This window comes from Streptomyces sp. NBC_01116, from assembly GCF_041435495.1.
Lineage (GTDB): Bacteria > Actinomycetota > Actinomycetes > Streptomycetales > Streptomycetaceae > Streptomyces.
In genome coordinates this window covers 4,759,824-4,873,443 of record NZ_CP108644.1, presented here as the reverse complement: position 1 = coordinate 4,873,443, position 113,620 = coordinate 4,759,824, and the positions used below count along the sequence as shown (strand labels likewise).

The following is a 113,620-nucleotide window of genomic DNA, read 5'->3' as shown; positions in this document are numbered from 1 at the left end:
GGCACCCTGGACCGGCCCACCACGGGTACGGTCCGGGTCGCCGGACACGACGTCTCCGCGCTCTCCGACGCCCGTCTCTCCGCCCTGCGCGCCCGCCACATCGGCTTCGTGTTCCAGCACTTCCACCTGGCGGCGGGGCGCGACGCGGTGGACAACGTCGCCGACGGCCTGCTGTACACCGGCCTCCGCTCCCGGGAACGGCGCAGCCGGGCGCGCGAGGCGCTGGCCCGCGTACGCCTGGACCACCGGTCCTCGCACACCCCGAACGAGCTGTCCGGCGGCGAGAAGCAGCGCGTGGCCATCGCCCGCGCCCTGGTGGGAGAGCCCCGGCTCGTGCTGGCGGACGAGCCGACCGGGGCGCTGGACACCGCGTCCGGCGAGATCGTCATGGAGCTGCTGCACGAGCTGAACGCGTCCGGCACCACGGTCTGCGTGATCACCCACGACCACGGCATCGCGGCGTCGCTGCCGCGCCGGGTCCGCTTCAGGGACGGCGAGATCGTGGCGGACGAACGCTCCACCGCACCCTTCCCCCGTACGCCGGACGCACGCTCCACCGCGCCCCTTCCCCGTACGGAGGCCGGCGCATGACCGATCCCCACGGCCTCCGGCCCGCCCGCCTCTCCCCCCGGGACGTCCTGCGGGTAGGCGCGGTCGGACTGCGGGCGCGCCGGGCCCGGGTGGTGCTCTCGGCGCTCGGCATCGCCATCGGCATCGCGACGATGGTCGCGGTCGTCGGCCTGTCCGAGTCGAGCCGCGCCGACCTGATGTCCCGGCTCGACCGTCTCGGCACCAACCTCCTCACCGCCGAGGCGGGCGAGGACCCGCTCGGGGGCACGGTCGAGCTGCCGAAGAACGCGGTGGCGATGGTCGAGCGGATCGGCCCGGTGCGCCACGCCACGGCCACCGCCGAGGTCGACGCCCGCATCCGCCGCAGCGACGTCGTCCCCGAGGAGCGCACGGCCGGGGTCACCACGCAGGCGGCCCGGACCGACCTGCTCGCCACGCTCGGCGGCAAGGTGGCCCGGGGCACCTGGCTGACCCCGGCAGGCGAGCGCCTGCCCACGGCCGTCCTGGGCACGGTGGCGGCGGACCGCCTCGGCATCACCCGCCCCGGCGAGACGATCATGCTGAACGACACCCGGGTGGCCGTCGTCGGGATCCTCGAACCCGTCGAGCTGGTCCCGACCCTGGACCGGGTGGCCCTGATCGGATTCCCGGCCGCGAAACGCTACTTCGGCTTCGACGGCCGCCCCACCACGATCTTCGAGCGCTCCACGGACGCCTCGGTGGAGGACGTACGGGCGGTGCTGGCCCGCACGGTCAGCCCCGGCAACGAGGCCAACGTCCGGGTCTCGCGCCCTTCGGACGCGCTGGCCGCCCGCGCCGCCGCCGACAAGGGGCTGACGGCCCTGATGCTCGGGCTCGGCGCGGTGGCCCTCCTGGTCGGCGGGGTGGGCGTCGCCAACACGATGGTGATCTCCGTGCTGGAGCGCCGCCAGGAGATCGGCCTGCGCCGCGCGCTGGGGGCGACGCGCAACGCGATCCGGCTCCAGTTCCTGACCGAGTCGCTGCTCCTGTCCTCGCTGGGCGGTGTCGCGGGCGCGTTGCTGGGCTCGGCGGCCACGTACGGGTTCGCGCGGGCGCAGGGGTGGACGGCGGTGGTCCCGCCCTGGTCCCTGGCGGGCGGCCTGGCCGCGACCCTGCTGATCGGCGTGGTCGCGGGCCTCTACCCGGCGATCCGCGCCTCCCACCTGCACCCGACGGTGGCACTGAACGCGACCTGAGGAGGACGGGCCTGAGGAAGCCGGGCCTGAGGAGGACGAGGCCGAGCCTGAGGAGGACAGGCCTGAGGAGGACAGGCAGCGTCAGGGGCTGACCCGCTCGATGCCTCGACGCTCGGCGATCTTCGCCACGGTCAGGCAGTACAGCGGGGCGAAGACGAGTTCGAGGACCAGGGCCTGCCAGGGGGCGTCGGCGGCGGTGCTGGTGTCGTCGAGTTCCCCGAAGCCCGCCGCGAGGCCGAAGGCCAGCACGTTGTTGGCGACGTGCAGGACGATCACCGCTTCGAGACCGCCGGTGCGGATCACCAGCCAGCCCCACCACAGCGCCGAGTAGAAGAGCAGGAGGAAGCCGGAGAGCTCGCCGAACCCGTGGGCCAGGGCGAACAGAAGGGACGCCAGGACGACCGCGGGCCAGGGCGAGCGCACGACCCGGCCGATCACCTGGACCAGCCAGCCCCGGAAGACGTACTCCTCGGCGGCGGCCTGGAACGGGACGAGCGCCAGCACCACGGCCAGGCTCAGCAGAAAGTAGGGCCAGCCCGGGAAGCCCGCACCGGACTCCGTGAGCGGTTCCGCGTCCCAGGTCCAGGCGATCAGCAGGCCGATCTGCACGGCGATCAGCGGGAAGCCCACGGCCGCGCAGCGCCCGAGCCAGCCCCAGCGCAGCCGCCCGACGACGGAGGACACGGTCCCGGCGGGCCGCCGGCCGAGACCGCGGGCCACCCACAGGACGATGGGTATGCCGACCGCGATGCCGACGAGCGAGACCACCAGTTCGGCGACCGGGTCCTCGAAGAAGAGTTCGCTGTCGGCGTCCGAGGGCCCGGCGTCCAGCACCTCGGCGATGATCGCGCCGGCCACACCGACCGCCAGCACGCCCACCACTACCAGCGCGAGGGCTGTCAGCAGCTCGCCCAGCCACCCGAACCGCCCGCCCTGCCCGTTGCGCCCCTGCTCGTCGTAGCGGGAGCCCGAGGGCGCACGCACCGGCCCGGTCGGCGGGCGGCTCCACTCCGGGGGCCGGTCCCAGCCCTGCCACGCGGGATCGGCCGGGCGGGGCGGTTCGGCGGAGGACGGCGGGTCCCAGGGGGACGAGGACGGAGGCGGTGGCGTGTCAGAAGAAGGGGGGTTCACACCAGCGATCTTCGGCGCGCACGGCGCACGAGGTCAACGCGGATGCCCGGCGGAGCGGACCCGCGCCGGGGCGGGCCGGGACGGGCCGGACCGGGACGAACAGCACGACGGCGCGACGAACCCGCGTACGGCGAAGCGGAACCGTGGTGTCGGCCAGGCGGAACCGCGGGGCGGGCCCGGCGGCTGTCCTGCGGCCCGAACAACCCTCCGGTGCAACGGTATTGCTATGGCAGACTGCGTCGACTGAATGGTCCACACCACGTGTATCTGGAGTTCGGTATGACGGCACAGGCGCCTCACCCCCCGATAGACACCAGCAAGCCCCACTCGGCCCGGGTCTACGACGCGCTGCTCGGCGGCAAGGACAACTATCCGGTGGACCAGCAGGTGGCGGAGCTCCTGCCCATCGAGGCGAAGGTCGGCGCCCGGCAGCAGCGCTCCTTCATGAACCGCGCGACGGCCTGGCTGGCGGGCGAGGGCGTGACGCAGTTCCTGGACATCGGGACGGGCATTCCCACCGCGCCGAACCTGCACCAGACCGCCCAGGAGATCCGCCCCTCCGCCCGGGTCGTCTACTGCGACAACGACCCCATCGTCCTGCGCCACGCGGAAGCGCTGCTGGTCAGCCGCCCGGAGGGCGTGACGGACTACGTCCACGCCGACGTCCGCGAGCCCGCGATCATCCTCGACGCGGCACGCGAGACCCTGGACTTCGACCGCCCGATAGCCCTGTCGCTGCTCGGCCTGCTCCACTTCCTCCCGGACGCCGAGGACCCGATCGGCATCGTCCGTACGTTCACGAGCGCGATGGCGCCCGGCAGTTACGTCGTGCTGTCCCACGGCGCGTCCGACGTGAACGAGGAGATCGGGCAGCAGAGCGAGGACGAGTACAAGAAGGGCGGCATCCAGCTGGCCCTGCGGAGCCGCGAGGAGTTCGCGCGGTTCTTCGAGGGCCTGGAGATCGCAGCCCCCGGCCTGGTGAGGGCCCCGGAGTGGTTCAACGGAACGCCCGCGCCCACGCAGGAGTTCAGCGGCATCTACGTGGCCGTGGCCCGGGTTCCGTAACCGGAAGCCTCCTCGGCACACGTGACGCCCCCGTTCGCGGCGGCCTCGGCGGCCTCGGCGGCGAGCTCCCGCCAGGACGGCCTCGGGGGTGCGGGGTCGGCCTCGGCACGGGCCATCAGGTCGGCCCAGTAGGCGCGTTGCTGCTCGCGGTGGCAGGGTCCGCAGGTGGTGACCCACGACTCGTGCGGCCGGAACATGTGCTCCTCGCCGGGCCCGTCGCAGGCGAGGAGCGGCAGCGACAGGGGCCGGGGCAAGGGGGACGGCGGAGACGGGGACGGAGACGGAGACGGAGAGAACTCCGCCGCACTCTCCGGGTGCGGGGGCAGCTTCTCCACGAGCCGGTTCTTCAGGAACCCGAAGGCCGAACGCACCCCTTCCTCAGGCAGCGCGCTGCTCAGCGCCAGCCGCAGGTCTCCGGCGCTGACACCCCGGCGCAGCCACTCGGCGGCGAGGGCGGCGAGCTTGCGGGCCTCACGCACCCCGAGCGAGAGCTCACGCGTACGGTGCCGCAGGGAGAGCAATACGCGCTCGGCAAGAAGAACTTCAGCCTGGTCCTGTTCCTGTTCCTGGTCCTGATCCTGGTCCTGATCCTGGTCCTGATCCTGGTCCTGGTCCTGAACCCGCGACTCGCCTTCCGCCTCCACGGCCGCTTCGGTGGGCGGGTGGGAAGAGTTCTCGCCCTGTTCTTCGTCTGCGGGTAAGAGACCACCGACCCTCCGGCCCGTCGGCTCACCGACCGTCGGAGAGTGCGCACTCGGAGCGGGCCACGCGTCCGGGGCGGCGCAAGCGCCCACGTTCTCGTACCCGTCGGCGGGGACACCGGCGCGGAGGCGGGCGGCCTGGTCGTCCGTCAGCGGCTCGTTGCTGAACACCTGGACGGTTCGCCATCGCCCTCCGGCGACGCTCTCGCGGCGCTCGTGGACGTACCCGTGCGACACAAGGTCGGCCTTGGCCTTCTGGTAGGCGCGACCGGTCATACGGAGAGCGCGGGCGTGCTCGCCCAGCGCCTTGTCGCGGAGCTCTTCGGGCAGCCCCTGGACGTAGAGGACCAGGACTTTCGCGTCGCTGCCGATACGCGGATGGCGCACGAGGCTGTTGGGGGCCTTCGTATAGCCCCGAGGGGGCGGGATAACATGCGAAAGCATCGCGGGTGGACTCCTGATCCACTAGTGGTGAAGGCCCTCGGGTAGGTGCTGTTACACCCCCGGGGGCCGCTCCATGCGCTGCTCAACCGGAGCGCACGGAGCGTGATGACACGATCACCGTACCGCAGGGAGTGACACACTCCGTACTCTCCGCTGTCATCGCGCACTAGATGTACATCTGCTACATTTCTCACATGAGTGAGCCCGTGACCGAATCCATGGCAGAGGTACGCAAGCATCTCGCGGACGTCATCGACCGCGCCCGCCGTGACGAGACGCCCACGATCATCACCCGCCGAGGCAAGAGCGAAGCCGTCATTGTGGACATCGACGAGTACCGACGCCTGTGCGAGGCCGCCGAGCGCTACGAGGACGAATGGCTCAACCGACTCGCGGACGAGGCCACTGCCGAGGGAACCGACGGATCCGTATCCCTCGAAGAGATGGCCGCACTCCTCCGGTCGGCCAACTGACCCATGGGCTACGTCACGCGATTCACGGCCCACGCACAACGCGACCTCCTCAAGATCCCCCTGCCGGAAGCCCGACGTGTCCTCGGCCGTCTGGCAGACCTCCAGAAGGCCTTGGATGGGGGAGACCTCGCCGCATTCGACGTCAAGCCGCTCCAGGGCCACGAGGCGCGATGGCGTCTCCGAGTAGGTGACTACCGTGCCGTCTACACCGTGGAAGGCAACCGGCTTATCGTCTGGGTGCTCGCCGTCGGCCATCGGCGCGAGATCTACCGATCTCTCTGAGCCCGCTGGCCGGGCCCGCCCACCCGGCCGGACACCGGGCCGGAGCAAAGCCGTGCCGTGCTCTGCCGTGGTGACCAAATCGTTGCCGCCCCGCGCACAACCGCGCACCCCCCTCCCGGGTCTCCAGGTCAGCCGCGAGGAAAACCTCGGGCAGGCGCGCCCGCGCGCGCGGCCCCGGGCGGCTGGGGAGAGGACGGGTTCGACATGAAGAGAGCAACGCGGAGAGCGGCGGTGGCCTGCACGGCGGCGGCCGTGCTCGCCGGGGTGGCGGCGGTTCCGGCCGGGGCTGCGGAGGGCGGGGTCGCCTTCTCCCGGGTCACGGTGAACGGCGGGAAGCCGATCGTGATCGGGGTCAAGGAGGAGGTCGAGGTGTACGCGACCTTCCGGATGACGACCAAGCTCAAGTACAGGCACGGGCCGACGGTGTTCCCCTACCGGGGAAAGCTGAGCAACATGGACACGATGCACAGCGCGATCATCGGCAGCGACTGCAAGGTCGTGAACAAGGCCAAGGGAACGTGCGACTTCGAGAACTGGGTGTACATCGACCCGCGGCACACCGACTTCGGGAACGAGGACGCCGGCACCTGGCGGACCGCCGCGCGGCTCTTCCTCCCCAAGGACTCCCAGGACATCGACGACGAGAACCACTCCGTGCAGTTGAAGCGGGCCACCCGTGTCACGGTCAACGCCTCGCCGGAGCCGGTCGCGAAGGGGAAGACGCTCACCGTGACCGGAAAGGTCACCCGGGCGAACTGGGACACCCACACGTACCAGGGGTACGGAGGCCGCTCGGTGAGCCTCCAGTTCAAGGCGGCGGGCTCCTCCTCGTACAAGACGGTCAAGAAGGCGACGTCGAGCAGGACGGGCGCGCTCACGACCACGGTGAAGGCCACAACGGCCGGGACGTGGCGGTGGACGTACTACGGCAACACGACGTCCGGCGCGAGCTCGTCGTCCGGGGACCGGGTCGTCCTCCGGTAGGCACATGTCGACGGACACGGGCGGAGGAGCGCGGATTGCGGAAGCGTTCCTCCGGTGAACTCGCTGGCCCGGGCGGGTGATCGCGGCCTCCCGGGCTACGCGAGGGCGGTGCGCGGCCGGTAGAACGCGCTGGTGATCAAGAACCTCGCGCGCGGTCTCGGCGCGCTCGCCCTCGCCCTCGTACCTCTTCTCCCGTCCCCCGCCACTCCAGCAGCGCAGGCCGCTCCGGCGGCGGAGGTGACGACCCTGTCCGACGCGGTCGGTTTGCTGAAGGTCAACGAGGAGAACCGCACCGACCACACCTCTTCGTCCTTCCGGCACTGGAACGCGGGTGAGGACACGACGGACGGGTGCGACACCCGCGCCGAGGTCCTCCTCGCCGAAGCGGTCGTCGCACCCACCGTGGAGCCCGGCTGCAAGCTGACCGGCGGCAGGTGGACGTCCTACTTCGACGGCCAGGAGGTCACCGGCACCGGCTCCCTGGACGTGGCCCACCTGGTCGCGCTCGCCGAGGCGTGGGATTCCGGCGCCTCCGCCTGGACCGCGGGCCGGCGGGAGGCCTACGCGAACGACCAGGGTGCGGACGTCTCCCTGGTCGCGGTCACCTCGCGCACCAACCGCCAGAAGGCGGACAAGGACCCGGCGGACTGGATGCCGCCGTCCCCGCAAGCCCAGTGCCGGTACGCGGGGGAATGGGTGTCGACCAAGCTCCGCTGGCAGCTCACCGTGGACGACCGCGAGCTGGAAGCGCTGAAGGTGTACGCGGAGGGGCCCTGCGAAGACATCATCGTCCACTACACTCCGACCGCCTGATCCACCCGGGAGTGAGCGGGACACGCCGGGCCCCGCTCACTCCCTCACGGCGCACCCCGGTCAAGAGGCCGGACCCACCACGACAGTGGCGGGCCCGGCGCCCTGCGTCCTGCGTCCCGCGTCCTGCGTCCCGCACGACAGCGAGCGGTGGCCAGGGCCGATCCGGCGGATCATGCAGCTGGGCCGAGGGTGGCTGTGTCCGCTGAGGAAATCCGGTGGACCGGCCCGAATAGATCATGCGACGGTCCTGGCATGTCGAGCGTGATCGAGTTGTCAGAGTCCTTCGGGTCGTTCGAGTCGTTCGAGTCCTTCGACGGGACCGCTATCAGCTGGCGGCAGCTCGGCTCCGGGGCGCCGGTTGTCATGGTCCACGGTTCCGGCGGTGGCTTGCACTCCTGGCAGCCGGTGGCCGAAGAACTCCACGACCGGTTCGAGCTGTGGATGCCGGCCCGGCGCGGGTACGCCCCGAGCGGGCCAGGTCGATCACCGAAGCGTTTCACCGACGAGGTGGGGGACCTTGAGGCCCTGATCGACAAGATCGGCCGCCCCGTGCACCTGGTCGGCATGTCCTATGGCGCCACCGTCGCCCTGCACGCCGCCGCAGCTGGGTTGCCGGTTCGCTCCCTGGTGCTGTGGGAGCCCCCGCTGTACGCAGCAGGCGCGGAACTGAACACCGTACTGGCCGAGTTCGAGGACCTGACCGCTCACGGCGACCGGCGGCGGGCCGATCGACAGTCGGAGCGCTGTGTTCCATGGGCTTCACGCGCGGTCAGGGCGAGGGGGTGGGGTCCGGTACCGAGGTTTCGGCAGACCAGAAGTCGGAGCGGACGTTTGGGGTGGGAACCTCGCCCTCGTACGTACGGCCGTTCGCCGCCCGCTTGGGCCCGGCCACCTTCGACTTCTCCACACAAGGGCTGGTGACCTCGAAGAACGCCTGCCCCTTGTAACCGAACTTGACTTGGATACCAAAGCCGTCCGGGGACGTGGCGATGATCGTGGGCAAATCCTTGCTCGGATTCACCATATCGATCCGATAGTCGCTCGCCTTCCAGAAGCGCTCGACCACACCGAGGAAGTTGCCTCGACGCTGTTCGGAGACGACCGTCATCACAGTCCAGTAGCGAGTCACATCGCAACTACCGGTAGTCGTCGTGTAATGGACCCATTCGATTTCCGGCTTGATCTCCCCGACTGTCGCGTAGAACATTCCGTCGGCACGCTCCGCCGCCCCCTGCATATCCATGCCTGCCACTGCCCCTTTGCCGTCCTTGGTGCCGCCCAACAGCCCGCACCCGGCGAGCAGCGCGCTGGCCACAACCACCGCACAAATCAGGCGAGCGGTCCCCGTGATGTGCCTCATCGATGCTTCTCCCTCACAATTTCCTCAGGACGTCCGCCGACGATATTGGCAATGTTGTCCGCCGACTTCTGATCCTTATCCGAGTCGAAATACTGGGAGTGAGCATCGAACTTTCCGGCCTCAAGGACCATCCTGGGTCCGTCGTGGACCTCGAAGCGCTGCGCTCCGAAGGCCCCACTCGCCGGATCCTTGCCGAAGTACAGGTCGTCGTTGCCGACGTCGAAGAGGTCATTGGCTCTCCTGGCCCCCTCCGGGCCTCCAAGCACCAAGGCAGGCCCCGCAGCGAGCGCGGACTCCCCCTTCGTGGGCAGGTGGGTGACCGGATCGTTGTCAGCTGCGCCCACGAACACATGGTCCTTGCCCACGCCGAGTTCCGTCGCCCCCTGCGCGTCCACGCCAGGGCTGCCGAGCAGGATCACATCATCGACGCCCGGAATCCCGCCGGACTCCTTGGCGGCCGTGCCCACGGTGAGCGAGCCATAGGAATGCCCGATCGCCGTCACGTGCGGGTCCTCGTTCGCGTTCGTCGCCGAAAGGCCCGCCATGAACTCGTTGTACGCCGGGGCGCCCCGTTGCGCATCGCCCTTCGTCATCACGTCCACGTTCTGCGGGGCGTCGTAGCCAAGCCAGATGATCGAGGCAGTGGACCGGTCCACTTTCCGGGCACCGATGGCCGTGTCATGGGCCCGCTTCATCGTGTCCTCAACGAAGTCGCCGTCGAGCTTGGTGCCGAGACCGGGGACGTACGCAGCGACGTGCCTGGAGGCATCGGGGTTCCCGTACGAGACGATCGCCCGTCCGTTGCCCTCATCTCCGACGCCCAGGAGGAACATCGGCGGTTGGCTCGACTCGCCGAGCTTGTCCTGAATCATGCGGAGGGCGTCGAGCTTGGTCTTGGCGTCGTCGCCGCTCTGGCGCGCCATCTCGTCGATGAGGACCGGCAGGTAGTTCCGGTTCGCCTCGTCGCGGACGACCGCCGGGATACCGTCCAGGCCGCCGATCAGGTCCGGTGCGATCTTCAGGTACTCCTGGCGCTGTTCCTCGGCCAGGCCGTCCCACCACTTCTTGCGCTCGGCCGGGCTCTTGTCCTCCGGAACGCTTTCGGCGAGGTGCATGCCAGCGGTGGAGCGGACGTCGGCGGTGTCCCTGAACACGTCCTCCAGTGTGGCCGCGGTGACATCGAGGCCCTTTTCCGCCCTCAGACCGTTGAGGGTCTTCGCGTACCGTGCATCGATCTCCCGCGCGGACCGTACGGCTCGGGCGATGCGGTCGGCCACGTCCTGGGCCTTCTCCGCGTTCGGGTTGACCGGGCTGAAGCCTGCGTAGCCCGGATACAGCGGCTGCCGGCCGGGCGCGACGAGGCCCGGCGGTTCCAGTGGGAGACGGGAGCTGCCCGTCGCCGAACTACCGCCCGGGGCCTCCTGCTTCTTCCCCGTCAGGTCGTCGACCTTGACGGCCGGATAGCTGACGGAGCCGTCCTCGTGAACCGTGAAGTTCAGCGATGCCGCGTCCTCCAGCGCCTGCTTCAACTGGTTCTGGGGGTCGGTCAGATCGCCGGCGAGGCCGTTGAGCGCTGTGCGGACCAGGCCGCACTCGGTCTGCACGTACTGGAAGTTGCGACTGAGTCGCCGCAGCCTGCCGAGGGCCGCCTCGGCCGAATCGCTCTCCTGGGTCTCGCGGAGCTTCGCGGACATCGCGCGGTCGACCTGGGCACGGTCGGAGCCCGAACGCGCCGATACCTCGTGCCACTTGTCGCCCGCCTGCGTGAACTCGGAGGTCTTGAGGTCACGCAGCATCTGCCAGGTGAGGGATCCGGTCATCGCTTCTCATCCGCCTTGCCGGGGACCTGGACACCCTCGAAGGACGACTTGGTCCCGGTCTCCGACTCCCCCATCTCCTTGGCGACCGTCAGCAGGTTCCCCTTGAGCTGCTCGCACTCGTCCCGCACCGCCTGAAGGCGCTCCTCCCAGGACGTCAGCACGCTCTTGAGAGCCGCGACGGACCTGAGGCCGGCGGCTCCCGCCTCGACGCCCTCGTGGCCGCGACCGAGAACCGACCTGCTCGTCCCCGCTCTGGTCCGTAAGTCGCCGGCGGTGCCGGAAGCACTGGTCCAAGGTCCTTTGCTGTACGTGAGGCGCCCTGTTCCGCCCGGTCCTGCCCCGGCGTCGTTGGACGCCGAGGCGAGCCGCATCGCGTGCCCGTCGCCGGCCGGTCCGAACAGCTCCTGCCAACGCTCCGAATCGGACATGACGTTCCCCCGTCTGCCTGCGTTCCCGTTCTTCGCCTCGCGAGGCTAGCGCAGGCAAAGCACACGTACGCGATCGGGAACGAGTTCAGGACAGGGAAATGGCTGAACAAACGTGCTGCTAGCGCGCTGATGCTTGCTTGTGCACCGGCCGGAGAGCGGGCGCGGTCCTGCCTCGCAGCGGACGAGAGACACCGCCCACCGTCCCGCAGGGCCGGGTCATGCGCCGGCCGGCCGGACGAACGACGGCCACCGGTCGGCGGCCCACTCCGGCCAGCCCGCCCATCCGGAAGGCGGGGCGGAAGCCGCGCGGCCGTCCCGTTCCGCCGGGTCGGGCTCCTCGAAGTGCTCCCGCCCGTGCAGGAGGTCGGCCTCGGTGAGCGGGTAGGTCTCCCGGGCGGCGGTCGCCCAGCGGTGGGCGATCCGGGCGCGCTGGGTCTCGTTGTCGACGGGCAGGTAGACCATGCGGAATCGCGCGCCCTCCGCCTCCGCCAGCCAGCGGATCGCGGACCGTTCGTCGCGGGACCAGCAGCCGTAGTCCACGACCACGTCGGTGCCCAGTCTGACCGCGTCCAGGGCGAGCCAGAGCATCCGCCCCTCCAGCACGTCGCGCGTCGCCCCGTCCGGCTCCGCCTCGCCGAACAGGGGGAGCAGCCACTCGTCGGGGGTCAGGCGCAGCGCGCCGTGCTCCTCGGCGAGCTGCCTGGCGCGTGTGGTCTTTCCGGCCCCTGGCAGGCCGACCATCAGGAACAAGGTGGTCACGCCTGGATCGTGTCAGGAAGTCCGGGCGGACGCCTACAGCGTTTGTCCGGATGGTCAACTGTCCGGCTCGTCGGCTCGTCGGCTCGTCGCCGGGTGGAGGGGCAGGCGAGACCCGCGGCCACCGGACCGCGGGCGGCCCACCACGTGGTGGGCCGCCCGCAGCCTGGTCCGGCCTGGTCCGAACGAAGGACCCTAGTCCCGGACGGTCGTACGGCGTCGGCGCATCCACCACACCAGGGCCCCGCCCGCCGCCGCGAGCGCGGCGGCGATGCCGACGAAGAGGCCGACGGGAGTGCCGCTGCCGGTGTCGGCGAGGTCGCCGTCGGGGTCCGGCCTGTTGCCGGGCGGGGACGGTGTGCCGTCGTCACCGGGGGTGGTGGGGTCCGGGGCCGGGGACGACGGCGGGTCGGACGGCTTGCCGGTGTCCGACGGGGTCGGCGTGGGCTTGGGGTCGCCGCCCGGGTCCTCGCCGCTCCCTCCGTCCGCCGGGCCCGCTCCGAGGTAGACGGTGTCGAGGTCCCGGTAGGAGGCGTCGTCGGACTTACGGGAGTTGACCACGGTGTTGTCGAGGTCCCGGTTCTCCGCGGCGAACTGGGCCTTGGGGATGTTCCGCTTCGGCTGCCGGGAGAAGTCGACGCCGCCGACTCCCTGGTTGTAGACCTTGCCGCCGTACTTCAGCTCGAACCACTCGATCCCCTTCTTGATCGAGTCCATGTAGCGGTTCCAGACCTGCTCACGGGTCCAGTCCTGGTGGGGTGCGTGCAGCGGCCACGCCGTGACGTCGTCGCTGTTGATGATGGAGCGGAAGTCCGTCGCCGTCCTGGCGTCCTGCTGGCGGATGTACTCGGCGGCGACGCGAGCGGTGTACACGGCCCGCAGGTCGGCGTAGTCGCGGTCGGTGTTGACGCGCTCCTCCACGAGCGGCATCACGTTCGTGGCGATGGACTGCTCGATCGCCTTCTTCTCCGCGTCGGACAGGTCCTCGCACTCGGTGGAGCCGGGGACGGTGTAGTCCACGTCGAGCCACTGCGTGCTGACCTTGAGGGGCGCGTCGAGGATGTAGATCCCGCCGTTCTCCTCACGGACCTGGGCGGGCTTCGGCTCGATCCACATGCGTACGCCCGGGAAGCACGGCATCCCGTTGCGGCGCGGCGCCGTGTCCCAGTACCGCTTGGCCCCGGGGTGCTTGTCCGGGTTCACGGCCTCGCTGAAGTCGTGCTTCATCTCCAGGTCGGCCTCCAGGAGGACGCGGCCGGCGTCGGTCTTGCCGAACTTCGCGTCCATGACCTTGTTCGGCTGGTCCGGATTCAGGTTCACCCAGAACTTGTCGGGCGTGAGCGCCAGCCAGGTGAACAGGGCGTCGGAGGAGAGCTGCATCCGGACCTCGCCGCCGAAGCCGGGGTTGTTGTCCGGGTCGGGCATCTGGTCGGACTTCATCGAGTACGACATGCCCTTGCCCTTGCCGAGCCCGCCGACGTAACGGAGTTCGAGGGTGGTGAAGTCGACGCCGCCCGGTCCGCCCCTGGGGAGGGTTCCCCTGGTGTCGAGACGGTTGGCGTCCCGCTGGAAGCGCCTGGCTTCCTCCAGGGTCCTGCCGGAGGACAGGGCGCGCTCGTTGGCGGGGCCGCGGGTGCCGCAGGTGCCGGCGCCGGCCGCCATCTGGCGGGTGCCGGTCTGGCAGGCGGGGGCGAACCAGCGCTGGTGGTCGGAGTACCCGCGGATCGGCGTGGTCCTGGGGACCGGGTTGTACAGCCGCTGGTTGCCCCGGACCTGGCCGGTCTTCCCGTTGCGCATGTTCCGCACATCGCGCTCCAGGTCGGCGATGTGCTGGGCCTGCCCCTTGCTGAACTTCTTCGCGCCGGTGTAGCGGAAGGTGTGGTCCGGCATCGACCGGGCCACGACGCGGTCGTTCGCGAGCTGCTTCGTCGTCAGCTTCGAGTTCGACTTGAACTCGTTGAACTCCTTCTTCACCGTGTTGTAGGCGTCGTACCTGCGCTCGCCGACCTTCTGACCGTCCTGGTCGAACAGCTCGACGGTGACCTCGCACAGCCAGTCCGGGCCGACCAGCTTGTAGTCGCGGACCAGTTGCCGCTCGAAGCCGGAACCCTTGTGGTTGTTGACCTGGTTGCGGATGTACCGCTTGTCGAACCAGTGCTTGAAGGCCAGACCCTCCTTGTTCGCGAAGTAGCGGGCGTAGATCTCCATCGCACGGTCGGCGGGCTTCTTCGACGCGTCGGCGATCTTCTTCCAGGCGGCGACGTTCTTGTCCGGGTCCCCGGGCACCTGGGAGAGGGCCTTCTGCTTCTCGGCGGCCGTCGGGGCCTGCAGCCCGTCGTACGCCTGCCCGGGAAGGTCGAACTCGAAGTTCTTCGGGAGGGCCCTGTCCTTGTAGATCGGGCCGGTGAGGTCGTCGGGGAACCCGGAGTTCGCCGGGGTCCTCGGCTCGGCCTTGAGGCCGTTGCGGACATCGCAGCGCTTGCCCGAGCCGGGCTTCAGCTTCGCGGTGACGGGCGGACCGGCCGCCTGGGCGGTCTCGACGGCGGGCAGACCGGTCACGGTGACAGCGGCGGCAAGGCCGACAGCAGCCGTGAAACGGGCCGCGAACCGCCACCGGGACGGTATACGGAACGTGTGATTCAAGGGCTCGTCTTTCCCTCTCGTGAGGGGCCTTGATGGGTCGTGGGCGGCGCGCCAGACCCCCGTGACATGTACGCGCCGCCCGAACACCATAGGCCTGGCGAGCCTCGCGGAAAGAAGGGATTCCCGGCGTGTCGCGGGCCCTGAACTTTCCTATGGAGTAAGCGAGTTCACATGAAGTACAGGGCCTCCATGTTCTGCACGGAATCCTCCGAATGCCTCACCCGGAACGCCGTGGTCTCCAGCTCCTCCCACCCCCAGGGGTCGGAGGGCCCGAGGGCCAGCCCGGCCAGCGGCGCCCAGGCGACCTCGTTCGCGGACTCGCGCAGGTCGACACCGGCGTTGTCGAGCTGCCAGCCCTTCAGTTCCAGGGAGGCGATCACGGCGCGCGGGTCGCCGGTGACGACGAACGGCTCGTCCCCGGGCCAGCCGGAGGCGTGGAACATCGCCCCGTCCGGCAGCCACACGAGGTCCTCGGTGTGCTCCATGCCGCCGTAGTAGGTGACCCGGCCCACGATCCGCGCGTCGGGGAACCGCTCACGCAGCGACGTGGCCGCCGACCGCAGCGGCTCGTCGTTGCCGTCGGTCGCGAACGCCGGAGTCACGATGCTGAGCATTCCGCCCCACGCGGCGGCGTGGACGACGCCCAGATCGGCACGCACGGACGACGGCAGCGGCGTCAGGGCGGAGCGCGGCCCGAGGTCTTCCAGCACCTCCTCGACGGCCTCGAACGACGCGGCGAACTCACGCGCCCGCTCCGGGTCCTGGGGCGGGAGGGCCCGGGCGTCGACGTCGAACGGCGGCTGCGCGACGGTGAGATGGCACAGTCCCATCGAACCGCGCAGGGTCCGGTCCGGAGCGGATGTCCAGTAGTCGGTGTCAGTCATGCGGGCCACGGTAGTGGCCCCGACTTCCGCCCCGCCGGGCCCGGTTCATGGCTCCCAGCAGAGGCGCGGAAGCTTCAGTCCTCCTCGCCCGGTCCGGTGGACCGCACCAGGGAGACGGGCTCCGTCTGCTGGTCGGACGCCGAGACACGGGTGGTGTGGCGGGTGAGGCGCAGCCCCATCGCGGTGAGCGCCTCGGTGTCGTACAGCGCGCACAGGAGCGCGGCGGCCGCCGGGAGCGGCAGTGGGCCGGCCGGGCAGATCCCGAGCAGGGCCGCCGCTTCGGGGTCGTCGAGTACGGCCTGTTCGGCGTGGGCGAGCACCTGACGGGGATCGTCGACGATGAGCTCGTCGATCTGGATCCGCTGGGCACGGACCCGCAGGTCGAGGGGGCGCTCCTGGGCGGGCCTCTGGACTCCGACGACGGCCCGGAGCTTCGGATGGGCGGGCCGGACCGGGTGGGGCGGACGGGTCAGGTCGGTCAGGTGGTTCATGCGGTGGGCTCCAGAGAACGGGCCGCCGGAACGACGGTGCGCGGAACGGCAGTGCACGGAACGGCCGGGGCGGGTTCGGGGTGGGGCTGGGCCGGGCTGGGCTGCTGCATAGGGGCGTGGGGGGCTGCGTGGGTGGGGTGTGGGGGGCTGCGGGTGGGGTGTGTGTGGGGGGCTGTGGGTGGGGGCGTTCGGGACTGCGTCGGGCACCGGTGGGGCAAGATCGTGCCGGTCTCTCCGAGTTGGCGTGTCGAGGAGTCGGACATGCTTACCTTGAGAGCGCCGTGCGGCCGTCGCAAGGTGCGCTGTGTGCACTGTGCGCAGACTGCGCGGAATGTCGGATAGATCGAGCCGGGGCAGGAGCGGGACCGGAGCGGGGAGGGGGAAGCCGTGGCGCGCGAGAGATCGGGGCGTACGGCGCGGCATCTGGTCCTGGTGGCCCGCCTGCGGCGGCTGCGGGAGGGCGCCGGCCTGTCCGTCCCCCAGGCCGCCACGCAGCTGGGCTGGCATCCCTCGACGCTGCGGCGGCTGGAGCAGGCGCAGACCTCCCTCGACGTGGGGCAGGTGTCCGCCCTGCTCGCCGCCTACGGGGCGGGCGCGGCCGAGACCGACGACATCATGGGGCGGCTCAACGCGGCCAACATGCCCGGCTGGTGGCATCCGTGGCGCGATGCGATGGCCCCCTGGCTGATGGACCTGATGAGCGTGGAGTCGGCGGCCGGCGTCGTACGCACCTGGGACCCGGCGCTGGTGCCGCCGCTGCTGCGGACCCCGGCGTACGCGATGGCCGTGGACGAGATCGGGTGCCCCGGCGGGGACGCCGCCGCGCGCCGGCGGCGGGCGGACTTCCTGGTCGAGCGTCAGAAGCGGCTCCAGGAGCAGCAGACCCGGCTCTGGGCGCTGCTCCCCGTCACCGCGCTGCGCGTCCGCGTGGGCGGCGACGAGGTGATGCGGGAGCAGCTCAGGACGATCCAACGGACGGCGGAGCGCGGGGATGTGACGGTGCAGCTGCACCCCGAGTACGCGCCCCCGCATCCCCTGACCGGTGTCCCGGCGCTGACCCTCTACCGGGTGGACGTCAGGGAGATCGCGGACCACGTGGTGCGGGAGGGCGGGCTCCCCGGCACGGCGGAGGTGTGGGACAGCCCCCACCCTGTGCAGACGTATCAAGGAATGCTGGACGTGTCGTGCGTGATGGCGATGCGGCCGGACCGAACAGGAGAGGTGTTGCAGGATGAGTACGACCGGAAATGGGCCTGAACTGCCCGCGCAGATCGACACGAGCGTCGCGCACTCCGCACGTGTCTGGAACTACTGGCTCGGCGGCAAGGACAACTTCCCGGCGGACCGGGCGGCGGGCGACGCCTACCGCGGGAAGTACCCGCTGATCGAGACGTTCGCGAAGGAGTCGCGGGACTTCCTGCGCCGCACGGTCACCCATCTCGCCCGGGACGCCGGAATCCGCCAGTTCCTCGACGTGGGCGCGGGGCTGCCGACCGCGAACAACACGCACGAGGTCGCCCAGCGGATAGCCCCGGACTCCCGGATCGTCTACGTCGACCACGACCCCCTGGTGCTGCTGCACGTCCACGCGCTGCTGACCAGCACCCCCGAGGGCGCCACCGCCTACGTGGAGGCGGACATGCGCGACACGGAGACCGTGCTCACCGGGGCCGCGAAGACCCTGGACCTGACCCGGCCCGTCGCCCTCGTGATCAGTGACGTCCTCGGGCACATCGTGGACTGGGACGACGCCCTGTCCCTGGTGCGCCGGCTGGTGGACCGGCTGCCCTCCGGCAGCTACCTCTCGCTCAGCCACTCCACCGCCTCCGACGACGCCCACCGCGCCGTCCAGGACGAGTACAACGCGAGCGGCGCGATCCCGTACATCTTCCGGGAGCCGGAGACCACGATCGCGTTCTTCGAGGGGCTGGAGATGGTGGAACCGGGCATGGTGTCCTGGCCGAACTGGCGGCCCGACGCGAACACCGGCACCACCACGGCACGGGCCGGGTGGGGCGCGGTCGCCCGCATTCCCTGAGCCGCCCTCCCCGACCCACGTCCACCACTGCCGCGCCGCGCACGGAACCTCCCCGCGCGCGGCGCGCACGGCCCGCAGAGGCTCACCCATGAGCAGCACCGGCACGACCGGCCACGAGGCCACCGGCCCGCGGGGTGCCCGGCACGGGCAGGAGACGGCGGACCGGCTGCTGCGGGCGGCGACGCGCTCCGGTGCGCAGCTGATCGCGGAGGCCGCGGACCTGGTCCGCGGCTGGGCGGTGCTGGCCGACCCCATCGCCGGCGCCGTCTACAGCACCCCCGCCGCCGCGGCCGCCGACGGCGTACACGCGGCCGCCGCCCCGCTGGAACACCCGCACTGCGCGCAGCGCCCGGCCGCCGGGGCCGTGCTCGTCCTGTCCCCGGCGCCCACCGTGCCCCCGGGGCTCACCGACCACGTCGCCACGACCACCGCGGCTCTCCTGGAGGTGCGCGGACAGCGGGCGGCGGAGCTGCGGGGCGAACAGATGCGGCTGCACACCACCCTCATCCGGCTGCTGCTCACCGGCCACACCGCCGCCGTCACCGAGACCCTCGGCGGGAGCAGGCTCACGCATGCCACGGTCTACCGGCTCTCCGGCGCCGACGTCCCCACCGCCCACGAAGTGCTCTGGCGGGCCGTACGCCCCTCACTCGCCCCGCACGCCGACGCCTGCACCCTGTTGGGCCGGACGGACGGCGAGCTGATCGTCACCGAGCTCCACCGCGGCGGTGACGACGGGCGGATCCTGCGCCTGGTCTCCCGCCTGAGCGAGCGGCACCACCTGCTCGCGGGCATGGCCGGGCCACTGCCGCTGGCCGAGATGCCCAGCGCCCACAGCGACGCCGCCGCCGCCCGGCACAGCGCGACCCCCGACCGCCGCATCGTCCCCGCCGGCTCCGTGGGCGCCTCCCGGCTCACCCATCTCCTGTCCCCCGCCCCGTACGCCCGGTGGGCGGGATCAGTACTGCGGCCGCTGCCCCCGGCCCACCACCACCTGCTCCTGGTGTGGCTCCGCACCGGCAGCAAGCCCCGCGCCGCCGCCGCGCTCGGCCTGTCGGCCGGTACGGTCCGGGCCCGGATACGCGACCTGTCGCGGCTGCTCGGCGCGGACCTGGAGGACGCCACCGTGCAGGCGCATCTGCTGCTCGCCCTCCGCGCTCCTGCTCCCGACCCCGAGACAGGCCGCCCCGGCAACCCCGGTGACCCCGGTGACCCCGGCGACAGCCGCAGCGGCCCCAGCGGCAGTCCGTCCGGTCCGTCCGATCCATCCGACCCGGACCGCCTGGACGCGCTGCCGGACGGTCTCCTGGACTCCGAGGCGGTCCGGGCCTGGGCCGTCGGCCTGGTCGGCGGACTGGAGCCGCATCTGCGGATCGCGCTGACCTGCTGGCTGCGCCACCGCGCCCGGACGGCCCCCGCCGCGGCCGAACTGCACGTCCACCGCACCACGCTGGCCGCCTGGCTCACCCAGTGCGCCGAGCAGCTCTCACGGAACCTCGCCGACGCCACCGTGCGCGCCGAGGTCCACCTCGCGCTGAGGACCACCCGGAACGGTCCCGACGACCCGGCGGCCCTCCCCCGGCGCGGCGGCCGCACCTACCGCCGCCTGTGACCGGAATCGAGCGGGCGCGCCGCCGTCGCAGAATCCGGGAGTCCGGGAGTCCGGGAGTCCGAGAGTCCGGGAATCCGGCCTCAGGACGGCGCCTGGCCCGTCTCGAAGCGGCTGACGCGGTCGCCGTCGACCGTGAAGATCCAGCGGGTCCGCATCGTGCCCCAGGTGTCGTTGGTGTAGTCGACGACGAGGGTGCGGCCGTCGTCGGAGGCGTCCACGACCTTCATGCGGCCGTTGGCCTTCGGGGAGAAGACCTCCTTCTCCGTCCAGGCCGCCAGGTCCCGTTCGCTGCCGTCGTCGGACATGGTGGCGTCCTCGGTGAGGACGTCGGTGAAGAAGGCGTCCCGGTCGCCCGCGTTCACCGCGGCGATGAATCTCTCCACCACCGGGTCGCTGATCGATGAGGTCATCGTGTTCCTCCTCGGCGCGTCCGGGAACGGGCGTCCCGGAGATCCTCACCGAGTCTCTGTCGGCACGCCCGCCACCGCATGTCGGGCGTGCCGGACCGCGCTCACCCTGCGGCGGCCAGGCCGGCGATCAGGCGGGCCAGCTCCACCGGCGCCTGGAGGTGGGACATGTGCCCCTGGCCGGGCAGCTCATGGAGCCCGGCACCGGGGACGCGCCGCGCGACGTCGTCGAACGACGTGCCGTAGGGGGCCGTTCCGCGGCTGGCCCCGCCGACGATCAGGTCGACGCGGTCCGACCGCCGGGCGAGGGCGTCCGGCGCGGGCTCCTCGTACAGCGCGGCCAGCTCCGCGTACAGCGGTCCGGCCAGGCGGCGCAGTGCCTCCCACACCTCGGGGTCGGCGCGCAGGGCGTCGACGACCGCCCCGTCGAGACCGGCGATGCGCCGGTGCACGATCTCCACGGCCGCGTCCCGGTCCGCCGCCTCCTGCGCGGCCTTCAGTTCCGGGAGGACGCCGAGGCCGAACGGGCGCATCACCGGCTCGTAGGCGATCACCTGGCGCAGGGGCCGTTCGTCGGCGGCCAGCAGGGCGATCAGACCGCCGTAGCTCCAGCCGAAGAGCGCCCGCGCCCCGCCCAGTTCGTCCAGGACCACGCCGAGGTCGGCCACCTCGGTCCGCAGCGAGTACGCGGCGGTCAGCGGTCCCGAGGGCGCCCGGCCCCGGCGGTTGACGACCGCCACCGACGGCCAGGCGTCCACGGCGGTCGCGACGGCACGCCACCCGAGGGCATCGCTCATCGCCCCGGGGACGACGACGAGGCCCGGCACGTCCGGCTCCCCGTACACGTCGACCGTGATCCAGCTGCCGTCGCCCACCACGAGCCTTTTCCGAATCGATTGCTCCATAAACTCATTATGGTGCGATCGCTCTACAATGCAAAGGTGCCCCAGCCGAAACGTGGACGCCCACGAGCCTTCGACCGCGACCGCGCCCTCCTCGACGCCGCCCGCCTCTTCTGGCGGCGCGGATACTCGGGCACCTCGACCCGCGACCTGACCGCACGGCTCGGGCTCTCCACCTCCAGCCTCTACGGCGCCTTCGGCAGCAAGGCCGAGCTGTTCGAGGAAGCGGTGCGCACCTACGCCGAGCGCTACCGCGAGATCTACCAGCAGGCTGCCGCCGCACCGGACTTCAGGACCGTCGTCGAACGCGTCCTCATCGACTCCGTCCACGAGTTCACCCGGCCCGACGACGAGCACCCCGGCTGCCTGCTCAGCAACGCCGCCATGGCCGACAGCACCAGCACCCTCGACACCAGCGCCTACTTCGCCGAGCTCCAGGACTCCAACGAGCGGACCCTGCGCACCCGCGTGGAACGCGCCGTCCAGGAAGGGGAACTGCCCGCCGGCACGGACGCGGCGGCCCTGACGGGGCTCGTCCAGGCCGTCTGGCACGGACTCTCGGCGCGGGCCAACCTCGGCACGGACCGCGAGGACCTGCTCGCGACGGCACGGCTCGCCCACGAGCTGGTCTGCGGACGCGGAACGCCGTCCGCCTGACCGCCCGCCGACCGGCGCGGACAGGAGGGCCTGACAGGAGGGCCTGGCAGGGGGGCCGGACAGGAGGGCCGCTCCGCCCCGCACCCGGGTGAACGGTCCGCCCGCGCAGGTCAGCACGGGCGCAACGGCGTCGCCCCGCCTGTCCGGAAAGGCCATTGACGTACGCGTGGGGGTCACGAAGGATCACCGCGTGACGAACACCGAACAGCTCCCGCCCGCCGCACGACCGACCCGCCCCGTCGCCCTGATCACCGGCGTCGGCCGCAGCATCGGCATCGGCGCGGGCATCGCGCGCCGCCTGGCGGCCTCCGGCTGGGACGTCGCCTTCACCTACTGGACGCCGTACGACCGCCGCATGGACTGGGGCGCCGAGCCCGGGGCCGCCACGTCCATCGCGAAGGAGCTGGCGGAGGAAGGGGCCCGTACGGCGGCGATCGAGGCGGACCTGACCGACCCCGACGCCCCGACGCGCATCTTCGACGAGGCGGAACAGCGCCTCGGCCGCCCGGTGACCGCGCTCGTCCTCTCGCACGCGGAGTCGGTGGACTCCGGGCTGCTGGACACCACCGTGGAGGCGTTCGACCGGCACTTCGCGGTGAACTCCCGGGCCAGTTGGCTGCTGATCCGTGAGTACGGGCTGCGCTTCCGCAGCACGCCCGGCACCGCGACGGGCCGCATCGTCGCGCTCACCAGCGACCACACCGTGGGCAACCTCCCCTACGGGGCGAGCAAGGGCGCCCTGGACCGCATCACGCTGGCCGCCGCGCACGAGCTGGCCCACCTCGGGGTGACGGCGAACGTCGTCAACCCCGGCCCGGTGGACACCGGCTGGATGAACGACGACCTGCGCGAGACCCTGGTGCGGGGCACCCCGCTCGGCCGCCTCGGCACCCCTCGGGACACCGCCCACCTGGTGGAGTTCCTGTGCTCCCCCGAAGGCCAGTGGGTCAACGGCCAGTTGCTGAAGAGCAACGGCGGCGCGGCTTCCTAGGCCTCGTTCCGCACCGATGGTCTCCAGGCGCGAACCGGCCCGTCGCGCCGGTGCGTCCGAGTCTGACGAAGCGTCTAATCTGGCGTGGTCCATGTAGTGCACAGGGGGTCGTATGCACAACGAAGACAGGGCCGGCAGAGCGGACGGTGGGGCCGAGGAGCCCGAGGACCGCCGGTCGGTCGACGACTCCCGGCAGCAGGGCGCCGGCGCGCCGCAGCACTGGCCGGGCACGCCACCGCCGCACGGCGCTCCGCCCTCCCCCCGGACCGTGATCGACGGCCGCTACGAGCTGCTGGAGCCGATCGGCAGCGGCGGGATGGGCGAGGTCTGGAAGGCCCACGACCGGCGGCTGCGCCGCTTCGTCGCCGTGAAGGGGCTGCTCGACAAGAACGCCATGACCCCGGCCACGCAGACGGCGGCGCTCCAGCGGGCCCGGCGCGAGGCGGAGGCCATCGCCAAGATCGAGCACCAGAACGTGGTGACGGTCCACGACCAGGTCGAGAACGACAACCAGGTCTGGATCGTGATGAAGCTCCTCGAAGCGAGGTCCCTGGGGGACCTGCTGAGCGACGACGACGTCCTCGCCGTGCCGAGGGCCGCGAACATCGGCCTCCAGATCCTCCAGGGCCTGCGAGCGGTCCACGCGGCATCGGTCGTCCACCGCGACGTGAAGCCGGGCAACGTCCTCGTCCGCGACGACGGCCTCGCGATCCTGGTGGACTTCGGCATCGCCACCTTCGAGGGCGCGGACCGGGTGACCCGGTCCGGAAGCGTCATCGGCACCCCCTCCTACCTCGCGCCCGAACTCTTCGCCCCCGCCTCCCCCGGCCCCACCCCCGCCTCCGACCTGTGGGCGCTGGGAATCACCCTGTACGAGATGGTCGAGGGCCGCCTGCCCTTCGCCGGGCACGAGGTCTGGGAGGTCCAGGAGAACGTCCGGCAGTCCCCCGACCCGGCCCTCCGCTACGCGGGGCCCCTCGCCCCGGTCATCCAGGGCCTGTTGATCACGGATCCGCAGGAGCGCCTGGACGCCGCCACGGCGGAGGCGATGCTCCGCGAGGTGCTCGGCGACCCCGCCGTGCCGAACGCGGCCCGGGCCGCCGCGGCGACGCACCCGCCGACGGCCGTCTCCCCACCGAACCCCTCGACGCCCGCACCGGTGCCCGCGCCCGGCCCCGCCGGCCCTCCGCCCGCACCGGCGCAGGCGATGCACACGCCCTCGACCGCCCGTGCGGCGGGCGGCCCGTCCGGCCGGTACCGGGGCTGGAAGGCGGCCGCGGCGGTGGTGTGCGCGGCACTGCTGGCCGGCGCGGGCTGGATGGTCTCCCAGGGCGACGGCGACCGGGACGGGGGCGGCGACCGGGCGGGCTCGGTGCAGGGCCGGGGCGACGACGAGGGTTCCGCCGGCAGCGGCTCCCAGGCCCGGTGGAAGGACACGCATCCCACCCTGGAGATCGGCGTCAAGGACGACCAGCCCGGACTGAGCAAGTTCGACGAGAAGACGCGTACGTACAAGGGGTACGACATCGACCTCGCGTACGCGATCGCCGAGAGCATGGGCTACGGCAGGGGCGAGGTCGCCTTCACCACGGTCGCCACGGACTACCGGAGCACCGCGCTGAAGACGAAGCAGGTGGACCTGGTGATCGCGTCGTACAGCATCACCGACGACCGCAAGACGGCCGCGCCCGGCGGCTACAGCGTCGACTTCGCCGGCCCCTACTACGAGGCGAGCCGGGGCTTCCTGGTCCGTGAGAAGTCGAGCAAGTACACGATCGAGGACTCCAGCGATCTGCGGGCGCTCGACGTCGAGGTCTGCACGGCACGGGACTCGACGTACGAGAAGGCGCTGCCGAAGGAGGGCTTCACCATGGCGAAGTCGCAGCCCAACACCTATCAGGACTGCCTGGACAAGCTGCTGGACCCCAAGTCCGACGTGTACGCGGTCGCCTCCGACGACATCATTCTCGCCGGGTACGTCAAGGCCAACCCGGGCAAGGTGCGGCGGCTGGAGAACATCGAGGGCGCGGAGGGTTACGGCGTGGCGATGCGACCGGACACCCGGCCCCTGAAGCGTGAGGTGTGCTCGGCGCTCCGGACGATCCTGGACGGCAGGATCTGGGAGGACATGTACAAGGAGAACCTGTCCGGCCTGATGGGCGACAAGAACACACCGGGTCGACCGGACCTGACGGAGTGCGAGGACTTCTGAGACGTACGAGGCGTGCTCACGGGCCCTGACGGGCTCGGGCTCAGCGCTCGGGGAAGCGCTCCCCGCACCGGCCGCAGAAGACCGGCGCGGGATCCTGCGACAGCCGCCCGCACTCCGGGCAGACCCGGTCCAGCGTGCAGGGCCCCTCGCCGCCCTCGTACGACCCGCCGGGCGGCTTGATCGCGAGGCCGGGGCGGCGGCGGTGGACGGTGAGGTACACCAGCCCGTCGGGCCCCGCGGCGAGCGCGCGGCGGGACGTGCGGGGCAGCCAGAGGACCGTGCTGGGCCCCAGCTCCAGGGCCGGTCCGCCCTCCGCCGTCCCGACGCTCCCCCCGCCCGCCAGCACGACCAGGAGGACATCGAGCACGTCCTCCTGATGCTCACCGACCTCGGCGCCCGCGGGCAGGCGCACCAGGTTGGCGTCCAACTCCCGCGCCTGCTCGGCGAGATGCCACAGGGCGCCGCGCTCACCGGGTGCGGCGGATGCGAGCAGTTCGTCGAGGACGGCGAGGATCCGGGGAGCGGCGTTCACGGCGTCCAGGCTACGCCGCGGCCGTGGTGGGCGCGCCGGCCGCCGCGACGCAGAACTCGTTGCCCTCCGGGTCGGCCATCACCACATGGTGTCCGTCGACCTCCGCCAGCACGGACCCGCCGGCCGCCACCAGTCGCGCGGCCTCCTCCCGGATGCGGGCCCACCGCTCGGCGGGGGTGCCGTGGCCGGCGATCCGCACGTCGATGTGCAGCCGGTTCTTCGCGGTCTTCGGCTCGGGGACCTTGAGGATGGAGAGCCCGGGGCCGATGCCGTCCGGGTCGCAGAGCCACGCTCCGTCGTCCACCGTCCCGCCCTCCGGCAGCTCGAACCGGGCGAGCCACTCCTCCCGGGTCGCGAACGGTGGCGGCGGGGGCAGGTCCACGTAGCCCAGGGCCGACTTCCAGAAGGCGGCGAGGAGTTGGGCGTCGCCGGCGTCGAGGGTCAGGTCGATACGAACGGGGTTCATGGGCAGGACCGTACGGGAGGCCCCGGGCGATCGCATCCACGTAAAGTGGCCCACCGCCCACCGCCCACCGCCAGCCGACCTCCCACCCGCCCGCCCGCCGCACCGAGGGGAACAACGCGTGCACCGCGAACCGAACGACCCCTACCCCCCGATCGAACCGTACGGAAGCGGCATGCTGGACGTCGGCGACGGCAACCACGTGTACTGGGAGGTGTGCGGCAACCCGGACGGCAAGCCGGCCCTCGTCGTGCACGGCGGCCCCGGCTCCGGCTGCACACCCCGCGCACGCCAGTACTTCGACCCGGACCGCTACCGGGTGGTCCTCTTCGACCAGCGGGGCTGCGGCCGCTCCACACCGCACGCGAGCGACCCGGCGACGGACATGGCGCACAACACGACCGCGCACCTGATCGCCGACATGGAACGCCTGCGGGAACACCTGGGCATCGACACGTGGCTGCTGTACGGCGGCTCCTGGGGCTCGACCCTGATCCTGGCGTACGCCGAGGAGCACCCGGAGCGGGTCGGTGAGGCGGTGATCCCCGCGGTGACGACGACCCGCCGCAGCGAGATCGACTGGCTCTACCGGGGCGTCGGCCGGCTCTTCCCCGAGGCCTGGGACGCCTTCCGCGCGGGCGTCCCCGAGACGAGCGACCCGAGCGGCCTGGTCGCGGCGTACGCCCGCCGCATGGAGAGCGAGGACGCCGCCGTACGGGAGAAGGCCACGGCCGACTGGTGCGCCTGGGAGGACGCGGTCGTCTCGATGGAGGCGATCCAGGGCCCGCCCCCGTACAGCAGCCGCCCGGACCTTGCCCAGCAGGCGTTCGTCCGGATCTGCGCCCACTACTTCGCCCACGGAGCCTGGCTGGAGGAGGGCCGGCTCCTCGCCCGCGCCCACCGCCTCACCGGCATCCCCGCCGTCCTGGTCCACGGCCGCTTCGACCTGGCGAGCCCCCTGACCACCGCCTGGGAACTCGCCCGCGCCTGGCCCGACGCCGAGCTGACGATCATCGACAACGCGGGCCACACGGGCGGCACGGAGACCCGGCGGGCGGTGCTGGGGGCGCTGGACGGGTTCGCGGGGCGGGGCTGACGACCGCCCCCGTCCTCACCCCGGTGCCCAGGGTCCGGGAAGCGCCCGGAGGGGACGCGGCACGACCGGAGGGGACGCGGCACGACATGACAGGGCCCCGCGGGAGCGGGAAGCTCCGCGGGGCCCGGTGTCGTCGTACGGTGACGCCGTCAGTCGGTCAAGGTGTCCTTGACCTTCTCCTTGGCCTGGCGGGCATCGCCCTTGGCCTGCTCCGCCCTGCCTTCGGCCGTGAGGCGCTCGTTGCCGACGGTGCGCCCGGCGACTTCCTTCATCTTGCCCTTGGCCTGCTCGGTCTTGGCCCGGCTCTTCTCGTCGGCGGCCATGTCACTCACCTCTCGCTGAGCTCGGCGTTGCGGTCCCCCTCCGCCTGACCGCCATGGCCCCCTTCAAACCTGCCGTCCGGCACCCGGCCCCCGGCGACCACCGGGGCCCAGGCCTGACCTGCGCACGGCAGGGCATACGGCGTAGCGCCGGGAGAACAGGCTCCCGCACGACCGCCGCACGGCGGATCAGACGTGGGGGACCAGATGGAGACCACCGTTCCGGGGAGAGGGGCCGACGGGCGAGGGGCCTCCGCCCCCCGGCGCCCCGGCCGCTCCCCCGCCCTCTCCAGCGGCACCGGGAAGGCGGCGGCCCGGGTCGCCGCCTTCGCGGTCTGCCAGGCCGCCCTCGTAGCGGGGGCAGGCCTGCTGATCACCGGGCCGGCCCATGAGCTGTGGCCGATGACCGCGGAGGACGCCGTCGTCGAGGCCCTCGTGGACGCGCGCACCGCCACGCTCACCACGGCCTCCACGGTCGTCTCCGCCCTGGGGGACACCGGCACGGTGGTGGGCCTGACCCTGCTGGTCTGCCTCGCCCTGGTCCTGGTGCCCCGGCTGCCCCTGTGGCGCGAGACCGTCTTCCTCGCCGCCGCGGTGTCCCTCCAGTCCGCGGTCTTCCTGCTGGTCACCGCCTCCGTGGACCGGACGCGCCCGGACGTGGAGCGCCTGGACGACTCACCGCCGACTTCCAGCTACACCTCGGGCCACACCGGGGCCGCCACCGCCCTCTACGCGGGCCTCGCCGTCCTGGTCCTGTCCCGGGTCCGCGCCCCGTGGCGGGCGCCCCTGGCCGCGCTCCTGCTGGCCGTGCCGCTCCTCGTGGGGCTGGCACGGCTCTACCGCGGCATGCACCACCCGACCGATGTGGCCGGAGGTCTGGTGAACGGCTCGCTGTCCCTGCTCGTCGTGGGCCGGGCCGCGCTCGCCGGGCACTCCTGGGCGGCACGGCCCCCGGCCGACGCGACGGACATCGCCGTGGCCGCCGCCGAAGGCCGGCCCGCCCCCGTACGGAAGCAGGCCGCCGTCATCGTCAATCCGACGGTGACCGACACCGCGACCCGTGACCGGCTGCGGCTGGTGCTGGCCCAGCACGGCTACCACGACACCCCGTTCATCGACACCACCGCGCAGGACCCCGGCGGCGGCCAGACGGCCGGGGCCCTGGGCGCGGGGGCCGAGCTGATCGTCGTCTGCGGTGGCGACGGCACGGTCCGCACGGTCGCGGACGCGCTGGCCGGCACCGGCGTCCCGCTGGTGCTCGTACCGTGCGGCACCGGCAATCTGCTGGCCCGCAACCTCGGACTGCCGCTCGGCCCCGCCGACGCGCTGGCCGCCGGACTGGCCGGCGAGCCCCGCACCCTGGATCTCGGCCGGATCGAGGGCGACGGGTTCCCCGCTGCCCACTTCACGGCGATGGCCGGGGCGGGACTGGACGCGGCCATGCTGGAGGAGACCTCCGACCGCGCCAAGTCGGCCCTGGGCTGGCCCGCGTACGTACTGGCCGGGGCCAAGGGGCTGCGCGCTCCCCGGATGCGGCTGGCCGTCAGCCTGGACGGCGGCCCGGAACTGCACCGCACCGCCCGGATGGTCCTCATCGCCAACATCGGGACGGTCCAGGCGGGCGCGGCGCCGGTGCCCGCCGCACGGCCCGACGACGGGCTGCTGGACCTCGCGGTCTTCGACCCCCGGGGCGCGGGCGGCTGGCTGCGCGCGGCCGGGGTGCTGCTGCGCGGCGGCGGACGGGGCGGGGACACGGAGAAGCCCGGCGCGAACGGTCCGGTCCCGGGCACGGGCGGCCGGGATGCGGCAGGGCGCTCCCGCGCCGCGGGCTCCGCGCGGGGCCCCGTCGAGTTCCACACCTTCCGACGCGCCGAACTGTCCTTCACCCGGCCACAGCCGCGCGAGGTCGACGGGGATCCGGTGGGACCCGGCCTGCGGCTCGCCGCCGAGGTCAGGCCCGGCGCCCTGACCGTCCTGCTCCCCGCCCGGGAGCGGTGATGGGGACGGCGACCCGGGTCCCCGTGACGCGCGACATGAGCGGGGACGAGCTGTCCGGCGACGAGGCGCTCGCGGCCCTGCGCCGGTACGGCCGCTGGCCACTGGCGCGCGACGCCTTCGTGCGCTTCCGCTACGCCGACGGCTTCAGCCACGCCCGCGCGCTGGCCCTGCAGACGATCCTGGCGATCGTCCCGCTGGTGATCGCCTTCGTCGGCCTGTCGGCCGAGCTGCACACCGAGAGCGTGGGGCGGCTCGCCGAACTGACCATCCACGGCATCAGCGAGGGCCCGAGCGCCGGGGTGGTGGACGACGCCCTGAACCGCAACCAGCAGAGCGACGGCGACGGACCCGAGGTCGCCCTCTGGCTGGGACTGGCGTTCTCCGTGGCCAACGTCACCACCGCGATGTGCCAGATAGAGCGCGGCGCCAACCGGATCTACGGAGTGGAGCGGGACCGCGTCTTCCACCTCAAGTACCTGCGCGGGCTGGTGATGGCCGTGAGCGCCGGCATCCCGCTCGGCATCGGGTCCGTCATGATGGTGGCGGGCGGGGACCTCGTCGCCGCCGCGGCCTCCGTGTACGGTCTGGGCGACACCGCACGGGAGACGTTGACCCTGCTGCGCTGGCCGCTGGGTTTCCTGCTCGCGCTGATCTCGGCGAGCGCGATCTTCCGCCGCTCCCCGCGCCGCCGCCAGCCCGGCTACACCTGGCTGGCGTTCGGGGCCGCCGTCTACCTCGTCCTCTGGACGGTGCTGACCTGGCTCCTGAGCCTCTACCTCGGCATCAGCGGCTCCTTCGACACCGTCTACGGGCCCCTCAGCGCGTTCATGTCGCTGCTCCTGTGGGCCTATCTCACTTCCATAGCCCTCTTCGTCGGGCTGTCCTTCGCCGCCCAACTGGAGGCCGTCCGGGCCCGCAGGCCCGGACCGGTCGCCGCCGACCCCGGAGCATGACGTGCCACGATCCCTCCCCGAACCGCCCACCCCACGACCGCACGGCGCGGAGCCGGGGACCACACCGGCCCGGACCCGCCGCGCCGACCGCCGCCTCGGTGTACGACTGCTGGCGGCGGTCGGGGCGGGCGCGGTCGCCGCGGTGCCGTTCGCGCTGCTCGTGGTCCTCGTCGAGGGAACGTGGCCCCCGCTCCAGCGCCTGGACGCCGGTGCGGCCCGCCGGCTGCACGAGGTGGCCCTGGAGCACCCGGGGTGGACGGCCACGCTGCGCATCCTGTCGGACTGGGTCTGGGACCCGGCCACGCTGCGCACGGCGGTCGCCCTGCTCACGGTGTGGCTGCTGTACCGGCGGGCGTGGCGGCTGGCCGCGTGGGCCGCGACCACCGCGATCGGCGGCGCGCTGACCGGGGTGCTCGCCAAGGTCGTGGTGGAGCGGGCCAGGCCCTCGCTCCAGGATCCGGTGGCCCACGCGCCCGGCTACTCGTTCCCCTCGGGCCACGCGATGACGGCCGCCACGTCGTGCGCCGTCCTCCTGCTGGTGCTGCTGCCGCTGGTGCCGCGCAGGTGGCGGTGGCTGTGCTGGGGAGCGGCGGGGATCTCCGTCCTGGGCGTCGGCTTCACCCGGATCGCGCTCGGCGTGCACTGGTTCAGCGACGTCATCGGCGGATGGCTGCTGGGGGGCGCGGTCGTCGTCCTCACCGGCTGGGCCTTCGAGGCCTGGCGGAAGGACGCCGGCCGCCGCCGCACGGACGCGGCGGAAGGCCTCGAACCCGAGCTGGTGGACGAGCACCCGGAGCCGGAGGCGTACGGCGCCCGGCGCGGCGCGCGGGATCAGTAACCCTGGCCGACCAGGAAGGAGTCGAATTCCAGCGTCAGCGACCGGGCCTCGGAGAGGTGCGCCTCGCTGTCCCCGTCGACCAGCACGAACGCGCAGACGCCCTGTTCCGTCCGGACGACCCACATGGCGCGGTCGCCCTCGCGCAGCAGCGCGAGTTCCAGGTCACGCCCGGTGACGGCGTCGGAGACCAGCTCCCGGCTCTCGCGCTGCCAGGGGATGCCCGCGATCCACAGGCCTCGGGGATGGACGGACTCCTCGCACACCGTGCACAGCGCCTCGACGTCGTCCGGTCCCCCGCGCTCCTGCTCCGTGTCACCGGCCCCCGCCCCGGCGGCACGCGCCATCGACCGGAAGTACGGCCACCCGTCCTCGTCGCCACGCCCCGCGACGGCGAAGAACCCCGCCTCGGCGGAGAACGCCGCGGCGGCCAGCACGGGCGATCTCTCCTCGCCGAGGGCCAGATGCGTGCGGAGAACTTCGTCCCACTGATCGGTCACCGTGGACATCGGTGCGTCCTTTCGTCGGCTTCCGCCGGACCGTCGCTACGGCCTCGGCGCTGGTCGGCCCCGGGCAGAAGCTCGGCTTCCCCCGGCGACCCAGCTTCTCCTGCCCGGGTATCGCCCTGTCAGACCGTTTCCACCCTCGCACGGAAGCACACGGCCGGATCCGGCCGAAGGCACCCCGCGACGGGATGCCTGGTTCGAAAGCCGTCAGCGGGGCACACGCCGCAGACACCACCCGCGAACAACAGCACCGTGAAGAGGAGTTGCCATGATGGTCGTAGGAATTGTCGCAGTCTGTGTGGTTCTCGCCGTACTCGCCTTCTTCGTGCCGCGGCTCTCGCGCGGTCCGGAGCGCGGTACGCAGCGCACGCTCGGCCTGGGCTCCCGCGCGGGCGGCAAGGCGCCCGGCGTCCTGGGCCGCATCTTCAGCAAGCCGTTCCGCAGCAGCTCGAAGGCTGTGGGCAAGAGCGGCTCGGCCGGCCGCCGCACCCGCGGCCACATGCCGTTCTGAGGGACGCCGACGAACGGGTCCGCCCGGCAACGCAAGGAGCAGGGGTCACCCCGCCACCGGAGGGGGCCTCCCGTCACCGCGACGGGAGGCCCCTTCTCCCCGTTGCGACGGGAGGCCCCTTCTCCCCGTTCACGCCCCTACCAGGCGAACGCCTCCGGAGACGGCCCCGGACCCGGGAAGATCTCGTCCAGGCCCGTGAGCACGGCCTCGGGGAGGTCCAGTTCCAGGGCGCGCAGGGCGCTGTCCAGCTGGTCGGCGGTGCGCGGGCCGACGATCGGGCCCGTGATGCCGGGGCGGGTCAGCAGCCAGGCCAGGGCCGCTTCGCCGGGTTCCAGGCCGTGCTTGTCGAGCAGGTCCTCGTACGCCTGGATCCGGGACCGGGTGGCGGGGTCGGCCAGGGCGTCGGCCGCGCGGCCGGAGGCGCGGCGGCCGCCCTCGGCCGTCTTCCTGATGACGCCGCCCAGCAGGCCGCCGTGGAGCGGCGACCACGGGATGACACCGAGGCCGTAGTCCCGCGCGGCCGGGATGACCTCCATCTCGGCGCGGCGCTCGGCGAGGTTGTAGATGCACTGCTCGCTGACCAGGCCGAGCGAACCCCGCCGGGCGGCCTGCTCGTTGGCCTGGGCGATCTTGTAGCCCGGGAAGTTCGAGGAGCCGGCGTAAAGGATCTTGCCCTGCTGGACCAGGACGTCGATCGCCTGCCAGATCTCGTCGAAGGGCGTGTTCCGGTCGACGTGGTGGAACTGGTACAGGTCGATGTGGTCGGTCTGGAGGCGCTTGAGCGAGGCGTCGACCGCGCGCCGGATGTTCACGGCGGAGAGCTTGTCGTGGTTCGGCCAGGCGTCGCCGTCGGCGGCCATGTTCCCGTACATCTTGGTGGCCAGGACCACCTTGTCGCGCCGGCCACCGCCCTGCGCGAACCAGGTCCCGATGATCTCCTCGGTGCGGCCCTTGTTCTCGCCCCAGCCGTAGACGTTGGCCGTGTCGAAGAAGTTCAGGCCCGCGCCGATGGCGGAGTCCATGATCGCGTGGCTGTCCGACTCGTTGGTCTGCGGGCCGAAGTTCATCGTCCCGAGGACGAGTCGGCTGACCTTGAGGCCCGTGCGTCCGAGCTGTGTGTACTTCATGACGCCACAGCCAACTCGTTCGAGCGCACTCCAGGCAAGCATGTGCCCCGGACACGCCGGACGGGCACGTCTTCCCGGCGGCCCGCCGGTATCAGCCGCCCAGGGCACTCCCCACGGCGACGACGACGAACATCAGTACGAGCACGGCCGCCATGATGCGGTTTCTGGTCTTCGGGTCCACCCTTCGAGCGTAACGGCACCGCTCACCGGCCCAGCGCCCAGGCCCGCGCCGTCTCGTAGCGCGGCCGCTCCCCCGGCACCCCGGACACCGGCAGAGCGCTCCGTACGAGACTCAGCCCACCGGCCTCCCAGCGCTCCCCCTCGAACCCCGCCAGCGCCGCGGTGAAGGGCCCCAGGTCCGCTTCGCCCCGGCTCCGGGCCAGCGTCAGGTGCGGGGCGTAGCGGCGGTGCTCCTCCATCGGCAGCCCGGCCCGCCGGGCGGCGGCGTCGGCCCGCTCGGCGAGCAGCCGCAGCGTGTCGAGCCCGCCCGCCGCCCCGGCCCACAGCGCCCGCCCGCCGAAGTGCCCCGCCCCGTGTACGCGGAGCGGAAAGGGCTCGGTACGGTGCGCGGCCCGCTCCAGGCGCGCGTACAGCTCCGGCAGGACGGCCTCCGGCACCTCGCCGTAGAACGCCAGCGTGTAGTGCCAGCCCTCGGGCCGCGTCCAGCGCAGGTCGCCCGCGCCGGGCAGCGCGTGGAGCGGGGCGAGCGCCGACCGGAGTCCGGCGACGGCCCCGGCGGGCGGCAGGAGGGCAGCGAAGAGGCGCTGGGTGGGCGGGGTGCCGGAGCTGTGGCCGGAGCCGTGGCTGCTCATGCGCGCGAGTCTCGCAGGTCCGGGCGTGTCCGGGGCGCCGGGCCTATCGTTGTCCTACGCGGCTGCCCGCACGCCCGTGCGGCAGCGGGGAGGAGCGGCACGATGACCGTCGTAGACACCGACAGGATCGACATGGCCGACATCAGCGACGAGCGCACCCTGGACATGATGTTCGAGTGGCTTGAGCCCGTCCCCGAGGGATTCAAGGTCGAGATCGTCGAGGGGACCGTCCACATGTCGCCGCAGCGGGACACGCATTGGGAAATCACCTTCGACATCCTGGAGCAGTTGCGCACCAGCTACGGACGCCGGCAGCTGAAGACCGACGTACGCATCGACTTCCCCGGCCTCCTCAACGGCTTCGCCCCCGATGTCGCGGCTGTCACGCAGGACGCGTCCACGGCCGCGGACGGCCGCTGGCGCTACCAGGACATCGAGTTCGTCGCCGAGGTGATCTCCAGGAGCACCGCCGCCAACGACTACGGCTCCAAGAAGGCCACCTACGCCCTCGCCGGTGTCCCCGTGTACCTCGTCGTCGATCCGTACACCGGGACCTGGCACCTGCACACCCTGCCGAAGGAGGACGAGTACCGCAGTGTGCTGAGCCTCGACTTCGGCACCCCGGTCGACCTCACCTCGACCGTCGTCGGCCTCGTCCTCGCGACCGACGCCTTCCCCCGCGACTGACCCCGCGCCCCGCACGCGAAAGGCGCCCTCCCCGGGAGTGGGGAGGGCGCCTTTCGCGTCGGTCACGCCGCCGTCGCCAGCTGCTCGCGCGGGACGAAGCGGACGTGCGGGCGGCCCGGGCGGAGGTCGACCTTCAGGCGGAGGCCGCCGACGCGGGCGAGGGCGAAGCCGACGCCCAGGGCGGCGATCACCGAGATCGCGCCGCCGGCCGCGAAGCCGGTGCGGGGGCCGTAGGTGTCGCTGATCCAGCCGACGATCGGGGCGCCCACCGGCGTACCCCCGGCGAAGACCATCATGTACAGGCTCATCACCCGGCCCCGCATCGCCGGATCGGCGGCCATCTGGACGCTCGTGTTCGCGGTGATGTTCGTGGTCAGGCCGAGCATGCCGATCGGGACCAGCAGGATCGAGAACAGCCAGACCGACGGGGACAGCGAGGCGGCGATCTCCAGCAGCCCGAACGCCGTGCCCGCGATCACCAGCATCCGCAGCCGTGTGGAGCGGCGGCGGGCCGAGAGCAGTGCGCCGGCCAGCGAACCGGCCGCCATCAGGATGTTGAAGAAGGAGTACATGCCCGCGCCGCCGTCGAAGATCTCGTCGGCGTAGGCGGTCAGCCAGATCGGGAAGTTGAAGCCGAACGTGCCGACGAAGCCGACCAGGACGATCGGCCAGATCAGCTCGGGGCGGCCCTTCACGTAGCGCAGGCCCTCGCGGAGCTGGCCCTTGGCCCGGGGGACGGTCACCGAGGCGTGCATCTCGTCGGTGCGCATCATCAGCAGGCCGACGAGCGGGGCCAGGAAGGAGAGGCCGTTGAGCAGGAAGGCCCAGCCGCTGCCGACCGTGGTGATCAGGACGCCCGCGACGGCGGGGCCGATGAGCCGGGCGGACTGGAAGTTCGCCGAGTTCAGGCTGACCGCGTTGCGCAGTTGCGCGGGGCCGACCATCTCGGAGACGAACGACTGGCGGGCCGGGTTGTCGACGACGGTCACCATGCCGAGGAGGAAGGCGACCAGATAGACGTGCCAGACCTCCACGACCCCGGTCAGGGTCAGGACGGCCAGCGCGATGCCGCACAGGCCGAGCATGGCCTGGCTGACGAGCAGGATCTGCCGCTTCGGCAGGCGGTCGGCTATGACGCCGCCGTACAGGCCGAAGAGGAGCATGGGAAGGAACTGGAGGGCCGTGGTGATGCCCACGGCCGTCGCGGAACCCGTCAGGCTCAGCACGAGCCAGTCCTGCGTGATGCGGGACATCCAGGTACCGGTGTTGGAGATCACGGCGCCCGTGGCGAACAGGCGGTAGTTGCGGATCTTCAGCGACGAGAAGGTCCCGCCGGTCTTGCTCTCGTGGGTGGAAGTCGGTGCGGGGGCGGAGTCTGCTCCGGATCCCGTACTCAAAAGGGTTCGCCTCCTCGGGCGTCTGCGGCGTTCGGTCCGACGAGGACGTGACGACGGGCGCTCCGGCGGTGATCCGTGCCGGACCGGCTGGTACGTCCGGTCCGGCGGCGGATCATCGTCGGCGCGCCCGCGGGGTCACAGGTGGGCGAGCTTCTCCAACACGGGCGCGGCGGCCCGAAGCGTCTCCCACTCGTCCTCGTCCAGGCCCTCGGCGAGGCGGGACAGCCAGGCGTTCCGCTTGGTGCGGCTCTCCGCGAGCATGGCCTCGGCCTGCTCGGTCTGGCTGACCCTCTTCTGCCGACGGTCATCGGGGTGCGGTTCCAGCCTGACCAGCCCCTTCGCCTCCAGCAGCGCGACGATGCGGGTCATCGACGGGGGCTGCACGTGCTCCTTGCGGGCCAGCTCACCGGGGGTGGCCGAACCGCAACGGGCAAGGGTGCCGAGCACCGACATCTCGGTGGGGCTCAGCGACTCGTCGACGCGCTGGTGCTTCAGACGACGGCCCAGCAGCATCACGGCGGAGCGGAGGGAGCTCACGGCGGCGGCACTGTCGCCGTCGTGGATCAGGTCAGGCATGTTTGTTAGCGTAACTCATTACCCAACCTAAATACCACCTGGTGGTACACGCGCGAGAAACTGATCACCCGAACGAGTGAGTTAGAAGCGGAAAGTGACGCACAGAGCGCTCCGGGGCGGCGACCCTGCTGGGCATGGGATCGACAGTGCTCAGCCTGCGGATAGACGGTGAGCTGCTCGACCGGCTCCGGCAGCACGCCGCGAAACGCGGAATGAGCGTCCAGGACTATGTGGTCCGGACGCTCATTCGCGACGACTTCGACGAACGCTTCACCGCGGCCGTCGAGGAGACGGAGAAGTTCTACGGCGACGCCCGGGGGAGCGTGACGCCACCGCTCACGTGAGGCCGGCCGACGGCGTCACGGGGAGACCGATCACGTGAGGCCGAGCGCCGGCATCGCGTAGTAGAAGACGAACACCGCCGAGACCACGTACATGGCCACCGGCACCTCGCGGCCTCGCCCGGCCGCCAGGCGCAGCACGGAGAAGGCGACGAAGCCGATGCCGATGCCGTTGGTGATCGAGTACGTGAACGGCATCATCACCATCGCGAGGAACGCCGGGACCGCGAGCGTGTAGTCGCTCCAGTCGATGTCCCGCACCGAGCCCGCGATGATCAGGAAGCCGACCGCCAGCAGGGCGGGAGTGGCCGCCTGCGACGGGACCATGGTCGCCAGCGGTGTGAGGAACAGCGCCACCGAGAAGAGCAGACCGGTCACCACGCTCGCCAGTCCGGTGCGGGCACCTTCGCCGACGCCCGCGGTGGACTCCACGAAGCACGTGGTGGCGGAGGAGGAGCTCGCGCCGCCCGCGGCGACCGCGATGCCGTCCACGAACAGCACCTTGTTGATGCCCGGGAAGTTGCCGTCCTGGTCCATCAGCTTCGCCTCGTCGCCGACGCCCAGGATGGTGCCCATCGCGTCGAAGAAGCAGGACAGCAGCACCGTGAAGACGAACAGGACGCCGGTCAGGACGCCGACCTTCTCGAAGCCGCCGAACAGGCTGACCTCGCCGAGCAGCCCGAAGTCCGGCGCGGAGACCGGGTTGCCCGGCCACGCGGGCGTCGTCAGGCCCCACGCCCCGTCGGGCAGATCGGCCACCGCGTCGATGACCAGGGCCACGACGGTCATGGCGACGATGGAGATCAGGATCGCGCCGGGCACCTTGCGCACGATCAGCGCGAGCGTGAGCAGTGCCCCGAGGACGAAGACGAGAATCGGCCAGCCGTCGAGGTGGCCGGTGCCGCCGAGCTGGAGCGGCACGGTGGTGTGCGCGGCGTCCGGAATGCGCGAGACGAAGCCGGAGTCGACGAGGCCGATCAGCAGGATGAAGAGGCCGATACCGATCGCGATGCCCTTGCGGAGCGACTTCGGCACGGCGTTCATCACGCGTTCCCGCAGTCCGGTGGCGACCAGCAGCATCACCACGATGCCCGCGAGGACGACCATGCCCATCGCGTCCGGCCAGCTCATCCGGGGAGCGAGCTGGAGCGCGACCACCGTGTTGACGCCGAGGCCGGCGGCGAGCGCGATCGGCACGTTGCCGATGACACCCATCAGCAGGGTGGAGAACGCGGCGGACAGCACGGTGGCGGTGACCAGCTGACCGTTGTCGAGCTGGTTGCCGTACATGTCCTTCGCGCTGCCCAGGATGATCGGGTTGAGCACGATGATGTACGCCATCGCGAAGAACGTGGCGAACCCGCCGCGGAACTCGCGGGCGACGCTCGACCCCCGCTCGGAGATCTTGAAGAACCGGTCCAGGCTGCCCTGGGGCTGCGGGGCCGCGGGCGGCGGGGAGTCGACCGGAGCGGTGGCCGAGGGGGGCATGGGTGACCTCAGTCGTACGTAGAGGGGTGGGTGCGATGGGGCGAAAGGTGATCGAAATTGGATGTTCAGACGAACGAATCGAGCCAACCCAAAGCAGATTCAGTATGAATACATCAAGCGAAGATCGCTATCTCCGCGCGTAGACCCGCGTGGCCCCTTGGCCCGACCGGGCCGTACGCCCCTCGATCAGGTGGCCCCATACACTGAACTCATGGAGAAGTGGACACCGAAGCACGAGGCGCCCGAGCCCCTGGAGGGCCCCGTCGTCGCCACCGTCGTGGGCGGCACGATCCTCTGGTTCGTCCTCTTCCTCGCCCAGCTCCCCTTCTACGGCTGGTTCGCCGACCGCGGCCACACCTGGTGGGTGTGGACCCCGCTGGCCGGCGCCGGGCTCGGTCTGATCGGGATCTGGTACGTCCGGGGGCGGGACGCCGCTCTCAAGCGGCACGCGGCCAAGGTCGAGGCCAAGGACGCCGCGGGGGCCGCGGCGACGGACAGCGCGCTCGGCGGTAACCCGGCGGGCCGCGCCGACCGGACCGCCTGACCTCCCGGAGCGCCCTGACCTCCCGGAGCACCTGACCACCCCCCGGAGCACCAGACCTCCCGGCCTCGTCAGCCCGGCCTCGTCAGCCCGCCCCCGTACGACCTCGGGACCCTCTTCGTCCTCCCCTGGTCGGATCTTCGCCCCTCCGGCGGGTGATTCGACGCGCACGCCCGTACCGTCGAACCCATGACGCAGCGGGCACTCGATTCCTCCGGGGAGCAGACCCCCGGAACCCCCCGGCCGGCCATGATCGACGCGGGGGCGGAACTCGACCCCGTGCACCCCATGGAGCCACCACCCGCCCGGCGGCCGGACGGCCTGAGCAGCGCCGAGGTCGCCGAACGGGTCGCGCGCGGCGAGGTCAACGACGTACCCGTACGCTCGTCGCGCTCGGTCACCGAGATCGTCCGGGCCAACGTCTTCACCCGGTTCAACCTGATCATCGGCGTGCTCTGGGTGATCATGCTGTTCGTCGCGCCGATCCAGGACAGCCTCTTCGGCTTCGTGATCGTCGCCAACACCGGCATCGGCATCATCCAGGAGTGGCGGGCCAAGAAGACCCTGGACAGCCTCGCGGTGATCGGCGAGGCGAAGCCGACCGTGCGGCGCGACGGGGTCGCCGCCGAGATCTCCACCTCCGAGATCGTCCTCGGCGACCTGGTCGAGCTCGGCCCCGGGGACAAGGTGGTCGTGGACGGCACGGTCGCCGAGGCCGACAGCCTGGAGATCGACGAGTCGCTGCTCACCGGGGAGGCCGACCCGGTGATCAAGCGGGCCGGCGACCCGGTGATGTCCGGCAGCTTCGTCGTCGCGGGCGGCGGCGCGTTCACCGCGACCAAGGTGGGCCGCGAGGCGTACGCCGCACAGCTCGCCGAGGAGGCGTCGCGCTTCACGCTCGTCCACTCGGAGCTGCGCAGCGGCATCAGCACGATCCTGAAGTACGTCACCTGGATGATGGTGCCGACGGCGATCGGGCTGATCATCAGCCAGCTGGTCGTGAAGGACAACAACTTCAAGGACTCCGTCGCCCGGACCGTCGGCGGCATCGTCCCGATGATCCCCGAGGGCCTGGTCCTCCTCACCTCCGTCGCCTTCGCCATCGGCGTCGTACGCCTGGGCCGCAAGCAGTGCCTGGTGCAGGAGCTGCCCGCCATCGAGGGTCTCGCCCGGGTCGACGTGGTCTGCCTGGACAAGACGGGGACCCTCACCGAGGGCGGCATGGACGTCACGGAGGTCCGGCCGCTCAACGGGAGCGACGAGGCGTACGTGACACGGGTGCTGCGGGCGTTCGGCTCCTCGGACCCCCGGCCCAACGCCAGCCTCCGGGCCATCATCGATGCGTACCCGGCGGGCGGCGGCGACGCGCGTCCGGCAACCGGCGGCGACGCTCCCGCGGCGGGCGACGGCGAGAGCTGGACGGTCACCGACGCCATGCCGTTCTCCTCCGCCCGCAAGTACAGCGGCGCGGCGTTCGCGGAGGCCGACGGAACGGCCTCCGCCTGGCTGCTCGGCGCCCCCGACGTCCTGCTGTCCGAGGGCGACGCGACCCTCACCGAGATCGAGCACCTCAACGAACAGGGCCTGCGCGTGCTGCTGCTGGCCCGCGCGGAGGGCGAGCTGAACGCGCCCGGTACGGCGGCCGGAGCCGCCCCCACCGCCCTGGTCGTCCTGGAGCAGCGGCTGCGGCCGGACGCGGGCGACACGCTCGCCTACTTCGCCGACCAGAACGTGGCCACCAAGGTCATCTCCGGCGACAACGCGGTCTCGGTCGGCGCGGTCGCCGGGAAGCTGGGCCTCGCGGGCGCGGAGAACACGCTGGACGCCCGCCGGCTGCCCACCGACCCGGACGCGATGGCCACGGCCATGGAGGAGAACGCGGTCTTCGGCCGGGTCACCCCGCAGCAGAAGCGGGACATGGTGGCTGCCCTCCAGTCGCGCGGCCACACGGTCGCCATGACGGGTGACGGGGTGAACGACGTCCTCGCCCTCAAGGACGCCGACATCGGCGTCTCGATGGGCTCGGGCTCGGAGGCGACGCGGGCGGTGGCGCAGATCGTGCTGCTGAACAACAGCTTCGCGACGCTGCCCTCGGTGGTCGCCGAGGGCCGCCGGGTGATCGGCAACATCACCCGGGTCGCGACGCTCTTCCTCACCAAGACGGTCTACTCGGTGCTGCTGGCGATCCTGGTGGTCTGCACCCAGGTGGAGTACCCGTTCCTGCCGAGGCACCTGACCCTGCTCTCCACGCTGACCATCGGCGTCCCGGCGTTCTTCCTGGCACTCGCGCCGAACAAGGAGCGGGCCCAGCCCCACTTCGTACGCCGGGTCATGCGGTACGCGATCCCCTCGGGCGCCATCGCGGCGGCGGCCACCTTCGCCACGTACCTGGTGGCGCGGCACCACTACAGCGGCGAGGGCGCGCTGGAGGCAGAGACGAGCGCGGCGACGCTGACGCTGTTCCTGGTCTCGATGTGGGTCCTGGCGATCATCGCCCGCCCCTACACGTGGTGGCGCGTCGGCCTGGTGGCGGCGATGGGGCTCGGCTTCCTGATCGTGCTCGTGGTGCCGTGGCTCCAGGACTTCTTCGCGCTGAAGCTGGTGGGCGCGCCGATGCCGTGGACGGCGGTCGGCATCGCGGTCGCGGCGGCGGTCCTGCTGGAGGTCGTCTGGCGCTGGGTGGGGCGGCGCTTCGGGATGTAGGGCGCGGGAGCGGGACTCGGCGCGCGCACGGGAAAGCCCCCGGGAGGACGACGGTCCTCCCGGGGGCTTTCGCCTGTCGGTCCTACTTCACGTCGAGGAAGTCGCCCTTGGCCGAGACGGCCGGGGTGGTGGACGTGCCGGCGAAGCTGTAGCGCCAGGTGCCGTCGGCCGAGGCCTTGACGGTGGTCTTCAGGGTGCCGGTCGAGCTGGTCTTGACCGTCTTGACGGTCGTGTAGCTCTTGGCGCCCTTCTTCTTGAACTGGAGCTTCACGGGCTGGGTGGCGTAGCCCTTGTACGTGTTGGTGTCCCAGTTGGCACGGGTCAGCTTGCCGGTGACCGTGATGGTCTTGCCCTTCTTCACGGGCTCCGGCGAGGCGTTGACGGTCAGCTTGGAGAAGCGCTGGACACGGGTCTTCGCCTGGGTGTCGTTCCAGATGAAGTCCTCGTCGCTGCCGGTGGCCGCGAGCGCTCCGGCGGCGACCTTCCACGTGCCGGCGAGGCTGCTCGTCCAGAGGTCGTCGGACTGCGGGTCGATCGTGATCGAGACCGTGCACGTGGAGGTGGTCGGGTTGGCCGAGACCTTGCAGTTGCCGAACTCCTGGGTGGGAGCGAGGAAGCCGTCGACCTCGTCGATGTGACCGTGCCACAGGAAGGCGAACGCGTCGGCGATGCCGGACGGCGACGAGGCCGTGATCGCGACGGTGACCTTCTGCTTGGACTTCGTGCCGACCACGATGTCCTTGCCGCCGTTGACGACGACCTTCTTGATGACGGGCACTTCGGTGGCGCGGGCGGCGCGGGCACCGGCCGCGGGTGCGCCGGACCCGTCGCCGAAGACCTCGGCGCCGGAGGGCACGCTCAGGCCGGCGTCGGGCTTCTCATCGGCCTGGACGGCCGGTACGGCGAGAGCGGAAAGGGCCAGGGCGCCGGTGACGGCGGCCACGGTGGCACGAATACGCATGTGTCCCCAAGTGGAGAAGGGGCCCCGGGGCGCGCTTGTGTCGTCAGCCCGGCGGGACCCATCTGATCCATGAGCCTCTTGGCTCACATGGACAGACAGCCGAACCGGGTGAACGGTTGTGCGGATCTGTGACTTTTCTGTGAAGCACTTCGGAGGACGTCGGTGCGGGGTGCTCCCGGGGCGCAGGGCCCCGGGAGCACGCCGCGCCGATCGCTACCGGCCCGCACCGGACGCGCGCCGCGTCCCGTACCGGCTCAGTCGAACCAGCGGTCCCGGGCCAGCTCCTCCGTCCGGGACGGGTCCTCCAGCAGGGCCGCGACCTCGAAGCGGCGGGGCCACTGGCCTGCCGCCCAGGCCAGGCCGGCCGCCACGCCCTCCAGGGTCGCGGCGTGGACGACCCCGTCCGGGGTGCGGCGCCAGTCCAGCTCGACGCCGCCCGCGCGGAGTTCGGGGTGCTCGACGTAGGTGTCGGGGGTGCCGGGGCCGAGCAGGACGCGGACCGGCTCCGGTACGCGGTGCTCCTCGCCCTCGCTCGTCACCCCGGCCTCGATCGTCTCGCCGAGCCGCCGCACCTGGAGCAGCTCGGCCAACTCGGCGGCCCGGGAAGGCGCTACCGGAAGCAGGGGCAGGCCCTCCGTCAGCGGCAGCACGTCGGGGGCGTCCGCGATCACGGCGTCCGCCGCGTCGACCACCGCCACGCCCCCGTCCACCACCGCGCGCAGCTCGTCCGGCAACGTCACCTGGTCCGGGTCCAGTTCGGCCAGCGCCGTGTAGAGCGCGTGCAGTTGTACGGGGGTGACGGGGCGGTCCTCGTCGGCGAGCCGGCCCAGCAGTTCCGCCGCGCCGCCCGGCTCGTCCAGGAGGGCCGCGACCGAGGTGCGCACGCCGAGGGCCCGCAGCACCTGGGCGTCGTCGAAGCCGGTCGCGTCCACCGCGTCGTACAGCCCGGCCAGCCGGGGGTCACCGCCCGCCGCGCGCAGTCCGGCCGGGCGGCGGCCGTCCAGCACCGGGTGGTCGCGCAGCCACCACGCGGTGTACGGGCGCACGGACTGCGTCGTGCCGTCCGGGAGCAGCACCCGCACCGGCTGGGTCAGCGCGTCGCGCAACGGCGGGCGCGCGAGCATCGCGAGCGCCTGCGGCCAGGCGTCGTCGTCGACCAGGTCCAGGTCCCGCACGGCGACGATCTCGGTGGCGACGGGCGGCACCGGGGTCTCGGGCAGCTGGTCGAGGAGGTCCTCGCACCAGACGTCGACGGCGTCCAGCAGCCCGGCGTCGTCGGGTTCGGCGAAGTCGCCGTCCCGGGGCTCCAGTTCGTCCGGGTCCAGGACGACGTCGGTGGCCCGCACGAGGGCGAAGGTGGCGAGCACCCCGCAGGCGGTGAGGGGGCCTTCGCCCCAGCGGTCGGCCAGCTCCTGGTCCACGAGAGCGAGCTCGCCCTCGCGCATGACCTGGGCGAACGGGCTTCCGGGGAGCACGAGTTCACCGGCCGGGGCCAGTTCGCCGTCCTCGTCGGGGAGGGCGAGCGCGCCGAGCCACGGCTCGTCGCCGGGGGCCAGCTCGGCGTCCCGGACGAGGGTGAGCACGGTCTCGGCCAGCTCGTCGCCGTCGAGCGCGTCCTCGTCCCAGATCTCCCCCGCGTCCAGCGAGCCGGCGACGGCCGCCCGCACCTGGGGGGTGCTCAGCACGGCGCGCGGCGTGGCGGGCAGGGCCCCCAGCTTCTCCAGCAGCGGGTGCGCGGCGTCCGGGTGAGCAACCTTGAGGCCGAGGCGGGAGAGCCGGGCGAGGACGGGGCCGGTGAGCGCGTCCGGAAGCGGCAGCAGGATCTGCCGCGGCCCGATGGTGGTGCGCGGCGGACGGCCCGCCCGCTCGTCGTCCGGGTCGCCCGCGAGCGGGACGGGGAGGCCGGAGAGCCGGTCGGGGTCGGTGCCCGCGAGGCTGTCGTAGAGCCGGTGCCACCAGGCGGGGTCGCGCTCCAGCCCGGCGAGGCGGTCGATGGCCTCGGTCAGGGGGACGCGGGCGACGCCGAGGGTGCGCAGCTCGGTGCGCCGCTCCAGGCCCGCGGGCAGCAGACAGGGCAGCACCTCGGCGAGCACCCGTACGGTCTCGGCCCCGACGCCCTCGACGACCTCCGCCTCCACGGGCCGCAGGGCGGCGGTGCCGTCCCCGCCGTCCTCCGTCCGGTCCCGGTCCCAGTCGTCCGCCCAGCCCGGCTCGGCCTCGGGGTCCCGGGGCGCGGCGGGCTCCAGGAACGCGACCCGGGGCAGCCGGGCCAGGATCGCACCGCGCAGGGCCCCGTCCAGGCCGCCCTTGCCCAGCGGTCCCGGCACCAGATCGATGGTCCCGGTGGACACGGGCCGCCAGGAGCCCAGCAGCTCCGCGTACGCGTCGGCCGCCCGCTCGACCAGGAAGTCGGTCAGCGGCCCCGGCGCGGGGTGCCTGCGGGCGGTGTCCAGCGGGAGGGAGGCGATGAGCAGGGCGGGGATGCCGAGCGGTTCGTCGGTGGGCGTCGGGGCGTGCACGACGGGTGCGGTACGGGGGTGGAGCGGGGCGCCCGCCTCGTCGACCGGGACCGCCCAGGTCACCGACCAGTGCGGGCGCAGCCGCTCCTCGACCGGGCGGTCGGCGAGCAGGGCGGGCTCGATGGGCCCGTGGTGGAGCACGGTGCGCCAGCGGCCCAGGCCGCGGGCGGAGTCGTCGATGTGCGTGTACGGGCCGTGGGCCGAACGGCTGAGGGTCCGCGTCCCGTCCGGGGTCTCGATGACGACCTCGTCCAGGCCGGGCAGCGTGAGCAGCAGCGCGTCGTCCACGGCGGCCAGCAGCCGGGCCACCAGGTCCTCGGCGGTGCCGTCGCGCAGCGGCAGCACGACGACGGTGTCGTACCCCTCGGGTGCGGAGCCCTCGGCGGGCAGCGGCAGGCGCAGCAGGGGTACGTGTCCGTCGCGGCGGCGCAGCTCGTCCCCGAGGCCGGGGCTGCCGACAGCCGCCTGGCGGGCCAGCTCGCGCGCCTCGGCCAGGGACCAGCGGACGCCGCCGTGCCGGCCGAGCACGGCGGGCTCGTCGCTGACCGCGAGGACGGCGGCGAACCCGACGCCGAAGCGGCCGACGGAGGACTCGTGGCCCTCGCGCTTGGCGGAGGCCCGCAGGGTGCTCAGGGACTCCACACCGGTGGCGTCGAGCGGCGCGCCGGTGTTCGCGGCGGCCAGCACGCAGCGGTCGTCCGGGTCGCCGGGGGCGGCGGGGTGCAGGGTCAGCCGGAGCCTACCGGGGACGCGGGCGCGGGCGGCGGCGTCGGCGGCGTTCTGGGCCAGCTCGACGACGAGGCGGTCGCGGTAGCCGCCGAGCGCGAGGTCCTCCTCGGCGTTGGCGTCCTCCCGGAACCTGGCGGGCCCGGCCCCCCAGGCGTCGAGCACGCCGCGCCGCAGCCGTGCCGTCCCGAACGGATCGGCCCCCTCGGTCGCCTTCATGCTCACGCTCTCGACTCCGTCCGCTGGGTAGGGACCGCGTATGCCTGTGCGGCCCAGTGTGCGCCCGAAGGTACCGCGCGCGCCGCCTCCGCCGTACCAGCGTTCCGGGCCATTGCCAGCCCGTCCGGCGTTTGAGGACGGAACCGTCGACCTGGTGCCGGGTGCCACCGCAGGGCCCTGCACACCGAGTGCCTGTTGTGGTGACCGCTGCCCCGGCCAAGGGGTTCCGTCCTCAAACGCCGGACGGGCTGAAAGGGCGCACCCCGGTCCACCGCAACGGTTCCGTCCTCAAGCGCCGGACGGGCTGGAAAGGCCGCACCGCCGGACGGGCTGGGGGTGGCCGAACGCGCCCCGCGATTCCCGGGCACCGCGAGCCCGGCCCCCTCAGCGGGCAGGAGCGTCAGGAGTGGCCCAGGTCCTCCGACGCCCCGTCCGGCTCGGTCGGCACGGAGCCCCCACCGCGCTCCGGCCGCAGCGAGTACGCGTCCACCCGCATCGTGTCCAGCGCGTGCGGCGCCGGCTTCGGCGGCGGCGGCATCACCGCGGCCTCCGAGTGCCCGCCGCAGCCGTACGCCAGCGACACCACATGCCCGTCCGCCGGGCCGAACTCGTTCGCGCACACCCCGAAGGCCTGTTTCAGGGAGCCCGCCATCGGGATCAGGAACGCGCAGCTCACGCACGTCGCCGGGGCCGCCTGGGCCATCGGCGTCTTCGGGCCGAACGCCTCGTCCCAGCGGTCGGCCGCCGCGTACAGCCCGTACCGGGACAGCACCCGCGCCCGGCGCGTACCGAGCTCGTCCGCGACCGCGGCGATGGACCCGCGGCTGGTGGCGGCCACCGGCCGGTCCGTCAGCTCGGCGTCCTCCGAGTCGACCAGCTCCGCCAGCTCCCGGGAGACCACGGAGTTCGGCGGCGGCTCGTCCTCGCCGGTCCAGCCGGGCTCCAGGCGCAGGTCCTCCGCCTCGGTGGGCAGCAGGTCGCCGGGGCCCATGTCGCCGGGGCGCAGCCGCTCGCTCCACGGCACCCACTCCGGCGCCAGGAGCGCGTCGTCCCCCGGCAGCAGCACCGTTTCGTCGAGGGTGACGTTCTTCGCGCGGGAGGCCCGCGCGACCGTCACCGCCCAGCGCCAGCCCCGGTACCCGGGCTCCTTGGCCTCGAAGTAGTGCGTGACGACGCGGTCTCCCTCGGAGATCACGCCGATGTGCTCACCGACCACTCCGGGCGCGGCGGCCTCCTCCGCGGCGGCACGCGCGAGGTCCACCGCCTCGGCGCACAGGCGGTCGGGAACGGGGGTCCGGGCCGTACGGCTTCGCGTCGTCGTCGCAGCACTCACAGGTCTTCGCTTCTCTCCATACGCCAGTCTCACGAGCGCGCCAGCTGCTGGACGATTGCCGTTTCGGCCAGACAGGTGCGGGCGGAGCGGACCTGGGGGCCGCGTCGACGTCCACACCCGTTGTGCCTGCCTCGGGCGCGCCTTCTGCCATCCATTCTGCGGGATCGCCGAGAGGCGCGCGGCCAAGAACAACCGCCGGTGGCGCGTTACGCACGCTACCCTCTCCGCCGCGCTGCGCCCACCTGCCCGTCCCAAACGTGCCGTATCCGTTCCCGCCGGCTTCCCGCCGATGCCGGTCGGACACGGGTGGGCGCGGGGCCGCGGACGGTTCCGGCGTGCTCGTCCGACAGGGCGTCACACGCGCGTCCGCGGCCGATCGCCGTTCATACCGGCCAGGGTTGGGGCACTATGACGGGGTGACTGCCGCCAGGTCGCACGACGGTCCCGGCCCGCTCCGCAGGGCGGGGCGGGCGACGGGCCGTGCCCTGCGCGCCCCGTTCACCGGCACGGCGCGCGGTATCCGCAAGGCGACGCACGCCCATGGCGCGGGCGAATCCGGTCTCGGAAAACTGATCGAGCTGCACGCGGTGAACGGCGCGGGCGACGTCATGATCACGGTCGCGCTCGCCTCCACCGTCTTCTTCTCGGTGCCCACGGACGAGGCGCGGGGCCGGGTGGCCCTCTACCTCGCCATCACCATGGCCCCCTTCACCCTGCTCGCCCCGGTGATCGGCCCGCTCCTGGACCGGCTGCCGCACGGCCGCCGCGCCGCGATGGCGGGCGCGATGCTGGCCCGGGCGCTGCTGGCGATCACCATGTCGGGCGCGGTCGCCACGGGGGGCCTGGAGCTGTATCCGGCCGCGCTGGGCGTCCTGGTCTGTTCGAAGGCGTACGGCGTGGTGCGCAGTGCGGTCGTGCCCCGCCTGCTGCCACCCAGATTCTCCCTGGTGAAGGCCAATTCCCGGGTCACCCTGGCCGGGCTGCTGGCGACCGGGGTCGCGGCCCCGATCGGGGCCGGTCTCCAGGCCATCGGCTCGCCCTGGCCGCTCTACGGCGCCTGCGCGATCTTCGTCGCGGGCACGTTCCTCGCCTTCACGCTGCCGCCCAAGGTCGACTCCGCGAAGGGCGAGCGCCGGGCGCGGCTGATCGTCCCGCACCACGAGGACACCGCGCCGCGGTCCGTGCCGCGACGGAACGGCGGCAGCACCCGGGCGGGCCTCCGCAGGGGCGGCAACGGGCAGAAGCCCGCCAGGGAGCGGCCACCGGGGCTGCGGTCCGTCGGCGGGTCCGTCCTGCACGGGCTCCAGGCCAACGCGGCGCACCGGGCCCTCTCCGGCTTCCTCATCTTCTTCCTGGCGTTCCTGCTGCGCGAGCACCCGCTGGCCGGGCAGAGCGCTGCGGTCTCGCTCGGCATCGTCGGTGTGGCGGCGGGCGTCGGCAACGCCTGCGGTACGGCGGTGGGCTCCTGGCTGCGGGCGCGCGGCCCCGAGGTGATCGTCGCGACGGTGCTGGGACTCGCGCTGAGCGTGGCGGTGCTGGCCGCGGTCTTCTTCTCCACCGCGCTGGTCGCCGCGCTCGGCGCGGTCGCCGGTTTCACCCAGGCCCTGTCCAAGCTGTCGCTCGACGCGATGATCCAGCGGGACGTGCCGGAGGAGGTCCGCACCTCCGCGTTCGCCCGGTCCGAGACGTTGCTCCAGATGGCGTGGGTGGTCGGCGGCGGCATCGGCATCGCCCTGCCGCTCAACGCGGTGCTCGGCATGTCGGTCGCCGCGGGCATTCTCGCGCTCGGCGCGGCCACGTCCGTACGGGGCCTCCTGGGGGCCGCGCGGCGCGGCACGCCGCACCCCCGCGTGGCATGAGCGGAGGCGACCGATAGCCTTCGGCCCATGACCGTTGCGTTCTTCTCCGGTAAGGGCCGTCGAATCGGCGTCGCTCTTGGTGCCGTGTCCGCGGGACTCCTTGTCCTGTCCGCCTGCGACAAGCCGACGCCGCTCGCCACCGTGACGGTCGGCAGCAACTCGGTGCACTCCGAGGCCGCCTGCTACAACGACGGCGAGGCGATCAAGGAGTCGCTGATCCAGGGCTGCCTGAACAAGAAGGCGGAGAAGACCATCAAGGTCGCCATGGACGACAAGGTCCGCTTCGGCGTCGACCCCGAGATCGCCGAGAACGGCTGGACGCTCTTCATCAACGGCCAGCAGGCCGAGCAGGAGCCGTACGACAAGACCTACCGGACGATCCCCGGCAGCGCCTTCTTCGCCAGCCAGACGGGGCAGCCGTCCGAGAAGACGAACATCTCCATCGTGGAGACCAAGGGCAAGAAGCTCACGGGCATCTGGCAGTTCGAGCTCAAGAAGGACTGACGAGAAGGACCGCCCCGCTCCCCCGAGAGCGCCCCTCCCCCGTCCTCGACCCTGAGGCTGTAACCCGTGCGTGTGCTGGTCGTGACCGCTGTCCCGGTGGAACGGGACGCGGTCACGCGTGCGTTCGGGGGCACCGCGGAGACCGTGGCGCTGCCGGGGGGCGAGCTGCACCGCGGCGGCCCGTTCGACGTGCTGGCGGGCGGTGCGGGACCGGCCGCCGCGGCGGCGGCCACCGCCTTCGCCCTGGCGTCGGCGTCCGCGCCGTACGGTCTCGTCGTCTCGGCCGGGATCGGCGGGGCGTTCACCCCGCTGACGCCGCTCGGCTCGCTGGTCGTGGCGAGCGACCTCGTCGCCGCCGACCTGGGCGCCGACACCCCCGAGGGCTTCCTGCCGGTCACCGCGCTCGGCTTCGGCCGGGACCGCTTCACCGCCCCGCCCGCGCTCGTGCGGGCGGTGGCGGCCGCCACCGGCGCCGCCGCCGGCCCCGTCCTCACCGTCTCCACCGTGACCGGCACCGCCGAACGCGCCGCGGACCTGCTCGCCGCGCACCCGGGGGCGCTGGCCGAGGCGATGGAGGGCTTCGGGGTCGCGGAGGCCGCCGCCCGGGCCGGGGTGCCGGTCACGGAGCTGCGGGCCGTGTCGAACGCCGTGGGCCCCCGCGACCGGGACGCCTGGCGGATCGGCGACGCGCTGGCGGCGCTCACGGACGCGTTCGGGAAGATCGCCCCCGTACTGGAAGGTTGGAACCGGCATGACGACCGACACCGCAGCTAGCCGGGGCCCGGCCGGGGACGCGATCGAGATCGCCTTCTCGCCCTGCCCCAACGACACCTTCGTCTTCGACGCCTGGGCGCACGGCCGGGTCCCCGGCGCGCCCGCACTGGACGTGACCTTCGCCGACATCGACCTCACCAACGGCATGGCCGAGCGCGGTGAGCTGGACGTCCTGAAGGTGTCCTACGCCGTGCTGCCGTGGGTGCTCGACGACTACGCGCTGCTGCCGTGCGGCGGGGCGCTGGGCCGGGGCTGCGGTCCGCTGGTCCTCTCCAAGGAGCTGGGCCTCGACCTGACCGGCCGGACCGTCGCCGTGCCGAGCGAGCGCTCGACGGCGTACCTGCTGTTCCGGCTCTGGGCGGCGGAGATGGTCCCGGGCGGCGTCGGCGAGGTCGTCGTGATGCCGTTCGACGAGATCATGCCCGCCGTACGGGACGGCAAGGTCGACGCCGGTCTGGTCATCCACGAGGCCCGTTTCACGTACCGGAACTTCGGTCTGCACAACCTCGCCGACATGGGCCGGCACTGGGAGGACACCACGGGCCTCCCGATCCCGCTCGGCGCGATCATCGCCAAGCGCTCGCTCGGCGAGGAGACCCTGCGCCGGCTGGCCGACTCGGTCCGCAGCTCGGTCCGGCTGGCCTGGGACCACCCGGAGGTCTCCCGGCCCTACGTCCTGGAGCACGCCCAGGAGATGGACCCGGCCGTCGCGGACCAGCACATCGGGCTGTACGTGAACGAGTTCACCGCCGACCTCGGCGAGGACGGCTACGCGGCGGTCCGCGGCCTGCTGACCCGCGCGGCGGCCGAGGGACTGGTACCGCCGCTGGGCCCGGACGCGCTCGCGTTCCCCTGAGCGGGACCGGACCACTACCGGCTGCGGGCGGTGAACCGGAAGCGGTTCGTCCTGACCCGCCGGGCCGATGACGAGGACCCCGGTGCGTCCCTGACGGCGAAGCCGTCCGGTCTCGGCGGCGGCAGGAGGCTGGCGGTGCGGACGACGGGCCGGGCCGTGGCCGCGGACATCGTGCTCGTCACGCTCTTCGCCGGCGTCGACCGCGCGCCGCTGACCCGCTCGGGCGCGGTGCGCGCGGCCCTGGGAAGGTTCACCCGGCTCCTCGCGGAGAGCCAGGCCTGACCGCCCGCAGGGTCCGCGCCCCGGCAGCGCCTTCGCGGGTCGCCGTCCGCTACACGTCGAGCTGGTCGGCGACCGCCCTCAGCAGGCCCGCGATCTTCGCGCCGGCGGCCTTGTCGGGGTAGCGGCCCCGCTCCAGCTGCGGCGTGATGTTCTCCAGGACCGTCGTCAGGTCCTGCACGATCGACGCCAGCTCGTCCGGTTTGCGGCGCTGCGCGGCCGCGACGGACGGGGTGGGGTCGAGGACCACCACCGAAAGGGCCTGGTCGCCGCGCTGGCCCGCGACCACGCCGAATTCCACGCGCTGGCCGGGCTTGAGGGCGTCGACCCCGGCAGGGAGAACCGACGAGTGGACGAAGACGTCGCCGCCGTCGTCGCGGGAGAGAAAGCCGAAGCCCTTCTCGCTGTTGAACCACTTGACCTTGCCGGTGGGCACGTCTGTCCTCGTCCTCGTACTCGTCGGTGTGCGGATAGGAGCCGGTCTCCCGGGGAAAACGGCTCCGGATAGCAGTACAGCGGGTCACCGTGACCCGCCCGGTCCCAGGCTAATGGGCCCAGGGCCGGTGACAAGACGTCGCCGGAGAGTTCCTCCGGGCAGGGAACTACCCTGGTCGCGTGAGCACTACTCCTTCAGGCGCAGGCGACCGGCTTGTTCAGGTCGGCGCGATCGTCTTCTTCGTCGGCGCACTGGCCACTCTGGTCACGGTCGCCCCACTTTTCCTGGGCACGGAACCGTTCCCCGCGATCGCGTACGCGGTCTGCATGCTGATGGGCGTCGGGTTCCTGATCGCCGCGGCGGGCGTCGTGCGCTCGGCCTGGTCCAGCTCCCCGAAACGGGCCGCGAACCGCGTCTGACGCCGCAGGGCGTCACGCCACCCGGGCCGCCTCGAAGGCGGCCAGCCAGGCCGGGAAGCCGGTCAGGTCCTCCAGCACCACGTCCGCGCCCGCCGTCCGCAGCTCCGCCGCGTCGCACGGGCCCGTCGTCACCGCGACCGACAGCGCTCCGGCGGCCCGGGCCCCGCGTACGTCGCCGGTGTGGTCGCCGACGTACACCTGCGCACCGTGCTCGCGCAGCGCCTCGCCCTTGGCCTCCGCCCACAGCCAGCCGACCACCGTGTCCGGCTCGATGCCGAGGTGGGCCAGGTGCAGCTTCGCGTTCGGCTCGTACTTCGCCGTGACGACGAGCGCCCGGCCGCCGAGCGCCCGCACCGCGGCCACCGACTCCCGCGCCCCGGGGAGGGCCGTGCTCGGGGCTATCGCGTGGTCGGGGTAGATCTCCCGGTAGCGGTCGGCCGCGGCGGCCACCCGGTCGGCCGGGAACCAGTGCGCCAGCTCCGTCTCCAGCGGCGGGCCGATCCGGCTCACCACCAGGTCGACGTCGATCGGCACCCCGGTCTCCGCGGACAGCGCCCGGTAGGCGGCGGCGATACCGGGCCGGGAGTCGACGAGCGTCATGTCGAGGTCGAAGCCGACCGTCAGGGGGTGCCGGAGGGGGCGCCGGTCGGGGTACTGGTCGGGGTGCTGATCCGTGGAAGCCATGTCTGCCATTGTGCCGACCGGCCGGGTGCCGCCCCGAAGCCCCCGTCGGCCCCGGAATCCCGCCGCTTAGACTGAGACGCGCACTTAGCCAAGCCTTACCGTCCTGGCCCCGCGCCCCGGCGTTCCCGCCCGTTCCATCACGTCCGCGTCCGTCCCGATTGGGTGAAATGTCAGCGTCAGCGCCCGTGCGGACCGCCGCGCCACCCCGCACTCCCCGTCTCTCCCGACGCGCGGGCTCGACGGCCGCGGCCGTGCTCGCCCTGCTGGTGGCGGTCCTGCTGAGCCTCGCCGTGGGGGCGCGTTCCATCCCGCCGGGCGAGGTGTTCGACGTCCTGCTGCACGGCGGGCACTCCGACGCCGCCGAGGTGATCCGCACCATGAGGGTGCCGCGCACGCTCATCGGGCTGATGGTCGGCGCGGCGCTGGCCCTCGCGGGCACGGTGCTCCAGGGCATCACCCGTAACCCCATCGCCGATCCCGGCATCCTCGGCATCAGCCAGGGCGCCTCGGTGGCGGTGGTGATGGCCATCGCGTTCGCGGGGGTCCACACGCTCACCGGGTACGTGTGGTTCGCCTTCGCGGGCGCGGCGATCGCCTCGGTCGCGGTGTACGCCATCGCCTCCAGCGGGCGCGGCGGCGCGACCCCGGTGAAGCTCGCGCTCGGCGGTGCGGCGATCAACGCGCTGCTGGTGTCGGTGACGGTCGGGATCCTCACGACGAACGCCGCCGCGCTGGACGAGTTCCGCTTCTGGCAGGTCGGCTCGATCGCCGGGCGGGAGTCGGACGTCGTCCAGCAGGTGTGGCCGTTCCTCCTCCTCGGAGCGGTCCTCGTGCTCTCCGTCGCCCGCGGCCTGGACGCGCTCGCGCTTGGCGAGGACGTCGCGAAGGGGCTCGGCCAGAACGTCGCGGCGGTGAGGATCGTCGGCGGCCTCGGGGCGACCGTGCTGACCGGGGTCGGGGTCGCCGCCGCCGGGCCGATCGCGTTCATCGGTCTGGCCGTCCCGCACATCGCCCGCGCGGTCGTCGGCAACGACCACCGCTGGGTGCTGCCCATGGCGGCGCTGATCGGGCCCGTGATGCTGCTCGTCTCCGACGTCGTCGGCCGGATCGTGTTCCCGCCGGGCGAGGTCCCGGCGGGCGTGATGACGGCCCTGATCGGGGTGCCGTTCCTGGTCGCCCTCGTACGCCGGAAGGCGGTGCCCGCGTGAACGGGACGTCCACCCCGGTACGGGTCAGGCCCGCCGGCTACTCCGTCGTGAAGGCCGGTCCGCGCGGCCGGTTCCTGCTGCACCGGCGGGCCTCCGTCGTCGCGGCCGCCCTCGTCGTGCTGCTGGCCGCCGTCTGCGTCGCCTACCTCTGCGTCGGGGAGAGCTTCGTCGCGCCCGGCGAGGTCGTGAAGGTGATCCTCGGGCAGCCCTCCTCGGCCGAGCTGGTCGTGGGCACGCTGCGGCTGCCGCGCATGGTCGTCGGGCTGCTGGTGGGCGCCGCGTTCGGGATCGCCGGGGCGCTGATCCAGACCGTGGCCCGCAACCCGCTCGCCAGCCCCGACATCATCGGCATCAGCCAGGGCGCCAGCGCGCTCACGGTCGGCGCGATGACCTTCGGCATCACGTCGTACACCGTCCTGCCCTACCTCTCCGTCATCGGCGGCATCGCGGCGGCGGCCCTCGTCTACGTCTTCGCGTGGCGCGGCGGCCTGCACGCCACCCGCTTCGTCCTCATCGGCATCGGCTTCGCCATCGCGCTGCGGTCGGTGACCACGCTGTTCCTGACCAAGGGCGACTACCTGGTCGCCCAGCAGGCGCAGATCTGGATGACCGGTTCGCTGAACGGGCGCGGCTGGCCGGAGGCCGCCCCGATCGGCTGGACGCTGCTGATCCTGCTGCCCGCCATCGCCTGGGCGGCCCGTGCGCAGCGCACCGTCGCGATGGACGACGACACCGCCACCGCGCTGGGCGTGCGCCTGGGGCGCGTACGGCTGGGACTCGTCGCGCTCGGTGTGGTCCTGGCGTCCGTGGCGACGGGCACGGCCGGCCCGGTGGACTTCGTGGCGCTGCTCGCCCCGCAGATCGCCCGCCGGATGACCCGGACCGCGCAGATCCCGCTGGTGTCCTCGGCGCTGCTGGGCGCGGTCATCGTCGTCCTCGGCGATCTGCTCGCCCGCAAGCTGTTCTCGCCCACCGAACTGCCGGTGGGCGTCCTCACGGCGGCGGTCGGCGCCCCGTACCTGATCTGGCTGATCATCCGCGGTCACCGCGGCCGCAGTGGAGGCACCGCATGAGCCCGAGCCCGACGACCGACACGGCGCAGCGGACCGGCAGGCTCGCCGCCCGCTCCCTGACCCTCGCGTACGAGGACCGCACCGTGGTCCACGAGCTGGACCTCACCGTGCCCGACGGGCAGGTCACCGTCATCGTCGGCCCGAACGCCTGCGGCAAGTCCACCACCCTGCGGGCGCTCGGCCGGCTGCTGAAGCCGCGCGGCGGGGCGGTCCTGCTGGACGGCGAGGAGTTGGCGCGGATACCCACGAAGCGGATCGCCCGGTCCATCGGGCTGCTCCCGCAGACCCCGGTGGCGCCCGAGGCGATCACCGTCTCCGACCTGGTCGCGCGGGGCCGCCAGCCGCACCAGAGCTGGTGGCAGCAGTGGTCAGACGAGGACGAGCGGGCGGTGACCGACGCGATGGCCCGTACCGACGTCACGGCGCTCGCCGACCGGTCGGTGGACGAGCTGTCGGGCGGGCAGCGCCAGCGGGTGTGGATCGCGATGGCGCTGGCCCAGGAGACGGACCTGCTGCTGCTCGACGAGCCGACGACGTATCTCGACATCGCGCACCAGGTGGAAGTCCTGGACCTGGTACGCCAGTTGGCCTCCCCTGCCGCCGACGGCACCCGGGGCCGTACCGTCGTCACGGTGCTCCACGACCTCAACCAGGCCGCCCGGTACGCGGACCGCCTGGTCGCCATGAAGGAAGGCCGGATCGTCGCCGAGGGCCGGCCCGGGGACGTCGTCACCGCCGAGCTCGTCGCCGAGGTCTTCGGCCTGGAGGCGGTGATCGTCCCGGACCCGGTGACGGGTTCGCCGCTCGTCGTCCCGAGTGCCCCCTGGGCCCCGTCCCCGGCCGGGTCCCCCTCCCAGAAAGGTCTGTGACATGACTCCCCTCCTCCGCGACCGCCGCGCCCTCGTCGCCGGCTCCCTCGCCATGACCGCCGCGCTCACCCTCGCCGGGTGCGGCTCCTCGGACCCGGCGGCGGACTCCTCCGACTCCCCGGCGAAGACGCGCACCGTCTCCACCGCGAACGGGGAGGTCGAGGTGCCCGCGTCGCCGAAGCGGGTCGTCGTCCTGGACTCCGGCGAACTGGACTCCGCGATCACCCTCGGCGTCCGGCCCGTCGGCGCGACGCACTCGGCCTCCGAGGACGCCTTCCCCACCTACCTCCCCGCGAGCGAGACGAAGGACATCACCCCGGTCGGCGAGATCGCCAACGCGAACCTGGAGTCCGTCGCCGCGCTCAAGCCCGACCTGATCCTCACCAGCAAGGTCCGTGACGGGGAGCGCTACGACGAGCTCAGCAAGATCGCCCCGACCGTGATGACGGAGGCGACCGGCAGCGCCTGGAAGGAGAACTTCCAGGTGCACGCGGAGGCGCTCGGCAAGCAGGCCGAGGCCAAGAAGGTCCTCGCCACGTACGACACCCAGGTGGCGAAGGTGACGGAGGCGCTCGGCGGCAAGGAGAAGGCCGCCGCCACGGACGTCAACTTCGTCCGCTTCGTCGAGGGCGCCGAGATCCGCATCTACGGCAAGCAGAACTACATCGGTTCGCTGCTCGCCGACATCGGCACCGGCCGCCCCCCGATCACGGACAAGGCGAAGGACGGGTTCTCGTACGACGTGTCGCCCGAGAAGATCGACCTCGCGGACGCGGACGTCATCTTCACGTCGACGTACGGCGACCCGGGCAAGGCCGGGACGACGAAGACGATGAACAGCGGCCTGTGGAAGGGGCTGAAGGCGGCCAGGAACGACAAGGTCTTCAAGGTCGACGACCGGCTGTGGATCGCGGGCATCGGCTACACCGCCGCCGGCAAGATCCTGCAGGAGTTCGAGACCAGCATGACGCAGTAGGGCCTCCCGACCCGATCGGGCCGGGCTCAGCCGGTCCGCCTCCGCGCCCGCCACACCAGGTAGAGCGCGGAGGCGACGGCGGCGACGCGGACGACCACCGGCCAGGTGTCCACCAGGACGTCCCGCATCGCGCCCTCGCGGATCGGTTCGCCCCAGCGCCCCTCCATCCGCCCCCACACCCACACGAGGGCCCCGGCCGCCACCACGCCCGGCAGACCGAGCGCCGCCCACTTCGCCTCCGTGCGGGAGAGGGTGCGCGAGCTGTACGCGATCAGCCAGCCGCCCGCCAGCGGCAGCCAGGAACCGGTGACCACACCGGCGACGAGCAGGACGGCCGCCAGGAGCAGCAGCGGGTGGGCGAAACCGCCGCGGGGGCCGGAGGGAACGGCCGCCCCGGGCTCGACGACCACCGCGGCCGTCTTCTTGCGGCGGCGGAGCTTCAGGAGGCGCAGAGCCCGGCGGCGCGCGGCGGTCCCGGTCCCGGCCTCCCCCTCCGCCCCGGCCTTCCCGTCCGCGACGTCGCCCCCGCCCGCCGCGCCCTTCTCGTCCTTCTCGCCCTGCCCGTCCTTCTCGACGGGCCGCGGCCGCTTCCCGAGCAGCTCCGGGGCCTCGATGCCGCCGAAGAACCCGGGGATGGCGGTTCCCTCGTCGAAGGGGCCCGGTTCCAGCCGCCACCAGTCGGTCCCGTCCGCGTCCCCCTGCTGGTCCTGGCCGAGCATGTGCGGGGCGGACGGATCGGGCCAGTCGCGGACGGGGACGCCCTCGTCGTCGGGCGCCTGGTCGTCGGGGGCGGGAGCCGGGCGGGGCACGGCGGCGGACCGCGCGCCGGAAGTCCGGTCGGAAGTCCGGTCGGAAGGCCGGTCGGAAGCAGGGTCAGAGGCGCCGCCGGGCGCACGGTCGGACATGCCGCCCGGTGCGCCGCCCGCGCCGTCCTCGGGCCCGCGGCGCGACGCGCCCCACCCGAAACCGGCTTTCGGCTTCCCGGACGCCTTCGCCGCCCGGCCGTCCCCCGCTCCCGGAGCGGGCTCCTTCGGCCCCCTCGGCTCCTTCGGCTCCCTCGGCTCCTTGCGGAGGAGTCCGCCCCGGGGCCGGGGCAGGGAGGTCCGCCGCCGCTGCTCGCCGCCCTCCGTCCCGGTCCCGGCGGTCGGCAGCGTGACCGTGCCGTCGGCCGACTCCGCCGCCGCGGCGACCAGTTCGTCCGGGCTGCCCAGCCTGCCGATGATGCGCCGCACGGTCGCCGGAGAGTCCGCGCCCTCCGCGCCGCGCTGCCGGTCGATCTCCCCCCGAAGCGTCGAAACCAGGCGCATCCGGGCGCCCGACGACAGCTGTTGCCGCTGAGCCAGGTCGCCGACCCGGCTCAGGTAGTCGTAGACGAGCTGGTCACTCTCGATCCCCACGCGATGCATCCCCTCTACCGGCCCTGCCCCGACGGTAGCGTTCCAGCGGCTACCGTGGGACGGATGGGGACGACCACACCACCGCGCACGCTCGCCGAAGCCCTGCGCGCCCGGGGCGACGAATCGCTGGCCGGGCTGCTGCGCGCCCGCCCCGACCTCCTCAACCCGGTGCCGAACGACATCACCCAGCTCGCCACGCGGGCCGGCACACGGGCGTCCGTCGTCCGCGCGCTGGAACACCTGGACCGGTTCGCGCTCCAGACCGCCGAGGCGCTGGCGGTGGCCCCGGACCCGGCCCCGTACGCCACGCTGCTCTCCCTGCTCACCGGAGAGGGCCTGGACGACGGCGAGCAGCGCGACGACGCCGGGGCGGCGATCACCGCCGCGCTGCCGGGCGCGCTGGCGACGCTGCGCGAACAGGCCCTGGTCTGGGGCGAGGACGACCGGCTGCGGCTGGTGCGCACCGCCCGCGAACTGCTCGCCCCGTCCCCGCAGCACCCCTCGCCCACGGGCCTCGGCCCCACGGTCGCCGAGGCGACGGCCGGCATGTCACCGGGCCGCCTCCAGGAGATCCTGGCGGCGGGCGGTCTGCCCGCCACGCACGACCCGGTCTCGGCGGTGGCCGCGCTGTCCTCGCTCTTCACGGACCGGACGCGGATGGCCGAACTGCTGGACACCGCCCCGGTGGAGGCGCTGGCGGTGCTGGACCGGCTGGTGTGGGGCCCGCCGTACGGGGAGGTCACGCCCAACCCCACTCCCCCCGTGAAGTGGCTGCGCGACCGGGGCCTGCTGCTGCCGGTCTCCACCCGCACGGTGGTCCTGCCGCGCGAGGCGGCCCTGCATCTGCGCGCCGGACGCGCCCACCGCGTGCCGGAGCCGGTGCCCCCGGTCGTCGCCGCGGCGGTGACACGCGATCCACAGGCTGTGGACAGGGCGGCGGCCGGGCAGGCGTTCACGGCGCTGTCCACCGTCGAGGAGCTGCTGAAGCTCTGGAACGGCGGCGGCCCCGCGATCCTGCGCGCGGGCGGGCTGAGCGTACGGGAGCTGAAGCGCGCCGCGAACTCCCTCGACGTGACCGAGCCGATCGCGGCGTTCTGGATCGAACTGGCCTACGGCGCGGGCCTGCTGGCCTCCGACGGGGAGCCCGAGGAGCGGTACGCGCCGACGCCCGCTTCCGACGAGTGGCTCGACCTGTCCGCCGAGGACCGCTGGACGCACCTCGCCACCGCCTGGCTCGCCGCCACCCGGACCCCGGGCCTGGTCGGCGGCCAGGACGCCAAGGGCCGGGCGCTGTCCGCACTCGGCCCGGAGCTGGACCGCTCGGCCGCCCCCGACGTACGCCACCGGGTCCTGGCCCTGTTCGCCGAACTCCCGCCGGGCACCGCGCCGGACGCCGAGACCCTGCTGCGACGACTGCGCTGGGAGCGCCCGTTGCGCGGCGGTGCGGCTCCTTCCCCGTCGGCGGAGGGAACCGACCTCCGCTCCCGCCTCGCCCTGTGGACGCTCAACGAGGCGGAGCTGCTGGGCATCACGGGCCGGGGCGCGCTCTCCGCACAGGCCCGCGCACTGCTGGACGAGGGCCCGGACGCGGCGGCGGCCCGCCTCGCGCCGCTCGTCCCCGAACCCCTGGACCACGTCCTCCTCCAGGCCGACCTGACGGCGGTGGCGCCGGGCCCACTGGAACGCCCCCTGGCGGAGACGCTCTCGGTCCTGGCCGACGTCGAGTCCAAGGGCGGGGCGACGGTGTACCGCTTCACGCCCGGCTCGGTGCGCCGCGCCCTGGACGCCGGGCAGGCGGCGACCGATCTGCACGCGTTCCTGGCCGCGCACAGCCGTACGCCGGTGCCGCAGCCGCTGAGCTACCTGATCGACGACGTGGCCCGCCGCCACGGCCACCTGCGGATCGGGTCGGCGTCCGCGTACGTGCGCTGCGACGACGAGGCGGTCCTCAACGAGATCCTGGCCGACCGCCGCTCCACGGGACTCCGCCTCCGCCGCCTGGCCCCCACGGTCCTGGCCTCCCAGGCGGACCCCGGCTCCCTCCTGGAGGCCCTGCGCGACATGGGCTACGCGCCGGCCGCCGAATCCGCCGAGGGCGACGTCCTGATCACCCGTGCCGGCGCCCGCCGCACCCCGCCGCGCACACCCCCGGTCCCGGTCCCCGAAGGCCCGCCGACCCCGGACGACACCCTGCTCGGGGCGGCGGTTCGGGCCATCCGCGCGGGCGACACGGCCGCCACGGTGATCCGCAAGGACACGTCCGAGGACCCGTCGTCCACCACGCCTTCCGGCTCCCTCCCCCGCACCACGTCCGCCGAGACCCTGGCCACGGTCCAGGCGGCCGCGATGACGGGCTCCGCGGTCTGGATCGGCTACGTCAACGCGGACGGCGCGGCCAGCCAGCGCGTGATCGCCCCGGTCCGCGTGGAGGGCGGCTTCGTCACGGCGTACGACCACACGGCCGACGAGGTCCGCACGTACCCGCTGCACCGGATCACGGGGGTGGCGGAGCTGGCGGAGGACGGGAAGCCCTGACGGCGGCGCGGGTGCGGTTCTCCGCGGGGTGCGCGGGTCCGTCGGTTTCACGGGCGTGCCGTCTCTGCCGGCGCGGTCTGCGATGCTGCGGGCATGGCCACAGCCCGCCCCGCCCCTGAGCCGGTGACGTCCCGACCGGTGGCACCCGAGCCGGTGTCGCCGCACCCGCCCGCCACGCCGATGCCGCCGCTGCTCACCCAGTCCTGGCTGGATCTCGCGTTCCTGCACTGGGCGGCCGACCCGGCGGACGTGGCGCCGCTGCTGCCCCCGGGCACGGTGCCGGACACCTTCGACGGGGCGGCCTACGTGGGGCTCGTCGCCTTCCGGATGCACCGGGTGGGCGGGCTCGGTCTGCCGGGGATTCCGTACCTCGGGACCTTCCCCGAGACCAACGTCCGGCTGTACTCCGTGGACGAGCACGGGCGGCGCGGGGTCGTCTTCCGCTCGCTCGACGCCTCGCGGCTCGTCCCCGTCGTCGTGGCGCGGGCCGCGTTCCGCCTGCCGTACGTGTGGTCCCGGATGGGCGTCGAGCGGTCCGGCGACACCCTCACGTACACGAGCGCCCGGCGGTGGCCCGGCCCGCGCGGCGCACGGAGCAGGATCGTGCTGCGCGCCGGACGGCCGATCGGGGAGCCGACGCCCCTGGAGCACTTCCTCACCGCCCGGTGGGCCCTGCACAACACGTTCTCCGGGCGGACCCGGTACCTGCCCAACGCGCATCCCCGGTGGCCGCTGCACCGGGCGGAGCTCCTGGAGTGCGACGAGGACCTGGTGGCGGCGGGCGGGCTGCCCGCACCGGTCGGGGACCCGGTGAGCGTGCTGTACTCCCCCGGCGTCCCGGTCCGCTTCGGGCCGCAGCGCAGGCCCCGCGCCGGAGACTGACCGCACGCCCACCCCGCCCCACCCCGCGATGCGGCACACTGGACGTTTGGCCGCATCCGTGGCCGCACCCCGCAGAAAGGGCCGAAGCGCGTGACCGGACCCCTCATCGTCCAGAGCGACAAGACGCTGCTCCTCGAAGTCGACCACGACCAGGCGGACGCCTGCCGTCGTGCCATCGCGCCGTTCGCGGAGCTGGAGCGTGCGCCCGAGCACATCCACACGTACCGGGTCACCCCGCTCGGGCTGTGGAACGCCCGAGCCGCCGGGCACGACGCCGAGCAGGTCGTCGACGCCCTGGTCGAGCACTCCCGCTACCCCGTGCCGCACGCGCTCCTGGTCGACATCGCCGAGACGATGGCGCGGTACGGGCGGCTCACCCTGTCCAAGCACCCGGTGCACGGGCTCGTGCTCACCAGCACCGACCGGCCCGTGCTGGAGGAGATCCTCCGGTCGAAGAAGGTGCAGCCGCTGGTCGGGGCGCGGATCGACCCGGACACCGTGGCCGTGCACCCCTCCGAGCGGGGGCAGGTCAAGCAGACCCTGCTGAAGCTGGGATGGCCCGCGGAGGACCTCGCGGGGTACGTCGACGGCGAGGCCCATCCGATCGAGCTGGCCGAGGACGGCTGGTCGCTGCGGCCGTACCAGAAGCAGGCCGTCGAAGGGTTCTGGCACGGCGGGTCGGGCGTCGTGGTGCTGCCCTGCGGGGCGGGGAAGACGCTCGTCGGGGCCGGCGCCATGGCCGAGGCCAAGGCCACCACCCTGATCCTCGTCACCAACACCGTCTCCGCCCGGCAGTGGAAGCACGAGCTGGTGAAGCGGACCTCGCTGACCGAGGACGAGATCGGCGAGTACAGCGGGACGCGCAAGGAGATCCGGCCGGTCACCATCGCGACCTACCAGGTGCTGACCACCCGGCGGAAGGGCGTCTACCCGCACCTGGAGCTGTTCGACTCCCGCGACTGGGGCCTGGTCGTCTACGACGAGGTGCACCTGCTGCCCGCGCCCGTCTTCAAGTTCACCGCCGACCTCCAGGCCCGGCGGCGGCTGGGGCTCACGGCGACCCTCGTGCGGGAGGACGGGCGGGAGTCCGACGTGTTCTCGCTCATCGGGCCGAAGCGGTTCGACGCCCCGTGGAAGGAGATCGAGGCGCAGGGTTACATCGCGCCCGCCGACTGCGTCGAGGTCCGGGTCAACCTCACCGACTCCGAGCGGCTCGCCTACGCGACCGCCGAGGCGGAGGAGAAGTACCGGTTCTGCGCCACCACCGCGACCAAGCGGAAGGTGACCGAGGCGCTGGTGCGCAAGCACCAGGGCGAGCAGACCCTCGTCATCGGCCAGTACATCGACCAGCTCGACGAGCTGGGCGAGCATCTGGACGCCCCCGTGATCAAGGGCGAGACCAGCAACGCCCAGCGCGAGAAGCTCTTCGAGGCGTTCCGTCAGGGCGAGATCAGCGTCCTCGTCGTGTCCAAGGTCGCCAACTTCTCCATCGACCTGCCCGAGGCGACCGTCGCCATCCAGGTCTCCGGGACCTTCGGGTCGCGGCAGGAGGAGGCGCAGCGGCTGGGCCGGGTCCTGCGGCCGAAGGCCGACGGGCACGAGGCCCGGTTCTACTCGGTCGTCGCCCGCGACACCATCGACCAGGACTTCGCGGCGCACCGCCAGCGGTTCCTGGCCGAGCAGGGGTACGCGTACCGCATCGTCGACGCGGACGAGCTGCTCTCCGGCGGCTGAGGCTCCCCGGAGGGGCGGGCGGTCAGCGGCCCCGGCCGGCGACGCCCGCCTCCTCCGCGTACTCCCCGAGGACGACGACGCCGAACGCCGCCGTCACGAACACCTTCACGGCGCGCACCGCGTCGCCGACGCGGTGGGGTCGGTGGTGACCGGTGGCCGCGGTCGCGCCGTGCGCGGGGCCGGTCCTGCGTGGGTTCAGGGTGGCTGTGCTCATGTGTCCATGGTGCTCCCGTCACCCGTTCGGGCGCGTCGGTCCGCAGACGGAACCCCGGGGCCCGGCGGGTAGCCCTGCGGTGCCATGCCGGTGCCCGGTGTCCCCTACGGGTACCCCCGGCACCCGCACCCTCCGGCGGAGCCGGTATTCCGTTTCGCCCGCGCCCGGCCCTGTGGCTACAATCGCCGGTCTGCCCGCCTCCCGCACCGTGGTACCGGCCTCTCGCTGCCGGCAGCCGGGGGAGCGCCGCCGACCGGACGGAAACCGGTCGGCACCCACGCGAACCAACCTTCCGAGCGGACCGCCCTGCTCCCGGCTCCAGCCGGCATCGGCGCGCGGTCCGCCGTCCTGCGTTGAAGAGCCGGAGGCAACACCGTGCCCGCGCACGCGAGCGAAAGCGATTCCACCCCCGATCCCACCACCGGCCCCACCGACCCCTTGGCGCACGAGCGTGCCCATCTCGCCGCGTCCCGTGCCGCCCTGCGCGGGATGCGCGAGGACGTCCAGGCCCTCGACATCCGCGACGTCACCGCGAACTGGGTCAACGCCGCCGTGCTCCAGTCCCAGATCGACGACCGCATCAAGGCGCTCGCCGACCTCTCCCACACCCCGCTGTTCTTCGGCCGCCTCGACTACCTCCACGCCGTCGGCGGCGAGCTGGCCGAGGGCGCGGAGGGCGAGCGGTTCTACATCGGGCGCCGGCACGTCCACGACGCCGCCGGGGACCCCATGGTCATCGACTGGCGTGCGCCGGTCTCCCAGCCGTACTACCAGGCGTCCCGCAAGAACCCCCAGGACGTGGGGCTCCGCCGCCGCTTCGGCTACACCGCCGGCGAGCTGACCGCGTACGAGGACGAGCACCTCACCGACCCCGCCGAGGCCGAGCACACCAGCCGGCTCCTCCAGGCGGAGATCGAGCGGCCGCGCGTCGGCCCGATGCGCGACATCGTCGCCACCATCCAGCCCGAACAGGACGAGATCGTCCGCAGCGGCCTCGGCGGGACCGTCTGCGTGCAGGGCGGGCCCGGCACCGGGAAGACCGCCGTCGGCCTGCACCGGGTGGCGTACCTGCTGTACGCGCACCGCGAGCGGCTCGCCCGCACCGGCACCCTCGTCATCGGGCCGAACCGTTCCTTCCTGCACTACATCGAGCAGGTCCTGCCCGCCCTCGGCGAGCTGGAGGTGAAGCAGGCCACCGTCGACGACCTGGTGCGCACCGGCGTCGAGGTCCGGGGCGAGGACGAGGCGGCCACCGCCGTCGTCAAGGGCGACGCCCGCATGGCGGAGGTGCTGCGGCGGGCCATCCGCTCGCACGTCGCACCGCCCGCCGAGCCGGTCGTCGTGGTGCGCGGGTCCCGGCGCTGGCGCGTTCCCGTGTACGAGGTCCAGGAGATGGTCGACGAGCTGCTGGCCCGCGACATGCGGTACGGGGCCGCGCACGAGGCGCTGCCGCAGCGGATCGCGCACGCCGTCCTCGTACGGATGGAGGAGGCCGGGGAGGCGCCCGACGACCGGGTGCAGAACGCGGTCGCCCGGAACCCCGCGGTGAAGGCGGCCGTCAAGGCGGTCTGGCCCGCCGTGGACCCGGCGAAGCTGGTGCTGCGGCTGCTCTCCGACGCGGAGTTCCTGGCCGCGCACGCGGAGGGCCTGCTGGACGAGGACGAGCAGAAGCGGCTCCTGTGGGCGAAGCCCGCCCGCAGCGTGAAGTCCGCGAAGTGGTCGGCGGCCGACGCCGTGCTGATCGACGAGGCCGGTGACCTGATCGCCCGTACGCACTCGCTCGGCCATGTCGTGCTCGACGAGGCGCAGGACCTCTCCCCCATGCAGTACCGGGCGGTGGGGCGGCGCTGCTCGACCGGTTCGGCGACCGTCCTCGGCGACCTGGCGCAGGGGACGACCCCGTGGTCCACGGAGAGCTGGGGCGAGGCGCTGTTCCACCTGGGCAAGGCGGACGCGCTGGTGGAGGAGCTGACGGCCGGTTTCCGTGTGCCGCGCGAGGTCATCGCGTACGCCTCCCGGCTGCTGCCCGTGATCTCGCCGGGGCTGGCGGCGGTGGAGTCGGTGCGTGAGTCGCCCGGTTCGCTGGTCGTACGGGAGGTGGCTTCGCCGGAGGTGCTGGACGCGGCCGTCGTCGCCGCCTGCGAGGAGTCCCTGGGCCACTTGGGGTCGATCGGGCTGATCGCCGCCGACGCCCGGATCCCGGCGCTGGGCGCGGCCCTGACGGCGGCGGGCCACGCGTATCTCTCCCCCGGTGAGGAGACGACCGCCGCGTCCCGGCTGACGCTGGTGCCCGCGTCGCTGGCGAAGGGCCTGGAGTACGACTACGTGGTGCTCGACGAGCCGGCGGCCGTGGTCGACGGCGAGCCGGACGAGCGGACCGGGCTGCGGCGGCTGTACGTGGCGCTGACCCGTGCGGTCTCGGGGCTCACGGTGCTGCACGCGGCGCCGTTGCCACAGGCGCTGGCGGAGCGGTGACGCGGCGGAGGGGCGGGACCTGTGCGGTTCCCGCCCCTCCGCCCGCCGCCCCGGTGCTCCGGCGCCCCGGCCGCGTGGCGCCGGAGAGGGGCTCAGGCGTCCAGCGCCTCGCGCCACTCCCGTACGGCTGCCGCGTCCACCGGGGCCGTCCAGCCCCCGGGCCGGGCGGCGCCGCCGATGTGGACGGCGTCGATCCCCGCGGCCCGCAGCCGGGGCAGGTGCCGCAGGTGGAGGCCGCCGCCGACCAGGACCTTCGCCCGGTATCCCGGCTCGCCGGTCCGGGCGGCCTCGGCCAGGAGGACCGGGATGCCGGCGTCCACCCCGTCCGGCGAGCCGGCCGTGAGGAACGTGTCGAGGCCGGGCAGCTCCGCGAGCTGCTTGCGCAGGGCGTCGCGGTCGGCGGCCCGGTCGATCGCCCGGTGGAACGTCCACCGGCAGCCGTCCAGCTCGGCGACGAGCCGCTCGACGGCGACGAGGTCGGCGTGGCCCTCCTCGTCGAGGAAGCCGAACACGAACTCGTCGGCTCCCGCCTCCCGCATCTCGCGGGCCTTGCCGACCAGTACGTCGATGTCACCGGCGGCGAAGCCGTCCGCCACCCTGAGCATCACGCGCAGCGGGATGTCCACGGCGGACCTGATCGCCGCGAAGGTCTCCCGCGACGGGGTCAGACCGTCCGCGGCCATGTCGGTGACCAGTTCGAGGCGGTCTGCACCACCGGCCTGGGCGGCGACCGCGTCCTCCGCGTCGAGTGCGATCACCTCCAGGACTGCACGGTTGCTCATGGGTCCCCATTCCTCCGGTACGCAGCTATAGGTCTAGTCCAATGGCCAGCCTACGGGTCGGTAGACGGACAGCGCAGCCCTCTATCTCAACGCACGACGACGACGGCGCGCGAGCCGACCCCGCAGACGAGTGACGCGCACCGCGCGCACACCAGCGCGGAACGGGCGCGTTCGCCGCGATCACCCCTTGCGCTTCATAGGGGCAGGGGGTATACATGGGGAGAGAAAGAGATACCCCCTAGGGGTATCAGGACGGCTTCAGGGAGGACCCCGTGTCCGCGCACTCCGCCACCACCGCCACCACCGCTGCCGGCTCCGACGCCGACACCGCCGCGGTCGAGCTCGCGATCGGCGGGATGACCTGCGCCTCGTGCGCGGCCCGTATCGAGAAGAAGCTCAACCGGATGGACGGCGTCGAGGCCACGGTGAACTACGCCACCGAGAAGGCCAAGGTCACCTACCTGGGCTCCGACGTGTCCGTCGAGGACCTGATCGCGACCGTCGAGGCCACCGGCTACACCGCCCGGCCACCCGCACCGCCCGCGCCCGCCGCCTCCCCCGGGAGCAACGCCGCGGGCACGGCGGGCGCCGCGGCGGAGAGCGAGGACGACGGGCTCACCTCCCTGCGCCAGCGCCTGATCACCGCCGTCCTCCTCGCCGTACCGGTGATCGCGATGGCGATGATCCCGGCGCTCCAGTTCGACTACTGGCAGTGGCTCTCCCTGACGCTGACCGCACCGGTCGTCGTCTACGCCGCCTGGCCGTTCCACCGCGCCGCCTGGACCAACGCGAAGCACGGCGCGGCGACGATGGACACGCTGATCTCCGTCGGCACGTCGGCCGCGTTCCTGTGGTCGCTGTGGGCGCTGTTCTTCGGGACCGCGGGCATGGTCGGGATGACGCACCCCTTCGAGCTGACCATCGCCCGCAGCGACGGCGCCGGGAACATCTACCTGGAGGCCGCGGCCGGAGTGACGGCGTTCATCCTCGCCGGGCGCTACTTCGAGGCCCGCTCGAAGCGGAAGGCCGGGGCGGCGCTCAAGGCGCTGATGGAGCTGGGCGCCAAGGAGGTCACCGTCCTGCGCGACGGCGTCGAGACGACGATCCCGACCGCCGCACTTCAGGTCGGGGACCGTTTCCTGGTCCGTCCCGGGGAGAAGATCGCGACGGACGGGACCGTGGTCGAGGGCTCCTCCGCCGTGGACGCCTCCATGCTCACCGGCGAGTCCGTACCCGTCGAGGTCACCGCCGGCGACACCGTCACCGGAGCCACCCTCAACGCCGGAGGCCGCCTCGTCGTCGAAGCCACCCGCATCGGCGCCGACACCCAACTCGCCCGCATGGCCCGCCTCGTCGAGGACGCCCAGAACGGCAAGGCCTCCGCACAACGCCTCGCCGACCGCATCTCCGCCGTCTTCGTCCCCATCGTCATCGCCCTCGCCCTCGCCACCCTCGGCTTCTGGCTCGGCAACGGCGCCGGACCCACCGCCGCCTTCACCGCCGCCGTCGCCGTCCTCATCATCGCCTGCCCCTGCGCCCTCGGCCTCGCCACACCCACCGCCCTCATGGTCGGCACCGGCCGCGGCGCACAACTCGGCATCCTCATCAAGGGCCCCGAAGTCCTGGAGACCACCCGCCGCGCCGACACCATCGTCCTCGACAAGACCGGCACCGTCACCACCGGCCGCATGACCCTCCAGACCACCCACACCACCCCCACCACCACCAAAACCGAAGTCCTCCGCCTCGCCGGAGCACTCGAGAACGCCTCCGAACACCCCATCGCCCAAGCCGTCGCCACCGCCGCCACCAACACCACCGGCCCCCTCCCCACCCCCGAGGACTTCCAGAACATCCCCGGACTCGGCGTCCAGGGCATCGTCGAGGGCCACGCCGTCCTCGTCGGGCGCGAACAGCTCCTGGCCGAGTGGGAGATCCGTCTCCCCGACCACCTCGCCGAGGCGAAGAAGGCGGCGGAGGCCGCCGGGCGCACCGCGATCACCGTCGCCTGGGACGGCGAGGCACGCGCGGTGCTGGAGGTCGCCGACGCGGTGAAGGACACGAGCGCCGAGGCCGTCCGCCGGCTCCGCGCCCTCGGTCTGACCCCGATCCTCCTCACCGGTGACAACCGGGCCGTGGCGGAGTCGGTCGCCGCCGAGGTCGGCATCGACGAGGTGTACGCGGAGGTCATGCCGCAGGACAAGGTCGACGTGGTCAAGCGCCTTCAGGCCGAGGGCCGGGTCGTCGCGATGGTCGGCGACGGGGTCAACGACGCCGCCGCCCTCGCCCAGGCCGACCTGGGCCTCGCGATGGGCACCGGCACCGACGCCGCCATCGAGGCCGGCGACCTCACCCTCGTCCGCGGCGACCTCAACGCCGCCGCCGACGCGATCCGCCTCTCCCGCCGCACCCTCTCCACCATCCGCACCAACCTGTTCTGGGCCTTCGCCTACAACGTCGGCGCCCTGCCGCTGGCCGCCGCCGGACTCCTCAACCCGATGATCGCCGGAGCGGCGATGGCCTTCTCCTCCGTCTTCGTGGTCGGCAACTCCCTGCGGCTGCGCACCTTCAAGGGCGCGTGAGGCCCTGGGCACGACGCCTGAGCGCGGCGGGACCGTCCGGTCCCGCCGCGCTCAGGCGCGTACGAAACGCAGCGGGGTTCCCGGGACCGCCTGCGCCGCCGCGGCGAGGGCCCGTTCGGGGACGACGCCGACGACCGGGTAGCCGCCGGTCGTCGGATGGTCGTTGAGGAAGACGACGGGCCGGCCGTCCGGCGGCACCTGGACCGCGCCCAGCACCATGCCCTCGCTGGGCAGTTCACCGTGACGGGACCGTTCCAGCGCCGGGCCCTCCGAGCGCAGGCCGATGCGGTTGCTGTGCGGCGAGACCCGGTAGGCGGCGGTGAGGAGCGTACGGAGCGCGGCCTCGGTGAACCAGTCGTGGCGGGGCCCGGGATGGACCGGGAGCACCAGCTCGGCGGGGGCGCCCGGCCAGGGGACGGGACCGGCGGGCGGCAGCGGACCGCCCGACGCCGGACCGCCGAGCGGGAGCACGTCGCCCTCGCCGAGCGGGGCGGGCCCGAGCCCCGAGAGGAGGTCCGCCGAACGGCTGCCCAGCACCGGCTCCGGCACCAGCCCGCCCGCGAACGCCAGGTAGCCGCGCAGGCCGCCCTCGGCAGGGCCCGCGTCCAGCACCGCGCCCGCGGGCACCCGCACGGGCGCGCCCCACGCCACCGGCCGCCCGTCGACCGTCACCCGGCAGCCCGCCCCGCCGACGACGGCCACGACCGGCCGGTCCGGGCGGACCGCGCACCCGGTGAGGGTGGTCTCCAGGACGGCGGCGTCCGGCGGATTGCCCACCAGCCGGTTGGCGAGCCGGGCGGCGGGCGCGTCCAGCGCCCCGGCGCGCCCGACCCCGAGGTGCGCCCAGCCGGGGCGGCCCGCGTCTTGCACGGTGGTGAGCGCCCCGGCCCGGACGACGTACAGCCGGGAGGCGGCGGGCGGCGGCGTCACGCGCCCACCCGGGAGCCGCCCGCGGGAGAGCCCGGGGAGCCGCCTGCGGGAGACCCCGAGGTGTCGCCCGGGGAGCCGCCTGCGGGGGTGTCGCCCGGCCCCGGAGTTTCTGCCCGGGGAGCGGGCAGCGCGCCCGCCCCCACCGGCACGAATCTGACCGGCGTCCCCGGCGCGAGCAGCGCCGCCGGTTCCCGGGCCGGGTCCCACAGGGCCCCCGGCTCCGGCATCCGCCCGACGATCTGCCAGCCACCGGGCGAAGGGCGCGGATACACCCCGGTGTAGGGCCCGGCCAGGGCCACCGCCCCGGCCGGGACCCGGGTGCGCGGGGTCGCGCGCCGGGGCACGTGCAACGGCTCGGGCAGCCCGGTGAGATAGCCGAACCCGGGGGCGAAGCCGCAGAACGCCACCCGGAACGCGGTACGGGAGTGCAGGGCGGCCACCTCCCCGGGCGGGACGCCCCAGAGCGCGGCGACCTCGCCCAGATCGGGGCCGTCGTAGACGACGGGGATCTCCACCGGGTCGCCGCTCTCGCTTCGCAACGGCTCCACCCTCCACGAGGCGAGGTCACGGGCGAACCGGTCGACAGCCCCGGTATGCACGGCCCCGCGAATCCCGCCGTGACCCCCGTCGTGCAGGGCTCCGTGAATCCGGTCGTGAATCCCGTCGATCAGGACCGTGCGGGCCGCCGGGACGATCTCGCGCACGGCGGGGAGTTCACCGCGCTCGCGGCGGCGGAGCAGTTCGGCGTGGAAGGCCTCGGCGTGCTCGCCGTCGGCCAGCTCGACGAGAAGTGCGTGCGGCCCGGCGGGAAGGACGCGCACCTCGCCGGGAAGGACGCGCACCTCGCCCGGACGCATCGCGCGCGCCTCGCCCGGACCCACGCGCGCGGGACCGGTGCCGACCGCGCGGGCGCTCACGTGAACGCCCGTACCGCGACGCCCGCTTCCTCCAGCGCGGCCCGCACCCGGCGGGCGAGGGCCGCCGCGCCCGGGGTGTCCCCGTGGACGCAGAGCGAGCGCGCCGAGACGGGGATCCGGCTGCCGTCCGCCCCGGTCACCGCCCGCTCGACGGCCATGCCGACGCTCCGGCGCACGACCTCGTCCGGGTCGTGCACCACCGCGCCCGGCTCACCGCGCGGTACGAGGGTGCCCTGCGGGGTGTACGCCCGGTCGGCGAAGGCCTCCTGGACGGCGGGCAGTCCGGCCTCGGCCGCATGGGCGAGCAGCCGCGATCCGGGCAGCCCGAGCACGGCCGGGCTCCCGCCCGCCAGCCGGATGCCCGCGACGACGGCGGCGGCCTGCTCGTCGTCCCGGACCACCCGGTTGTAGAGCGCGCCGTGCGGCTTGACGTAACTGACGGTGGAGCCGGCGGCCTCCGCGAAGACCCGCAGCGCGCCTATCTGGTAGGCGATCTCGGCGGTCAGCTCGGCGGGCGGCACGTCCATCGACCGGCGCCCGAACCCGGCCAGGTCCCGGTAGGAGACCTGCGCCCCGATCCGTACCCCGCCGGCCGCCGCCGCGTCGCAGACCCGCCGCATCACGGAGGCGTCGCCCGCGTGGAAGCCGCAGGCCACGTTGGCGCTCGTGACGCAGGCGAGGAGCGCGTCGTCGTCGGTCAGCGTCCAGTTGCCGAAGCCCTCGCCGAGGTCCGCGTTGAGATCCATCATCACGGGCGCACGGTATGACCGTTCACGGGGGGCGACAAGGGGCGGTCCGGGGGCTGGACGGGCGGTCCGGGGTGCTGGACGGGCGCGGCCCCGCGCCCTGGAGCCGCCCGTCCTAGAGTCGTCCCATGACGGACAGTCCCCGCCCGCACGACACCTCTTCCCGCGACGCCGATTCCGACGAGGCCCGCTCCGACGAGACCTCTTCCCGCGACGCCGGCCTTCGCGACGCCGGCCTTCGCGACCGGTGGCACGACACGCTGCTCGCCGCGCGCGCCGGGGCGGACGGCCCCGATCCGCTGCCGTACGCCGAGAACCTCCTCGCCCGCTGGGCCGAGCCCCAGCGCCGCTACCACACGACCGCCCACCTGGCCGCCGTCCTGGACAGCGTCGACAGCCTGGCCGGGCACGCCGACGACGTGCACGCGGTACGCCTCGCCGCCTGGTTCCACGACGCGGTGTACCGGCCCGACCGGACGGAGAACGAGGAGCGCAGCGCCGCTCTCGCGGAGCGGGCGCTGTCCGAGGCGCGGGTGCCGGAGGCGGTGGTGGCCGAGGTCGCCCGGCTGGTCCGCCTCACCGTCACGCACGACCCGGCGGACGGCGACCGCAACGGCGAGGCGCTGTGCGACGCCGACCTCGCGGTCCTGGCGGGCGGCCCGCAGGAGTACGGGGCGTACGCGGCCCGGGTCCGGGAGGAGTACGGCTTCGTCCCGGACGGGGCGTTCCGGGAGGGCCGGTCGGCGGTGCTGCGGCAGCTCCTCGCCCTGCCGGCGCTGTTCCGTACCCCGCACGGCGCGGCCGCGTGGGAGGCGCGGGCCCGGCACAACCTGGCGACGGAGCTGGAACTGCTGACCTCCTCCGGCCCCGCCGCCCCGTGAATGTTCCGGTTCGTTCACGGTGTCGTCCCGGTCGTGCCCGGGCGCGACCGGTGCGGCCCGGCGGCCGCTAACGTCTCGCATCGCAGATGCACACACGACTCCACGGGGGTACAGCGATGTCCGAGGGACTCGGCACGACGGTCGGCAGATCGTCCCGGCGGCGCCTACTGCGCCTGGCCGGAGGCGGGATCACCATGGCGGTGCTCGGAGCCGGACTGACCGGCTGCGAGGACGAGCTCGCGACGGGCGGAGAGGGCAGCACGCCGCCACCGCGCAGCGCTTCCCCCGAGGACGGGAAGGCACCCGAGGACGGCAGGGCCCCCGAGCCGCTGTGGACGAAGTCGACGTCGGCGCAGACCTACGGGGACAACGACGAGCTGGTGGCCGTGGACGGCGTGGTGATCGCGAGCGGTGATCCGCTGGCCGCCTTCGACGGCGCGACCGGCGAGGAGCGGTGGTCGCTGCCGGACGGCGCGGTGCCCGGTGCGCCGCTGCTGCTCGGCAACGGCACGCTGTACCTGGAGAGCGGCGCGTTCGACGGCAGCGTCGCCGGCTACGTCCCGGGGTCGGGCAAGGAGACCTGGCGCAGCCGCCTCGGCAAGGAGTACCGGCAGCCGAGGCCGGTCGCGGTGGACGCGCGGCAGGTGTACGTCATCGCCGAGATCCTCGAAGCCGACGGCTCGTCCCACACCAATGTGATCGCCGCGCTGAACAGCGGTACCGGCAAGGTCGCGTGGAAGGAACAGCGCGACCTCGGCACCCAGCAGAACGGCGTCCACGCCGCCGTGCAGGGCCGCTACCTCGTCTACACCGACTTCAAGAACAACCTCACGGTCCGCGACACCGCCACCGGCAAGCAGGTGTGGACGCAGAAGACGACGAAGACGAGCTACGGGCCGTTCGTCGTCCACCAGGATCTGGTGATCGTCCCGCAGGGGCAGCGGCTCCAGGCCTTCGCGCTGTCCGACGGGGCCGAGAAGTGGTCCGTGCGGGCCGAGGAGTTCACCACCTTCCGTGAGCCGACCCTCCTGAAGGACGTGCTCTACATCGCGGACAGCGGCCGGACGCTGTGGGCCGTCGAGCCGGGGACCGGCAGGAAGATCTGGCGGTCCACGGCCCTCAAGGACGCGGGCGGGCAGGTGCCCCGGCAGTTCGTCGAGGTGGGCGGCACGCTCTACGGAGCCACCGACCTCGACCAGCAGGGCGGCGTCCACGCCTTCGACGGGAAGACCGGCGCCCTGCGCTGGACGTTCAACGACAAGTCCGGAGACCACCACGCCTGGCTGGTGGCCACCGACGGCAAGCGCGTCTTCGCCCTGCACGGAAAGAAGCTGCACGCCCTTCCCGCGTGAGGCGGATATGACGCGGGTGTGAAGCAGACGCGAGTGTGAAGCAGACGCGAGTATGAAGCGACACGGGTGTGAAGCAGACGCGGGCATGAAGCAGGTGTGAACAGGCACGTCCTCGTCCGGCGCCGGGAATGCGGAGGCGTTCTCCGGTGTTGGGACGAGTCATGCCCGACTCTCCCTCCCGCCGCGCTCCCATGCCGCTGGCCGTATACATTCTCGGCCTCTCGGTCTTCGCACTCGGCACCAGCGAGTTCATGCTGTCGGGCCTGCTCCCGCCCATCGCCGACGACATGGACGTGTCGATCCCGCAGGCCGGACTCCTCATATCCGCGTTCGCGATCGGCATGGTGGTCGGCGCCCCGCTGCTGGCCGTCGCCACGCTCCGGCTGCCCCGCCGCACCACGCTGATCGCCCTGATCTCGGTCTTCGGCCTCGGCCAGATCGCCGGTGCGCTGGCCCCGACGTACGAGGTCCTCTTCGTCTCCCGGGTCCTGAGCGCGCTCGCCTGCGCGGGCTTCTGGGCGGTCGGCGCGGCCGTGGCCATCGCGATGGTCCCGGTGAACCAGCGGGCGCGGGCGATGGCCGTGATGATCGGCGGCCTGTCCGTCGCCAACGTGCTGGGCGTGCCGCTGGGGGCCTTCCTCGGCGAGCACTTCGGCTGGCGTTCGGCGTTCTGGGCGGTCGGCGCGGCCTCCGCGGTGGCCCTGGTCGGCGTCGCCACGCGCATCCCGCACATCCCGCTGCCCGAGAAGAAGCCCGAGCTGAAGCGGGAGCTGGCGATCTACCGGGACCGGCAGGTCTGGCTGGCCATCGTGATCACCGCGCTCGCGGCGGGCGGGGTGTTCTGCGCGTTCAGCTACCTGGCGCCGCTGCTCACGGACGTGGCGGGACTCGACTCCGGCTGGGTGCCATGGATCCTCGGCCTGTTCGGGGCGGGCGCGCTGATCGGCACGATGATCGGCGGCCGAGTCGCGGACGCGCACCTCTTCGGGGTGATGCTGAGCGGCATCACGGCGTCCACGGTGTTCCTGGTGGCGCTGGCCCTCTTCGCCTCCAGCCAGGTCGCGGTCATCGCGCTGGCGTTCCTGCTGGGCCTGTCCGCCTTCTTCACGGCCCCCGCGCTGAACGCCCGGATGTTCAACGTGGCCGGAGCCGCCCCGACACTGGCCGGAGCCACCACGACGGCGGCGTTCAACCTGGGCAACACGAGCGGCCCGTGGCTCGGCGGCACCGTGATCGACCTGGACTTCGGCTTCGCGTCCACCGCCTGGGCGGGCGCGGCGATGACGGCCCTGGCCCTGGCGGCGGTGGGGGTGGCGCTGCGCCTCCAGCGCGGCGGCGAGGGCGGCCGGTCGCGTTCGCGGCTGATCGCGAGGAGCACGAAGATCCCCGGAGCCCGTGACTCCCGTGAGACCCCTGAGGCCACTAAGGACGGACGCCCGGCGCCGGCCTCCCCTTCGGCCTCCTCAGCCCCGCGTCCGTGAGACGCCTGACCAGCTCCTTCGAGCCGATCTCCCGCGCCCCGGCCCCCACCGCGTCCGCGTAGTGCGCCTGCGGCACGTCGTAGTGGTCGCGCTCGAAGGCGCGCGGCGGGCAGCCGATCGCGGCGGCGAAGGCGTGCAGCTCCTCGAAGGACACATCGCTGACCAGGTGCGACCAGAGGCGGCCGTGTCCGGGCCAGGTGGGCGGGTCGATGTAGAGCGTCACCGCCGCAGCACCTCGCCCAGCGCGCCCACCGGCGCCACCGCCACGGCCGCCTTGGTGCACACCCAGTGCGGGTCGGGCCCGAGCTCCGGCTCCACGTCCAGCGCGTGCGGCTCCTCCTCCGCCGAGCACACGGGGCACAGCGGCCACCGCCCGTAGCGCTCCAGCAGCGCGTCCTGCACGTCCTGGGCGACCAGCCCGGCCACGAACTCCACGCCCTCGGGCCACTGCTCCACCCACCACCGGCGGTGGGTCACCGCGTCCTCGACCAGCGAGACGACATCCGCCTCGGCGACGTCGCCCGCCGCCAGGTCGGCCATGACGAGGGCGCGGGCGGTGTGCAGGGCCTGCTCCAGGGGGTTCAACTCCATGGCCCCATTGTGCGCCCGCGCGGAAGGGTCCCGGAATCTGCGCCCGCGCGGAAGGCCCGCGGACGGAGCACCCTCGGCGGCAGCGCGCTCCTCGCCAGAGGTAGGGACCAAAGGGGGCTTGACGGACCCCCGGGTTGAAAATATCTTTCAGATGTGACCCAAGACGTGAAGGAAATTTTCAGCGGCGAGTCCCCGCCCGCCCCCGCGGCCCTCGCCGCCAAGGTCCGCACCCTCGCCCCCTCCATGACCCGCTCGATGCAGCTGGTCGCCGAAGCCGTGGCGGGCGATCCGGCGGGCTGCGCCGCCCTCACCGTCACGGGTCTCGCCGAGCGCACCGGCACCAGCGAGGCCACCGTCGTCCGCACCGCGCGCCTCCTCGGCTACCCCGGCTACCGGGATCTTCGCCTCGCGCTGGCCGGCCTCGCCGCGCACCAGGAGTCCGGCCGGGCCCCCGCCGTCACCGCCGACATCGCGGTCGACGACCCGATCGCCGACGTGGTCGCCAAGCTCGCCCACGACGAGCAGCAGACCCTCGCCGACACCGCCGCCGGGCTCGACACCGTACAGCTGGGGGCCGCCGTCGCCGCCGCGTCGACCGCCCGCCGCATCGACGTCTACGGCGTCGGGGCGTCCTCCCTCGTCGGCCAGGACCTGGCGCAGAAGCTGCTCCGGATCGGGTTGATCGCCCACGCCCACACGGACCCGCACCTCGCGGTGACCAACGCCGTGCAGCTGCGCAGCGGCGACGTGGCCATCGCGATCACGCACTCCGGCTCCACCGGCGACGTCATCGAGCCGCTGCGGGTCGCCTTCGACCGCGGGGCGACGACGATCGCGATCACCGGGCGGCCCGACGGGCCCGTGACGCAGTACGCGGACCACGTGCTGACCACGTCCACCGCGCGCGAGAGCGAGCTGCGCCCCGCCGCCATGTCGAGCCGCACCAGCCAGCTGCTCGTCGTGGACTGCCTGTTCATAGGCGTCGCGCAGCGGACCTACGAGACCGCCGCGCCCGCCCTGGCCGCCTCCTACGAGGCGCTCGCCCACCGCCACAACCCGCGCACCCGCTGACCGCCCCGGCCACGACCACGTTCCACCGCCCAGGCCACCGCCAGGGCCACGCACCACCCGTACGCGTACGAGAACGAGAACACCGAGAAAGCTGAGCCGCACCTCATGACCTCCACCACCGACGCGAACACCGACACCCCCGGCGCCACCGGCGCGAACACCGGCTCCACCGAGACCTACGGCGAACTCCGCGCCCAGCTGGCCACCCTCACCACCGAGGCGTTCCGCCCCGAGCTGGCCGAGATCGACCGGCAGTCCACGCGGGAGATCGCCCGGATCATGAACGGCGAGGACGCCACCGTCCCGGCCGCCGTCGCCGAGCGGCTGCCGCAGATCGCCGCGGCGATCGACGCCACCGCCGAGCGCATGGCCCGCGGCGGCCGGCTGATCTACGCGGGCGCGGGCACCGCGGGCCGCCTCGGGGTGCTGGACGCCAGTGAGTGCCCGCCCACCTTCAACACCGACCCGTCCGAGGTCATCGGCCTGATCGCGGGCGGCCCCTCCGCCATGGTCACGGCCGTCGAGGGCGCGGAGGACAGCAAGGAGCTGGCCGCCGCCGACCTCGACGGGCTGAAGCTGACCGCCGACGACACGGTGGTCGGCATCTCCGCCTCCGGCCGCACTCCGTACGCCATCGGCGCCGTCGAGCACGCCCGCGAGCTGGGCGCCCTGACCATCGGGCTCTCCTGCAACGCCGGCTCCGCGCTCGGCGCCGCCGCCGAACACGGCCTGGAGGTCGTCGTCGGCCCCGAGCTGCTCACCGGCTCGACCCGGCTGAAGGCGGGCACGGCCCAGAAGCTCGTCCTCAACATGATCTCGACGATCACGATGATCCGGCTCGGCAAGACGTACGGGAACCTCATGGTCGACGTCCGCGCCTCCAACGAGAAGCTGCGGGCCCGCTCCCGGCACATCGTCTCCCTGGCCACCGGCGCGTCCGACGCCGAGATCGAGGCCGCACTCGCCGCCACCGACGGCGAGGTCAAGAACGCGATCCTGGTCATCCTCGGCCAGGTCGACGGCCCCACCGCCGCCACCCGCCTCACCGAGGCGGACGGCCACCTCCGCGCCGCCCTCACGGCCGTACGCACCACCTGACCCACCCGGGTCCTCCGCCCCACCCCCCGCACAGCAAGGCACCAAGCACCATGGCCACAGAAGACAAGAACCGCGCCACCGCCGCCGCGATCCTGCCGCTCGTCGGCGGCGGGGCGAACGTCGCCTCCATCGCCCACTGCATGACCCGGCTCCGCCTCGGTCTGCACGACCGGTCCCTCGTCGACGACGAGGCGCTGAAGGCCCTGCCCGCCGTGATGGGCGTCGTCGAGGACGACACCTACCAGATCGTGCTGGGCCCGGGCACGGTCGCCCGGGTCACCCCGGAGTTCGAGCAGCTGGTCGAGGAGGCCCGCGAGGCCGCGCCCGCACCGGCCCCCGAGCCCGGTACGGCCCCCGTCTCCGCCGAGGAGCTGGCGGCCCAGGGCGCGGCGATCAAGGCCCAGCGGAAGGCGAAGAACGCCACCCCGTTCAAGCTGTTCCTGCGCAAGATCGCCAACATCTTCGTGCCGCTGATCCCGGCGCTGATCGGCTGCGGGATCATCGCGGGCCTCAACGGCCTGCTGGTGAACCTCCAGTGGCTGCCCGCCGTGACGCCCGCGCTGGCGGCGATGGCGTCCGGCTTCATGGCGCTGATCGCGGTGTTCGTCGGCTACAACACGGCGAAGGAGTTCGGCGGTACGCCGATCCTGGGCGGTGCGGTGGCGGCGATCATCGTCTTCCCGGGCGTCGCGAACATCGATGCCTTCGGCCAGACGCTCTCCCCGGGCCAGGGCGGTGTGCTCGGCGCGCTGGGCGCGGCGGTCCTCGCGGTGTACGTGGAGAAGTGGTGCCGCCGCTGGGTGCCGGAGGCCCTGGACGTCCTGGTCACCCCGACCCTGACGGTGCTGATCTCCGGCCTGGTGACGATCTTCGGCCTGATGTACGTGGCGGGCGAGGTGTCCTCCGCGATCGGCACGTTCGCCGACTGGCTGCTGTCCAACGGCGGCGCGGGCGCGGGCTTCGTGCTCGGCGGCCTGTTCCTGCCGCTGGTGATGCTCGGTCTGCACCAGGCGCTGATCCCGATCCACACCACGCTCATCGAGCAGCAGGGCTACACGGTCCTGCTCCCGATCCTCGCGATGGCCGGTGCGGGCCAGGTGGGCGCGGCGGTGGCCGTCTACTTCCGCCTCCCCCGCAACGAGTCGATCCGCCGCACCATCAAGTCGGCGCTCCCGGCGGGCCTGCTGGGCGTGGGCGAACCCCTGATCTACGGCGTCTCGCTCCCTCTCGGCCGCCCGTTCGTCACGGCGTGCGTCGGCGGCGCGTTCGGCGCGGGCTTCGTCGGCCTGTTCAACCAGCTCGGCGACACGGTCGGCTCGACGGCCATCGGCCCGTCCGGCTGGGCCCTGTTCCCCCTCCTCGACGGCAACCACGGCCTGGGCTCGACGATCGCGATCTACGCGGGCGGCCTGCTCGTCGGCTATGTCGCCGGGTTCGTCGCGACGTACTTCTTCGGATTCGGCAAGGACCTGCTGGCCGAGTTCAACGTCTCCCAGGAACCGGCCCCGTCCACGGTCGCCGCCCAGGGCAACACCCACCCCGTCACCTCGCCGGCCACCCCCGCCGGTCCCGGCTCCGACGGCACGGACCCCGGCGCCTCCCCGGCCAAGGCTCCGGCCGGCGTCTGACTCCGTCGTCCCCGGCGTCCTCCGGCCCCCGGCCCCCTGGGCCCGCCCGGCGCCCGGCACGCCCCCGGTTCTCCCCGTCTGCCACGGCGGTGAGAACCGGGGGCGTCCTGCGGACTACGCCTCAGGTACCGCCCCGCCCCGGTCTCCAGCCCGATACGCCCCAGGGCCCCGCTGGCTAGCGTCGCCCCATGCGTATAGGACTTCTCGGTACCGGAAATGTCGCCCGCGCCCTGGCCCACGGCTGGCGCACCGCAGGACACGACGTCCTCCTCGGATCACGTCGGCCCGAAGAACGCACCGGCCTCGGACTGCCCGTCGCCGGCCTCGACGAGACGGCCGCGCACGCGGAGGTGCTGGTCAACGCCACTCCTGGCGGAGTCTCCGTGGACCTGCTGCACTCCATCGGAGCCCCGGCGCTGGCCGGCACGCTGCTGATCGACGTCGGCGTCGGCCTCTCCGACGACTTCAGCGCGCTCACCCATCCCAACAGCAGCCTGGGCGAGCTGATCCAGGAGGCGTTCCCCCTGACTCCGGTCGTCAAGACGCTCTGCACGATGGACTCCACCACCATGACCGCCCCGGGCGAACTCACCGAGCCGGGCACGGTCTTCCTCTCCGGCGACGACGCCGAGGCCAAACGCACCACCGGCCGCCTGCTCACGGACCTCGGGTGGCCGGAGTCCGCCCAGATGGACATCGGCGGCATCACCACGGCGCGCGGCCAGGAGCACTTCGCGTTCCTCTTCATGGGCATCGCGGGCGGCGTGGGGTCCCACACCTTCAACATCAAGGTGGTCACCCGCCCGTCGGCGGAAACGGTCCAGAAGACGGTCTAGACGGCGGGCCCGGGGAACTCCCCGGTCATCAGCTGCACGTCGAACGGGGGCGGCACGGTCAGCGGCTTGCCGAACGGCACCGCGTCCGTGTCCTTGTACGTGCCGTCCTCGTTCGGTTCCGTGAACAGCGTGGCCATCGGGCCCCGGGTGTCGAACCGGTCGATCAGCAGGTACGTGGGGACTCCCGCGCGGGCATACGCGCGGTACTTCTTGGTGCGGTCCTCCCGCGCGTTCCCCCGCGAGGTGATCTCGACGACGAGCAGCGCCCGAGCCGCGTCCATCGGATCGCTGACCTCCGGATCGGCCGCCGCGATCAGCTCGGTCGGCATGACGACCAGATCGGGGACGTACAGCTTGCCGAGCGGGGCGACGTGGACACCGAGGGTCTGGTAGATCCCCAGTCCGTCGGGGAGGCCCCGGTAGAGGCGGCTCTGCACCGCCTCGGCGATGCCGTTGTGGTGCGCGTGCGGCGGTGGTACCAAGACGATCTGCCCCTCGTCGATCTCGGCGCGCCACCCTTCGGGCACGTCCAGTTCACGCCATGTCTGCAGCAGGTAGTCCCACGTGCGCCCATCCGAAGCCTGGCCGTTCTCGACGAACGCTGCGGTCATCGCGGGTCCCTTCTTCCGTGGCCTTGCCCAGCAGGCTAGATCGGAGGTTTCACGGCTGTCCGCCGTTCCTCCCAGCGTCCCACGAACGAGTGGCCCCGCACACGAAAACGCGCGGCGACCGCCGGTCGCGAGTGACACCCCGCCTCGTTCCCTGACCCGCTCTCCATCCCCCTTCTCCGCCCGGTCGGGGAAATGTACCGACACCCTTCACATGTGGGCAGAGCGTTACCGGGAACGTGAATGCGCAGAGGTTGATCATCGTGGTCCGCTGATTCTCGTTGGCGCTGTGGCTCATAGGATTCTTCGTCCGCCCAGCCGCGAGCGGTGGCCGACGAGCTCGCCGGCATCGCCGACAATCCTCCCCTGAGCGGCGGAAACGAAAGCGGGACCGAATTTCCCAGGTGTACGCCGACTCTCCCCGGGCACACGGAGTTCAGCGGAAATATGTTCAGCGAACTTATCCATTACGCATCGCCGATCCGCCACAGGAATATGCTGGGCGGCCTTCGCGAAAGGAGCCACAATGAGCGAATCCCTGTGGGGATATCAGCCGTCGAGCGGTCACACCGCGGGCGCCGATCTGACCGGCTATTCGGTCGAGGCCACCGACGGCAGTATCGGAAAGATCGACAAGCATTCCGACGAGGTGGGCTCGGCCTATCTGCTCGTCGACACCGGAGTCTGGATCTTCGGCAAGGACGTCCTGCTGCCCGCGGGCACGGTGAAGCGCATCGACACCGAGGACCGGAAGGTCTACGTCGGCCTCACCAAGGAACAGGTCAAGGACTCCCCGGAGTTCGACCGCCACCAGCAGACCGACGACCCGGCCTACCACGAGCAACTGTCCGCGTACTACCTGGCGTATCGCGTCATGTGACCCGCGTACGCCCCCGGAACGGCGGCGGGCCCGACCCCGAGGAGGGGCCGGCCCCGTCGCCTCGTGCGTGGCGTCCCGCGAGCGGACGACTCCGATGATGCGACCCCACGGCCCTCAGGCCACCAGGCCCGACCGGACCACCGGGTCGGACCGGACCGCCGGGTCCGATCAGACCACCAGGTCGGACCAGAACGGCACCCGGTCACCGGCCGCCGGCTCCTGCCACCTCTCCGCGGCCCCCGCCCCGTCCGCGTCCTCCTCCACGAACTCCAACTCCACCCACTCCTCCAGGTTCCGGCCGTAGTGGATGGTGTCCCCGCCGACCACCGAGAGCACCGGGCTGCCGTGAGCCGCCACCCCGGGCAGTGCCCCTGCCGCCCCTCCCGGCCCCCGCGACGGCAGGTAACGGTGGGAGTGGAGCGGGATCAGCCTCGGCGCGGAGGCGAGCGCGGCCCGTGCCGCCACGACGGCCTCCGCCGGATCCGCCGGGCGCGGCCCCCACCGGCCACCGGGGAGCCACCAGCCGTGCTCCACCGAGAACAGCAGCCCGTCGACCGGCCACTCCAGCCGCTCCCGGATGAGGTCCGGGTCGCCGTCCCGCCAGTCGGTCCACGGGTTCCGCGGGGAGGCGTCCTCATCCGGCGGCTCCGCCCGGCCCACCGGCAGCGCGGCCGCCAGGAAGGCCCGGTGGTCGTCGGCGAACACGATGCCGTACTCCGCCTCGATCCGGTCGAACTCCGCGTCGGCAAGCCCCGGCGCCAGCTCGCACACGCCCAGCTCGGCCAGACGGCGCGCCGCCCGCGCTCCCGCCCGTACTCCCTCGTCACCGGTCATCGGGGCAGCGTAGCGGCCACGCCCCGGCCGGCCTCAACGCGGCAGCTGCCCCTTCCTGTTGATCTCCGTCACCCGGGCCCGCAGCACCACTCCCGGTGACGCCGGACGCACCGCATCCGGCGGGCAGTCCCACTCCGGCCCGCCGCCGGGCGGCCGCAGCCGCACGTTCGGCCCGGCCCGGCCCGTCACCCGGCCGACCCGTCCGTCCCGCGCGTCCACGGCGAACCCGCCCGCCTCGGGGGCACCCGGCTCATGTCCCTCACCCGTCATGACCGCTCTCCTTCTCCGCCAGCACCTCGCACAGCCGCAACGCGGTGTCGATGTTGCAGCGGCCCAGGTCGACCAGGGGCACCGGTTCGTCACCCGCACACGAGACCGGATCGATCCGCAGGGACGGCAGCTTCACCCCGCATTCCGCAAGCCCTTCCTTCAGCCGCTCCACGGCGTCCTCCGCCATCCGCACTCGGTCCGCCGCCGCCCTGCGCCGCTCCATCGCTTCCATGCCGCACACCTTCCACTCTGAGTGATGGCCATGCATACCCAGCGTGTCCAACGCGCAGTTGGCCCGGAAGAGGCGCAGTTCGGGCAACCGCTTCATCACTACCGACGGTTACTTCCACGCGGCTGCCGCCGGACTCCTCCGCGACTCTCCCGCCGGGCGGATCCGCCGCGCCTCCGGGCCCGCCGATGGAAGCGCTCTCACTGCTCTCAGCGCTGTCGGTGCCCGGCGCTAAGGGCTGTCCCGTGATCCCTGGTGGATCAGCGTGCGGCGTCGGATGCGGTGCATCGCAAGGCGGAGGGACGTCCGCATACTGGATGTATGGGGATGTTCCGACAACGCGGCGAGGTGCCGTAGCTGTCGTCGCGCGCCCGCCAGGGATGACGGGACAGCCCTTAGGCTGTAGAGAATCCGGCGGCGACACCGAGCACGCGCACAGCACCCCGCGCACCCTCACGCACAGCCCGCGTATCGCCGCCCCCGTCGACGACGAGGAGCGACCGCCTTGCCCGAGCAGTCCCCCGGGTCCCGGCCCACCCTGGAAGCCGTCGCGGCACGTGCGGGGGTGTCGCGGGCCACCGCCTCGCGGGTCGTCAACGGGGGCGACGGAGTCCGCAAGCCGCTCGTGGACAAGGTGCTCAAGGCCGTCGACGAGCTGGGCTACATCCCGAACCACGCGGCCAGGACCCTGGTGACCCGGCGGACGGGAGCGGTGGCCGTCGTCATCGCGGAGCCGGAGATACGGATCTTCTCCGACCCCTTCTTCTCCCAGCAGATCCGGGGCATCAGCAAGGAGCTGACCGCCCACGACACCCAGCTCGTCCTGCTGCTGGTGGAGGGGCCCGGTGACTTCGACCGGATCGCGCGGTATCTGTCCGGCGGACACGTCGACGGGGCGCTGGCGTTCTCGCTGCACACCGACGACCCGCTGCCCGCGATCACCCGGCGGGCGGGGATTCCCGCGGTGTACGGGGGCCGGCCCAGCTGGACCGCCGATCCCGGGGACCAGGCCGTCCCGTATGTGGACGCGGACAACCGGGGCGGCGCGCGGCTGGCCGTGCGGTATCTGATGGACCTCGGGCGGGAGCGGATCGCGCACATCGGCGGACCGCCCGACCAGACCTCGGCGATGGACCGCCTCGACGGCTACCGGGACGTCCTGCCGGACGTGGACCCGACGCTCGTCGCCGAGGGCGCGTTCACCGTGGAGAGCGGGGCGCGCGCGATGGCGGAGCTGCTGGAGCGACGGCCCGACCTGGACGCGGTGTTCGCGGCGAACGACCTGATGGCGTCGGGTGCGTTGCGCGTGCTGCGGGAGCGCGGAGTGGCCGTGCCGGAGCAGGTGGCGATCGTCGGGTTCGACGACATGGACTCGGTGGCCGAGACCACCGATCCGCCGCTGACCACGGTCAGCCAGGACATCGAGGGGCAGGGACGGCTGATGGCCCGCCTGCTGCTGCGCGGCCTGGACCGGGACCGGACGGGCAACGGCCCGGCGCCCGACTCGGTGATCACCCCGACGACACTCGTGCGACGGGCCTCGGCCTGATCGCCGAGCAGGCGCGAGCGTGCGTGCAAGCGCGCAGAAGTACAGGGCACAGAGGTGCGGGAGCACAGAAGTGCGGAAGTACGGCGGGCCTCCGCCCTGAGGAGCCGGAGACCCGCCGCACGAATCGTGCCCGTACAGTCACGTCCTACACGCACATATCCCGCCACTTATCCGCACGGGATCGCGCGACCTGCCTGTACGGGGTCCGCTGCCCCACACGTGCGGGGTCGCGTGTCCTACACGTACGGGATCTTCAGGACGGCCGCGTCCGTGCCGGTCTGCACCTGGGACGTGCCGCTGCCGAGCGCGTTCCAGACCTCCAGGCGGACCGTGCCGTTCCTCAGTTCGCCCAGGCTCCCGGTGACGGCCCGCGTACCGGACGCCTGCGTGTACTCCTCCCACCCGTTGACCGGGTCCGTCGCGAAGTAGCGGAAGGTCTCGGCCCGGTCGAACGTGCCGTCGCCGGTCAGGTCGTAGCTGACCCGGACCTGCGGGGCGAGCCCGACCTTCGTGCCCGCGTCCACCCGGAGGCGGAACGTGGTGGCCACGCCGGAGGCGACCTTGCCGTTGACCTTCTTCACCTCGTAGACGGTCGGCCGGTACGGAGTGCCGTCCCGGTTGACGCCGTCCGCCGAGGCGATGGTGTCCGCGCCCGCCGGTTCGGTGGTGGCGGTGGTGAGGACGCCGCCGGACTTCAGGCGGAAGGTGTTCCCGGTGGGCGGCTCGCCGGGCTCCTCCGGGCCGGGGCCGCCGGGACCCGTGCTGGTGGCCGTCGAACGGGCCGGTACGGAGAGGGACTTGCCGTCGGAGAAGGTCACCGTACGGGCGGTGGAACCGTGGTTGTGCGCGGTGTAGGTGCGGGTGCCGCCCTTCGAGAAGACGGCGGAGGTGGGCAGGTCGCCGCTGACCGTCATGTCGGGCGCGCCGACCGTGTTCAGGGTGGTGATCCAGTGGTAGGTGTGCGCCTTGGACTCACCCTGCTCCGGGGTGTAGTTCCCGTTCACCGCGTCCCACTTGGCCTTCGCCGCCGCCGGGTCCGACAGCGACTCGAACTGCCAGAGCAGGTCGCGCCACTCCTGGGCGGGTCCGCCGTTCTCACGCTCCATCTCGGCGATGTTCCGCTTGATGGCGGCCTTCTCGCGGGCCAGGTGGAGTGAACCGCCGGTCACGGGGAGGACGTTGATGCCGTGGATCTCCTCCGGGTTGGCGGTCCACCAGGTGGAGTACGCGCCGCCGCTGCCCCAGACCATGCCGACCGTGTCGTGGCCGAAGGAGGCGGGGAAGACCTGCTGCGAGGCGTCGAACCAGTACTGGGTGATCGCCTCGGACTCGGTGGTCAGCAGGAAGCTGCCGAGGTCGCGGAGGGCGGTGTCACCGGTGGCCGCGCCCCAGAGGACCAGTCCGGCGCTCAGGTTGATGGACTCGGACGAGGACTCCTGGTTGTTGCCCGCCGCGAAGCCCTGGTGGCCGGAGGCCCAGCTGTGGCCCGCGTACACGTCGAAGCCGCGCAGGAAGGGGTAGGCGGAGTCGGTGCGGCTGGGGTTGGCGGTGTCGCGGATCAGATGCTTGATCATCGTGCCCCAGGCGGAGTCGGCGGTCCATGCCTGGTCGTACTGGGCGATGACCGCCGCCGCGTAGACGTAGTAGCTGTAGTGGAAGTGGTGGTCGTTCAGCTCGGTGTCGCTGCCGTACGAGGCCGGGTAGCCGGTGAGGGTCTTCCAGTCCTTGTCGTAGCTGAACTCACTGGCCCCGCCCGCCGTGAACCACTCCTGGAGCCGGCCCTTCATCAGGCCGAGGAGCTTGTCGCGGGTGGCGGTCTCGCCGATCTGGTCGGCGACGGGCACCAGCTGGGCGAGGCGGCCGAGCGCCTTGCCGGTCCAGTAGGTGTCGGCGGCCCCGGAGAACGGGTCGGAGGCGTTGGCGACCTCGTTGAGATAGCCGGTCAGCCGGGCCTTGTCGACCCCGCCGGCGGCGGGCAGCGCGGGTACGACGCCGTTGTTCTTCTGGCTGGTGGTGAAGGTGGCGGACTCGCGCACCTTCATCGTGCCGCGCGGCGAGACGTAGGTGTACGGGGTCAGCGCGTCGGTGGTGTGCAGCCACTGGTGGCGGTAGAGGGCCTGGAGCGTGCCGCGTTCGGTGCCCTCCTTGGCCTCGGTCGTCAGGCTGTAGGTCGCCTTCACCGTGCCACCGGTGGACTGCCAGGCCACCTGGGAGCCGGTGACGAAGCTGAAGGCGTACTTCCGGTAGGTCGCGAGCGCGTCCGTGGAGGGCAGCACGGCGAGCGAGAAGTAGTCCTTGGAGCCGAGCCCTGCCGTGATCGCGGTGCCGGAGACGTTCCAGTCGCTGCCGGTCGGGGCGAAGAGGGCGTAGTGGTGTCCGGCGACGGTGATGCCGAGGACGTTGCCCTGGTCGGAGAAGACGGTGGGTGCGGAGGCGGTGGTGATGCGGGCGTCGCCGCCGGAGCCCTTGGCGTACACGAAGGGCATGCCGTGGCCGATGGTGGCCCGGAAGGTGCGGGAGCCGTCGGCCCAGTAGGGCGTCACCGTCCAGTCGGACCAGGCGTCGGCCTTGGTGTCGGGCGAGTTCAGGCCGCTGAGGCCGACGGTCAGGTCGGCCTTGTGGGCGTACTCGTACTGGCGGCCGTCGCCGACGATCGCTGGCGTGGTCGGGTAGCCGACCTCCAGGCCGGAGGCCTTGGCCTGGTAGGTGAGCGGGTGACCGTACATGGGCGTGCTGTACGGGTTGTCGCCGTAGCGCTGGTAGGCGAGCGAGGACCACCAGTCGTTGGTCGGGACCGGCTTGTCCCGTGCGGCGGCGGTGAGCTTGGGGGTGACGGGCGCGCCGGTGTTGGTGGTCGGGCCCGAGGTACCGGCGGGGCGGGAGTCGGAGTAGCTGCCGGCGCCGGCGGGGATGGTGGCGGCGGCAGCGGGCGATGCGGCGGGGCCCAGGCCCACGGCGGCCACGGCGATGGCGAGGAGCGTCGCCGCGGCGGGTCTGGAGGCGAGTCGGGGGGCCAGTCTGGAGAGGGAGGTTCGCACGAGCAGCACCTCGATCATGGGGGGCGAAGAGCGCGTTCGAGAGCGCTCTCAAGTGCCAAGGAACGTAAAACTCCTGAAACGTGAGTGTCAAGAGAACGCACACAGAGGGCAGTTGGGCGGGCATCGGACGTAACCCCAAGCCGTTATGTGTTCGAGTCTTGACGGGGCGGGGGCGGTGGGGGACGCTCCAGACGCAGGTTTTGAGAGCGCTCTCAAGGCGCTCGGTTCATCCCGAAGCCAAGGGAGGCTTCCCATGCCCATCGCCCGAGCCGCCAAGAGAGCCACCACCCGCCTCGGCGCCGTCGTCCTCGCCGGCGCCCTCCTCGCCGCCTGCGGAGGCGGCGACGCGTCGGACTCCTCCGACAGCGCGGGCGGAAAGGTCACGCTCAACGTCGACCTCTTCGGGTCCTTCGGCTTCAAGGAGGCCGGGCTGTACGAGGAGTACCAGAAGCTCAACCCGGACATCACGATCAAGCAGAGCGACACCCAGGACGAGGCGGACTACTGGAAGTCGCTCCAGACCCGGCTGGCGGGCGGCGGCGGTCTCGCGGACGTGCAGGGCGTCGAGGTGGGCCGGATCGCGTCGGTCACCCAGCAGCAGGCGGACAAGTTCCAGGACCTGAAGGAGTTCGGGGCGGACAAGCTCAAGGGCGAGTTCGCCGAGGCCAAGTGGTCGGCGGCGACCACGAAGGACGGCAAGATCCTCGGCCTCGGCACGGACGTCGGTCCCGAGGCCATGTGCTACCGCACCGACCTCTTCGAGCAGGCCGGGCTGCCCACCGACCGCGAGGAGCTCGCACAGAAGTGGGCCACCTGGGACGGCTACCTGGAGCTGGGCAAGCAGTACAAGAAGAAGGCCCCCGCCAAGAGCGCCTGGCTGGACAGCGTCGGCTCGCTCTACGGGATCATGATCGGCCAGGAGAAGGAGCGGTACTACGACGCCTCCGGCGAGCTGATCTACGACAAGAACCCGGCGGTCGAGGAAGCCTGGGACACCTCCGTGGCGGCGGCCGAGGCGGGCCTGAGCGCCAAGCTCGACCAGTGGTCCCCGCAGTGGAACCAGGCGTTCGCGGCCGGTTCGTTCGCCACCATCCCCTGCCCGGCCTGGATGCTCGGCTACATCAAGGGCCAGGCCGGTGACGGCGGCCAGGGCAAGTGGGACATCGCCAAGCTGCCCGGCGGCGCGGGCAACTGGGGCGGCTCCTACCTCTCCGTCCCGCGTGCGGCCAAGCACAAGAAGGAGGCGTACCAGCTGATCGAGTGGCTGACCGCCCCCGAGCAGCAGGCGAAGGTCTTCCAGAAGCAGGGCAACTTCCCGTCCTCGACGGGCGCCATCGAGACGATCGCGGGCGCGAAGGACGAGTACTTCTCGGGTGCGCCGATCGGCCAGATCTTCGGTGACGCCGCCAAGGAGTCCCCGGTCCAGGTGCTGGGCGTGCACGACCAGAACGTGATGCAGCAGATCACGAACGCGCTGAGCGAGGTCGAGCGCAAGGGCACCTCGTCCGACAAGGCGTGGCAGACGGCGAAGAAGGGCGTGGACAACGTGATCGGCTGACGCCGCTCACCGCTCCACCACCTCGCCCCCGCCGGTCAGGGGCCGGTCCGCCCGCGCACGGCGGATGGACCGGCCCCACCGCCGTACCCGCCGTGCTCTCCCCGTACCGCTCTCCTACCGCGCCTCGCCCCGCTCCGTAGTGTCCCCGCCCGCTCCCGATCCCGAAGGGCCGCACCGTGTCCCTCACCGCCACCGCGAAGGCCGGGCCCCGCCCGTCCGGAACCGGGTCCGGCCCCGACGACGGCCGGGCCGCCGCCCTCCGGCGCACCTGGCGCAAGGCCTCCCCGTACGCCTACATCGCCCCCTTCTTCACCCTCTTCCTGGCCTTCGGCCTCTTCCCGCTCCTCTACACGGCGTTCGTCTCGCTCTACCGGGTCGAACTCCAGACGAGCGGCGAGATGGAGTGGCGGGGCATCGCCAACTACACGGCGCTGTTCACCGACGAGTACTTCTGGATCTCGCTGCGCAACACGTTCACGATCGGCGTGCTGTCCACGGTCCCGCAGCTCGCGATGGCCCTCGGCCTCGCGCACCTGCTCAACTACAAGCTGCGCGGCCGGACCTTCATCCGGACCGCGATCCTGCTCCCGTACGCCACGTCGGTGGCCGCGGCCACGCTCGTCTTCGCGCAGCTCTTCGGCCGGGACTTCGGGCTGATCAACTACGTGATCGGGCTGGTGGGCTTCGATCCGGTGGACTGGCAGACCGGCACGGTCGCCTCGCAGATCGCGGTCTCCACCATCGTGATCTGGCGCTGGACCGGGTACAACGCGCTGATCTATCTGGCGGGCATGCAGTCGATCCCGCACGAGCTGTACGAGGCGGCGGAGATGGACGGGGCGTCGCGCTGGCGGCAGTTCCTCCACGTCACGCTCCCCGGGCTCCGCCCCACGATCGTCTTCACGGTGATCATCTCGACGATCGGCGCGACCCAGCTCTTCGGCGAGCCGCTGCTGTTCGAAGGATCGATCTCCGGCGGTATCTCGCACCAGTACCAGACCCTCGGCCTGTACATGTACGAGCAGGGCTGGGGCTTCTTCCACCTGGGCCGGGCCGCGGCCATCGCCTGGGTGATGTTCGTCCTGATCGTGGTGCTCGTCGGGGCCAACGCCCTGATCGCGCGCCGCCGCGCCGCCAAGGAGGCCGGCCGATGACCGCGCTCGCCGCACCGCCGAACGCGCCCGGGAAGGGCCGCATGCCGCAGGACCCGCCGGGCAGGCGCACCCGCAGGGTGGGCAAGGGGGGCGCGGGCCGCACGATGAAGGGCGGCTGGCTGTCCTACCTCATCCTCGGCTTCGCGCTGCTGATCTCCGCGTTCCCGTTCTACTGGACGATCGTCGCGGCCAGCCGGTCCAACGCGGACCTGGCGCAGGTGCCGCCGAGCCTGCTGCCGGGACCGAACCTGATCAAGAACTTCGAGCAGGTCCTCGAAGAGGCGGACATCGGCAAGGCGCTGCTGAACTCGCTGATCGTGTCGTCGTCGATCACGCTCGGCACGGTGCTGTGCTGCACGCTCGCCGGATTCGCCTTCGCCAAGCTGAGGTTCCGGGGCAGGGGCGCGCTGCTGACGCTGACGATCGGGACGATGATGATCCCGCCGCAGCTCGGCGTCATCCCGCTCTTCATGCTGATCGCCGAGCTCCAGTGGGTGAACCAGCTCCAGGCGGTGATCCTGCCGGGCCTGGTGTCGGCCTTCGGCGTGTTCTTCATGCGCCAGTACCTGGTGCAGTCGCTGCCGGACGAGCTGATCGAGGCGGCCCGGGTGGACGGGGCGTCAACGGCCCGGATCTTCTGGTCGATCGTGATCCCGATCGCGCGGCCGGGGATGGCGGTGCTCGGGATGCTGACGTTCATGACGGCGTGGAACGACTTCTTCTGGCCGATCATCGCGCTGTCCTCGCAGGAGCCGACCGTGCAGGTCGCGCTGCGTCAGCTCGGCGGCGGTTACGTCAACGACCAGTCGGTGATCATGGCCGGCACGCTGCTCGGCACGCTGCCCGTGCTGTTGGTCTTCGGCCTGCTGGGCCGGCAGATCGTCGGCGGCATCATGCAGGGCGCGGTCAAGGGCTGACGCGCGCCCTCCTCCTCTTCCCTTCTCCTTCCTCCTTCTCCGGCTTCCTCCTTACTCCTTCCTCCTTCTCCGGCTCCGTCCGCCTCCTCCCCTCACTCTGGAGTGTCCGTCTCATGACCGCTGTCGATGCCCGCCCGGCGACCGCCACAGGCGCCCTCACCGAGACCGGTACGGTGCTCCGCTTCCCGACCGGGTTCCGGTGGGGCACGGCCACCGCCGCGTACCAGATCGAGGGCGGGGCCGCCGAGGACGGCCGTACGCCGTCCATCTGGGACACCTTCAGCCGGACACCCGGCAAGGTGCGCAACGGCGACACCGGAGACATCGCCGCCGACCATCTGCACCGGATGCCCGACGACGTGCGCCTGATGAAGGAACTCGGCGTCACGGACTACCGGTTCTCCGTCTCCTGGCCCCGGGTCCAGCCGACCGGCCGCGGCCCGGCCGTGGAGCGCGGCCTGGACTTCTACCGCCGCCTGGTGGACGAGCTGCTGGCGGCCGGGATCAGACCGGTCGCCACGCTCTACCACTGGGACCTGCCGCAGGAGCTGGAGGACGCGGGCGGCTGGCCGGAGCGGGACACGGCGCACCGGTTCGCGGAGTACGCGGGCCTGGTGGCCGGGGCGCTGGGCGACCGGGTGCCGACCTGGACGACGCTCAACGAGCCCTGGTGCGCGGCGTTCCTCGGGTACGGGAACGGGGTCCACGCCCCCGGCCGGACCAGCGACCTCGCGGCCCTGCGCGCCGCCCACCACCTGAACCTGGCGCACGGCGCGGGCGCCCGCGTCCTCCGCGACCTCCTGCCGGACACCGCCGAGGTCTCCCTCACCCTGAACCTCCACGCGCTGCGCCCGCTGACGGACACGGAGGCGGACCGGGACGCGGTGCGCCGGATCGACGCGGTGGCGAACCGGATCTTCCTGGACCCGGTCTTCCACGGCCGGCTGCCGCAGGACCTGGTCGAGGACACGGCGGAGGTGACGGACTGGTCGTTCGTCCGGGACGGCGACCTGGCGGTGACGTCGACGCCGATCGACTCGCTGGGCATCAACTACTACTCCCCCAGCGTGGTTTCGGCGGGCGCGTCGGAGTCCCCGGCGCCGTGGGCGGGCGCGGAACAGCATGTGGCGTTCACCCCGGCGGCCGGCCCGCGCACCGCGATGGACTGGCCGGTCGACGCGAACGGCCTGTACGAGCTGCTGACCCACCTCCGCGACGAAATCCCGTCCGTGCCCCTGCTGGTGACGGAGAACGGGGCGGCGTACGACGACTACGCCGACCCGGAGGGCGAGGTCCACGATCCGGAGCGGGTGGCGTACCTGGACGCCCATCTGGCGGCGGTACACCGGGCGATCGCGGACGGGGCGGACGTGCGCGGGTACTTCCTGTGGTCGCTGCTGGACAACTTCGAGTGGGCGTACGGCTACAGCAAGCGGTTCGGCATCGTGCACGTGGACTTCGCGTCGCAGCGCCGCACGGCGAAGGACAGCGCGCGGTGGTACGCGGAGACGATCGCGCGGGGCGGCCTGGAGCGCTGAGCCGGAGGCGGAAGGAGCGGGGCGGAGGCGGGCGAGGTGGACGAGGCGGGCTGAGGTGAACTGAGGCGGGGCGGCTGATTGCCGCCTTCCCCCTTCCCCTTGCCCGCCTTCCCCTCGCCCGTCAGCCCCTCGCCCGCTTTTCCCTCGCCCGTCAGCCCCTTGCCCGCCGGCCCCTCGCCCGTCAGCCCATCGCCCGGCCCGCCTGGCGCCCGCCCACCCGCCGTGGACCTGGGCACCCGGCGTGGCGTCCGGCCGGGCCCCGGCCGGACGCCCGCGGGCCTGCGCGGCCGCACAGTACGGGCCATGAGAGTTTTCTCCCGGAATCGGCGGGGCCACTTTCGGCCGGATGAATCAGCGGTGAAGTCCCGCGTACCGGCGGGCAGCGGACCGGGCGGGCGGCAGAGCGCCCGCATGGCTCGAAGAGGCCGTGGGAGTACGGCCCGGCTCGCGCCCCCGGAACGCGCCTGGCCCCGGAGCCGGCAGAACGATGCTGCTCAGCAAAGGGGTGGGCCGGAACCCGTCCGGGCCGGTGAGCCGGGTGACGGCCCGGCCCGCACCGTCGGCCCGACCACCTGCGCGGCCGAGCGCCCGGGTTCCGCAGGCGTACGCGCCCAACGCCGGGCACCCTGATGCAACTTGGCGCGAATGCGTCACCTCCGGCAGAGGACGATCCGTACGCCTCTTGACCTCCGGACCCCCATCCGTATGGTCTAGACCAAGCAGTGAGAGGCAGTCGGCGGTGGTGATGACGCGCCGCCCCTGCCTCGCCCACGAACCAGGCCAGACGCGTTCGACCTCACCATCCCCACCGTCATCCCCACCTCCAACCCCATCTTCCGGATCCCCCGGATCCGCCATCAGCCGGCCGACAGAAGACCCCGGAATGACGGACCCGAGCGAAGGACCCGTCACCCCATGCGCCGAAGCGACAGCGTCGACGCTTCCCGCAAACGCCCTACAGGCGTCCGCGTACCCACGCGGGTCGCCCATGCACGCTTTCCCACCCCCACGGACACAGCGGGAGATCGCACATGAGGAGCCACACCGCCGAGCCGACCCTTCCCCCGCCCGGCAGCGCACCTGAACCTCCGTCCCGCACCAGCGGGTTCGGCCGGGAACGTCCGGCGGCAGCCGGTCCCCGAGCCCTTCAACGGCTGGCCGACCACGTCAACATGCGTGCCCTGGTCCTGCTGAGGGTGACGGTCGGGATCGTCTTCGTGGGTTTCGGAGTCCTGAAACTCTTCCCCTCCGCCAGCCCCGCGGAGCAACTGGCCGTCGACGCGGCGACGAAGATGACCCTGGGCCTCGTCCCGGAGACGGTGCTGCTGCTCTCCCTCGCGGCACTGGAGACGGCCATCGGCATCGGCCTGATCGCCGGCGGCCGCCTGCTGCGCCCCGCCCTCGTCGCGTTCTTCCTCCACATGGGCGGCGTGTTCTCGACCCTCGTCCTCCTCCCCGACGCGATGTGGCAGCCCCACTCCCCCGCGCCGACCATGGAAGGGCAGTACGTCGTCAAGAACGTGGTCCTGGTGGCGGTGTGCCTGGTCGTGGCCGCCGACGCCTGGGGAAGCCGCTCCAGGTCCGCGCGGTGTCCGGACGGCACCGACCGAACACCGCCGGGGTGAGGATCAGCCGACGTGGACCGGGACCTCGGCGGGCGCCTGCGGGCTGACCGGGGTGCGACGACCGCGGAGCATGGTCGCGGCGACGACCGCCGCGACCACCAGGGTGACGGCGGTGGCGAGGAACACCGCGGAGTAGCCCTCGGTGAGGGCGGCCGCCCGGCCGGAACCGGTGGAGGCGGACCGCTCGACGGCACCGAGGTAGATCGTGGTGAACACCGACAGGCCCACGCAGCCACCGATCTGCATGGCGGAGTTGACCAGGGCCGATGCCGCGCCGGCGTCGTGGTGACCGACGCCGGCGAGCGCGACGTTCTGCACCGGGATGATCACGAAAGCGATCCCGATGCCCACGACGACGAGACCGCCGAAGACCTCCGTCCAGTAACTTCCGTCGGCCGTGACGAAGGTCAGCCACAGCATCCCGGCCGCGGCGATCAACGGCCCACCGGTCATCAGGACCCGCGGCCCCCGGGTGGGCAGCAGCCTGGCGGCCACGGGTGCGGTGATCATGGTCGCGAAGGTCATCGCGAGGCTCGCGAGTCCGGCCGCCAGCGGGGAGAGCCCGAGCACGATCTGCAGGTGGAACATCAGGTAGAGGGTCATCCCGATGTAGACGGCGCCGATGGCCGCCTGGATGAGGAACGCTCCGGCGCGGGCGCGGTCACGCACGATGCGCAGCGGCAGCAGCGGCTGCGCGACGCGGGCCTCGATCCACACGAACGCCGCCAGCAGCACCAGGCCGCCGGCGAGGAAGCCGATGGTGTCCGGCTCGGCCCATCCGGACTCGGCCAGGGTGAACCCGTAGACCAGGGCGGCCAGGCCGAGGGTGACGGCGAGGGTGCCCCAGATGTCGTACCGGTTGTCGCCCTCGACCCGGCTCTCGGAGACGAACAGCAGCGCACCGATCAGGCCGGCCACGGCGAAGACGATGTTGACCAGCAGGCACCACCGCCAGTCCGCGTACTCGGTCAGGACGCCGCCCAGCGCCAGGCCCACCGCGGCTCCGGTTCCGGCGACGGTGCCGAAGACCGCGAACGCCGTTCCGCGCTCACGCCCGGCCGGGAAGGTGACCGTCAGCAGTGCGAGCGCGGCGGGGGCCAGCAGCGCCGCGAAGACGCCCTGCAGACCGCGCGCCGCGATCAGCTCGGTCCCGCTCTGCGCGAGACCGCCCCACACGGAGGCGGCGCCGAACCCGAGCATCCCGACCATGTAGCTGCGCTTGCGCCCCCAGTAGTCGGCGACGCGTCCGCCGAGCAGCAGCAGCGCGCCGAACGCCAGGACGTAGGCGGTGATGACCCACTGCCGCTCGGTGTCGCTCAGCTCCAGTTCGAGCTGGGCCTGGGGCAGGGCCACATTGACGATGGTCGCGTCGAGCACGACCACCAGCTGCGTCAGGGCGATCACCGCGAGCGCCCACCATCGGCGGGGATCGGGAGCCGTGGACGGGGACGGGGACGGCAAGACAGACATGAAGAAACCTCCGGGGTTCTGTCCAGATGAGCGCCGGAGGTTTCAAGCCTCGGACCAGGCACCGAAGGGCGGGGCCTGACCACCTCGGCCACGGGGCCGAGCCCGACCATCCTACCCACCGGTCCCGGCCCGGCCCGTGCCGAAGTCCTCCGTGATCCGGCTCACAGGGCCACGCTCCGGGATTGGGGAACGGGGCGTGTGCGGTTCCCGTACGAGCGGCTGGCGGCGATCAGCGCGGATAGACCTGACCCCACAGGCAGAACCGGGCAAAACCAGGCGAACTCAACCGCCAGGACGAACCGGCGCCTCCCGGAACCGATTCGCTGCGACAGAACCTGGACATGCGCAGGATCATTTCGAGAACGAGCCGCCCCAGCGTCTCCTTCGGCTCCGGCGCGGATGGCGTTGCCTCGCCCGTCGGCCAGGGCGGCGAGGACCCCATCAAGCTCTCCGGGTCCTCCGTCGCGTACGTCGGCATCAACGTCAAGACCACGGAGGGCGACGGCGGCAAGCAGTTCGAGCACGTCATCATCGCCACCACCGAGGAGGACCCCGACCCCGCCCAGGTCGAACTTCCCGACGCGCCCACCGTGGACAAGCCGATCGTCACCAACTGGTCCACCCAGCGCGACGAGACGATCCCGCGCGTCATCTGACGGCCGCTCCATAAGCGCGTCGGATACGACGACGAACTCTCGTCGCCCGCGAACACCCGCCGAACACCTTTGCGGCACAGGCAGGCTCGAACGCCGCCTGAGGTGCGTGGACGACTGCCGCTCCACGGTGCACGGCAGGAAAGTTCCCGGGAGACGTCGATCGGGGCACCGGGCGGGGCGTCGACAGTCGATGAAGATTGCCCCATGACAGGACAGATGCCACAGAAGACGCACAAGGTACCGGCGGAAGACACTTCGGTGCGGGCAGGCGGACAGCTGCCCGGCTATGTCTGGTCCGCCGTACACGACGCGCCGACGCATGAACTCTTCCCCGGTATTCGGCTGCGTCCTCTGTGGAGCGGCGGGAACGGCGCGAAGGCCCAGCTGCTGGAGATGGATCCGCACACCTGCTGGGAGGGCATCGACGTCCACGAACCGGGGCCGGAAGAGGTGTTCGTGGTCTCCGGTGTCTTCAACGACGGCGAACGGGACTATCCCGCGGGTTCGTTCATCCACGCTCCCGCCGGCTCGTCGCACATCCCGCAGACGACGTCGGGCTGCACGCTCTTCGTCTTCTACCCCGAAGGCTGAGCGCCGGAGCACACCGGAACGCGCCTGAGCCTGAGTGCCTGAGTGCCGGGGGGCTTGCCCGCGTGCCGGCCGCGGCCGGTCACGGCAGGTCTTCGAGGCGGTCGATGTGCTCCTCGCCCCACTCCCCGAGCGGCGTCAGCGCGGTGACCAGTGAGCGGCCGAAGTCGGTCAGCGAGTACTCCACCTTGGGCGGCACCTGCTCGTGCACCTCTCGGTGGACGAGTCCCGCCGCCTCCAGCTCGCGCAGTTGCAGAGTCAGCATCCGCTCGCTGATCCCGGCGACCGTCCGCCGCAACTCCCCGAAGCGCAACCGCTCTTCCTCGCCGAGCCAGAAGAGGATCAGCCCTTTCCACTTCCCGCCCATGACGGCGATGGCGGCATCGAATCCGCAGGTGTACTTCCGCATGGCACCTCCGCTGACGAGCATGCTCCGCTGACAAGAATGTGGGTACCGAACAAAAATGTCGGTACTTGTGCAATCTATTGTGCCGCCACAGCATGGAGATCACCGAAGCCCGGAATCACCGGGCCTTCCGTAACTCCCCCAACTCCCCCAACTCCCCTAACAGGAGCGGAAGATGTCCATGCGGAACCAACCCCAGACCTCCGTGACCGTCCTCGGCCTGGGCGCGATGGGCAGCGCCCTGGCGGCGGCCTTCGTCGAGGCGGGACACCCGACCACGGTGTGGAACAGAACAGCGTCGCGGGCGGCCCCGCTCGTCGCCAAGGGCGCCGCGCATCCGGAGACGGTGGCGGAAGCCGTAGCGGCGAGCCAGCTGGTCATCGCCTGCCTGACGACGTACGAGGACACCTTCGAGGCCCTGGAACCGGCGACCGCCGCGCTGGAGGGCCGGGACCTCGTGACCCTCAACAGCGGAACCCCGGCCGACGCCCGCCGCATGGCCGAGTGGGCGCGAGGGCACGGCGCGCGCTGTCTCGGCGGTGCGATCAAGAACGTACCGCCGGCGGTCGGCGCCGCGGACACACTTCTCTACTACAGCGGCGATGCCGCGGTCTTCACCGCGTACGAGCCGGTCCTGCGGGTGCTGGGCGGGGACACCGTGTATCTCGGCCCCGACCCGGACCTCGCCGCGCTGTACGAGATGGCGGTGGGTGGCACGCTGCTGCCCGCGCTCGTCGGCTTCTTCCAGGGAGCGGCGGCGCTACAGGCACGTGGCCTGGAGGCGGCTTCGATGGTGCGGTTCAGCGAGCAGTGGCTGGAGATGATCGCCTCGGTGCTGCCCGTGCTGGCCCGGGAGATCGACAGCGGCGACTACAGCGAGCCGCTGTCGTCGGTGAACGTCTTCGTGGCCGGGGCCGCGCACGACGCGGAGCTGGGGAAGGAAGCGGGCCTCGACGTGGAGTGGCACAAGCCGTTCCACGAGCTGCTGGAGCGGGCGGTGCGGGCCGGTTACGGGACGCAGAGCATCGCCGCGCTGACGGAGATCCTCAAGGAGCCCCGGCCCGCCGCCTAGGTCCTGTCGTCGAACTGCCGTCGTCGCCCGGAGCGCGGGACCTGCTCACCCCGCCCACCTCCCCGTCAGGAACGTCAGCGCGACGAGCGTCGTCACCGGTGCGGCCACGCTCAGGTACGCCGTCCTGAACCACGGCCACCGCAGGCTCAGCGCCGCCAGGCCGATCCACAGCGGCCACCACAGCAGCGTCGCGCGCGGGATCGACGTGTACCAGTACGAGGTGCCCAGGGCCCAGAGGCTGAGGGCCACGTACAGCGCCTCGGGCCAGCGGCGGCGGTACAGGAGCACGGCCACCAGCGCGAGCCCCACCAGCATCGCCAGCAGTTCCGCCTGGAACATGAGCGCGTAGCCGGTCGTCTGCGTGTGGCCGAACGCCCCGCTCCAGGTGTTCTCCCACGCCTCCCACGGGGTGTGGAACGTCCGGTACCACCCGCGTTCCTGCGCGTGCTTCCAGGCCATCCAGTCGCCGGTGTGCGCGTGCAGATACCAGCTGTACGCGGCCGGCGGCAGCGCCGGAAGCAGCATCCAGCCCGCCGCCCGCCGGTCCCGTCGGCCCTGCTCGCCCCTCTGCCTGCCCCGGGCGGTCAGCACGAAGAGCAGGGCGACGGCGGCGGCGAGGAACAGGCCACTGACGCGCACCGTCGTCGCCAGCGCCGTCAGCACGGCGGCCGACGCCCAACGGTGCCGCACAGCGGCGAGCCAGGCGGGCAGGGCGAACGCGAGGAACAGCGCCTCCGTGTAGCCGACGGCCAGGAACACCGCGCAGGGCGAGAGCAGGAAGAGAACGGCCGTACGGCGGCCCGCCGCGTCCTCCGGCAGATACGTCCGCGCGATACGGGACAGGGCCAGTACGGCCACCGCCCCCGCGACGAACGAGATGAGCAGCCCGGCCGCCGTCCAGTCGGGCACCACCGTGTGCACGGCACGGAGAAGGAAGGGATAGCCGGGGAAGAACGCCTCGCGGTTGTCCCAGCCACTCGTCCACGGGCCCGAGCCGGCGGGGAAGTAGCCGTCGCGCGCTATGTGGAGGTAGTGGTTCGCGTCCCACCGCTGGAAGGGCGCGAGGACGGACGCCGCCTCCCGCGTGCCGGAGTGGGCCGGAAACAGCCAGCGGGCGAAGTGGGCCGTGATCCCCAGGGTTATTCGTGTCAGGAGGTAGAGCCACAGCACCGTCCGGTCGGCCGGGGTCAGGCGGGCCGCCGCCCGGCGGAACCGCCCCGCCCAGGGCCCGGCCGGGGCGGCGGTCCGGGGCTCGGGAGGTACGGGGCGGCCGGCCGGAGGCCGCAGACCTGGGGAGATCGTGGACAACTGAGGCACCTTTCGGGCGCGGCTCGCGGATACGTCGAGGCGTACGGGACAGCCCGGTGAAGCCGCCGGGGCACGGGAGGGGACGGGGAAGGAACGGAAGGAACGGGGAGGGGAGAGGGAAGCGCACGCCGGCGGAGCGGCAGCGACAAAGGCGGGGTCAGGGCACCGACGTCGCCCCATAGGTCGTCGCCGACGGCGTGGACGTCGGCGGCGGCCGCGTCGTGCTCACGGTCGTACCCGTGCCCGTGCCCGTGCCTGTACCCGTGCCCGCACTCGTACGCGTACGCGTGGGTGCTCCGCCCGGTCCCGTGGACCGGCCCGACGGGGCCTCCGCCCCGGAGGTCTCCGCGCCCCCGGGCAACGTCGCGCCCGGCGTCGGCGGCAACGACGGCGACTCCGGCAGCCGGTCCGACGGCACGGGCGACGGGTAGCCGGGTGACGGGTAGCCGGGCGACGGGCCCGTGGCCGGGGCGACCGGCTGCGGCCGCACCGGCAGCAGGCCCACCGCGACCGCGCCGCTCCCGCCGACGACCAGGCACACACCCACCGCGACCACGGCCATCCGGCGTCGCTGCGCGCGCATTCCGCGCTGCGTGATGCTCGACGCGGTGTCCGCGTCGGAACGGGTCTGCCCGAACTCACCGGCCTCCCGGAACAGGGACCGCAACGGATCCCGCGGGTCAGACATCAGGCGCCTCCTCCATGCGCGGGTCCCCCAGACGGTGGGCGAGCGCCGCCCGTCCGCGAACCAGATGCGTCTTGATCGTGCTGCCGGAAAGCCCGGTCTCTCCGGCGATCTGCTCGACCGTGAGGTCGCACAGGTAGTGCAGGGTCAGCGTCCGCCGCTGTTGCGGAGGCAGTTCGCGGAGCGCGTCGACCAGGACCACATGGCCCGGGCCGGGCGGCTCCACGTGTCCGGGCGCGCCGCTGCCCCGGTTCCAGGCGTCCGCCGAACGCCGCCGGAAGCGCCAACGGCTCACCGCCAGCCGCCAGGCGACCGTACGGATCCACGCCTCGGGGCTGCCGTCGCGGTCCAGCCGGCCGCGCCGGACCCATGCCTTGACGAACGCTTCCTGCACGACGTCCTGCGCCTCCTGGAGGTCGCCGGTCATCACGTACAGCTGGCCTGTGAGACGCGCGACCGCCTGGGCGTAGAACTCTTCGAACTCCTCGACGGTCAAAAGGTTGCTCCCGGATCTTTCGCTTCACCGGGTATACGCCCGCCGCAGGTCATCCGGTCGACACTACCCAGGAGGAATCGAGGGTGACGGTCGTCACAGCGTCACAGCGGTCGAAGGTCGCGGCGCAGTGCAGCGCGACGATCGCGGGCTGTCGGACACCGTGCCCGCGCCCTCCATGTCCTTCGTGTCCTCCATGCCGCCCTCCCCCCCGTTCCGCTTCGACCTCCCGAAGCTCAAGCCGTGAGATCCGAGCGCTCTTAACAAGGATGGGGTGGATGGGTCAGTTGTCCCACCCACCCACCCTGGCTGCGAAGTTGACAATTTGTGATCGAGTTGCGACACACGGTCGCCAGGCTCTAGCGTGCGCAGGACCTGACCCAAAAAGTCGACCCCCGCCGGTGCTCCAACACCGACAGGGGTCTGACCACCGAAGATCGCCCCACTCAGAAAGAAACGATCCCCATGGCTGCCAGCCAGCTTAGTGATGCCCACCGCGCCCCGCGCGAGACCCCGCCCGAGAGCGGTGCCGCGACCCCGCCCACGCACCCCTCAGCGACCCCTCACCCCCTGGCCAACCCCGGCTACGGCAAGCGCTCCGCCCCCGGCGAACGCCCGCGCACCGAACGGGACTTCACCCACCTCCTCCCCCGCGACGCCGCCGTCGCCGCCTACATCGACCGGCTGCCCAACGGCTCCGACATCTCCGTGAAGACCCTGGCCAAGCACCTGCCGTACGGTCAGTGCGCCCTGAGCACGACCCTCAACCGGCTCCAGGACGCGGGCCACCTGCGGCGCGGCAGCGAGTGCGTGCTCACCGACGAGGTCATGCTCTGGGTGACCCGCACCTTCTTCTCCCGCACCGCACGCGAGGACGACTGGTGGAACGCCTTCACCCGGGGTGACGCCCCGCCGGACGAGCCCCAACGGCCGACCCGTTCGCGGGCGTTCATCCTGCTGGCGGCGCTCGGCCGGACCGCCCCCGCGCTGACGCTGTCCGCCGCCGACTGCGTACATCTGGAACCGCGGGTCAGCGAGTGGTTCGCGCGAGGCGCCACGGAAGCCGAGCTGCTGCACGCGCTCACCGGCGGGCTGCCGTCGCCCGTCCACTGCGCCGCCCGCCTCGTCGAACGGCGCCTGCGCGACAAGCTGCCGCCCGAGCGGATCGTGCCAAGCCCCCGTACGGTCCTGCGCACCCTGGAGTGCGGTGGGTGCGGGGCCCCCGGCAGGCCCGAAGCGCTGCTCGGCGGGCTCTGCCGGCCCTGCCGGGGGCCGTCCCCCCAACCGCCGGTCGGCCCGCCGGGGGCCGTGCAGCCGCCTGGCGTACGGGACCGGATGAACGCGGTCCGGGCAGGCCTGATCCCCCGGTCCGAGAGGACATACCGATGAGCGTGCGGCTCACCCACAGACCGGACAGGGCACGATGGAGGGGAGGAGGCGACGCCATGACCCCCAGCACCGCCGATCACGTCCCGCACGCCCAGCTGTCCGTCGAGGACTTCGAGCAGCTCGCCCGCACGTCCCCCGAGACCGTGACGCTTGAGCTCATCAACGGAAAGCTGGAGGTCAAGCCCGTGCCGGACGGGGACCACGGAACCATCTTCATGTGGCTGCTGCGTCAATGCATGCAGCATCGCCCCGACCTCGACCTCCACCCCGAGCAAGGGCTGATGGTGGAGGCGTACCGGCAGGGACGAGCCCGGCCCGACGGCGCTCTCGCCCCCCGTCGGCACTTCGCCGGGCAAGGGGAGTGGGCGCCCGCCGATGGTGTGCTGATGACCGTGGAAGTGACCTCCTACGACCACGACACCGACCGGCGCGACCGCAACGAAAAGCCTCACGGATACGCGGCGGCGAACATCCCCGTGTACCTCTTGATCGACCGCGAGTCGGACACTCTCGTCGTCCACAGCGAGCCCGACAAGGGCCGCTACCGGCAGCAGCTCTCGTACGACTACGGCGACGCCGTCCCCCTCCCCGGCCCCGTCGACATCACCCTGGACACCGAGGAGCTCAAGGACTACGCCCGCTGAAGCCTTACCGCGCGTCCGCCGCCAGCTGCGTCGTCGCCAGCTCGCGGTAGAGGTCGTCCCCGGCGATCAGCTCCTCATGCGTGCCCGCCGTCCGGACCCGGCCGTCCTCCAGGACCACGATGCGGTCCGCGTGCCGGACGGTGGAGAGGCGGTGCGCGATGACCAGCACCGTCGTATGTTCCGCCAGTTCGAGGATCACGTCGCGCAGCGCCTGCTCGTTGACCGCGTCCAGTTGCGAGGTCACCTCGTCGAGCAGCAGCAGCCGCGGGCGGCGCAACAGGGCCCGTGCGATGGCTATCCGCTGGCGTTCGCCGCCGGAGAGGGTGACGCCGCGATGGCCCACCGCCGTGTCCAGGCCCTCCGGCAGCCGGTCGACCAGGCTGTCCAGACGGGTACGGGCCACCGCCTCCGTCAGCGCCTTCTCCTCGGCGTCCGGGGCGGCGAAGACGAGGTTCTCCCGCAGCGTCCCGGCCAGGACCGGCGCGTCCTGTTCCACGTACGCCAGCGAGCCCCGCAGCTCGGCCAGCGGCCAGTCCCGGATGTCCCGGCCGTCCACGGTGATGGTGCCGGAGTCGTGGTCGTAGAAGCGTTCCAGCAGGCTGAACACCGTCGACTTGCCCGCCCCCGACGGGCCCACCAGCGCGACCAGACCGCCGGTCGGGACGTCGAACGTCACCCCCTTGTGGGCGGGCGCGCGCTCGTCCCCGTACCCGAACGCCACGTCCTGGAACGTGACGCCGAGCGGAGTCGCGGGGATCTCCTGCCGTACGGCTCCGGGCGCGGCGGCCGGTTCGCCGGGCAGCGACTCGACCTCGTCGATCCTGCGGACCGCCGCGAGCCCGCTCTGCAAGCCCGTCCAGCCCTCGACCAGGCCGCCGATCGGGCCCATCAGATAGAAGAGGTAGAGCAGGAACGCGATCAGCGACGAGACCTCCAGCGCGCCGGACGCCACCCGTGCGCCGCCCACGCCCAGCACCGCCAGGAACGCCAGCTGGATCGACATCGCCATCGTGACGTCGGAGACCGACGACCACCGCGCCACCGAGACGCCCCGGTCGTGCGCGTGCCGCGCGGCCGCCGCGACGGCCGCCGTCTCCCGCTCCTCCGCCCCGCTCGCCTTGACCGTGCGGAAGGCCTGGAGCACCCGGTCCAGTGCCGCGCCCATCGCGCCCACGGACTCCTGGGCGCGGAGCTGGGCCCGCTGGATGCGCGGCATCAGCAGCGAGGTCACGGCACCGATGCCGACGATCACGACCAGCGTCACGCCGAGCAGCGTCAGGTCCATGTACGCCATGAAGGCGATCGTCCCCAGCAGCATCAGCACGCTGTTGAACGACTCGACCAGGCCGCTGGAGAGGACCGTCCGCAGGAGGGTCGTGTCGCTGGTCACGCGTGACTGGAGGTCGCCCGGCGTCAGCCGGTCCACCGCCGGGACCTTCAACCGCATGATGCGGCCCACGAGTTGGTCGCGTGCGCGCAGGACGACGCCTTCTCCCGTACGGGACATGAGATAGCGCCCGTACGCGGAGAGGCAGGCGCCGACCAGCACGAGCACGGTCAGCGCGACGAGCGGTCCGGCGGGCGAGCGGTCCGCGGCGAACGCGTCGACCGCGTGCTTCGCCATCAGCGGCATCGCGAGGCCCGCCCCGGATCCGGCGAGCGAGAGCAGGCCCGCGCGGACGAGGACGCCGCGGTGCGGGCGGACCCGGGAGAGGAGGAGACGGAGAGGGGAGGGCCCGTCCGCACCCGCCTCGCCCACGCCCGCCTTCCCGGCGGCTTTCCCTGTGGCCTTCCCGGCGGCTTTCCTCGCAGTCCTCCCGGCGGCCTTCCCTGTGGCCTCCGCCTCGGCGGCCTGCCCTCCGGCTTCCCCCGCCAACTGCTCGACGGGCTCCCGAGACGCGACAGCCTCCTCCGGCCCTCTGCTCCCGCCCCCGCGCTCGCGCCCTCCCTCTCCCTCGTTCGCTTCCGTCGTGCTCGCCACCGTGCTCACCCGGACCCCCTCCGTCTTGCGTCTGCCGTCTGCCGTCACCACTGTCAAGGGACGCAGATCCGCCGGTTCCACCTGCTCTCCGGCCGGACCGGACCGGCCGGATCACCGGACCGGCCGGATCACCGGACCGGCCGGAGAAACGCCACAGGGGCGGCACCTCCGTGAAGGAGGTGCCGCCCCTGTGGGACGTACGGCGAACTTCGATCAGCCGGAGGGCTCCCGGGCGGACCCGGGGCCTCCGCGGCGGATCAGAAGTCCATGTCACCGCCCGGCATGCCGCCCGGGGCGGCCGCGCCGGCCTTCTCGGGCTTGTCGGCGATGACGGCCTCGGTGGTGAGGAAGAGCGCGGCGATGGACGCGGCGTTCTGCAGAGCGGAGCGCGTGACCTTCGCCGGGTCGAGAATGCCCTCGGCGATCATGTCGACGTACTCGCCGGTCGCGGCGTTGAGGCCGTGACCGATCGGCAGGTTGCGGACCTTCTCCACGACGACGCCACCCTCAAGACCACCGTTGACGGCGATCTGCTTGAGCGGGGCCTCCAGCGCGAGCTTCACGGCGTTGGCGCCGGTCGCCTCGTCGCCCGTGAGGTCGAGCTTCTCGAAGACGGCCGAGGCCTGGAGCAGAGCCACGCCACCACCGGCGACGATGCCCTCCTCGACGGCGGCCTTGGCGTTGCGCACCGCGTCCTCGATGCGGTGCTTGCGCTCCTTGAGCTCCACCTCGGTGGCGGCGCCGGCCTTGATGACGGCCACGCCGCCGGCCAGCTTCGCCAGACGCTCCTGGAGCTTCTCGCGGTCGTAGTCCGAGTCGGAGTTCTCGATCTCGGCACGGATCTGGTTGACGCGACCCTGAACCTGGTCGCTGTCACCGGCGCCGTCGACGATCGTGGTCTCGTCCTTGGTGATGACGACCTTGCGGGCACGGCCGAGCAGGTCCAGGCCGGCGTTCTCCAGCTTGAGACCGACCTCCTCGGAGATCACGGTGCCACCGGTGAGGATGGCGATGTCCGCGAGCATGGCCTTGCGGCGGTCGCCGAAGCCCGGAGCCTTGACGGCGACGGACTTGAACGTGCCCTTGATCTTGTTGACGACCAGGGTGGAGAGCGCCTCGCCCTCGACGTCCTCGGCGATGATCAGCAGGGGCTTGCCCGACTGCATGACCTTCTCCAGCAGCGGGATCAGGTCCTTGACGCTGGCGATCTTCGAGTTGACGATCAGGATGTACGGGTCGTCGAGCGACGCCTCCATACGCTCCATGTCGGTCGCGAAGTACGCCGAGATGTAGCCCTTGTCGAAGCGCATACCCTCGGTGAGCTCAAGCTCCAGACCGAAGGTCTGGGACTCCTCGACGGTGATGACGCCTTCCTTGCCGACCTTGTCCATCGCCTCGGCGATCTTGGCGCCGATCTCGGTGTCGGCGGCGGAGATGGAGGCGGTCGAAGCGATCTGCTCCTTGGTCTCCACGTCCTTGGCCTGCTCCAGCAGAGCGGCGGAGACGGCCTCGACGGCCTTCTCGATGCCCCGCTTGAGGGCCATCGGGTTGGCGCCTGCGGCGACGTTGCGCAGACCCTCGCGGACGAGAGCCTGAGCCAGAACGGTGGCGGTGGTCGTACCGTCGCCGGCGACGTCGTCCGTCTTCTTGGCGACCTCCTTGACCAGCTCCGCACCGATCTTCTCGTACGGGTCCTCGAGCTCGATCTCCTTGGCGATGGAAACACCATCGTTGGTGATCGTGGGCGCGCCCCACTTCTTCTCGAGGACGACGTTACGGCCCTTGGGGCCGAGGGTGACCTTGACGGCGTCGGCGAGCTGGTTCATCCCGCGCTCGAGACCGCGCCGTGCCTCCTCGTCGAACGCGATGATCTTGGCCATGTGAAGTGGTCCTCCCGGACAGGGGTGGATTTCTCCGGACCGGGAGGCGCCCGCGACGGACGGCCTGCCTGTGTGGTGGTTCCTTGCCCCACCGCACCTGCGGGCCTCACCGGCCCGGTCCAAGTTTCTGTCACTCTCACCTGGAGAGTGCTAACGCCAATGATTAGCACTCGACCCCTGCGAGTGCAAGCGTCCCCCGTCGGATGTGGACAGCCGCGCCCCCCGGCCCGGGCTCCCGGAGAGCACTCCGAACGCACGAGGGGCGCCCCGAACGCACGGACGGACTCCGAGTGCGCGGACGGCCTCCGGACGCACTGACGGCCTCCGAACGCACGGAGGGCCCGGTCCCCTGATCCGGGGGCCGGGCCCTGCATGCGTGAGTAGTGTCGTCGGACGACCGCGTCGAGCTCAGCCGACGGCGAGCTTGACCATGTCGGCCTGGGGCCCCTTCTGGCCCTGCGAGATCTCGAATTCAACTCGCTGACCCTCTTCGAGGGTGCGGTACCCGTCCATCTGGATCGCGCTGTAGTGGACGAAAACATCCGCACCACCGTCGACCGCGATGAAGCCGTACCCCTTCTCCGCGTTGAACCACTTGACGGTGCCCTGAGCCATGCCTAACTCCCCTATTACTGGCCCTTGCACGGGACCGCACTTCGCGGGCCCGGGTCGGAACTCACCCTCCGACAGGAGAGGGTGCGCGGCGCCGCAGCGCGTCGACCGCGGCCGAATGTATCCGCCCAACTGCCCTCTGCAACAGGTCAATCGGACGAGAATTCTGGGCATCGAAGAACACGCGAATATGCGGGTTTGCTGAGATTTACGGGCAAGTCGGGCCAGGCAAAGGGCACTTATGCCGCAAGAGGTTCACGCACTTTGGCTGCTTCTTATCGGGGCCGGGCGCATTCTCATATGCGGGCGGCACGGGCAGCGGGCGGGGCTTCCCCAACTCTACCGTGCTCAACCATACAGAATTGCCCCCTCCGCTTCTCTCGCGGAGGGGGCAACTGTGGTCACACAGAGGTGCGGTGGGCCGTCGTGGAGCGGCCCCGGCGGTTCAGCAGCCGCCGGCGACCGCGGGGATGATCGAGACGCCCGCGCCGTCCGGCGTGGCCGCGTCCAGGCCGCCCTCGAAGCGCACGTCGTCGTCGTTGACGTACACGTTCACGAAGCGGCGCAGCTTGCCCTGGTCGTCCAGGACGCGGGCCGCGATGCCCGGGTGGTCCTTCTCCAGGGACTCGATGACCTCGGAGAGCTTGGCGCCCTCCGCCGGGACCTCGGCCTGGCCGCCCGTGTACGTACGGAGGATGGTGGGGATACGGACCTTGACGCTCATGGTGGGTGCCCTTCCTGAGTCTCTGGTGATCAGCCGGCGGCGAGGCCCGCGGCGCGGAACGCGTCCAGGCTCGGCTTGATGGTGGCCGTGGCCTGCGAGGTCGCGGAGACCGCGTCCAGCGTCTTGAGCCCGTCGCCGGTGTTCAGGACGACGGTGGTGAGCGCCGGGTCGATGACGCCCGCCTCGACGAGCTTCTTCGTCACGCCGAGCGTCACGCCGCCCGCCGTCTCGCCGAAGATGCCCTCGGTGCGCGCCAGCAGCTTGATCGCGTCGACGACCTGCTCGTCGGTCACGTCCTCCACCGCGCCGCCGGTGCGGCGGGCGATGTCCAGGACGTACGGGCCGTCCGCCGGGTTGCCGATGGCCAGCGACTTGGCGATGGTGTTCGGCTTCTGCGGGCGCACCACGTCGTGGCCCGCCTTGAAGGCGGCGGAGACCGGGGAGCAGCCCTCGGCCTGGGCGCCGAAGATCTTGTACGGCCGGTCCTCGACGAGGCCGAGCTTGATCAGCTCCTGGAAGCCCTTGTCGATCTTCGTGAGCTGGGAGCCGGACGCGATCGGGATGACGATCTGGTCGGGCAGCCGCCAGCCGAGCTGCTCGCAGATCTCGTACGCCAGCGTCTTGGAGCCCTCGCCGTAGTACGGGCGCAGGTTGACGTTGACGAAGCCCCAGCCCTCGCCGAGCGGGTCGCCGATGAGCTCGGAGCAGAAGCGGTTGACGTCGTCGTAGTTGCCCTCGATGCCGACCAGCTCACCGCCGTACACCGCGGCCATGACGACCTTGCCCTGCTCCAGGTCGTGCGGGATGAACACGCAGGAGCGCAGGCCGGCCCGGGCGGCGGCGGCGCCGACGGCTCCGGCCAGGTTGCCCGTGGAGGAGCAGGAGAGGGTGGTGAAGCCGAAGGCGCGGGCGGCCTCGACGGCGATGGCGACGACGCGGTCCTTGAAGGAGTGCGTCGGGTTGCCGGAGTCGTCCTTCACGTACAGGCCGCCGGTGACGCCCAGCTCACGGGCGAGGTTGTCGGCCTTGACGAGCTTGGTGAAGCCGGGGTTGATGTTGGGCTTCTCCGCGACGTCGGCGGGCACCGGCAGCAGCGGGGCGTAGCGCCAGATGTTGTTCGGGCCGGCCTCGATGCGCTTGCGCAGCTCCTCCGGGGAGCCGGTGGGCAGGTCGTAGGCCACTTCCAGCGGTCCGAAACAGGACGCACAGGCGAAAAGCGGGCCGAGCTCGAAACGCTCGCCGCACTCGCGGCAGGAAAGCGCCGCGGCGGGACCGAGATCAACGGCCGGGGCGGAAGAAGCGGTGTTACCTGCAACGGTCTGAACAGCCATGATGGCGGAGGTCCCTTTCTCCTCATCTTCCCTGCGACGCATTTCGCCGCAAGACGGAATTGGCACCTTCCCCACCGTGACCTCGCGGTCGGCAGGAGGGTTGCCGGGACTTCAACGGGCCGTTCCCTCAGTCCCTCTGGATGAGCTCTTATGGCGCTGGATCTTCGATCCAGGCGTTTATGTGCGGTCCGACCCCGACATGCGACGGTCGTACGCGTTGTTCAAGACTGTAACCGAAGCACCGGACCGTTGAGATAGTCGTCCGAACCGCGAGATGGATCACACACAGGGAGTGCCGACCGTGCTCGAAGAGGTGGAACGCTGGCTGACCAGGCGTTCCTGGTCGTCCGGCGACCGCCCGCTGAACCGGCTCACCGACGCCCGGGACGCCGATCCTCGCGCCACGTCCGTGAGCGTGGTGCTGCCCGCGCTGAACGAGGAGGCCACGGTCGGCGCGATCGTGGCGACGATCCGCCGGGAGCTCATGGAGAAGGTCCGGCTCGTCGACGAGCTCGTCGTGATCGACTCCGGCTCCACCGACGCCACCGCCGCCGTGGCCCGCGCGGCGGGCGCCCGAGTGGTCCACCGGGACGCGATCCTGCCCCGGATACCGGCCGTGCCCGGCAAGGGCGAGGTGCTGTGGCGGTCACTCCTGGTGACCAGCGGCGAGATCGTCTGCTTCGTGGACGCCGACCTCAGGGACTTCTCCGCGGACTTCGTCTCGGGCACGGTCGGGCCGCTGCTCACCGACCCGTCCGTCCAGTTCGTCAAGGCGATGTACGACCGCCCGCTCGGCGACAGCGCAGGTCAGGGAGGCCGGGTCACCGAGCTGGTGGCGCGCCCGCTGCTCAATCTGCACTGGCCCCAGCTGGCCGGGTTCGTGCAGCCGCTGGGGGGCGAGTACGCGGTGCGGCGGTCGCTGCTGGAGCGGCTGCCGTTCCCGGTCGGTTACGGAGTGGAGCTGGGGCTGCTGGTGGACGCGCTGCACACGGTGGGCCTGGACGCGCTGGGCCAGGTCGACGTCGGCGTACGCCGACACCGCCACCAGGACGGGCAGGCGCTGGGCCGGATGGCGGCGGCGATCTACCGCACGGCGCAGCTGCGGCTCTCCCGGGGCCATCTGGTGCGGCCCGCGCTGACCCAGTTCGAACGCGGCGAGGACGGATTCGTGCCCCGCACCCATGCGGTGGACACGGAGGAAAGGCCGCCGATGCGGGAGATCGCGGAGTACGCGGAACGCCACGCGGCGTGAGGCGGTGGGCCGCAGAAGGCCCTGAGGCGTTTGGCGACTTCCCTCACGGGCTAGGTTCCGCTACATGGTCTCCGAGCACACATCCTCCGCCACCGCCCAGGTCCTCGTCGCGTCCAACCGCGGGCCCGTCTCGTACACCCTCGGCGAGGACGGGACGCTCGACGCCAAGCGCGGCGGCGGAGGTCTCGTCTCCGGACTGAGCGCCGTCGACGACAAGCTGTGGGTCTGCGCGGCCCTCGGCGACGGGGACCGCGAGGCGGTGCGGCGCGGGGTCGGCGAGGCGGGCGTCCGGATGCTCGACATCGACGCCGAGGTGCACGCCGACGCGTACAACGGCATCGCCAACTCGGTGCTGTGGTTCGTCCACCACCTGCTCTACCAGACGCCCGTCGAGCCGGTCTTCGACGCGGAGTTCCGCCGCCGGTGGGCCTCCTACGAGACGTACAACCGGGCCTTCGCCGAGGCGCTCGCCGAGGAGGCGGGCCCCGGGGCGTCGGTCCTCGTCCAGGACTACCACCTGGCCCTGGTCCCCGGCATGCTCCGTGAGCTGCGCCCGGACCTCAGGATCGGCCACTTCTCCCACACCCCGTGGGCGCCCGTCGACTACTACCGGCTGCTGCCCGACGACATCGCGGAGCAGCTGCTGCGCGGCATCCTCGGCGCGGACCGGGCCGCGTTCCTGACCCGCCGCTGGGCGGACGCGTTCATCGCCTGCTGCACGGAGATCCTCGGCGGGACGGGCCGGACCAGGATCGGGGTGCACGGCCTGGGGGCCGACGCGGACTTCCTGCGCCGGCGCTCGCACGAGGCGGACGTGGACGAGCGGATGGCGGCGCTGCGGGAGCAGGTGGGCGAGGGCCGGAAGACCATCGTCCGGGTGGACCGCACCGAGCTGTCCAAGAACATCGTGCGCGGCCTGCACGCGTACCGGGCCCTGCTGGACGCCCGCCCCGAGTGGCGCGAGCGCGTCGTGCACATCGCCTTCGCCTACCCCTCCCGGCAGGACCTCGCCGTCTACCGGGACTACACGGCGGCGGTGCAGACCCTGGCCACGGAGATCAACGGAGCGTACGGCACGGAGGGGTGGACGCCGGTCGTGCTCCACGTCAAGGACGACTTCGCCCGCTCGCTGGCCGCGTACCGGCTGGCGGACGTGGCCCTGGTCAACCCGATCCGCGACGGCATGAACCTGGTCGCCAAGGAGGTCCCGGTCGTCTCCGACCACGGCTGCGCGCTGGTGCTGTCGCGGGAGGCGGGGGCGTACGAGGAGCTGGGCGAGGACGCGATCGTGGTGAATCCGTACGACGTGACGGGCACGGCCGAGGCCCTGCACGA

105 protein-coding genes, 2 pseudogenes and 1 riboswitch (2 of these 108 only partly in view) are annotated in these 113,620 nt (G+C 72.4%); of the genes and pseudogenes, 59 read left to right on the top strand and 48 right to left on the bottom strand.

The genetic code is table 11. From position 1 onward, the window contains the following. Both OG245_RS21310 and OG245_RS21305 read left to right on the top strand, forming a co-directional pair. A protein-coding gene (locus OG245_RS21310) for an ABC transporter ATP-binding protein (protein WP_371625080.1) crosses the window boundary here: on the top strand, positions 1-591 show its 3' portion. 261 nt of this gene lie to the left of the window's left edge; 591 of the gene's 852 nt are visible here — the last part of the coding sequence; the start codon falls outside the window, past its left edge; its stop codon occupies positions 589-591. Continuing rightward, entirely contained in the window at positions 588-1,787 is a 1,200-nt protein-coding gene (locus OG245_RS21305) for an ABC transporter permease (RefSeq protein ID WP_371625079.1), read from the top strand. Before OG245_RS21310 ends, OG245_RS21305 begins: the two co-directional genes overlap by 4 nt. 81 nt (positions 1,788-1,868) lie before the next feature. Here OG245_RS21305 and OG245_RS21300 read toward each other — a convergent pair whose 3' ends face one another. Next, positions 1,869-2,771 (bottom strand): lysostaphin resistance A-like protein, encoded by a 903-nt coding sequence (locus OG245_RS21300; protein ID WP_371627943.1) that lies wholly within the window; start codon positions 2,769-2,771, stop codon positions 1,869-1,871. Positions 2,772-3,197: 426 nt separating this feature from the next. Here OG245_RS21300 and OG245_RS21295 point away from each other — a divergent pair, with 426 nt between their 5' ends. Continuing rightward, positions 3,198-3,983, top strand: coding sequence for an SAM-dependent methyltransferase (locus tag OG245_RS21295; protein ID WP_371625078.1), 786 nt, complete (start codon positions 3,198-3,200; stop codon positions 3,981-3,983). Here the strand turns inward: OG245_RS21295 and OG245_RS21290 are convergent. After that, positions 3,956-5,128, bottom strand: a complete 1,173-nt coding sequence (locus OG245_RS21290; protein WP_371625077.1) for a hypothetical protein — start codon at positions 5,126-5,128, stop codon at positions 3,956-3,958. The two genes, OG245_RS21295 and OG245_RS21290, sit on opposite strands and share 28 nt — an antisense overlap. A 194-nt stretch (positions 5,129-5,322) precedes the next feature. On the opposite strand from OG245_RS21290, the gene OG245_RS21285 reads away from it, so the two are divergent. From OG245_RS21285 to OG245_RS21265, 5 genes and pseudogenes are all read left to right on the top strand, one after another. Next, positions 5,323-5,601, top strand: a complete 279-nt coding sequence (locus OG245_RS21285; RefSeq protein WP_371625076.1) for a type II toxin-antitoxin system Phd/YefM family antitoxin — start codon at positions 5,323-5,325, stop codon at positions 5,599-5,601. Between the two features lie 3 nt (positions 5,602-5,604). Then, entirely contained in the window at positions 5,605-5,883 is a 279-nt protein-coding gene (locus tag OG245_RS21280; protein WP_371625075.1) for a type II toxin-antitoxin system RelE/ParE family toxin, read from the top strand. 204 nt (positions 5,884-6,087) lie between these two features. Further along, positions 6,088-6,867, top strand: a complete 780-nt coding sequence (locus tag OG245_RS21275) for a hypothetical protein (protein WP_371625074.1) — start codon at positions 6,088-6,090, stop codon at positions 6,865-6,867. 129 nt (positions 6,868-6,996) lie between these two features. Further along, positions 6,997-7,680 (top strand): DUF1524 domain-containing protein, encoded by a 684-nt coding sequence (locus tag OG245_RS21270; RefSeq protein ID WP_371627942.1) that lies wholly within the window; start codon positions 6,997-6,999, stop codon positions 7,678-7,680. A 252-nt stretch (positions 7,681-7,932) separates the two neighbouring features. After that, positions 7,933-8,517 (top strand): annotated as a pseudogene (locus OG245_RS21265) (alpha/beta fold hydrolase); the annotation flags it as partial. Here the strand turns inward: OG245_RS21265 and OG245_RS21260 are convergent. The 7 genes from OG245_RS21260 to OG245_RS21230 all read right to left on the bottom strand — a co-directional run bounded on the left by OG245_RS21260 (position 8,450) and on the right by OG245_RS21230 (position 16,062). Beyond that, positions 8,450-9,040, bottom strand: a complete 591-nt coding sequence (locus OG245_RS21260; protein ID WP_371625073.1) for a hypothetical protein — start codon at positions 9,038-9,040, stop codon at positions 8,450-8,452. The pseudogene OG245_RS21265 and the gene OG245_RS21260 sit on opposite strands and share 68 nt — an antisense overlap. After that, on the bottom strand, positions 9,037-10,860 hold the full coding sequence (locus tag OG245_RS21255; protein ID WP_371625072.1) for an alpha/beta hydrolase: 1,824 nt from the start codon (positions 10,858-10,860) through the stop codon (positions 9,037-9,039). Before OG245_RS21255 ends, OG245_RS21260 begins: the two co-directional genes overlap by 4 nt. Next, a complete protein-coding gene (locus tag OG245_RS21250; RefSeq protein WP_371625071.1) occupies positions 10,857-11,288 on the bottom strand; it encodes a hypothetical protein in 432 nt (143 codons plus the stop codon). Before OG245_RS21250 ends, OG245_RS21255 begins: the two co-directional genes overlap by 4 nt. 216 nt (positions 11,289-11,504) lie before the next feature. Continuing rightward, positions 11,505-12,047 (bottom strand): AAA family ATPase, encoded by a 543-nt coding sequence (locus OG245_RS21245; protein ID WP_371625070.1) that lies wholly within the window; start codon positions 12,045-12,047, stop codon positions 11,505-11,507. Between the two features lie 192 nt (positions 12,048-12,239). After that, positions 12,240-14,603: an LPXTG cell wall anchor domain-containing protein gene (locus OG245_RS21240; protein ID WP_371625069.1), complete on the bottom strand. Its 2,364-nt coding sequence runs from the start codon at positions 14,601-14,603 to the stop codon at positions 12,240-12,242. 251 nt (positions 14,604-14,854) lie between these two features. Further along, complete coding sequence (locus tag OG245_RS21235) at positions 14,855-15,571, bottom strand: DUF6333 family protein (RefSeq protein WP_371625068.1); 717 nt, start codon at positions 15,569-15,571, stop codon at positions 14,855-14,857. Positions 15,572-15,645: 74 nt separating this feature from the next. Next, positions 15,646-16,062 carry a hypothetical protein gene (locus OG245_RS21230; RefSeq protein WP_371625067.1) on the bottom strand — a complete coding sequence of 139 codons (417 nt, stop codon included), beginning with the start codon at positions 16,060-16,062 and terminating at the stop codon, positions 15,646-15,648. Between the two features lie 387 nt (positions 16,063-16,449). Here OG245_RS21230 and OG245_RS21225 point away from each other — a divergent pair, with 387 nt between their 5' ends. The 3 genes from OG245_RS21225 to OG245_RS21215 all read left to right on the top strand — a co-directional run bounded on the left by OG245_RS21225 (position 16,450) and on the right by OG245_RS21215 (position 19,712). Then, positions 16,450-17,319: a helix-turn-helix domain-containing protein gene (locus OG245_RS21225; protein WP_371625066.1), complete on the top strand. Its 870-nt coding sequence runs from the start codon at positions 16,450-16,452 to the stop codon at positions 17,317-17,319. Continuing rightward, the gene (locus OG245_RS21220) at positions 17,294-18,100 is read left to right on the top strand and encodes an SAM-dependent methyltransferase (protein ID WP_371625065.1); all 807 of its coding nucleotides are present in this window, start codon (positions 17,294-17,296) and stop codon (positions 18,098-18,100) included. The genes OG245_RS21225 and OG245_RS21220 overlap by 26 nt, the downstream gene beginning before the upstream one ends. Positions 18,101-18,188: 88 nt before the next feature. Further along, entirely contained in the window at positions 18,189-19,712 is a 1,524-nt protein-coding gene (locus OG245_RS21215) for a helix-turn-helix domain-containing protein (protein WP_371625064.1), read from the top strand. A gap of 80 nt (positions 19,713-19,792) precedes the next feature. Here OG245_RS21215 and OG245_RS21210 read toward each other — a convergent pair whose 3' ends face one another. After that, complete coding sequence (locus OG245_RS21210) at positions 19,793-20,122, bottom strand: nuclear transport factor 2 family protein (protein ID WP_371625063.1); 330 nt, start codon at positions 20,120-20,122, stop codon at positions 19,793-19,795. Positions 20,123-20,223: 101 nt separating this feature from the next. Next, positions 20,224-21,024: an alpha/beta fold hydrolase gene (locus OG245_RS21205; RefSeq protein WP_371625062.1), complete on the bottom strand. Its 801-nt coding sequence runs from the start codon at positions 21,022-21,024 to the stop codon at positions 20,224-20,226. Between the two features lie 36 nt (positions 21,025-21,060). Between OG245_RS21205 and OG245_RS21200 the strand changes: the two genes are divergently transcribed. The 3 genes from OG245_RS21200 (at position 21,061) to OG245_RS21190 (ending at position 24,881) form a co-directional block, all read left to right on the top strand. After that, on the top strand, positions 21,061-21,678 hold the full coding sequence (locus tag OG245_RS21200) for a TetR/AcrR family transcriptional regulator (RefSeq protein WP_371625061.1): 618 nt from the start codon (positions 21,061-21,063) through the stop codon (positions 21,676-21,678). 190 nt (positions 21,679-21,868) lie between these two features. Then, positions 21,869-22,669, top strand: a complete 801-nt coding sequence (locus tag OG245_RS21195) for an SDR family oxidoreductase (RefSeq protein WP_371625060.1) — start codon at positions 21,869-21,871, stop codon at positions 22,667-22,669. Between the two features lie 112 nt (positions 22,670-22,781). After that, complete coding sequence (locus OG245_RS21190; RefSeq protein WP_371625059.1) at positions 22,782-24,881, top strand: serine/threonine-protein kinase; 2,100 nt, start codon at positions 22,782-22,784, stop codon at positions 24,879-24,881. Positions 24,882-24,921: 40 nt separating this feature from the next. Here OG245_RS21190 and OG245_RS21185 read toward each other — a convergent pair whose 3' ends face one another. Beyond that, entirely contained in the window at positions 24,922-25,413 is a 492-nt protein-coding gene (locus OG245_RS21185; protein ID WP_371625058.1) for a hypothetical protein, read from the bottom strand. 10 nt (positions 25,414-25,423) lie between these two features. After that, complete coding sequence (locus OG245_RS21180; protein WP_371625057.1) at positions 25,424-25,879, bottom strand: VOC family protein; 456 nt, start codon at positions 25,877-25,879, stop codon at positions 25,424-25,426. A gap of 118 nt (positions 25,880-25,997) precedes the next feature. Here OG245_RS21180 and pip point away from each other — a divergent pair, with 118 nt between their 5' ends. After that, positions 25,998-26,972, top strand: a complete 975-nt coding sequence (pip, locus tag OG245_RS21175) for a prolyl aminopeptidase (RefSeq protein WP_371625056.1) — start codon at positions 25,998-26,000, stop codon at positions 26,970-26,972. 149 nt (positions 26,973-27,121) lie between these two features. On the opposite strand, the gene OG245_RS21170 is transcribed toward pip, so the two are convergent. Next, complete coding sequence (locus tag OG245_RS21170; protein WP_371625055.1) at positions 27,122-27,295, bottom strand: CsbD family protein; 174 nt, start codon at positions 27,293-27,295, stop codon at positions 27,122-27,124. A gap of 204 nt (positions 27,296-27,499) precedes the next feature. On the opposite strand from OG245_RS21170, the gene OG245_RS21165 reads away from it, so the two are divergent. From OG245_RS21165 to OG245_RS21155, 3 genes are read left to right on the top strand one after another with little or no spacing between them, the layout of a single operon-like run. Next, positions 27,500-29,290 carry a diacylglycerol kinase family protein gene (locus tag OG245_RS21165; RefSeq protein ID WP_371625054.1) on the top strand — a complete coding sequence of 597 codons (1,791 nt, stop codon included), beginning with the start codon at positions 27,500-27,502 and terminating at the stop codon, positions 29,288-29,290. Beyond that, positions 29,290-30,243 (top strand): YihY/virulence factor BrkB family protein, encoded by a 954-nt coding sequence (locus OG245_RS21160; RefSeq protein ID WP_371625053.1) that lies wholly within the window; start codon positions 29,290-29,292, stop codon positions 30,241-30,243. Before OG245_RS21165 ends, OG245_RS21160 begins: the two co-directional genes overlap by 1 nt. A gap of 1 nt (position 30,244) precedes the next feature. Further along, positions 30,245-31,081 carry a phosphatase PAP2 family protein gene (locus OG245_RS21155; RefSeq protein ID WP_371625052.1) on the top strand — a complete coding sequence of 279 codons (837 nt, stop codon included), beginning with the start codon at positions 30,245-30,247 and terminating at the stop codon, positions 31,079-31,081. On the opposite strand, the gene OG245_RS21150 is transcribed toward OG245_RS21155, so the two are convergent. Further along, positions 31,075-31,587, bottom strand: a complete 513-nt coding sequence (locus OG245_RS21150) for a hypothetical protein (protein ID WP_371625051.1) — start codon at positions 31,585-31,587, stop codon at positions 31,075-31,077. The genes OG245_RS21155 and OG245_RS21150 overlap by 7 nt on opposite strands. Positions 31,588-31,852: 265 nt before the next feature. Here OG245_RS21150 and OG245_RS21145 point away from each other — a divergent pair, with 265 nt between their 5' ends. After that, complete coding sequence (locus tag OG245_RS21145) at positions 31,853-32,095, top strand: DUF6411 family protein (RefSeq protein ID WP_371625050.1); 243 nt, start codon at positions 31,853-31,855, stop codon at positions 32,093-32,095. 137 nt (positions 32,096-32,232) lie between these two features. On the opposite strand, the gene OG245_RS21140 is transcribed toward OG245_RS21145, so the two are convergent. Next, a complete protein-coding gene (locus tag OG245_RS21140; RefSeq protein WP_371625049.1) occupies positions 32,233-33,222 on the bottom strand; it encodes an aldo/keto reductase in 990 nt (329 codons plus the stop codon). Between the two features lie 203 nt (positions 33,223-33,425). Beyond that, positions 33,426-34,034: an RNA 2',3'-cyclic phosphodiesterase gene (gene thpR / locus OG245_RS21135; protein ID WP_371625048.1), complete on the bottom strand. Its 609-nt coding sequence runs from the start codon at positions 34,032-34,034 to the stop codon at positions 33,426-33,428. Between the two features lie 102 nt (positions 34,035-34,136). Between thpR and OG245_RS21130 the strand changes: the two genes are divergently transcribed. Beyond that, positions 34,137-34,721, top strand: a complete 585-nt coding sequence (locus tag OG245_RS21130) for a Uma2 family endonuclease (RefSeq protein ID WP_371625047.1) — start codon at positions 34,137-34,139, stop codon at positions 34,719-34,721. A gap of 62 nt (positions 34,722-34,783) precedes the next feature. Here OG245_RS21130 and OG245_RS21125 read toward each other — a convergent pair whose 3' ends face one another. Both OG245_RS21125 and OG245_RS21120 read right to left on the bottom strand, forming a co-directional pair. Next, positions 34,784-36,118, bottom strand: a complete 1,335-nt coding sequence (locus tag OG245_RS21125; RefSeq protein ID WP_371625046.1) for an MFS transporter — start codon at positions 36,116-36,118, stop codon at positions 34,784-34,786. Between the two features lie 135 nt (positions 36,119-36,253). Beyond that, positions 36,254-36,694: a MarR family winged helix-turn-helix transcriptional regulator gene (locus tag OG245_RS21120; protein WP_003967282.1), complete on the bottom strand. Its 441-nt coding sequence runs from the start codon at positions 36,692-36,694 to the stop codon at positions 36,254-36,256. Positions 36,695-36,828: 134 nt separating this feature from the next. Between OG245_RS21120 and OG245_RS21115 the strand changes: the two genes are divergently transcribed. Continuing rightward, positions 36,829-37,038 (top strand): hypothetical protein, encoded by a 210-nt coding sequence (locus OG245_RS21115; RefSeq protein WP_371625045.1) that lies wholly within the window; start codon positions 36,829-36,831, stop codon positions 37,036-37,038. A 30-nt stretch (positions 37,039-37,068) separates the two neighbouring features. Here the strand turns inward: OG245_RS21115 and OG245_RS21110 are convergent, their stop codons facing one another. After that, positions 37,069-38,523, bottom strand: coding sequence for an NCS2 family permease (locus OG245_RS21110; protein WP_371625044.1), 1,455 nt, complete (start codon positions 38,521-38,523; stop codon positions 37,069-37,071). Positions 38,524-38,734: 211 nt separating this feature from the next. On the opposite strand from OG245_RS21110, the gene OG245_RS21105 reads away from it, so the two are divergent. Next, positions 38,735-39,067 carry a DUF2530 domain-containing protein gene (locus OG245_RS21105; protein ID WP_371625043.1) on the top strand — a complete coding sequence of 111 codons (333 nt, stop codon included), beginning with the start codon at positions 38,735-38,737 and terminating at the stop codon, positions 39,065-39,067. Between the two features lie 186 nt (positions 39,068-39,253). Then, positions 39,254-41,767, top strand: coding sequence for an HAD-IC family P-type ATPase (locus OG245_RS21100; protein WP_371625042.1), 2,514 nt, complete (start codon positions 39,254-39,256; stop codon positions 41,765-41,767). A gap of 82 nt (positions 41,768-41,849) precedes the next feature. On the opposite strand, the gene OG245_RS21095 is transcribed toward OG245_RS21100, so the two are convergent. The 3 genes from OG245_RS21095 to OG245_RS21085 form a co-directional block, all read right to left on the bottom strand. Further along, the gene (locus OG245_RS21095) at positions 41,850-42,728 is read right to left on the bottom strand and encodes a calcium-binding protein (RefSeq protein ID WP_371625041.1); all 879 of its coding nucleotides are present in this window, start codon (positions 42,726-42,728) and stop codon (positions 41,850-41,852) included. Positions 42,729-42,982: 254 nt separating this feature from the next. Next, positions 42,983-46,192, bottom strand: coding sequence for a sacsin N-terminal ATP-binding-like domain-containing protein (locus OG245_RS21090; RefSeq protein ID WP_371627941.1), 3,210 nt, complete (start codon positions 46,190-46,192; stop codon positions 42,983-42,985). 400 nt (positions 46,193-46,592) lie between these two features. Continuing rightward, entirely contained in the window at positions 46,593-47,525 is a 933-nt protein-coding gene (locus OG245_RS21085) for a DUF3027 domain-containing protein (RefSeq protein WP_371625040.1), read from the bottom strand. 416 nt (positions 47,526-47,941) lie between these two features. Between OG245_RS21085 and OG245_RS21080 the strand changes: the two genes are divergently transcribed. From OG245_RS21080 to OG245_RS21060, 5 genes are all read left to right on the top strand, one after another. Continuing rightward, positions 47,942-49,384 carry an MFS transporter gene (locus OG245_RS21080; RefSeq protein ID WP_371625039.1) on the top strand — a complete coding sequence of 481 codons (1,443 nt, stop codon included), beginning with the start codon at positions 47,942-47,944 and terminating at the stop codon, positions 49,382-49,384. Positions 49,385-49,411: 27 nt separating this feature from the next. Then, a complete protein-coding gene (locus OG245_RS21075) occupies positions 49,412-49,888 on the top strand; it encodes a DUF2771 domain-containing protein (protein WP_371625038.1) in 477 nt (158 codons plus the stop codon). Between the two features lie 66 nt (positions 49,889-49,954). After that, positions 49,955-50,662, top strand: coding sequence for a futalosine hydrolase (locus OG245_RS21070; RefSeq protein WP_371625037.1), 708 nt, complete (start codon positions 49,955-49,957; stop codon positions 50,660-50,662). After that, entirely contained in the window at positions 50,640-51,518 is an 879-nt protein-coding gene (locus OG245_RS21065; protein ID WP_371625036.1) for a 1,4-dihydroxy-6-naphthoate synthase, read from the top strand. Before OG245_RS21070 ends, OG245_RS21065 begins: the two co-directional genes overlap by 23 nt. 30 nt (positions 51,519-51,548) lie before the next feature. Continuing rightward, positions 51,549-51,800, top strand: a complete 252-nt coding sequence (locus tag OG245_RS21060; protein WP_371625035.1) for a hypothetical protein — start codon at positions 51,549-51,551, stop codon at positions 51,798-51,800. Between the two features lie 49 nt (positions 51,801-51,849). Here the strand turns inward: OG245_RS21060 and OG245_RS21055 are convergent, their stop codons facing one another. Beyond that, the gene (locus OG245_RS21055) at positions 51,850-52,233 is read right to left on the bottom strand and encodes a cold-shock protein (protein WP_006126557.1); all 384 of its coding nucleotides are present in this window, start codon (positions 52,231-52,233) and stop codon (positions 51,850-51,852) included. 179 nt (positions 52,234-52,412) lie between these two features. On the opposite strand from OG245_RS21055, the gene OG245_RS21050 reads away from it, so the two are divergent. Beyond that, the gene (locus OG245_RS21050) at positions 52,413-52,652 is read left to right on the top strand and encodes a hypothetical protein (RefSeq protein WP_371625034.1); all 240 of its coding nucleotides are present in this window, start codon (positions 52,413-52,415) and stop codon (positions 52,650-52,652) included. Positions 52,653-52,664: 12 nt separating this feature from the next. On the opposite strand, the gene OG245_RS21045 is transcribed toward OG245_RS21050, so the two are convergent. After that, on the bottom strand, positions 52,665-53,336 hold the full coding sequence (locus OG245_RS21045; protein ID WP_371625033.1) for an HAD family hydrolase: 672 nt from the start codon (positions 53,334-53,336) through the stop codon (positions 52,665-52,667). Positions 53,337-53,503: 167 nt separating this feature from the next. On the opposite strand from OG245_RS21045, the gene OG245_RS21040 reads away from it, so the two are divergent. Genes OG245_RS21040 through OG245_RS21025 form a run of 4 tightly spaced genes read left to right on the top strand, consistent with a single transcriptional unit; the run spans position 53,504 to position 57,462 of the window. Then, positions 53,504-54,544, top strand: a complete 1,041-nt coding sequence (locus OG245_RS21040) for a FecCD family ABC transporter permease (RefSeq protein WP_371625032.1) — start codon at positions 53,504-53,506, stop codon at positions 54,542-54,544. Next, positions 54,541-55,617 carry a FecCD family ABC transporter permease gene (locus tag OG245_RS21035; protein ID WP_371625031.1) on the top strand — a complete coding sequence of 359 codons (1,077 nt, stop codon included), beginning with the start codon at positions 54,541-54,543 and terminating at the stop codon, positions 55,615-55,617. The genes OG245_RS21040 and OG245_RS21035 overlap by 4 nt, the downstream gene beginning before the upstream one ends. Continuing rightward, the gene (locus tag OG245_RS21030; protein WP_371625030.1) at positions 55,614-56,486 is read left to right on the top strand and encodes an ABC transporter ATP-binding protein; all 873 of its coding nucleotides are present in this window, start codon (positions 55,614-55,616) and stop codon (positions 56,484-56,486) included. Before OG245_RS21035 ends, OG245_RS21030 begins: the two co-directional genes overlap by 4 nt. Before the next feature lies 1 nt (position 56,487). Beyond that, the gene (locus tag OG245_RS21025; protein ID WP_371625029.1) at positions 56,488-57,462 is read left to right on the top strand and encodes an ABC transporter substrate-binding protein; all 975 of its coding nucleotides are present in this window, start codon (positions 56,488-56,490) and stop codon (positions 57,460-57,462) included. Between the two features lie 26 nt (positions 57,463-57,488). Here OG245_RS21025 and OG245_RS21020 read toward each other — a convergent pair whose 3' ends face one another. Then, positions 57,489-58,868 (bottom strand): hypothetical protein, encoded by a 1,380-nt coding sequence (locus OG245_RS21020; protein ID WP_371625028.1) that lies wholly within the window; start codon positions 58,866-58,868, stop codon positions 57,489-57,491. Positions 58,869-58,922: 54 nt separating this feature from the next. Between OG245_RS21020 and OG245_RS21015 the strand changes: the two genes are divergently transcribed. The 3 genes from OG245_RS21015 (at position 58,923) to OG245_RS21005 (ending at position 64,010) form a co-directional block, all read left to right on the top strand. Next, positions 58,923-61,394, top strand: coding sequence for a helicase C-terminal domain-containing protein (locus OG245_RS21015; RefSeq protein WP_371625027.1), 2,472 nt, complete (start codon positions 58,923-58,925; stop codon positions 61,392-61,394). 93 nt (positions 61,395-61,487) lie between these two features. Beyond that, on the top strand, positions 61,488-62,276 hold the full coding sequence (locus OG245_RS21010; RefSeq protein WP_371625026.1) for a YqjF family protein: 789 nt from the start codon (positions 61,488-61,490) through the stop codon (positions 62,274-62,276). Positions 62,277-62,366: 90 nt separating this feature from the next. Beyond that, a complete protein-coding gene (locus OG245_RS21005; RefSeq protein WP_371625025.1) occupies positions 62,367-64,010 on the top strand; it encodes a DNA repair helicase XPB in 1,644 nt (547 codons plus the stop codon). Positions 64,011-64,032: 22 nt separating this feature from the next. Here the strand turns inward: OG245_RS21005 and OG245_RS21000 are convergent, their stop codons facing one another. Continuing rightward, positions 64,033-64,224, bottom strand: coding sequence for a hypothetical protein (locus OG245_RS21000; RefSeq protein WP_003967306.1), 192 nt, complete (start codon positions 64,222-64,224; stop codon positions 64,033-64,035). A gap of 375 nt (positions 64,225-64,599) precedes the next feature. Here OG245_RS21000 and OG245_RS20995 point away from each other — a divergent pair, with 375 nt between their 5' ends. After that, positions 64,600-66,699 carry a UvrD-helicase domain-containing protein gene (locus OG245_RS20995; RefSeq protein ID WP_371625024.1) on the top strand — a complete coding sequence of 700 codons (2,100 nt, stop codon included), beginning with the start codon at positions 64,600-64,602 and terminating at the stop codon, positions 66,697-66,699. A 92-nt stretch (positions 66,700-66,791) separates the two neighbouring features. Here OG245_RS20995 and OG245_RS20990 read toward each other — a convergent pair whose 3' ends face one another. Further along, positions 66,792-67,481 (bottom strand): copper homeostasis protein CutC, encoded by a 690-nt coding sequence (locus OG245_RS20990; protein WP_371625023.1) that lies wholly within the window; start codon positions 67,479-67,481, stop codon positions 66,792-66,794. Between the two features lie 272 nt (positions 67,482-67,753). Here OG245_RS20990 and OG245_RS20985 point away from each other — a divergent pair, with 272 nt between their 5' ends. Then, on the top strand, positions 67,754-70,063 hold the full coding sequence (locus tag OG245_RS20985) for a heavy metal translocating P-type ATPase (protein ID WP_371625022.1): 2,310 nt from the start codon (positions 67,754-67,756) through the stop codon (positions 70,061-70,063). A 51-nt stretch (positions 70,064-70,114) separates the two neighbouring features. Here OG245_RS20985 and OG245_RS20980 read toward each other — a convergent pair whose 3' ends face one another. From OG245_RS20980 to OG245_RS20970, 3 genes are read right to left on the bottom strand one after another with little or no spacing between them, the layout of a single operon-like run. Further along, on the bottom strand, positions 70,115-70,993 hold the full coding sequence (locus OG245_RS20980) for a biotin-dependent carboxyltransferase family protein (protein ID WP_371625021.1): 879 nt from the start codon (positions 70,991-70,993) through the stop codon (positions 70,115-70,117). Next, the gene (locus tag OG245_RS20975; protein ID WP_371627940.1) at positions 70,990-71,850 is read right to left on the bottom strand and encodes an allophanate hydrolase subunit 1; all 861 of its coding nucleotides are present in this window, start codon (positions 71,848-71,850) and stop codon (positions 70,990-70,992) included. The genes OG245_RS20980 and OG245_RS20975 overlap by 4 nt, the downstream gene beginning before the upstream one ends. 56 nt (positions 71,851-71,906) lie before the next feature. Further along, positions 71,907-72,656 (bottom strand): LamB/YcsF family protein, encoded by a 750-nt coding sequence (locus tag OG245_RS20970; RefSeq protein ID WP_371627939.1) that lies wholly within the window; start codon positions 72,654-72,656, stop codon positions 71,907-71,909. A 128-nt stretch (positions 72,657-72,784) separates the two neighbouring features. Here OG245_RS20970 and OG245_RS20965 point away from each other — a divergent pair, with 128 nt between their 5' ends. From OG245_RS20965 to OG245_RS20955, 3 genes are all read left to right on the top strand, one after another. Beyond that, positions 72,785-73,537, top strand: coding sequence for a hypothetical protein (locus tag OG245_RS20965; protein ID WP_371625020.1), 753 nt, complete (start codon positions 72,785-72,787; stop codon positions 73,535-73,537). A 116-nt stretch (positions 73,538-73,653) separates the two neighbouring features. Next, positions 73,654-74,889, top strand: a complete 1,236-nt coding sequence (locus OG245_RS20960; protein ID WP_371625019.1) for a PQQ-binding-like beta-propeller repeat protein — start codon at positions 73,654-73,656, stop codon at positions 74,887-74,889. A gap of 191 nt (positions 74,890-75,080) precedes the next feature. Further along, the gene (locus OG245_RS20955; protein WP_371627938.1) at positions 75,081-76,370 is read left to right on the top strand and encodes a Cmx/CmrA family chloramphenicol efflux MFS transporter; all 1,290 of its coding nucleotides are present in this window, start codon (positions 75,081-75,083) and stop codon (positions 76,368-76,370) included. Here OG245_RS20955 and OG245_RS20950 read toward each other — a convergent pair. Together OG245_RS20950 and OG245_RS20945 are read right to left on the bottom strand one after the other, a co-directional pair. Beyond that, positions 76,312-76,593: a DUF4031 domain-containing protein gene (locus tag OG245_RS20950; protein ID WP_371625018.1), complete on the bottom strand. Its 282-nt coding sequence runs from the start codon at positions 76,591-76,593 to the stop codon at positions 76,312-76,314. The two genes, OG245_RS20955 and OG245_RS20950, sit on opposite strands and share 59 nt — an antisense overlap. Next, positions 76,590-76,961, bottom strand: coding sequence for a hypothetical protein (locus OG245_RS20945; RefSeq protein WP_371625017.1), 372 nt, complete (start codon positions 76,959-76,961; stop codon positions 76,590-76,592). The genes OG245_RS20950 and OG245_RS20945 overlap by 4 nt, the downstream gene beginning before the upstream one ends. Positions 76,962-77,114: 153 nt before the next feature. Between OG245_RS20945 and OG245_RS20940 the strand changes: the two genes are divergently transcribed. From OG245_RS20940 to OG245_RS20925, 4 genes are all read left to right on the top strand, one after another. After that, positions 77,115-78,032, top strand: coding sequence for a MurR/RpiR family transcriptional regulator (locus tag OG245_RS20940; RefSeq protein WP_371625016.1), 918 nt, complete (start codon positions 77,115-77,117; stop codon positions 78,030-78,032). Positions 78,033-78,137: 105 nt separating this feature from the next. Next, on the top strand, positions 78,138-79,130 hold the full coding sequence (murQ, locus tag OG245_RS20935) for an N-acetylmuramic acid 6-phosphate etherase (RefSeq protein ID WP_371625015.1): 993 nt from the start codon (positions 78,138-78,140) through the stop codon (positions 79,128-79,130). Between the two features lie 50 nt (positions 79,131-79,180). Continuing rightward, positions 79,181-80,758, top strand: a complete 1,578-nt coding sequence (locus OG245_RS20930; protein ID WP_371625014.1) for a PTS transporter subunit EIIC — start codon at positions 79,181-79,183, stop codon at positions 80,756-80,758. Between the two features lie 188 nt (positions 80,759-80,946). Then, on the top strand, positions 80,947-81,594 hold the full coding sequence (locus tag OG245_RS20925; protein WP_371625013.1) for an NADPH-dependent F420 reductase: 648 nt from the start codon (positions 80,947-80,949) through the stop codon (positions 81,592-81,594). Here the strand turns inward: OG245_RS20925 and OG245_RS20920 are convergent. Then, a complete protein-coding gene (locus OG245_RS20920; protein ID WP_371625012.1) occupies positions 81,591-82,205 on the bottom strand; it encodes a Uma2 family endonuclease in 615 nt (204 codons plus the stop codon). The two genes, OG245_RS20925 and OG245_RS20920, sit on opposite strands and share 4 nt — an antisense overlap. A gap of 523 nt (positions 82,206-82,728) precedes the next feature. Here OG245_RS20920 and OG245_RS20915 point away from each other — a divergent pair. Beyond that, on the top strand, positions 82,729-83,082 hold the full coding sequence (locus OG245_RS20915) for a PRC-barrel domain-containing protein (RefSeq protein WP_371625011.1): 354 nt from the start codon (positions 82,729-82,731) through the stop codon (positions 83,080-83,082). 168 nt (positions 83,083-83,250) lie between these two features. On the opposite strand, the gene OG245_RS20910 is transcribed toward OG245_RS20915, so the two are convergent. Genes OG245_RS20910 through OG245_RS20900 form a run of 3 tightly spaced genes read right to left on the bottom strand, consistent with a single transcriptional unit; the run spans position 83,251 to position 84,418 of the window. Next, a complete protein-coding gene (locus OG245_RS20910) occupies positions 83,251-83,916 on the bottom strand; it encodes a hypothetical protein (protein WP_371625010.1) in 666 nt (221 codons plus the stop codon). Between the two features lie 33 nt (positions 83,917-83,949). Next, the gene (locus OG245_RS20905) at positions 83,950-84,186 is read right to left on the bottom strand and encodes a hypothetical protein (RefSeq protein WP_371625009.1); all 237 of its coding nucleotides are present in this window, start codon (positions 84,184-84,186) and stop codon (positions 83,950-83,952) included. Beyond that, entirely contained in the window at positions 84,176-84,418 is a 243-nt protein-coding gene (locus tag OG245_RS20900) for a hypothetical protein (protein WP_371625008.1), read from the bottom strand. The genes OG245_RS20905 and OG245_RS20900 overlap by 11 nt, the downstream gene beginning before the upstream one ends. A gap of 502 nt (positions 84,419-84,920) precedes the next feature. Between OG245_RS20900 and OG245_RS20895 the strand changes: the two genes are divergently transcribed. Next, the gene (locus tag OG245_RS20895) at positions 84,921-85,964 is read left to right on the top strand and encodes a LacI family DNA-binding transcriptional regulator (protein ID WP_371625007.1); all 1,044 of its coding nucleotides are present in this window, start codon (positions 84,921-84,923) and stop codon (positions 85,962-85,964) included. Positions 85,965-86,200: 236 nt separating this feature from the next. On the opposite strand, the gene OG245_RS20890 is transcribed toward OG245_RS20895, so the two are convergent. After that, complete coding sequence (locus OG245_RS20890; protein ID WP_371625006.1) at positions 86,201-89,020, bottom strand: glycosyl hydrolase; 2,820 nt, start codon at positions 89,018-89,020, stop codon at positions 86,201-86,203. A gap of 235 nt (positions 89,021-89,255) precedes the next feature. On the opposite strand from OG245_RS20890, the gene OG245_RS20885 reads away from it, so the two are divergent. The 5 genes from OG245_RS20885 to OG245_RS20865 all read left to right on the top strand — a co-directional run bounded on the left by OG245_RS20885 (position 89,256) and on the right by OG245_RS20865 (position 95,794). Beyond that, positions 89,256-90,560, top strand: a complete 1,305-nt coding sequence (locus OG245_RS20885; protein ID WP_371625005.1) for an ABC transporter substrate-binding protein — start codon at positions 89,256-89,258, stop codon at positions 90,558-90,560. Positions 90,561-90,736: 176 nt separating this feature from the next. Continuing rightward, a complete protein-coding gene (locus OG245_RS20880; RefSeq protein WP_371625004.1) occupies positions 90,737-91,714 on the top strand; it encodes a carbohydrate ABC transporter permease in 978 nt (325 codons plus the stop codon). Continuing rightward, entirely contained in the window at positions 91,711-92,631 is a 921-nt protein-coding gene (locus OG245_RS20875; protein ID WP_371625003.1) for a carbohydrate ABC transporter permease, read from the top strand. The genes OG245_RS20880 and OG245_RS20875 overlap by 4 nt, the downstream gene beginning before the upstream one ends. 113 nt (positions 92,632-92,744) lie before the next feature. Further along, positions 92,745-94,169 (top strand): GH1 family beta-glucosidase, encoded by a 1,425-nt coding sequence (locus OG245_RS20870; RefSeq protein WP_371625002.1) that lies wholly within the window; start codon positions 92,745-92,747, stop codon positions 94,167-94,169. A gap of 1,031 nt (positions 94,170-95,200) precedes the next feature. Further along, positions 95,201-95,794 carry a DUF417 family protein gene (locus tag OG245_RS20865; protein ID WP_371625001.1) on the top strand — a complete coding sequence of 198 codons (594 nt, stop codon included), beginning with the start codon at positions 95,201-95,203 and terminating at the stop codon, positions 95,792-95,794. Positions 95,795-95,797: 3 nt separating this feature from the next. Here the strand turns inward: OG245_RS20865 and OG245_RS20860 are convergent, their stop codons facing one another. Continuing rightward, entirely contained in the window at positions 95,798-97,264 is a 1,467-nt protein-coding gene (locus tag OG245_RS20860) for an MFS transporter (RefSeq protein ID WP_371625000.1), read from the bottom strand. Positions 97,265-97,635: 371 nt separating this feature from the next. On the opposite strand from OG245_RS20860, the pseudogene OG245_RS20855 reads away from it, so the two are divergent. Both OG245_RS20855 and OG245_RS20850 read left to right on the top strand, forming a co-directional pair. Beyond that, positions 97,636-97,920, top strand: a pseudogene (locus OG245_RS20855) (hypothetical protein); the annotation flags it as partial. Positions 97,921-98,124: 204 nt separating this feature from the next. After that, positions 98,125-98,511 (top strand): cupin domain-containing protein, encoded by a 387-nt coding sequence (locus tag OG245_RS20850; RefSeq protein ID WP_371624999.1) that lies wholly within the window; start codon positions 98,125-98,127, stop codon positions 98,509-98,511. A gap of 79 nt (positions 98,512-98,590) precedes the next feature. Here the strand turns inward: OG245_RS20850 and OG245_RS20845 are convergent, their stop codons facing one another. After that, on the bottom strand, positions 98,591-98,917 hold the full coding sequence (locus OG245_RS20845; protein ID WP_371624998.1) for a winged helix-turn-helix transcriptional regulator: 327 nt from the start codon (positions 98,915-98,917) through the stop codon (positions 98,591-98,593). Between the two features lie 178 nt (positions 98,918-99,095). On the opposite strand from OG245_RS20845, the gene OG245_RS20840 reads away from it, so the two are divergent. Continuing rightward, a complete protein-coding gene (locus OG245_RS20840) occupies positions 99,096-99,986 on the top strand; it encodes an NAD(P)-dependent oxidoreductase (protein WP_371624997.1) in 891 nt (296 codons plus the stop codon). A gap of 45 nt (positions 99,987-100,031) precedes the next feature. Here OG245_RS20840 and OG245_RS20835 read toward each other — a convergent pair whose 3' ends face one another. The 3 genes from OG245_RS20835 to OG245_RS20825 form a co-directional block, all read right to left on the bottom strand. Continuing rightward, complete coding sequence (locus OG245_RS20835) at positions 100,032-101,294, bottom strand: mannosyltransferase family protein (protein ID WP_371624996.1); 1,263 nt, start codon at positions 101,292-101,294, stop codon at positions 100,032-100,034. Positions 101,295-101,451: 157 nt separating this feature from the next. Further along, positions 101,452-101,982, bottom strand: coding sequence for a hypothetical protein (locus OG245_RS20830; protein WP_371624995.1), 531 nt, complete (start codon positions 101,980-101,982; stop codon positions 101,452-101,454). Beyond that, the gene (locus tag OG245_RS20825; protein ID WP_371624994.1) at positions 101,975-102,475 is read right to left on the bottom strand and encodes a SigE family RNA polymerase sigma factor; all 501 of its coding nucleotides are present in this window, start codon (positions 102,473-102,475) and stop codon (positions 101,975-101,977) included. The genes OG245_RS20830 and OG245_RS20825 overlap by 8 nt, the downstream gene beginning before the upstream one ends. A gap of 567 nt (positions 102,476-103,042) precedes the next feature. Here OG245_RS20825 and OG245_RS20820 point away from each other — a divergent pair. Both OG245_RS20820 and OG245_RS20815 read left to right on the top strand, forming a co-directional pair. After that, positions 103,043-103,861: a hypothetical protein gene (locus tag OG245_RS20820; RefSeq protein ID WP_371627937.1), complete on the top strand. Its 819-nt coding sequence runs from the start codon at positions 103,043-103,045 to the stop codon at positions 103,859-103,861. A 56-nt stretch (positions 103,862-103,917) separates the two neighbouring features. After that, positions 103,918-104,505 carry a Uma2 family endonuclease gene (locus OG245_RS20815; protein ID WP_371624993.1) on the top strand — a complete coding sequence of 196 codons (588 nt, stop codon included), beginning with the start codon at positions 103,918-103,920 and terminating at the stop codon, positions 104,503-104,505. 4 nt (positions 104,506-104,509) lie between these two features. Here OG245_RS20815 and OG245_RS20810 read toward each other — a convergent pair whose 3' ends face one another. The 5 genes from OG245_RS20810 to thrC all read right to left on the bottom strand — a co-directional run bounded on the left by OG245_RS20810 (position 104,510) and on the right by thrC (position 111,033). Beyond that, the gene (locus OG245_RS20810; RefSeq protein ID WP_371624992.1) at positions 104,510-106,264 is read right to left on the bottom strand and encodes an ABC transporter ATP-binding protein; all 1,755 of its coding nucleotides are present in this window, start codon (positions 106,262-106,264) and stop codon (positions 104,510-104,512) included. 479 nt (positions 106,265-106,743) lie between these two features. Beyond that, positions 106,744-108,366, bottom strand: a complete 1,623-nt coding sequence (groL, locus tag OG245_RS20805; RefSeq protein WP_018958808.1) for a chaperonin GroEL — start codon at positions 108,364-108,366, stop codon at positions 106,744-106,746. 408 nt (positions 108,367-108,774) lie between these two features. After that, positions 108,775-108,981 carry a cold-shock protein gene (locus OG245_RS20800; protein WP_003967346.1) on the bottom strand — a complete coding sequence of 69 codons (207 nt, stop codon included), beginning with the start codon at positions 108,979-108,981 and terminating at the stop codon, positions 108,775-108,777. Between the two features lie 442 nt (positions 108,982-109,423). Beyond that, a complete protein-coding gene (locus OG245_RS20795; RefSeq protein ID WP_003967347.1) occupies positions 109,424-109,702 on the bottom strand; it encodes a MoaD/ThiS family protein in 279 nt (92 codons plus the stop codon). A gap of 29 nt (positions 109,703-109,731) precedes the next feature. Then, positions 109,732-111,033 (bottom strand): threonine synthase, encoded by a 1,302-nt coding sequence (gene thrC / locus OG245_RS20790; protein WP_371624991.1) that lies wholly within the window; start codon positions 111,031-111,033, stop codon positions 109,732-109,734. Positions 111,034-111,052: 19 nt separating this feature from the next. Then, positions 111,053-111,180: riboswitch (SAM riboswitch) on the bottom strand. 154 nt (positions 111,181-111,334) lie between these two features. Between thrC and OG245_RS20785 the strand changes: the two genes are divergently transcribed. Both OG245_RS20785 and OG245_RS20780 read left to right on the top strand, forming a co-directional pair. Continuing rightward, complete coding sequence (locus tag OG245_RS20785) at positions 111,335-112,285, top strand: glucosyl-3-phosphoglycerate synthase (protein ID WP_371627936.1); 951 nt, start codon at positions 111,335-111,337, stop codon at positions 112,283-112,285. Positions 112,286-112,349: 64 nt separating this feature from the next. Next, positions 112,350-113,620, top strand: the 5' portion of a protein-coding gene (locus OG245_RS20780) for a trehalose-6-phosphate synthase (protein ID WP_371624990.1). 121 nt of this gene lie beyond the right edge of the window; only the first 1,271 of its 1,392 coding nucleotides appear in the window; it begins with the start codon at positions 112,350-112,352; its stop codon lies off the right edge, out of view.

Coding starts and splice junctions, on each gene's coding strand:
- OG245_RS21305 (WP_371625079.1), top strand. CDS start 588: ATGACCGATCCCCACGGCCTCCGGCCCGCCCGCCTCTCCCCCCGGGAC.
- OG245_RS21295 (WP_371625078.1), top strand. CDS start 3,198: ATGACGGCACAGGCGCCTCACCCCCCGATAGACACCAGCAAGCCCCAC.
- OG245_RS21290 (WP_371625077.1), bottom strand. CDS start 5,128: ATGCTTTCGCATGTTATCCCGCCCCCTCGGGGCTATACGAAGGCCCCC.
- OG245_RS21285 (WP_371625076.1), top strand. CDS start 5,323: ATGAGTGAGCCCGTGACCGAATCCATGGCAGAGGTACGCAAGCATCTC.
- OG245_RS21280 (WP_371625075.1), top strand. CDS start 5,605: ATGGGCTACGTCACGCGATTCACGGCCCACGCACAACGCGACCTCCTC.
- OG245_RS21275 (WP_371625074.1), top strand. CDS start 6,088: ATGAAGAGAGCAACGCGGAGAGCGGCGGTGGCCTGCACGGCGGCGGCC.
- OG245_RS21260 (WP_371625073.1), bottom strand. CDS start 9,040: ATGAGGCACATCACGGGGACCGCTCGCCTGATTTGTGCGGTGGTTGTG.
- OG245_RS21255 (WP_371625072.1), bottom strand. CDS start 10,860: ATGACCGGATCCCTCACCTGGCAGATGCTGCGTGACCTCAAGACCTCC.
- OG245_RS21250 (WP_371625071.1), bottom strand. CDS start 11,288: ATGTCCGATTCGGAGCGTTGGCAGGAGCTGTTCGGACCGGCCGGCGAC.
- OG245_RS21235 (WP_371625068.1), bottom strand. CDS start 15,571: ATGACTGACACCGACTACTGGACATCCGCTCCGGACCGGACCCTGCGC.
- OG245_RS21230 (WP_371625067.1), bottom strand. CDS start 16,062: ATGAACCACCTGACCGACCTGACCCGTCCGCCCCACCCGGTCCGGCCC.
- OG245_RS21220 (WP_371625065.1), top strand. CDS start 17,294: ATGAGTACGACCGGAAATGGGCCTGAACTGCCCGCGCAGATCGACACG.
- OG245_RS21215 (WP_371625064.1), top strand. CDS start 18,189: ATGAGCAGCACCGGCACGACCGGCCACGAGGCCACCGGCCCGCGGGGT.
- OG245_RS21210 (WP_371625063.1), bottom strand. CDS start 20,122: ATGACCTCATCGATCAGCGACCCGGTGGTGGAGAGATTCATCGCCGCG.
- OG245_RS21205 (WP_371625062.1), bottom strand. CDS start 21,024: ATGGAGCAATCGATTCGGAAAAGGCTCGTGGTGGGCGACGGCAGCTGG.
- OG245_RS21190 (WP_371625059.1), top strand. CDS start 22,782: ATGCACAACGAAGACAGGGCCGGCAGAGCGGACGGTGGGGCCGAGGAG.
- OG245_RS21180 (WP_371625057.1), bottom strand. CDS start 25,879: ATGAACCCCGTTCGTATCGACCTGACCCTCGACGCCGGCGACGCCCAA.
- OG245_RS21170 (WP_371625055.1), bottom strand. CDS start 27,295: ATGGCCGCCGACGAGAAGAGCCGGGCCAAGACCGAGCAGGCCAAGGGC.
- OG245_RS21165 (WP_371625054.1), top strand. CDS start 27,500: ATGGAGACCACCGTTCCGGGGAGAGGGGCCGACGGGCGAGGGGCCTCC.
- OG245_RS21160 (WP_371625053.1), top strand. CDS start 29,290: ATGGGGACGGCGACCCGGGTCCCCGTGACGCGCGACATGAGCGGGGAC.
- OG245_RS21150 (WP_371625051.1), bottom strand. CDS start 31,587: ATGTCCACGGTGACCGATCAGTGGGACGAAGTTCTCCGCACGCATCTG.
- OG245_RS21145 (WP_371625050.1), top strand. CDS start 31,853: ATGATGGTCGTAGGAATTGTCGCAGTCTGTGTGGTTCTCGCCGTACTC.
- OG245_RS21140 (WP_371625049.1), bottom strand. CDS start 33,222: ATGAAGTACACACAGCTCGGACGCACGGGCCTCAAGGTCAGCCGACTC.
- thpR (WP_371625048.1), bottom strand. CDS start 34,034: ATGAGCAGCCACGGCTCCGGCCACAGCTCCGGCACCCCGCCCACCCAG.
- OG245_RS21130 (WP_371625047.1), top strand. CDS start 34,137: ATGACCGTCGTAGACACCGACAGGATCGACATGGCCGACATCAGCGAC.
- OG245_RS21120 (WP_003967282.1), bottom strand. CDS start 36,694: ATGCCTGACCTGATCCACGACGGCGACAGTGCCGCCGCCGTGAGCTCC.
- OG245_RS21115 (WP_371625045.1), top strand. CDS start 36,829: ATGGGATCGACAGTGCTCAGCCTGCGGATAGACGGTGAGCTGCTCGAC.
- OG245_RS21110 (WP_371625044.1), bottom strand. CDS start 38,523: ATGCCCCCCTCGGCCACCGCTCCGGTCGACTCCCCGCCGCCCGCGGCC.
- OG245_RS21105 (WP_371625043.1), top strand. CDS start 38,735: ATGGAGAAGTGGACACCGAAGCACGAGGCGCCCGAGCCCCTGGAGGGC.
- OG245_RS21100 (WP_371625042.1), top strand. CDS start 39,254: ATGACGCAGCGGGCACTCGATTCCTCCGGGGAGCAGACCCCCGGAACC.
- OG245_RS21095 (WP_371625041.1), bottom strand. CDS start 42,728: ATGCGTATTCGTGCCACCGTGGCCGCCGTCACCGGCGCCCTGGCCCTT.
- OG245_RS21090 (WP_371627941.1), bottom strand. CDS start 46,192: ATGAAGGCGACCGAGGGGGCCGATCCGTTCGGGACGGCACGGCTGCGG.
- OG245_RS21075 (WP_371625038.1), top strand. CDS start 49,412: ATGACCGTTGCGTTCTTCTCCGGTAAGGGCCGTCGAATCGGCGTCGCT.
- OG245_RS21065 (WP_371625036.1), top strand. CDS start 50,640: ATGACGACCGACACCGCAGCTAGCCGGGGCCCGGCCGGGGACGCGATC.
- OG245_RS21045 (WP_371625033.1), bottom strand. CDS start 53,336: ATGGCTTCCACGGATCAGCACCCCGACCAGTACCCCGACCGGCGCCCC.
- OG245_RS21040 (WP_371625032.1), top strand. CDS start 53,504: ATGTCAGCGTCAGCGCCCGTGCGGACCGCCGCGCCACCCCGCACTCCC.
- OG245_RS21030 (WP_371625030.1), top strand. CDS start 55,614: ATGAGCCCGAGCCCGACGACCGACACGGCGCAGCGGACCGGCAGGCTC.
- OG245_RS21025 (WP_371625029.1), top strand. CDS start 56,488: ATGACTCCCCTCCTCCGCGACCGCCGCGCCCTCGTCGCCGGCTCCCTC.
- OG245_RS21020 (WP_371625028.1), bottom strand. CDS start 58,868: ATGCATCGCGTGGGGATCGAGAGTGACCAGCTCGTCTACGACTACCTG.
- OG245_RS21015 (WP_371625027.1), top strand. CDS start 58,923: ATGGGGACGACCACACCACCGCGCACGCTCGCCGAAGCCCTGCGCGCC.
- OG245_RS21010 (WP_371625026.1), top strand. CDS start 61,488: ATGGCCACAGCCCGCCCCGCCCCTGAGCCGGTGACGTCCCGACCGGTG.
- OG245_RS21000 (WP_003967306.1), bottom strand. CDS start 64,224: ATGAGCACAGCCACCCTGAACCCACGCAGGACCGGCCCCGCGCACGGC.
- OG245_RS20990 (WP_371625023.1), bottom strand. CDS start 67,481: ATGAGCAACCGTGCAGTCCTGGAGGTGATCGCACTCGACGCGGAGGAC.
- OG245_RS20975 (WP_371627940.1), bottom strand. CDS start 71,850: ATGCGTCCGGGCGAGGTGCGCGTCCTTCCCGGCGAGGTGCGCGTCCTT.
- OG245_RS20970 (WP_371627939.1), bottom strand. CDS start 72,656: ATGGATCTCAACGCGGACCTCGGCGAGGGCTTCGGCAACTGGACGCTG.
- OG245_RS20965 (WP_371625020.1), top strand. CDS start 72,785: ATGACGGACAGTCCCCGCCCGCACGACACCTCTTCCCGCGACGCCGAT.
- OG245_RS20960 (WP_371625019.1), top strand. CDS start 73,654: ATGTCCGAGGGACTCGGCACGACGGTCGGCAGATCGTCCCGGCGGCGC.
- OG245_RS20955 (WP_371627938.1), top strand. CDS start 75,081: ATGCCGCTGGCCGTATACATTCTCGGCCTCTCGGTCTTCGCACTCGGC.
- OG245_RS20945 (WP_371625017.1), bottom strand. CDS start 76,961: ATGGAGTTGAACCCCCTGGAGCAGGCCCTGCACACCGCCCGCGCCCTC.
- murQ (WP_371625015.1), top strand. CDS start 78,138: ATGACCTCCACCACCGACGCGAACACCGACACCCCCGGCGCCACCGGC.
- OG245_RS20930 (WP_371625014.1), top strand. CDS start 79,181: ATGGCCACAGAAGACAAGAACCGCGCCACCGCCGCCGCGATCCTGCCG.
- OG245_RS20925 (WP_371625013.1), top strand. CDS start 80,947: ATGCGTATAGGACTTCTCGGTACCGGAAATGTCGCCCGCGCCCTGGCC.
- OG245_RS20920 (WP_371625012.1), bottom strand. CDS start 82,205: ATGACCGCAGCGTTCGTCGAGAACGGCCAGGCTTCGGATGGGCGCACG.
- OG245_RS20915 (WP_371625011.1), top strand. CDS start 82,729: ATGAGCGAATCCCTGTGGGGATATCAGCCGTCGAGCGGTCACACCGCG.
- OG245_RS20910 (WP_371625010.1), bottom strand. CDS start 83,916: ATGACCGGTGACGAGGGAGTACGGGCGGGAGCGCGGGCGGCGCGCCGT.
- OG245_RS20905 (WP_371625009.1), bottom strand. CDS start 84,186: ATGACGGGTGAGGGACATGAGCCGGGTGCCCCCGAGGCGGGCGGGTTC.
- OG245_RS20900 (WP_371625008.1), bottom strand. CDS start 84,418: ATGGAAGCGATGGAGCGGCGCAGGGCGGCGGCGGACCGAGTGCGGATG.
- OG245_RS20890 (WP_371625006.1), bottom strand. CDS start 89,020: ATGATCGAGGTGCTGCTCGTGCGAACCTCCCTCTCCAGACTGGCCCCC.
- OG245_RS20885 (WP_371625005.1), top strand. CDS start 89,256: ATGCCCATCGCCCGAGCCGCCAAGAGAGCCACCACCCGCCTCGGCGCC.
- OG245_RS20875 (WP_371625003.1), top strand. CDS start 91,711: ATGACCGCGCTCGCCGCACCGCCGAACGCGCCCGGGAAGGGCCGCATG.
- OG245_RS20870 (WP_371625002.1), top strand. CDS start 92,745: ATGACCGCTGTCGATGCCCGCCCGGCGACCGCCACAGGCGCCCTCACC.
- OG245_RS20865 (WP_371625001.1), top strand. CDS start 95,201: ATGAGGAGCCACACCGCCGAGCCGACCCTTCCCCCGCCCGGCAGCGCA.
- OG245_RS20860 (WP_371625000.1), bottom strand. CDS start 97,264: ATGTCTGTCTTGCCGTCCCCGTCCCCGTCCACGGCTCCCGATCCCCGC.
- OG245_RS20850 (WP_371624999.1), top strand. CDS start 98,125: ATGACAGGACAGATGCCACAGAAGACGCACAAGGTACCGGCGGAAGAC.
- OG245_RS20845 (WP_371624998.1), bottom strand. CDS start 98,917: ATGCGGAAGTACACCTGCGGATTCGATGCCGCCATCGCCGTCATGGGC.
- OG245_RS20840 (WP_371624997.1), top strand. CDS start 99,096: ATGCGGAACCAACCCCAGACCTCCGTGACCGTCCTCGGCCTGGGCGCG.
- OG245_RS20830 (WP_371624995.1), bottom strand. CDS start 101,982: ATGTCTGACCCGCGGGATCCGTTGCGGTCCCTGTTCCGGGAGGCCGGT.
- OG245_RS20815 (WP_371624993.1), top strand. CDS start 103,918: ATGACCCCCAGCACCGCCGATCACGTCCCGCACGCCCAGCTGTCCGTC.
- groL (WP_018958808.1), bottom strand. CDS start 108,366: ATGGCCAAGATCATCGCGTTCGACGAGGAGGCACGGCGCGGTCTCGAG.
- OG245_RS20800 (WP_003967346.1), bottom strand. CDS start 108,981: ATGGCTCAGGGCACCGTCAAGTGGTTCAACGCGGAGAAGGGGTACGGC.
- OG245_RS20795 (WP_003967347.1), bottom strand. CDS start 109,702: ATGAGCGTCAAGGTCCGTATCCCCACCATCCTCCGTACGTACACGGGC.
- thrC (WP_371624991.1), bottom strand. CDS start 111,033: ATGGCTGTTCAGACCGTTGCAGGTAACACCGCTTCTTCCGCCCCGGCC.